The 115343-nt window shown below is 65.3% G+C and carries 95 protein-coding genes and 1 tRNA gene (1 of these 96 only partly in view); 33 read left to right on the forward strand and 63 right to left on the reverse strand.

Going from position 1 to position 115343, the window contains the following annotated elements; all coding sequences use genetic code 11:
* The 3 genes in view from HMPREF1478_RS06975 to mtrA are tightly spaced (each overlapping or abutting the next) and all read right to left on the reverse strand, a layout consistent with a single transcriptional unit that may run on beyond the window.
* Nucleotides 1–1223: the 5' portion of an LpqB family beta-propeller domain-containing protein gene (locus HMPREF1478_RS06975; protein WP_016461376.1), read on the reverse strand. 427 nt of this gene lie to the left of the window's left edge; 1223 of the gene's 1650 nt are visible here — the first part of the coding sequence; its start codon is at nt 1221–1223; its stop codon lies off the left edge, out of view.
* The gene (gene mtrB / locus HMPREF1478_RS06980; RefSeq protein WP_016461377.1) at nt 1220–2839 is read right to left on the reverse strand and encodes an MtrAB system histidine kinase MtrB; all 1620 of its coding nucleotides are present in this window, start codon (nt 2837–2839) and stop codon (nt 1220–1222) included. Before mtrB ends, HMPREF1478_RS06975 begins: the two co-directional genes overlap by 4 nt.
* The gene (gene mtrA / locus HMPREF1478_RS06985; protein ID WP_016461378.1) at nt 2820–3503 is read right to left on the reverse strand and encodes an MtrAB system response regulator MtrA; all 684 of its coding nucleotides are present in this window, start codon (nt 3501–3503) and stop codon (nt 2820–2822) included. Before mtrA ends, mtrB begins: the two co-directional genes overlap by 20 nt.
* A 142-nt stretch (nt 3504–3645) precedes the next feature.
* On the opposite strand from mtrA, the gene HMPREF1478_RS06990 reads away from it, so the two are divergent.
* From HMPREF1478_RS06990 to HMPREF1478_RS07010, 5 genes are read left to right on the forward strand one after another with little or no spacing between them, the layout of a single operon-like run.
* Entirely contained in the window at nt 3646–4980 is a 1335-nt protein-coding gene (locus HMPREF1478_RS06990; protein WP_016461379.1) for a DUF7847 domain-containing protein, read from the forward strand.
* A 5-nt stretch (nt 4981–4985) separates the two neighbouring features.
* Nucleotides 4986–5612, forward strand: coding sequence for a DUF4129 domain-containing protein (locus HMPREF1478_RS06995; protein WP_016461380.1), 627 nt, complete (start codon nt 4986–4988; stop codon nt 5610–5612).
* A complete protein-coding gene (locus HMPREF1478_RS07000) occupies nt 5609–6766 on the forward strand; it encodes a DUF4350 domain-containing protein (protein ID WP_016461381.1) in 1158 nt (385 codons plus the stop codon). The genes HMPREF1478_RS06995 and HMPREF1478_RS07000 overlap by 4 nt, the downstream gene beginning before the upstream one ends.
* A complete protein-coding gene (locus HMPREF1478_RS07005; protein WP_016461382.1) occupies nt 6759–7976 on the forward strand; it encodes an AAA family ATPase in 1218 nt (405 codons plus the stop codon). The genes HMPREF1478_RS07000 and HMPREF1478_RS07005 overlap by 8 nt, the downstream gene beginning before the upstream one ends.
* A gap of 8 nt (nt 7977–7984) precedes the next feature.
* Nucleotides 7985–9316, forward strand: a complete 1332-nt coding sequence (locus HMPREF1478_RS07010) for a DUF58 domain-containing protein (RefSeq protein ID WP_016461383.1) — start codon at nt 7985–7987, stop codon at nt 9314–9316.
* 16 nt (nt 9317–9332) lie between these two features.
* Here the strand turns inward: HMPREF1478_RS07010 and HMPREF1478_RS07015 are convergent, their stop codons facing one another.
* The gene (locus HMPREF1478_RS07015; protein ID WP_034475354.1) at nt 9333–10325 is read right to left on the reverse strand and encodes a stage II sporulation protein M; all 993 of its coding nucleotides are present in this window, start codon (nt 10323–10325) and stop codon (nt 9333–9335) included.
* Nucleotides 10326–10343: 18 nt separating this feature from the next.
* On the opposite strand from HMPREF1478_RS07015, the gene HMPREF1478_RS07020 reads away from it, so the two are divergent.
* Entirely contained in the window at nt 10344–11177 is an 834-nt protein-coding gene (locus HMPREF1478_RS07020; RefSeq protein ID WP_034475479.1) for an RDD family protein, read from the forward strand.
* Between the two features lie 3 nt (nt 11178–11180).
* On the opposite strand, the gene HMPREF1478_RS07025 is transcribed toward HMPREF1478_RS07020, so the two are convergent.
* Nucleotides 11181–11633 (reverse strand): DUF3499 domain-containing protein, encoded by a 453-nt coding sequence (locus tag HMPREF1478_RS07025; protein WP_016461386.1) that lies wholly within the window; start codon nt 11631–11633, stop codon nt 11181–11183.
* Between the two features lie 186 nt (nt 11634–11819).
* Between HMPREF1478_RS07025 and HMPREF1478_RS07030 the strand changes: the two genes are divergently transcribed.
* Nucleotides 11820–12125, forward strand: coding sequence for a metallopeptidase family protein (locus tag HMPREF1478_RS07030; protein WP_016461387.1), 306 nt, complete (start codon nt 11820–11822; stop codon nt 12123–12125).
* On the opposite strand, the gene HMPREF1478_RS07035 is transcribed toward HMPREF1478_RS07030, so the two are convergent.
* From HMPREF1478_RS07035 to HMPREF1478_RS07045, 3 genes are read right to left on the reverse strand one after another with little or no spacing between them, the layout of a single operon-like run.
* The gene (locus tag HMPREF1478_RS07035) at nt 12126–13676 is read right to left on the reverse strand and encodes a DUF5719 family protein (RefSeq protein WP_016461388.1); all 1551 of its coding nucleotides are present in this window, start codon (nt 13674–13676) and stop codon (nt 12126–12128) included. It lies immediately after the preceding gene.
* Nucleotides 13673–16834, reverse strand: a complete 3162-nt coding sequence (locus HMPREF1478_RS07040; RefSeq protein ID WP_016461389.1) for a glycosyltransferase family 2 protein — start codon at nt 16832–16834, stop codon at nt 13673–13675. Before HMPREF1478_RS07040 ends, HMPREF1478_RS07035 begins: the two co-directional genes overlap by 4 nt.
* On the reverse strand, nt 16831–17127 hold the full coding sequence (locus HMPREF1478_RS07045; RefSeq protein WP_016461390.1) for a WhiB family transcriptional regulator: 297 nt from the start codon (nt 17125–17127) through the stop codon (nt 16831–16833). The genes HMPREF1478_RS07040 and HMPREF1478_RS07045 overlap by 4 nt, the downstream gene beginning before the upstream one ends.
* A gap of 311 nt (nt 17128–17438) precedes the next feature.
* On the opposite strand from HMPREF1478_RS07045, the gene HMPREF1478_RS07050 reads away from it, so the two are divergent.
* Complete coding sequence (locus tag HMPREF1478_RS07050; protein WP_016461391.1) at nt 17439–18050, forward strand: hypothetical protein; 612 nt, start codon at nt 17439–17441, stop codon at nt 18048–18050.
* A gap of 3 nt (nt 18051–18053) precedes the next feature.
* Here the strand turns inward: HMPREF1478_RS07050 and HMPREF1478_RS07055 are convergent, their stop codons facing one another.
* On the reverse strand, nt 18054–19028 hold the full coding sequence (locus HMPREF1478_RS07055) for a glycosyltransferase (protein ID WP_016461392.1): 975 nt from the start codon (nt 19026–19028) through the stop codon (nt 18054–18056).
* Nucleotides 19029–19032: 4 nt separating this feature from the next.
* Nucleotides 19033–20040, reverse strand: coding sequence for a dTDP-glucose 4,6-dehydratase (rfbB, locus tag HMPREF1478_RS07060; RefSeq protein WP_016461393.1), 1008 nt, complete (start codon nt 20038–20040; stop codon nt 19033–19035).
* A gap of 206 nt (nt 20041–20246) precedes the next feature.
* Between rfbB and HMPREF1478_RS07065 the strand changes: the two genes are divergently transcribed.
* The 3 genes from HMPREF1478_RS07065 (at nt 20247) to HMPREF1478_RS07075 (ending at nt 23518) form a co-directional block, all read left to right on the forward strand.
* Entirely contained in the window at nt 20247–20840 is a 594-nt protein-coding gene (locus HMPREF1478_RS07065; protein ID WP_016461394.1) for a hypothetical protein, read from the forward strand.
* Between the two features lie 84 nt (nt 20841–20924).
* Nucleotides 20925–22478 carry a DUF2142 domain-containing protein gene (locus HMPREF1478_RS07070; protein WP_016461395.1) on the forward strand — a complete coding sequence of 518 codons (1554 nt, stop codon included), beginning with the start codon at nt 20925–20927 and terminating at the stop codon, nt 22476–22478.
* Complete coding sequence (locus tag HMPREF1478_RS07075; RefSeq protein ID WP_016461396.1) at nt 22475–23518, forward strand: glycosyltransferase family 2 protein; 1044 nt, start codon at nt 22475–22477, stop codon at nt 23516–23518. Before HMPREF1478_RS07070 ends, HMPREF1478_RS07075 begins: the two co-directional genes overlap by 4 nt.
* Nucleotides 23519–23587: 69 nt before the next feature.
* Here the strand turns inward: HMPREF1478_RS07075 and HMPREF1478_RS07080 are convergent, their stop codons facing one another.
* From HMPREF1478_RS07080 to HMPREF1478_RS07120, 9 genes are all read right to left on the reverse strand, one after another.
* Nucleotides 23588–25312, reverse strand: coding sequence for a C40 family peptidase (locus tag HMPREF1478_RS07080; protein WP_016461397.1), 1725 nt, complete (start codon nt 25310–25312; stop codon nt 23588–23590).
* A 148-nt stretch (nt 25313–25460) separates the two neighbouring features.
* Nucleotides 25461–26753, reverse strand: coding sequence for an ABC transporter ATP-binding protein (locus HMPREF1478_RS07085; protein ID WP_016461398.1), 1293 nt, complete (start codon nt 26751–26753; stop codon nt 25461–25463).
* Nucleotides 26753–27595, reverse strand: a complete 843-nt coding sequence (locus HMPREF1478_RS07090; protein WP_016461399.1) for an ABC transporter permease — start codon at nt 27593–27595, stop codon at nt 26753–26755. Before HMPREF1478_RS07090 ends, HMPREF1478_RS07085 begins: the two co-directional genes overlap by 1 nt.
* 40 nt (nt 27596–27635) lie before the next feature.
* Nucleotides 27636–28940: an alginate O-acetyltransferase AlgX-related protein gene (locus HMPREF1478_RS07095; protein ID WP_016461400.1), complete on the reverse strand. Its 1305-nt coding sequence runs from the start codon at nt 28938–28940 to the stop codon at nt 27636–27638.
* Entirely contained in the window at nt 28937–30208 is a 1272-nt protein-coding gene (locus HMPREF1478_RS07100) for an acyltransferase family protein (protein WP_016461401.1), read from the reverse strand. The genes HMPREF1478_RS07095 and HMPREF1478_RS07100 overlap by 4 nt, the downstream gene beginning before the upstream one ends.
* Nucleotides 30205–32067, reverse strand: coding sequence for a rhamnan synthesis F family protein (locus tag HMPREF1478_RS07105; protein ID WP_016461402.1), 1863 nt, complete (start codon nt 32065–32067; stop codon nt 30205–30207). Before HMPREF1478_RS07105 ends, HMPREF1478_RS07100 begins: the two co-directional genes overlap by 4 nt.
* Before the next feature lie 4 nt (nt 32068–32071).
* Complete coding sequence (locus HMPREF1478_RS07110; protein ID WP_016461403.1) at nt 32072–32923, reverse strand: NAD-dependent epimerase/dehydratase family protein; 852 nt, start codon at nt 32921–32923, stop codon at nt 32072–32074.
* A gap of 101 nt (nt 32924–33024) precedes the next feature.
* Entirely contained in the window at nt 33025–34017 is a 993-nt protein-coding gene (locus tag HMPREF1478_RS07115; RefSeq protein ID WP_016461404.1) for a glycosyltransferase family 2 protein, read from the reverse strand.
* A complete protein-coding gene (locus tag HMPREF1478_RS07120) occupies nt 34014–35129 on the reverse strand; it encodes a glycosyltransferase family 4 protein (protein WP_016461405.1) in 1116 nt (371 codons plus the stop codon). Before HMPREF1478_RS07120 ends, HMPREF1478_RS07115 begins: the two co-directional genes overlap by 4 nt.
* A gap of 99 nt (nt 35130–35228) precedes the next feature.
* Here HMPREF1478_RS07120 and HMPREF1478_RS07125 point away from each other — a divergent pair, with 99 nt between their 5' ends.
* The 7 genes from HMPREF1478_RS07125 (at nt 35229) to HMPREF1478_RS10115 (ending at nt 44060) form a co-directional block, all read left to right on the forward strand.
* The gene (locus tag HMPREF1478_RS07125) at nt 35229–36392 is read left to right on the forward strand and encodes a glycosyltransferase family 4 protein (RefSeq protein WP_034475360.1); all 1164 of its coding nucleotides are present in this window, start codon (nt 35229–35231) and stop codon (nt 36390–36392) included.
* A 28-nt stretch (nt 36393–36420) separates the two neighbouring features.
* A complete protein-coding gene (locus HMPREF1478_RS07130) occupies nt 36421–37974 on the forward strand; it encodes a DUF2142 domain-containing protein (RefSeq protein ID WP_016461407.1) in 1554 nt (517 codons plus the stop codon).
* Between the two features lie 93 nt (nt 37975–38067).
* Entirely contained in the window at nt 38068–39903 is a 1836-nt protein-coding gene (locus HMPREF1478_RS07135; RefSeq protein WP_016461408.1) for a phosphotransferase, read from the forward strand.
* Nucleotides 39900–40874 carry a DMT family transporter gene (locus HMPREF1478_RS07140; RefSeq protein WP_016461409.1) on the forward strand — a complete coding sequence of 325 codons (975 nt, stop codon included), beginning with the start codon at nt 39900–39902 and terminating at the stop codon, nt 40872–40874. Before HMPREF1478_RS07135 ends, HMPREF1478_RS07140 begins: the two co-directional genes overlap by 4 nt.
* A gap of 55 nt (nt 40875–40929) precedes the next feature.
* A complete protein-coding gene (locus tag HMPREF1478_RS07145) occupies nt 40930–41862 on the forward strand; it encodes a LicD family protein (protein ID WP_016461410.1) in 933 nt (310 codons plus the stop codon).
* A complete protein-coding gene (locus HMPREF1478_RS07150) occupies nt 41863–42993 on the forward strand; it encodes a glycosyltransferase family 4 protein (RefSeq protein WP_016461411.1) in 1131 nt (376 codons plus the stop codon).
* 29 nt (nt 42994–43022) lie between these two features.
* Nucleotides 43023–44060 (forward strand): glycosyltransferase family 2 protein, encoded by a 1038-nt coding sequence (locus HMPREF1478_RS10115; RefSeq protein WP_016461412.1) that lies wholly within the window; start codon nt 43023–43025, stop codon nt 44058–44060.
* Between the two features lie 30 nt (nt 44061–44090).
* On the opposite strand, the gene HMPREF1478_RS07160 is transcribed toward HMPREF1478_RS10115, so the two are convergent.
* The 3 genes from HMPREF1478_RS07160 to HMPREF1478_RS10435 form a co-directional block, all read right to left on the reverse strand.
* Nucleotides 44091–44936: a LicD family protein gene (locus HMPREF1478_RS07160; protein ID WP_016461413.1), complete on the reverse strand. Its 846-nt coding sequence runs from the start codon at nt 44934–44936 to the stop codon at nt 44091–44093.
* 1244 nt (nt 44937–46180) lie between these two features.
* Complete coding sequence (locus HMPREF1478_RS07165; protein WP_016461414.1) at nt 46181–47797, reverse strand: MFS transporter; 1617 nt, start codon at nt 47795–47797, stop codon at nt 46181–46183.
* A gap of 267 nt (nt 47798–48064) precedes the next feature.
* On the reverse strand, nt 48065–48304 hold the full coding sequence (locus tag HMPREF1478_RS10435; RefSeq protein WP_502685337.1) for a 5-deoxy-glucuronate isomerase: 240 nt from the start codon (nt 48302–48304) through the stop codon (nt 48065–48067).
* Nucleotides 48305–48656: 352 nt separating this feature from the next.
* On the opposite strand from HMPREF1478_RS10435, the gene HMPREF1478_RS07175 reads away from it, so the two are divergent.
* On the forward strand, nt 48657–49424 hold the full coding sequence (locus HMPREF1478_RS07175) for a GntR family transcriptional regulator (RefSeq protein ID WP_016461415.1): 768 nt from the start codon (nt 48657–48659) through the stop codon (nt 49422–49424).
* A 572-nt stretch (nt 49425–49996) separates the two neighbouring features.
* Here the strand turns inward: HMPREF1478_RS07175 and HMPREF1478_RS10640 are convergent.
* From HMPREF1478_RS10640 to HMPREF1478_RS07185, 3 genes are all read right to left on the reverse strand, one after another.
* Nucleotides 49997–51001 carry a hypothetical protein gene (locus HMPREF1478_RS10640; RefSeq protein WP_016461416.1) on the reverse strand — a complete coding sequence of 335 codons (1005 nt, stop codon included), beginning with the start codon at nt 50999–51001 and terminating at the stop codon, nt 49997–49999.
* 135 nt (nt 51002–51136) lie between these two features.
* A complete protein-coding gene (locus HMPREF1478_RS07180; RefSeq protein ID WP_016461417.1) occupies nt 51137–54562 on the reverse strand; it encodes an ATP-dependent helicase in 3426 nt (1141 codons plus the stop codon).
* Between the two features lie 19 nt (nt 54563–54581).
* Nucleotides 54582–57767: a UrvD/REP family ATP-dependent DNA helicase gene (locus tag HMPREF1478_RS07185; RefSeq protein WP_016461418.1), complete on the reverse strand. Its 3186-nt coding sequence runs from the start codon at nt 57765–57767 to the stop codon at nt 54582–54584.
* A 78-nt stretch (nt 57768–57845) separates the two neighbouring features.
* Here HMPREF1478_RS07185 and HMPREF1478_RS07190 point away from each other — a divergent pair, with 78 nt between their 5' ends.
* Complete coding sequence (locus HMPREF1478_RS07190; protein ID WP_016461419.1) at nt 57846–58073, forward strand: DUF3107 domain-containing protein; 228 nt, start codon at nt 57846–57848, stop codon at nt 58071–58073.
* Nucleotides 58074–58156: 83 nt separating this feature from the next.
* On the opposite strand, the gene HMPREF1478_RS07195 is transcribed toward HMPREF1478_RS07190, so the two are convergent.
* The gene (locus HMPREF1478_RS07195; protein WP_016461420.1) at nt 58157–58786 is read right to left on the reverse strand and encodes a ferritin-like fold-containing protein; all 630 of its coding nucleotides are present in this window, start codon (nt 58784–58786) and stop codon (nt 58157–58159) included.
* A gap of 253 nt (nt 58787–59039) precedes the next feature.
* Between HMPREF1478_RS07195 and HMPREF1478_RS07200 the strand changes: the two genes are divergently transcribed.
* The gene (locus HMPREF1478_RS07200; RefSeq protein ID WP_016461421.1) at nt 59040–60839 is read left to right on the forward strand and encodes a DEAD/DEAH box helicase; all 1800 of its coding nucleotides are present in this window, start codon (nt 59040–59042) and stop codon (nt 60837–60839) included.
* Between the two features lie 884 nt (nt 60840–61723).
* Here HMPREF1478_RS07200 and HMPREF1478_RS10645 read toward each other — a convergent pair.
* The 6 genes from HMPREF1478_RS10645 to HMPREF1478_RS07225 all read right to left on the reverse strand — a co-directional run bounded on the left by HMPREF1478_RS10645 (nt 61724) and on the right by HMPREF1478_RS07225 (nt 68444).
* The gene (locus HMPREF1478_RS10645) at nt 61724–62755 is read right to left on the reverse strand and encodes a hypothetical protein (RefSeq protein WP_148332982.1); all 1032 of its coding nucleotides are present in this window, start codon (nt 62753–62755) and stop codon (nt 61724–61726) included.
* A gap of 154 nt (nt 62756–62909) precedes the next feature.
* Nucleotides 62910–63899, reverse strand: coding sequence for an AlbA family DNA-binding domain-containing protein (locus tag HMPREF1478_RS07205; RefSeq protein ID WP_016461424.1), 990 nt, complete (start codon nt 63897–63899; stop codon nt 62910–62912).
* Nucleotides 63900–63984: 85 nt separating this feature from the next.
* Entirely contained in the window at nt 63985–64797 is an 813-nt protein-coding gene (locus HMPREF1478_RS07210; protein WP_016461425.1) for a hypothetical protein, read from the reverse strand.
* Complete coding sequence (locus HMPREF1478_RS07215; RefSeq protein ID WP_016461426.1) at nt 64797–65525, reverse strand: ABC transporter ATP-binding protein; 729 nt, start codon at nt 65523–65525, stop codon at nt 64797–64799. The genes HMPREF1478_RS07210 and HMPREF1478_RS07215 overlap by 1 nt, the downstream gene beginning before the upstream one ends.
* Before the next feature lie 19 nt (nt 65526–65544).
* Entirely contained in the window at nt 65545–65907 is a 363-nt protein-coding gene (locus tag HMPREF1478_RS07220; protein WP_016461427.1) for a GntR family transcriptional regulator, read from the reverse strand.
* Between the two features lie 170 nt (nt 65908–66077).
* Nucleotides 66078–68444, reverse strand: a complete 2367-nt coding sequence (locus HMPREF1478_RS07225; RefSeq protein WP_016461428.1) for a glycogen/starch/alpha-glucan phosphorylase — start codon at nt 68442–68444, stop codon at nt 66078–66080.
* Nucleotides 68445–68845: 401 nt separating this feature from the next.
* Between HMPREF1478_RS07225 and HMPREF1478_RS07230 the strand changes: the two genes are divergently transcribed.
* A complete protein-coding gene (locus HMPREF1478_RS07230) occupies nt 68846–70333 on the forward strand; it encodes a hypothetical protein (protein ID WP_232207447.1) in 1488 nt (495 codons plus the stop codon).
* A gap of 322 nt (nt 70334–70655) precedes the next feature.
* On the opposite strand, the gene HMPREF1478_RS07235 is transcribed toward HMPREF1478_RS07230, so the two are convergent.
* The 3 genes from HMPREF1478_RS07235 to HMPREF1478_RS07245 form a co-directional block, all read right to left on the reverse strand.
* Entirely contained in the window at nt 70656–71222 is a 567-nt protein-coding gene (locus tag HMPREF1478_RS07235; protein ID WP_016461431.1) for an LPXTG cell wall anchor domain-containing protein, read from the reverse strand.
* Between the two features lie 201 nt (nt 71223–71423).
* Nucleotides 71424–72053 (reverse strand): MarC family protein, encoded by a 630-nt coding sequence (locus HMPREF1478_RS07240; RefSeq protein ID WP_016461432.1) that lies wholly within the window; start codon nt 72051–72053, stop codon nt 71424–71426.
* Entirely contained in the window at nt 72050–72898 is an 849-nt protein-coding gene (locus tag HMPREF1478_RS07245) for a PHP domain-containing protein (RefSeq protein WP_016461433.1), read from the reverse strand. The genes HMPREF1478_RS07240 and HMPREF1478_RS07245 overlap by 4 nt, the downstream gene beginning before the upstream one ends.
* A 239-nt stretch (nt 72899–73137) precedes the next feature.
* Between HMPREF1478_RS07245 and HMPREF1478_RS07250 the strand changes: the two genes are divergently transcribed.
* The 3 genes from HMPREF1478_RS07250 (at nt 73138) to HMPREF1478_RS07260 (ending at nt 77249) form a co-directional block, all read left to right on the forward strand.
* Nucleotides 73138–74598 (forward strand): amino acid permease, encoded by a 1461-nt coding sequence (locus HMPREF1478_RS07250; RefSeq protein ID WP_016461434.1) that lies wholly within the window; start codon nt 73138–73140, stop codon nt 74596–74598.
* Nucleotides 74599–74617: 19 nt separating this feature from the next.
* On the forward strand, nt 74618–75616 hold the full coding sequence (locus HMPREF1478_RS07255; protein WP_016461435.1) for an asparaginase: 999 nt from the start codon (nt 74618–74620) through the stop codon (nt 75614–75616).
* 124 nt (nt 75617–75740) lie between these two features.
* Entirely contained in the window at nt 75741–77249 is a 1509-nt protein-coding gene (locus tag HMPREF1478_RS07260; protein WP_016461436.1) for an aminopeptidase P family protein, read from the forward strand.
* Nucleotides 77250–77271: 22 nt separating this feature from the next.
* Here the strand turns inward: HMPREF1478_RS07260 and HMPREF1478_RS07265 are convergent, their stop codons facing one another.
* The gene (locus tag HMPREF1478_RS07265) at nt 77272–78003 is read right to left on the reverse strand and encodes a YflT domain-containing protein (protein WP_016461437.1); all 732 of its coding nucleotides are present in this window, start codon (nt 78001–78003) and stop codon (nt 77272–77274) included.
* 102 nt (nt 78004–78105) lie between these two features.
* On the opposite strand from HMPREF1478_RS07265, the gene HMPREF1478_RS07270 reads away from it, so the two are divergent.
* The 4 genes from HMPREF1478_RS07270 to HMPREF1478_RS07285 all read left to right on the forward strand — a co-directional run bounded on the left by HMPREF1478_RS07270 (nt 78106) and on the right by HMPREF1478_RS07285 (nt 81951).
* Entirely contained in the window at nt 78106–79410 is a 1305-nt protein-coding gene (locus HMPREF1478_RS07270; protein ID WP_016461438.1) for a magnesium transporter MgtE N-terminal domain-containing protein, read from the forward strand.
* Nucleotides 79403–79984 carry a DUF1003 domain-containing protein gene (locus tag HMPREF1478_RS07275; RefSeq protein WP_016461439.1) on the forward strand — a complete coding sequence of 194 codons (582 nt, stop codon included), beginning with the start codon at nt 79403–79405 and terminating at the stop codon, nt 79982–79984. Before HMPREF1478_RS07270 ends, HMPREF1478_RS07275 begins: the two co-directional genes overlap by 8 nt.
* Nucleotides 79985–79994: 10 nt before the next feature.
* A complete protein-coding gene (locus HMPREF1478_RS07280) occupies nt 79995–81125 on the forward strand; it encodes an Mrp/NBP35 family ATP-binding protein (protein WP_016461440.1) in 1131 nt (376 codons plus the stop codon).
* Nucleotides 81126–81321: 196 nt separating this feature from the next.
* Nucleotides 81322–81951, forward strand: coding sequence for an O-methyltransferase (locus tag HMPREF1478_RS07285; protein WP_034475367.1), 630 nt, complete (start codon nt 81322–81324; stop codon nt 81949–81951).
* Between the two features lie 63 nt (nt 81952–82014).
* On the opposite strand, the gene HMPREF1478_RS10445 is transcribed toward HMPREF1478_RS07285, so the two are convergent.
* The 3 genes from HMPREF1478_RS10445 to dapE all read right to left on the reverse strand — a co-directional run bounded on the left by HMPREF1478_RS10445 (nt 82015) and on the right by dapE (nt 84279).
* Nucleotides 82015–82179: a DUF3117 domain-containing protein gene (locus HMPREF1478_RS10445; RefSeq protein WP_016461442.1), complete on the reverse strand. Its 165-nt coding sequence runs from the start codon at nt 82177–82179 to the stop codon at nt 82015–82017.
* Between the two features lie 192 nt (nt 82180–82371).
* Entirely contained in the window at nt 82372–83097 is a 726-nt protein-coding gene (locus HMPREF1478_RS07290; protein WP_016461443.1) for an LOG family protein, read from the reverse strand.
* On the reverse strand, nt 83098–84279 hold the full coding sequence (gene dapE / locus HMPREF1478_RS07295; RefSeq protein WP_016461444.1) for a succinyl-diaminopimelate desuccinylase: 1182 nt from the start codon (nt 84277–84279) through the stop codon (nt 83098–83100).
* 139 nt (nt 84280–84418) lie between these two features.
* Here dapE and HMPREF1478_RS07300 point away from each other — a divergent pair, with 139 nt between their 5' ends.
* The 3 genes from HMPREF1478_RS07300 (at nt 84419) to HMPREF1478_RS07310 (ending at nt 87190) form a co-directional block, all read left to right on the forward strand.
* A complete protein-coding gene (locus HMPREF1478_RS07300) occupies nt 84419–85195 on the forward strand; it encodes a hypothetical protein (protein ID WP_016461445.1) in 777 nt (258 codons plus the stop codon).
* A gap of 169 nt (nt 85196–85364) precedes the next feature.
* Complete coding sequence (locus HMPREF1478_RS07305; protein ID WP_016461446.1) at nt 85365–86333, forward strand: DNA cytosine methyltransferase; 969 nt, start codon at nt 85365–85367, stop codon at nt 86331–86333.
* Nucleotides 86330–87190: an NgoMIV family type II restriction endonuclease gene (locus HMPREF1478_RS07310; RefSeq protein ID WP_016461447.1), complete on the forward strand. Its 861-nt coding sequence runs from the start codon at nt 86330–86332 to the stop codon at nt 87188–87190. Before HMPREF1478_RS07305 ends, HMPREF1478_RS07310 begins: the two co-directional genes overlap by 4 nt.
* Before the next feature lie 72 nt (nt 87191–87262).
* On the opposite strand, the gene HMPREF1478_RS07315 is transcribed toward HMPREF1478_RS07310, so the two are convergent.
* The 6 genes from HMPREF1478_RS07315 to HMPREF1478_RS07340 form a co-directional block, all read right to left on the reverse strand.
* Nucleotides 87263–88444: a BMP family ABC transporter substrate-binding protein gene (locus HMPREF1478_RS07315; protein ID WP_016461448.1), complete on the reverse strand. Its 1182-nt coding sequence runs from the start codon at nt 88442–88444 to the stop codon at nt 87263–87265.
* 169 nt (nt 88445–88613) lie between these two features.
* Nucleotides 88614–89738 (reverse strand): mannose-1-phosphate guanylyltransferase, encoded by a 1125-nt coding sequence (locus tag HMPREF1478_RS07320; protein WP_034475372.1) that lies wholly within the window; start codon nt 89736–89738, stop codon nt 88614–88616.
* 78 nt (nt 89739–89816) lie between these two features.
* Complete coding sequence (locus HMPREF1478_RS07325; protein WP_016461450.1) at nt 89817–90422, reverse strand: 50S ribosomal protein L25/general stress protein Ctc; 606 nt, start codon at nt 90420–90422, stop codon at nt 89817–89819.
* Between the two features lie 167 nt (nt 90423–90589).
* Nucleotides 90590–91561: a ribose-phosphate diphosphokinase gene (locus HMPREF1478_RS07330; RefSeq protein WP_016461451.1), complete on the reverse strand. Its 972-nt coding sequence runs from the start codon at nt 91559–91561 to the stop codon at nt 90590–90592.
* A 24-nt stretch (nt 91562–91585) separates the two neighbouring features.
* Complete coding sequence (locus HMPREF1478_RS07335; RefSeq protein ID WP_016461452.1) at nt 91586–92635, reverse strand: bifunctional UDP-N-acetylglucosamine diphosphorylase/glucosamine-1-phosphate N-acetyltransferase GlmU; 1050 nt, start codon at nt 92633–92635, stop codon at nt 91586–91588.
* Nucleotides 92636–92674: 39 nt separating this feature from the next.
* Nucleotides 92675–92745 (reverse strand) — tRNA-Gln (locus HMPREF1478_RS07340).
* 111 nt (nt 92746–92856) lie between these two features.
* Between HMPREF1478_RS07340 and HMPREF1478_RS07345 the strand changes: the two genes are divergently transcribed.
* Nucleotides 92857–93489 carry a TetR/AcrR family transcriptional regulator gene (locus HMPREF1478_RS07345; protein WP_034475376.1) on the forward strand — a complete coding sequence of 211 codons (633 nt, stop codon included), beginning with the start codon at nt 92857–92859 and terminating at the stop codon, nt 93487–93489.
* Nucleotides 93490–93560: 71 nt separating this feature from the next.
* On the opposite strand, the gene HMPREF1478_RS07350 is transcribed toward HMPREF1478_RS07345, so the two are convergent.
* The 18 genes from HMPREF1478_RS07350 to HMPREF1478_RS07430 form a co-directional block, all read right to left on the reverse strand.
* A complete protein-coding gene (locus tag HMPREF1478_RS07350; RefSeq protein ID WP_016461454.1) occupies nt 93561–93836 on the reverse strand; it encodes a DUF1540 domain-containing protein in 276 nt (91 codons plus the stop codon).
* A gap of 351 nt (nt 93837–94187) precedes the next feature.
* Nucleotides 94188–96191 carry a glycosyl hydrolase family 28-related protein gene (locus HMPREF1478_RS07355; RefSeq protein WP_016461455.1) on the reverse strand — a complete coding sequence of 668 codons (2004 nt, stop codon included), beginning with the start codon at nt 96189–96191 and terminating at the stop codon, nt 94188–94190.
* A 348-nt stretch (nt 96192–96539) separates the two neighbouring features.
* Nucleotides 96540–97058, reverse strand: a complete 519-nt coding sequence (locus tag HMPREF1478_RS07360) for an Imm61 family immunity protein (protein WP_016461456.1) — start codon at nt 97056–97058, stop codon at nt 96540–96542.
* Complete coding sequence (locus HMPREF1478_RS07365; RefSeq protein WP_016461457.1) at nt 97058–97510, reverse strand: glycohydrolase toxin TNT-related protein; 453 nt, start codon at nt 97508–97510, stop codon at nt 97058–97060. The genes HMPREF1478_RS07360 and HMPREF1478_RS07365 overlap by 1 nt, the downstream gene beginning before the upstream one ends.
* Before the next feature lie 81 nt (nt 97511–97591).
* Nucleotides 97592–98119 carry a hypothetical protein gene (locus HMPREF1478_RS07370; protein ID WP_016461458.1) on the reverse strand — a complete coding sequence of 176 codons (528 nt, stop codon included), beginning with the start codon at nt 98117–98119 and terminating at the stop codon, nt 97592–97594.
* On the reverse strand, nt 98106–99848 hold the full coding sequence (locus tag HMPREF1478_RS07375) for a TNT domain-containing protein (RefSeq protein WP_232207448.1): 1743 nt from the start codon (nt 99846–99848) through the stop codon (nt 98106–98108). Before HMPREF1478_RS07375 ends, HMPREF1478_RS07370 begins: the two co-directional genes overlap by 14 nt.
* Before the next feature lie 28 nt (nt 99849–99876).
* Nucleotides 99877–100218, reverse strand: coding sequence for a lactate dehydrogenase (locus HMPREF1478_RS10450; protein WP_082157726.1), 342 nt, complete (start codon nt 100216–100218; stop codon nt 99877–99879).
* Nucleotides 100219–100229: 11 nt separating this feature from the next.
* Nucleotides 100230–100529: a hypothetical protein gene (locus HMPREF1478_RS07380; protein WP_016461460.1), complete on the reverse strand. Its 300-nt coding sequence runs from the start codon at nt 100527–100529 to the stop codon at nt 100230–100232.
* Complete coding sequence (locus tag HMPREF1478_RS07385) at nt 100526–100903, reverse strand: hypothetical protein (protein ID WP_232207449.1); 378 nt, start codon at nt 100901–100903, stop codon at nt 100526–100528. The genes HMPREF1478_RS07380 and HMPREF1478_RS07385 overlap by 4 nt, the downstream gene beginning before the upstream one ends.
* 37 nt (nt 100904–100940) lie before the next feature.
* Complete coding sequence (locus HMPREF1478_RS07390) at nt 100941–102875, reverse strand: ABC-F family ATP-binding cassette domain-containing protein (protein ID WP_016461462.1); 1935 nt, start codon at nt 102873–102875, stop codon at nt 100941–100943.
* Entirely contained in the window at nt 102875–103852 is a 978-nt protein-coding gene (locus tag HMPREF1478_RS07395; protein ID WP_016461463.1) for a 4-(cytidine 5'-diphospho)-2-C-methyl-D-erythritol kinase, read from the reverse strand. The genes HMPREF1478_RS07390 and HMPREF1478_RS07395 overlap by 1 nt, the downstream gene beginning before the upstream one ends.
* A gap of 39 nt (nt 103853–103891) precedes the next feature.
* The gene (rsmA, locus tag HMPREF1478_RS07400) at nt 103892–104878 is read right to left on the reverse strand and encodes a 16S rRNA (adenine(1518)-N(6)/adenine(1519)-N(6))-dimethyltransferase RsmA (RefSeq protein ID WP_016461464.1); all 987 of its coding nucleotides are present in this window, start codon (nt 104876–104878) and stop codon (nt 103892–103894) included.
* Nucleotides 104879–105511: 633 nt separating this feature from the next.
* Nucleotides 105512–106156, reverse strand: a complete 645-nt coding sequence (locus tag HMPREF1478_RS07405) for a DUF4230 domain-containing protein (RefSeq protein WP_232207450.1) — start codon at nt 106154–106156, stop codon at nt 105512–105514.
* A 1128-nt stretch (nt 106157–107284) separates the two neighbouring features.
* Entirely contained in the window at nt 107285–108724 is a 1440-nt protein-coding gene (locus HMPREF1478_RS07410) for an aggregation-promoting factor C-terminal-like domain-containing protein (RefSeq protein WP_016461466.1), read from the reverse strand.
* A gap of 96 nt (nt 108725–108820) precedes the next feature.
* The gene (locus tag HMPREF1478_RS07415) at nt 108821–109981 is read right to left on the reverse strand and encodes a resuscitation-promoting factor (protein WP_016461467.1); all 1161 of its coding nucleotides are present in this window, start codon (nt 109979–109981) and stop codon (nt 108821–108823) included.
* Nucleotides 109982–110203: 222 nt separating this feature from the next.
* Nucleotides 110204–111115 carry a TatD family hydrolase gene (locus HMPREF1478_RS07420; RefSeq protein WP_016461468.1) on the reverse strand — a complete coding sequence of 304 codons (912 nt, stop codon included), beginning with the start codon at nt 111113–111115 and terminating at the stop codon, nt 110204–110206.
* A 47-nt stretch (nt 111116–111162) separates the two neighbouring features.
* Nucleotides 111163–111747 (reverse strand): DJ-1 family glyoxalase III, encoded by a 585-nt coding sequence (locus tag HMPREF1478_RS07425; RefSeq protein WP_016461469.1) that lies wholly within the window; start codon nt 111745–111747, stop codon nt 111163–111165.
* A 114-nt stretch (nt 111748–111861) separates the two neighbouring features.
* Nucleotides 111862–115284 (reverse strand): ABC transporter ATP-binding protein/permease, encoded by a 3423-nt coding sequence (locus HMPREF1478_RS07430; protein WP_016461470.1) that lies wholly within the window; start codon nt 115282–115284, stop codon nt 111862–111864.
* Between the last annotated feature and the right edge of the window lie 59 nt (nt 115285–115343).

Below are 115343 nucleotides of genomic sequence, written 5' to 3' on the forward strand. Positions count from 1 at the left end.
ATGTCGCCCGCACTCTCGGACTCGACACTCACGGGGAAGACGCCGTCCGCCCCACCCGCGACCGACACCGAGGCCGCCGACGTCGAGGCACCCCACACCCACCCAAAACGATCAATGGAGGGACCCAGAGGCGCAGCGCCGGGAATATAGGCAACGGATGCGCCCGCTCGCTGCGCGTACACGCCGTCGGCGCTACTCCAGGCGATGAGCGACGGATCCACCGGGGACGCCGTCGGAGAGGAAGCCCCCGACACCGAGGCGAGCATCGTCACCGCCGTACCCGAGACGATCCCCACCCCATCCGGCCCGGCACCGACGAGAGTGTCGAGGGAATAGGTGGGCGCAGCAGGAGGAGTGGGCGCGTCCAGGGTCTCGCCGGACAGCGACACGCTCACCTGGGACACATCTGCCGCCTGGGTGAGCGTACGCGTCAGCTCCCATGCGAGGCTCTCGCGGCCGCCCTCGCTCGCGGGCATGACGGCATTGAGTTCGACGTGCGCGACTCCATCACTAACATCGACGCCGTGGGAGGGGATCGTCGTGCCTGCAGGAATAGCGTTCGCCGTGACGGGAGCGAGGGCCTGGCTGGGCCCAGCGACGAGGCCGGCCAGCAGGTACGAGGCGAGGCGACGCGAAGGATACCACCGAGGATCCGCGACCAGGTCGGAGCCGTCCTGGGTCGGAAAGTAGAGGTTGACGAGCGAGTACGAGGCCGTGAACGCCGCGCGACTCATGAGGACCATGTTGTCCGGCGCGTTGATGCGCCACTGTCCGTCTTCGCGCACCAGTGTGAACGTGTGCGATGCCGTCGACGCATCGACGCGCGTGAGCACGCCGGACGAATCAACGCTGGCCACGCCGAGCACCGAGACCGTCACATCGACCTGCGAGGCTGTCTCGGAGCCGGCGGTGATGGCGGGCGTGGTGTCGGTGTCATAGAGAAGAATCTCCGTGTCCGGCTGCCAGGTGCGAGCGGAGGAAGCACTCAGGAAGAGGCGGGCGGTCGCAAAGTCGTCCTGCGGCCCGGCCGCACACGCCAGGAGAAAATCATTGACAAGCGTCGCAGCATCGGACCCGTCAGAGGGGCCCTCCGCCGAGAACTGAACGCCGCTGCCGTCACGGGAGGACACGTCGAAGGGAGCCGGAGCCGACGACCGGGGCAGGGACGTACAGCCCGCGAGAATCAGGCATGCGAGCGCAGCGAGGACGAGGGGGCGTTTCATTCGGCCTCCCACAGGGCGAGGGGACGGCTGGCGATCTCCTCGCCGGCTCGCTTGGGCAGTGTCATGAGGAAGGAAGCTCCCTTTCCGGGCTCGCCGTATGCCTGCAGGCGCCCGCCGTGGATGGCGACGTCTTCCGTCGCGATCGCGAGGCCGAGGCCGGTGCCTCCGGTCGTGCGCGCTCGAGCGGTGTCCGCACGGTAGAAGCGATCGAAAACGTGGTCAGCGACCTCCTGGGTCATTCCCACACCACGATCGCGCACGCGGCAGGCCACGTCCGTCTCAGTGGCCGCCACGGTGATCGTCACGGTCGTGCCGTCCGCGTGCTCGATCGCGTTGACAACGAGGTTGCGGATCACGCGTTCAATGCGGCGCTCATCGATCTCTGCACCAGCTCGCACCGGAGCCACGATCTCAACCGTGACGCCCTGGCGCTGCGCGAGATCGGCGCACGCTTCGACGACGCGTGTCACGATGGGGCGCAGGTCGCGTTCCTCTGCATCCAGCAGCGCGCTCGCGGCGTCGTATCGCGAGATTTCCAGCAGGTCGGCGAGCATCTGCTCCATGCGTTCGGTCTGGTCATGCAGGAGCTCCGCGGAGCGGCGTGCGTGGGCGGGCAGCTCGTCGCGGTTATCCCACACGACGTCCTCGGCCATGCGGATCGTCGTCAGCGGCGTGCGCAGCTCGTGAGACACGTCGGAGACGAAGCGCTGCTGGAGCTTCGCGAGCTCGTCGTAGCGCGAGATGGTGTCCTGCAGCGAGGACGTCATAGCGTTGAATGCTCGCCCCAAGTCCGCCATCTCATCATCGCCGCGCACATCAACGCGCACGTCCAGGTCGCCCTCGGAGGCCTTCGTCGCCGCCTGGGCCGTCACGCGCACGGGCAGGAGCAGGCGATGGAGGAGCGCAAATACGCCGATCGGCAGGGCGACGATGACCGGCAGGGAGGACAGGAGCAGAACCCGCAGAACGACATCGACCTGAGCTTGGTCGGCGGACAGCGAATACAGAATGTAGAGCTCGTGCGTGCCCGCTCGGGGCAGCTGAACCTGGGTGCCGACGAGGATCCCCGGCTCTTCCTTCTTGCCGTCGCTCGACCGGATGGCCACCGACTGCCACTGCGCCCCTCCCCCGGCAACCGCCGCGCGCATCTGCGCCGTCACGAGACCACGCATCTGCTCATCCTCAATCTGGTTGATGCGCAGCGAGGCCGCGGTGCCTTCGGAGCGCAGCAGCGCCACATTGGTCGCGCCCGCGCCTGCAGCCGAGGCCTTGAGCGAAGCCAGCGCCCCACGCGCGGACTCCTGCACCTGCGCGGGAGACGAGGCCGTCGACGACGAAAAGACAGACTGAGCCGAGGAGAACCGAAGGGACGCGTCGGCCAAGATCGCATCCCTGCGCGTCTCGAACATGGACGTGCGCAGCTGGGAGGCGATGATGACGCCCGAGACGAGAACAATCACGAGGACCGCGAGCGTAATCGCAACCGCGAGCCGAGCCGACAGGGAGTGACGGATGCGGCGGGCGAGGTGCGAGGACGCAAGGAATGCCCACGGCCTCGACGACGTAATGGCGCCCACGAGGCGCTTGAGCGCGTCCCTACGCTCCCGCGCCTGCACGGTATCCCACCCCGCGGACGGTCACAACGAGCTCGGGGCGCTCCGGGTCACGCTCGATCTTCGAGCGCAGACGCTGCACGTGCACATTCACCAGCCTCGTGTCCGCCGCGTGACGGTAGCCCCACACCTGTTCGAGGAGCTCCTCACGCGAGAAAACCTTCCAAGGCGCGCGAGCCAGCGTCACCAAGAGGTCGAATTCGAGGGGCGTCAGAGCGATGACATGCCCGTCTCGCTTCACGACGTGACCGGCCACGTCAATAGACAGGTCCTGCAACGTGAGCCCCTCGTCCACCTGAGCGTCCTCGCGTCCGCGCAAACGGGCACGCACGCGGGCCACGAGCTCCTTGGGTTTGAAAGGCTTGGGCACGTAGTCGTCAGCTCCGGCCTCCAGTCCCGTGACAACGTCAGACGTGTCGGAACGAGCGGTCAACATAACGATCGGTGCATCCGAGATACGTCGAATCGCACGACACACGTCAAAACCGTCCATGCCCGGCAGCATCACGTCCAGCAGGACGAGGTCGGGGTGGCTCTCTTGGAATTGAGCCAGCGCCTGGGATCCATCGGCGCAAAAGACGACGTCGAAGCCCTCATTGTGAAGGACAATACCGATCATCTCGGCCAGGGCGACGTCGTCGTCGACGACGAGGATGCGCGAACTCATGTCACGATAGTGTCACGAAATCGTCACGAACGCAGAAGACTCGCGCATCAATGACCCAATTTCTGCCCTGGACAAGGTTTCACGCGACGGCCGCGTATGGCAGGATTGGTGACAGACCGACACCATCAACATGGAGGCACGAATGAGCACCCCGTGGACCGCTCCCGACTCGTCGAACCCGTATCAGCCCACCGGGGCACAGCCAGGGGCAGCGGGCGGCCAGGCGTATGGCTCTCAATCCTCCTACGGTGGTCAGCCCGGATACGGTGGCCAGAACAACTACGGTGGCCAGCCGGGCTACGGTGGCCAGCCGGGATACGGCGGTCAGCCCGGATACGGTGGCCAGCCCGGATACGGCGGTCAACCCGGATACGGCGGTCAACCCGGATACGGCGGCCAGCCCGGATACGGCGGCCAACCCGGATACGGCGGACAGCAAGCATACGGTGGCCAGCAGGGTTATGCCTCGCAGCCCGGCGCCTCCGGCTACAGCGTGAACACCAACCAGTGGGGATGGGAAGCCAAGCCCGGCATCATCCCCCTGCGCCCGCTCACGATCGGTGACCTGATGAGCGGTTCGTTTGCCGCGATCCGTCAGAATCCGAAGATTCTCTTCGGATTCACCATGGCGGTCATGGCGGTCGTCTCCCTCATCTCCATGGTGACTGCATTCCTCCCAACCGCGCTCGGGTCGGTGGCCGATTCAAACGACCCTCAGGCGCAGCTGGCGGGGACGGAGGATTTGGCTGTCCTGCTGCTGACCAGCCTGGCATCTCAGGGTGTGCAGACACTGTCGATGGTTGCGGGCACCACCATCATCATGGGCATGCTGGCGACCACGGTGTCGCAGATGATGATTGGCAACAAGGTGACCCTCTCGCAGGCCTGGGCGATGACGCAGCCTCGTCTGGGCGCCTTGATCGGCACGTTCATCGTGACCGGCATTGTCACGATGCTCCCGGTGATCATCTGGGGCCTCCTCATGATCGCATTCTTCTTCGTCTACGCCGCCGACGACTCGACCGGTGGGGTCCTCCTGGGCATTGGTCTCTTCCTTTTCATCCCCGTCGTCGCCAGCGTCTACTTCCTGAGCATCAAGTTCGCTTTCGCTTCCGTCATCACGGTGCTTGAGGAGATCGGACCGATCGCGTCCTTGAAGCGTTCGTGGAACCTGATCAAGGGCTACTTCTGGCCGACGCTTGGGCGAATCTTCCTCGTCTCGTTCATCGCCGGTTTCGTCGCCGGTTTCATCGGAGGTTTCATCGCCGGCATCACGGGAGTCACCGCGTTCGCCATGGCCGATAATGAGACCGGTTCGATGATTCTTATCGCGATCACAACGGGTCTGACGACCCTCGCCAGCGGCCTCGTCACGCCGCTCACTGCCACCTATGAGACGCTCATGTACGCGGACCTGCGTATCCGTAAGGAGAACTTCGCGGCGGTCCTCATGCAGGCGAGCGTCCAGCCTCAGTGAGTCCCATGCTCAGCTGTGAGGTTCCGCTGACGCCCGACCAGGGCGAGGCTCGTGACTGGCTCCTCAAAGAGCTTGCCAAGGGCGAATACGGCGAGATCCGTGGCCCAATCGTCGGCTTCGTCAAGAATTTGATCGACGATTTCTTCGAGCTCCTGTCGTGGAAGGGACAGGGCGCCCCACCGATCTCGCTGATCCTGGCGATTCTGGCGATCATTGTGATCGCGGCCCTGGTCATTGTGCTCATCCTCAACCCGATTCGTCTGGCGAGACGGCGCAAGTCGGGCGCTGTCTTCGAGGAGGAGACCAGCGCGCCGCAGGTTCAGGCGTCCTTCGACGAGGCCGTGGCCGCTCAGGATTGGAACCTGGCGTACGTGTGGGCCTACCGTCTCATGGTTCTGGGCCTCGATGACCACGACATCGTCTCCTCGACTCCGGGCCTGACCGCCCGCGAGGCCGCCGACGCGGCGACCCGGGTCGCCCCCGGCCTGGCCCCGCAGCTGTCCGCATACGCCGAGTCCTTCGACAAGGTTCGCTACGGTCGTGCCGCGGTCTCGCGCGACGAGGTGGACGCGCTGCGTTCCTTTACTCCGGTCCTCCTCGACCTGTGTAGCCACGCGAAGGACGAGTCATGAAGTCCCGGCAGGTCGCGATCGTCACTCCCACGGCGCGTGAGCGTTTCTCGGCGGCGCGTCCGATGCTCCTGCTCATTGCGGTCACGGTGATTGCCCTGATCGGTTCGGCCTTCCTCAGCCAGATGGGGTACAACAACGCGCCCGTTGGCATTCGCAATAAGCATGGTGATGGCGCCCGCGCGCTCGCTCAGGTGCTCGGCGACCACGGGGTGTCCGTGCGCGAAGTCGGAGCGAAGGGCGCATCCGAGGTGGGCGACGATACGACCCTCGTCGTCATTTTTCCCGCGCGGATGAGCGATTCTATCGCCAAGGCGGTCGAGACTCGGGCGAACGTCGTCTACGTCGGACTCGAGGAAGAATACGATTCGTCTGCTCCCTACCTCGACGGTCTTCGCGCGAAGCGTGACTGGCACAGCTCACGTGTCGTGACGGCCAGGTGCAACTCCGAAACGGCGGCGCGCGCGCAGTCGCTGACGTCCTCCGCCTACGCGGTCGGTGGCAGCGCAAGCAGCGCAAACGGCTGGGCACTGTGCTTCCCCGGGGAAGACGACACCTACGCATACGCCGAGAAGGCCGAATCAGGGCATTTCCGCGCGATCATTCCCGATTCGCTGCGCCTGCGAAACCGCGCGATCACCGACGAGGGCAACGCGGCCCTCGCCATCAACGCGATCGGGCGCACCTCCAAGGTCGCCTGGTATTCGCCACAGAAGACGGATAGCCTCGGCCACGGGAAAGACGACAGCGCCGAGGCCCCGTACCTCGCACCCGCTTTCCTCCTCACGATCGGGGCGTGCCTGATTGCCGCGATCGCCCGAGGCAGGCGCCTGGGCCCCCTGACGCCGGAGAAACTCCCCATTGAGGTTCCCGCCTCCGAAACCGTCATCGGTAAGGCCCGTCTCATGCGCTCTCAGCGGGCGTACGAGCACGCCGCCACGGCGCTGCGTAGCGCCAGCGCCACACGCATCGCGACCGCACTGGGTGTCGCCCACACTGGCGACCGCGAAGCTCTGATCCGTGCGATTGAGCAACGAGGCCTGCTCACGTCGCGCTCGACCGCCCTCTTGTGGGGTCCTGCCCCCACGTCCGAGAAGGAACTGATCCGCCTCGCCCACGACCTCGACGCTCTCGAAAAGGAGATCCGCCATGACTAGCCCGATTCCCGGCCCCTCGTCCAACGGCGTGCCCCAGCCCGGCCCCGCTCCCGAGGGCGCACCCCAGCAGGTTCCGGCGCCCTCGGCGGCTCCGGGCGTCTACGCGCCCCAGGGTGAGGTGCCCGCGCAGGGCGCCCCGGCCTCGTACGTGCCAAATGCCCCCGCTCCTCAGGGCACGCCCCAGGGGGCTCCGCAGCAGGCCACCTCCTACTCGGCGCCCACCGGCGAAGGGTGGTCGGGGCGTTCGCTCAGCGAGAGCGAGCGGCGCACGCAGGAATCCCTCCTGGCTCTCAAGGCCGAGATCGGTAAAGCCGTCGTCGGCCAGGATGGCGCGATCACCGGCCTAATCGTTGCCCTTGTCGCCGGCGGTCACGCGCTGCTGGAGGGTGTGCCCGGCGTCGCGAAGACGCTGCTCGTGCGCACCCTCGCCCGCGCCCTCGACGTCGACATGGCGCGTATCCAGTTCACCCCCGACCTCATGCCCGCGGACATCACGGGTTCCATGGTGTGGGATGCGGGCCATTCCGAGTTTGTGTTCCGCGAGGGTCCTGTTTTCACGAACCTGCTGCTCGCCGACGAAATTAACCGCACTCCCCCCAAGACCCAGTCCGCGTTGCTGGAATCGATGGAGGAGCACACGGTGTCGATCGACGGTGCCACGCGCACGCTTCCGGATCCCTTCATGGTTATCGCCACCCAGAACCCGGTCGAGTACGAAGGCACCTACCCGCTGCCGGAAGCCCAGCTGGACCGTTTCCTCCTCAAGCTTGAGCTCCCCCTGCCCTCGCGCGAGGCCGAGATCGACATCATCGCCCGCCACCAGGCCGGCTTCAACCCAATGTCTCTGGCCGAGGCCGGCATCCAGCCCGTGGCGGGTGCCGCCGACATTCATGCGGCACACGAGGCTGCCTCACGCATCGAGGTCGCGCCCGCAGTCATGGCCTACCTCGTGGACCTGTGCCGCGCGACGCGTACATCCGCCGCCGTGCGTGTGGGTGTCTCTCCGCGTGGCGCGACCGCGCTGCTGCGCACCTCTCGCGTGTGGGCGTTCCTGCAGGGACGAGGCTTCGTCACCCCCGACGACGTCAAGACGATGGCCCCCGTGACCCTCGCTCACCGACTGGGTCTGCGCGCCGAGGCCAACCTGGAAGGCGTGGACGCCACCGACGTCATCACCGGCGTCCTCGCGGCCACCCCCGTTCCTCGCTGAGGTTCCCCGTGGCGATTTCGGCGCGCAGCGCGCTCCTCGTCCTGGTGGGCCTGATCCCGCTCGCTTTCGCCCCATCCCGCGGCTTCGCGTGGATGTGGTGCGGCATTGTCGTGCTCGTCTGTCTGCTGGATGCCCTCGCCGCCCCCTCGCCGCGCACTCTGCGCATGAGCCGCGAGGTCACCGGCCCGATCCGCGCCGACCAGAGCACCGAGGCCTCGCTGCGCCTGACGAACACGACCAAGCGCCACATGGTTCTGGACGTGCGCGACGCGTGGCCTCCGTCCCTGCGTCAGTCGCCGTCCTTCCGGCGTGTGCGCGTGCTCCCAAAGTCCGCGGAGAAGGTCACGACGCTCCTGTCCCCCACCAGGCGAGGAACACGACACGCGGACGTCGTCACGGTTCGTTCCTGGGGCCCCCTGCACCTCGGCGCACGCCAGGTCTCGATCAGCGCACCCCTGACCCTGTCGGTGCTGCCGGAGTTTAAGGCGCGGGTACTTCTCCCCTCGCGCTTGGCCCGCCTCCACGAACTCGAAGGCACAACGCCGACGACGCTGCGCGGCGCAGGCACCGAGTTCGACTCGCTGCGCGCGTACGTCGTGGGAGATGACCCCCGCGACATCGACTGGCGCGCGTCCGCCCGCTCCACCGAGCTCATGGTGCGCCAGTGGCGTCCCGAACGCGACCGCCACGTCGTCATCGTCGTGGACTGCGGTCGCGCGTCCTCCGCGCTGCTCGGCGCCCCCGAGAACGAGGAAGTTGACTCGATCGCGCTGGGCCGCGCGCCACGCCTGGATTCCTCGATCGAAACCACCCTGCTCCTGGCAGCATTGGCCGATCGCGCGGGCGACAAGGTCCACGTCATCGCCGTCGATTCACGCGTGCGTGCCCGCGTCTCCGGCGTGCGCGGGGCCAAGATCATCGAGACGCTCGCGCACGTGTTCACGGACTTGAATCCGCGCCTGGATGTCACCGACTGGTCGAGGGCAGCTGACGCCGTCGAAGAGACAGTGCGCCACTCGGCATTCGTCGTCATCGCCACGAAGATCCCGCCCGCCGGACTGGAAACCGAGTTCACCGACGCCCTGGCACGCCTGACGAAGCGCCATACGGTACTCGTCGCATCGGCGACCGACCCCGACGAGATTCGTGCCCGCAATGGGCGCGAGGACGCTGACGCGGTATTCCTGGCGGCCTCGGCAGCACTCGCCGAGCGTTCCGATGCTGCAGGCGCCGCGGACGTGCGCCTCGCGGGTGCCCTCACGCTGCAGGCCTCGGCGGGTCTGCTGCCCGCCCGCACGGCCGACCGCTACATCGAGTTGAAGAAGAGCGGACGCCTGTAAGCCCGCGAGCGCGGTGTCAGCCCGCCACCGGCTGGTAGTAGCCCGCGTCGATACCGACGTCGGCGTCCTGGCCCGCCTGCTGCGCCCTGCGCCCAAGGATCAGCGTGTACGCCCACACAGCTGCGGTCATCAGCACCCCGAGGGCGATCTTGACGGCGTCGGGCAGCTCCGAGGGCGTGACGAAGCCTTCGAGAACACCCGAGCCCGCGAGGAGGATGGCGCAGCCCGCTGCCACCGTCATAGAGCTACGCGCGGCCACGCCCACCGCTTGGTAGCGCGTCGCGGCGCCGGGGACGAGGAGCGCCCAGAAGACCCTCAGGCCCGCTGCGATCGAGATGAAGACGGCGGTCAGTTCGGGCAGTCCGTGCGGCAGGATGAAACGGAAGAAGTGCCAGGGCCCCGCGTAGACGGTCACAACAGCTCCGGCCACCCCCACGTTCGTCGCGTTGGTCCACAGGATCTTCAGCGGGTACACGCCGGTCACGCCCGTCACCACGCCCTGCAGAGCAATCCACGCGTTGTTCGCCCAGACGGAGAGCCCAAACTCCGCATTCGTGTCCTGGTGGTAGTACTCGACGAAGTCACTGTTCGCGTATTGGCGCAGCTGCTCGGGCGTCCCCAGCTGGTTCATCGCCTCCGGGTGGGTGACCAGGTAGTGGCCCTCAATGAGAGCGAGCACGATGGACACGACCATGACGCCCACCGTCACCCATCGAATCTGATAGAGGGCGTAGGGCAACGACACCTTGAAAAAGCGTGCAATCACGGTTCCGTTGATGCCCGCCGTTCCCGCTAAGCGCCCACGAGCTGCCGACAGGATACGCGAGAGCTCCGCAATGACGTCGGGATCGGGACTGGTCGTACGCACGCGCGCCAGGTCGGTGGTGGCAGACCGGTAGAGCCGGTCGAGCTCGTCGATCTGCTCGCCTGTCAGAGAGCGGGTACGCGTCAGTTCCTCGAGGCGTTTCCACTCCGTTTTTCCGCTCACCCGCAGCACATCGATGTCCATTGGACTAGCGTGTCATACATGAGCGCGCAACGCAGTCAATCACGCGTCATTCAAGACGACTATGTCCGCACGGGTGAAGCCGTCTCCCTTGACGTCACCCCTGCCTCGCCCCCCGAACGCTTCGCCGCAGCAGTCATCGACGGCACGACGTACCTGGGGGCGGCGCTCCTCGTTTTCATCAGCGCCGCACGTACCTGGTCGAACGACTCTGCCTCTCTCGTGCGCGTCTTCATGATCGGCTTGCTCGCCTCGGTCATGTTTTTCGTCCCCTTCGTGGTCGAAATCGCCACGAAAGGCCGTTCGCTCGGCAAATGGGCGCTCAACCTGCGGGTCGTACGCGACGACGGCGGCGCGATCACCGCTCGCCACAGCGCTGTACGCGTCGGCGTGGGAATCCTGGAAAACTGGCTGACGTCGGGCGGCCTCGCATTCCTCACCGAACTCGTCAACAAGAAGGGCAAGCGTCTGGGGGATATCGCGGCGGGGACGATGGTGTGCTCCCAGGGAGAATCGGTCTTCTACCCTCCCCTGGTGATGCCTCCCGGGCTCGAGGAGTGGGCGGCCTCGGCGACGATCCTGCCCCTCGACGATGCTCTCGCGGCCGAGGCTCGCGCGTTCCTGGGAGCAAACCGCTCCATCGATACGAAGCTGCGCGGGCAGGTCGCGACTTCCCTCGCTGAGCGTCTCGTGAAGCGCGTTCAGACGCCTCTGCCGCCGGGACTGCACCCGGAGATCGTGATTGCGGCCATTCTCGTGGCCCGCCGTGATCGCGAGTGGGAGCGCGAGTGTGAGCGTCGTGCGCGCGGCAAGGCGCGATTCCACGAGGCGACGCAGCCTCGCTTCGGCCTGTAGGGGTTAGTCCTCGGAGTCCGCCTCAGAGCCGTCAACCACCGTGAACTGCGCACGCCTGCGCGCGTACGGGCTCGAGGGGTCGAGCGGGCTCGACGTGTCGGGGCTTCCCACGGAGCGCGCGGGGCCAAACGGACCGGTGTGAGGCCTGCGAGCGCCGGGAGCGGGAGTCGGCTCAGCCTGCGCCTCCTGAGCGACGCGACGCACGGCGTCAACGAGCGCGGCGAGGTCATCTCCGGAGGGCGGAGCCGGTTCGAAATTGGTCGCCAGACGGACAACCTGCCAGCCCAGCGGCGCGGTGAGATTCTGCGCGTGTTCCTCGCACAGGTCATACGAGTTGGGATCCGCGACGGTCGCAAGGGGGCCGACAACGACGGTTGAATCTCGGTAATCGTAGGTGAGGGTGGCGACGGCGGCGGTCGAGCAGCCGGGTTTGGAGCAGTGGCGTTGGGCAATCACGTCCCTAAGAGTACGACACTCTGTGCGCCGATGGCCCACTCCCGCGCGCCATGTGCCTACCCTGAGGGGGTGTTTTCCACGCGCCGCCACATCTCGAGCCGCAACCGCCACGGTCGCGGTCCTCGCGGTCCCCTCTTTTTCCCGGGAACACCGGCGTGGAGGACGCGGCGCGAGGACTTCGATCTGATGGTGCGCGAACTCGTCACTGAGCTCATTCGTCGCTGGCCTCAGGTGTCCACGATCGAATTCGCCGTGGAGGATGTTCCGCCGTCAGATCCGGCCCCCTGGGAGTCTCACAGCGTCGTTGTCGCACGCATTTTCCCGGCCGATCGTCGTCGCGGTCTGAGGGACCGGATCGTGGTCTACCGCCTGCCGATCACGCTGCGCTGCCCGCCCGAGGAAGTCGCCGTCATGACGCGCAGGGTCCTCATCGAGAGGATCAGTCACATTCTGGCGCTGCCGCCGGACGAGATCGACGACGCGATGCGCTGATTAGTTGGCGGTGCGGATGGCGCCGGTGACAGCGCTAATGCCCTCCGTGCCCACGTTCCACGTGGTGCTCATGCGCCCCACTGCGGTGTCGGCGGTGATGACCAGGGCTGCCTGGATCGGAGTATCCGCGCTGATGGTGCTCGCGCTGTCCGGAAGACTGACGAGGGTGGGGACTCCCGGAGCGACGTAGATCATTCGGTTTCCCACGCGCACCGGAACAGCTCCCGGGGTCGAGGCGGAGGTACCGCTCGACTGCGCATCGCGTGATTCACCCGATTGGGAGGCTCCGGACTGCGAGGTGACGGGAGAGGGCGACGCCCAGATGTCAGGGGTGGCGCTCGGACCGGGCGCAGCGGACTGCGCGTTATCCCCCTGGCTCGCGGTTGCAGCGCCAGCAGCATCGGCGGGCGCGTACAGGAGGAGGCTCGCGGACGAGGCGTTCACGCCGGAGTCGGTGGCAATCGATGTGGCACGAAGGGGGGTCGAGGAGAGCACGGAGGTGGTCATCGTCGTCAACTGGCTAGCGCCGGGAACCGAGGCCTCGGTGAACGTCGTCGCGGGGCTCGCGTTGGAACGCATGATCCAGGCGCTGAGACGCTCGGCCCAGGGGGCGCCGACGGTGATCGTCGTCGTCTGTGCCACGACCTCGCGATCCGAGGTGACGACGAGCGCGATCGGAGTAGCGTCGCTGGACGCGCCATCGAGTGGCATCTCAAGGGTGGTCCCCTCGGCGACGGTCGCTTGACCGCCGGAGAGCGGGTGTACGCCCGTCGAATCGGCGACGGAGACGCTCACGTGGGCATCACCCGAGGGCGACACGAGGCGCAGGAGCGACGTGCCCTTGGGATCCACTCCCAGGATCGTCTGCGAGGTCGCGGGCACGACTGCGGAGGCGAGCGTGGTCCCCTGGGGGATCTCACCGTTCATCAGGGAGGCCTGCACCCAGGCGGCGACGCCTCCCCCGTCTGCACGGACGTGGAGGGCGAGGGAGTTCTCGTCCGGGAACCATCCCGCGAGGAGCACCGACACCGAAGAGGACGCAGGAACGGTAACCTGGCGCGGCGCGGTATTGAGGGGGCCTGAGGCCCCGTATCCGTCAATGCTGACGACCGAGGCCGTGGGGCCGGGGTTGGAGAGGATGAGAACCATGTCGGCGCCGGAGGTGGTGGCGCCGGTCGCGATCCACTGCGAGGTGCGTGGCGCCGCGCATCCGACGGCACTCAGGCCCGCGAGTTCGCCTCCCCCCTGGCCGGCAAGGGTGAGGGCCGTGGGGATGACTCCCCCATTGCCCGTGATGGACGCGGGCGCCGGGCTCGTGGGGGCGGATGCGAGCGAGGACCAGGTGGAACCGGCCGCAACGCTGGTCGTCTCGAAAGGATCGACGATGCCCGAGGGACACGCGAGGTGCACCTGTGACGGGTGGGCGCTCTGCGCCGTCCCGTCGACTCTGCTCGGGGAGGCACCGACCCACACGGAGGCAGAGGCCATGGCCGCCACGGCGATCCCCGCGCCCACGAGGGTCGTCAGGGAACTGATGCGGGGCTTTGTCATCTCTTCCTCCACGCGGATAGGGCGCTGGCGAGGGCAACGACCAGGCACGCACCCGCGGCGATGCGCCACGGAATGATCCACCACGCGCTGTACGTGAGCGTCAGGTGCCCAGCGGTGGGCATGTCGAATGCCTGCGACCATCCGTCGGAGGCAGCAACGGGGGTCAGCGCCACCCCATCGACCCACGCATGCCATCCAGAGTCGGCGCGCTCGGCCAGGACGAGGGTGCCTGCGGCGTCCACGTCGCCGTCGACACGCAGCTGCGAGGAACCAACCGGAGTTGTCACCCCGCTGGCTGACTCGACGCGCACGCGTGCCGGTGTCAGCCCACCTGGACGCACGCGCCAGACGGTGCCGGACGTCGTGTCGCCGACCTTCTCGAGTCCTTCGGCGCGGTCGAGTCCGGAGGTCAGGGCGGCGGAGCCGCTCGCACCGAGGGGAACGAGGATCGTGTCGACGCCGTGCGCGGCCAGCGTCTGCACGGTCGCGTCGTCCGGATAGACGACCAGGGTATAGGCGGCCTGAGCGAGTGAGGCAGTGGCCGGGTCGCTCACGCTACCGGTGGCGGCACCGGAGCGCGCCTCGGCGAGCACGAGGGCGCGAACGGCGGGGTTCGAGGCCGTGAGTGACGCTCCGTTTCCTCGCCAGAGCGTGGCGTTGACTGTGTCGTTCGTCGGGTCGCCATCGAGGACGAGGATGCGTCCGGCGCGCGGCGAGCGCTGCGCCTGCGAGGCGACGGCGGAGACGATGGGCGAGGAGAGCGCCGACACAGTGTCACGCTGGGACATCGTGAAGGTCGGAATGTCGTCAGGGTTGGATCGACCAGCGACGGCGGCCACGCTCGCGGCGGACGCAGATCCGGCAATCGCGACGGCGATGAGGGCGCCCAGGGCTCGCAGCGCGAAGGGCCGGGAGGCGTCCCACGCGGCGGCGTCAGCGGCGGCATCGGCACGAACGAGGTGACCCGAGCAGGACAGGACGACCAGGATCATGAAGGCGAGGGACAGGGCGGGCGAGGCCCACGCCGAGGCCACGGACGCGCCGGACATACCAACGCCGATGTGCGAGGCTCCCCACGCGAGAGCGGAGGCGATGAGAGCCCACCCGTATGCAATGCTGACGGCGCGCGAACGCGCGCGCAGGAGGGCGATTGTCCCGAAGAGCGCGGCGCCGCCGCCGATGATTCCGAGCGCCACGGCCTCGAGCATGCTCGACGGGGCCGCGGGCATACCGAGGGCCGCCATCCACGAGGGCGCGCGGGTGTATGCGTGCACTCCCCCGCTCGTCGAGGCAAGGGCGGGCCACGCCGCGGGGCGCGCGAGGATGGAGACGTAGGTGGGCACGAGAAGCGTCAGAGCGGGCAGCGCCACGAGGAGGCGGCGCCGGGACCGCCACGCGAGCGCGAGTGCGCCAACAGGCAGCAGCCACGGGGCGCAGCACGACAGAACAACGAGCGCAAGCGCCGCGCACCCCGCGTTCACTCCGCGGGGCTGCAGGGGTGCGGCCTCAACGCCGGATGCACCGGCCACGTACAGAGGCCGGGGCATCCCGAGGCAGAACGCCGCGAAGACGGGCAAGGCGATGTGGGCGAGAACGCCCGCGAGGACACCATGGGTCGCGCTCAGGAGGAGTGCGGGGGCGAATGCCCACGCCAGCGACGCCAGGAAGCGCACGCGCAGCGACGTGGCGAGTGAGCGGCTCGGAATCCATGCGATGACGGCCGCGATCGGGCTCGACGCCACGAGCAGGAAAGTCGCGAATGCCCCGGGGGTAATGCCGAGCGGCGCGACGGGGGCACTCAGGAGGGCAAGCAGAATCGTCAGGGGGTCCGCGCCACCGGCATAGCCGTCTCCACCGGGCACCCACGCGGCCCACGCGGCGTTCCACAGCTCGGTCCAGGTCGCGGGCAGCGACACCCATGCTCCGCCGACGAGGCCTGCGGAGGTTCCCCACCACTGCGCGCCAGCAATCAGAGACGTCACGATCGCGAGCCCCAGGCCGACGGAGGCAGAACGAAGTCGGTAGCGCCGCATCGAAGCGACGATGAGCGGATCGATGCGCTCGCCGTTCTCGTCCTCATCCACGCCGGCCGGTTCCTTGCGCAGCGAGGCGGGTGCCGTCTCGAGGCCACGCAGGGCGGATCGGGGAACGGAACGGGACTGAGCGGCGCGGGCGCGACCGGCGAGCAGGCGCGGGGTCGCTGCCATCAATGAGACGAGGGCGCCGATTTCGGGCAGCGCCAGGGACGCCCGCCCCGTGAGGATACGTCCCAGCGCGCGCGCCGGACTCCACACGAGGAGCCACAGGGCCAGGAAGGGCAGGACGAGGGTCGGCACGGCCTTGCACCAGTTGTACATCTGGGCGTAGCGGCGCTTGCGGAAGGATCCGTCGGTCGCGGCGTTCCCGTCGATAATCGCGTCGGACACGTCGCCCGTCGGTTCGCTGCGATCCGACTCTGGCCCGGAGTCGAGGCCCGAGTACAGGGAGACGCGGGCGTGACGCACGCGCGCCTTGGGCGCGACGATGACGCGGTACCCCGCGAGGTGGAGCCTGCGCCCCAGGTCCAGCCCGTCGCCGAAGGGGCCGAGAGCGGTGTCGAATCCGCCGACGGCCTCGTAGGCCTCGGCGCTGATGAAGAGCCCGGCGGTGCCGACGCCGAGGACATCGCTCGTTCCGTCGTACTGCCCCTGGTCGATGTCGTCGTCGCCGACGCGTTCGAGCCGTCGGGCGCTCGCCGTGGCGAAAATACCCAGTTCGAGGAGTCGGCTCCCGTCCCAGCTCATCTGCTTGACGCCGACGGCGCCAACGGTCTTGCCGACGGTGGCCGCCTGAATGAGTTCATCGAGACACTCGGGTTCGGGGGCCGAGTCCTCGTGAAGGATCCACCACCAGTGTTCCGAGGTGAAAGCGGCTCCCTGTGCGCGCGCACGCTTGATTGCATCGCCCAGGTTGCGGGCGCGGCCAACGCGAACGAGCTGCGCTCCCTCGGGAACACGTTCGGACGGGAAGGGGGTGACGTGGCGACCTGCGACGTCAATGATGGTCAACGAGTGCGGGGCCATCGATTGATTCTCGATGGCCCGCAGGACGGACTGAGTGAGCGGCGCCTCTCCCCTCGTGACGAGGATCGCGCCGACGGAGCGCTGCGAGGGGCTCAACCGGCCATACGGCGCAGGCGCCGCCTCTCGCGCTCAGACATGCCACCCCAGATGCCAAAGCGCTCATCGTTTGCCAGCGCGTACTCCAGGCAGTCCTCGCGCACCTGGCAGGCCTGACAAACAGCCTTGGCCTCGCGGGTGGAGCCGCCCTTCTCGGGGAAGAAAGCTTCCGGATCCGTCTGTGCACACAGCGCGTGCTGCTGCCACGCAAGGGGACCGTCAATGCGGGCGTACAGCGCCGCGTCGGCGTCCTCGGACCACTCCAGGGGTCCGTCACCGAAGATGTTCCACATTGCGGGAGCTCCTTATAACGAATCGATCAATACGAGAATTACACGCGTGTCATTGCAGGAAGTCAAGCGGTTTCGCGATATTGAGACCTTTCCCGTAGCACTTGACCCAACGGTAAAACAGTGCCTGTTTTCAAGGACTTCACAGTTACTAAGTACTTGGAACACATAGGACCTTCGATATACTTGAAACCATGAACAATACGTCCTCAGAAACTATGAGCAGGCTCACCCACTGTATCACAGCGATTAACGAATGGTCAGGGCCAGCGCTCACCCAATACGGCCAGGAGCGAGTTGAACTGGGAGGACCCGTGGTCAGCAGGTGGCTATCGAAGATCGCGAACTACCTGACAAACGAACTCGCCACCGATCTGTTCGGCACAGGCGAACCGACACCGACTCGCATCTACACGACTCTTCAACCCTGGCAGGACACCCTCTGGCAGATCGCCGCGCGAGCGATGGGATGGGAGCTCCTCGATACACGACGCCCACTGCCCGGCGACCTTTTCGTCACGAATATTCTCGGCTCCGAAGCCTTTGACGCAATCGACGCTGGAGCACATGTACTCGCCCAGCCCGCACAGTACCTGTCCTTCGCATGGGACGGCCCCTTAGGCGGGGCGCTCGACGGCCTCGCGGAGATCGCCACGCAGCCGGACGCCCTCATCGTCGACACTCCCCCGCTGCTCATGCAGGCCCGGGACGAGGCATTGGCGGGCTCTCACCCGTCAGCCCCGGTGCGCGGTCGCCGCGTCGCGCTGCTGTGGGACGTGCGAACGGGCGCGGGACAGGTGCTCGATCAGTGGATGCAGGGACGTTCGGTCGTCATCATTGATCCGCGCGAGGTCTCCCCTGACAAGTTGGCGCAGATCCTCGCGACGGAGGACGCGGACGGCGGGCTCGTCACCTACCAGAGGTAGTCATCACCACACGCCCAGAACGCGGGCGGCCGCGAGCTTGAGACCCTCCACGGGGTCGCGGCGGATCTGCCGCCAGCGCAGGGCGAATCGCAGCCTTGACAGCGCGTCTTGCCCCTCAAGCTCGCCCAGGATGGCGCGCAGCTGGCGCGCGCGGCGCTCATCGAAACTGCCTACCTTCTGGGCGGCGCGGGCCGTCAGGATGAACTGCTTGCGGTAGAAGCCATTGCGCAGCTTGGCCATGCGGGCATCGCGTGCGCCGGAACCGGAGTTCGCGCCCTGCACGTTGCCGCCGTGCTGGCGATACTCGAGGGTCGGCTCCTCGCCAATGACCCACGTCAGGCCGATCGACCGCGCCAGCGCATAGACGTACCAGTCGTGCACGCCGATGTCGCTGTAGTCGAGGTCGTTCAAGACGCGTACGAGGGTCTCGTGGGCCTTCGGACTGAAGATGTAGGTCGAGCCAGGTCCCGCGGCCTCGAAGAGGAAGTCCCATGCGCGCTGGGGCTGCGATTTGCGAATGAGGCGCCGCTCCCCCACCCCGCCGCCGGGCAGCGATTGGAATGAGGTGACGTTCGAGGACACGACGTCGGCCCCGCGCGCAGCCATGAGAGCCAGCTGAGAACTCAGCTTGTCCTCGTGCCAGACATCGTCCTGGTCGGTGAAGGCGACGTAGGAGCCGTCGGGGGTGTGCGTCGTGAAAAGATGCAGGAAATTGCCCGTCACGCCGGGAGTACCGTCACGCTGGGGCAGGACCATGATCCGAGGGTCGGCGGCCGCACGCTCCTGAAGGTGCGCGCGCGTCCCGTCGCTCGACGCGTCGTCGGACACGACGAGGCGGACCTCCACGCCCGCCTGGGCGAGCACGGAGTCCACCTGTTCGTCGAGCCACGCCCCGCCCTCGGCCATCCCGTTGTAGGTGGCCATGAGGACGGTGACGCGGGGGCGAGGCGCGGCCTCGTCTCGGGTCACGTCAGCCAAGGAATCAGTGTCCTTCGGCGGCGTACTTCGCCTCGACAGCTTCCTTCAGCGGGGCCCACCACGCCTCGTTCTCGGTGTACCAGGCGATGGTGTCGGCCAGGCCGTCGCGGAAGTTCGTGAACTTGGGCTCCCAGCCGAGCTCGGTGACCAGCTTGGAGTTGTCGATTGCGTAGCGCAGGTCGTGGCCCGGACGGTCGTTGACGTGATCGAAGTCGTCGGGCGCGTAACCCATCAGCTCGTTCAGGATGGCGACGACGTCGCGGTTGTTCGTCTCGCCGTTCGCGCCGATCAGGTAAGTCTCACCGATGCGGCCCTTCGTGAGAATGTCCCACACGGCCGTGTTGTGGTCGCGCACGTGAATCCAGTCGCGCACGTTCAGGCCATCGCCGTACAGGCGGGGGCGCACACCGCGCAGGCGGTTCGTGATCATACGCGGAATGAACTTCTCGATGTGCTGGTACGGGCCGTAGTTGTTCGAGCAGTTCGAGATCGTGGCCTCGACGCCGAAGGAACGCACCCACGCGCGCACCAGCAGGTCCGATCCAGCCTTGGACGAGGAGTAGGGCGAGGAGGGGTTGTACGGCGTGGTGGGCGTGAACTTCGCGGGATCGTCCAGCTCAAGGTCGCCGTAGACCTCGTCCGTGGAGATGTGGTGGAAGCGAACCTTGTGGCGGCGCACAGCCTCCAGCAGGGTGAAGGTGCCCACCAGGTTGGTCTGAATGAAGGGCGAGGGATCGAGGAGGGAGTTGTCGTTATGCGACTCGGCGGCAAAGTGCACAACCGCGTCAGCGTCGGCGACGACACCATCGACAAGGTCCGCATCAGCGATGTCACCCTCAACGACGGTCAGGCGGGCAGCGAGCTCGGCGGGCACGTCGGTCAGGGATGCGCGGTTGCCCGCGTAGGTGAACTTATCCAGGACGACGACATCGACGTCCGGATGATCCTCCAGCAGCGTGTGAACGAAATTCGCTCCGATGAAGCCAGCACCGCCGGTCACAACGATCTTCATAAGGTCTTCTCCTTTGCGCGCCCGTGGGCGTCCGAGGGTGTTACTCACCCAATTCCTGCCCCTATTATGCCGTAGTTCTCACGCTTTCCCTGACACTGGCCTCCACTACCCCGTCGGATACGTCACTATTCGCCACGGCGGAGGTCCCCTGACCAGCCGCTCCACACTGATAAATTGGACGCATCCCCAACAGAAACGGATCCCTCGTGACTCGCCTCGTCCCCTCCCTTGCGTTGCTTGCGCTCTGTGCGCTCGCCACGGCCTCGTGCTCCCTGTCGGAGGACGCCCAGAGCGCACAGTCGACGCCTACTGTCTCCGTTTCACCCGGAGACCCCGGTCAGCCCTCAAGCTCGGCCAGCCCGACTCTGCGCGCTGCGTCGCCCGGATGCGCTGCCATGGACGCGATTTTCACCGAAGCCCTGAACGGCTCCGAGACCGGCCAGGCCTACCGGGCACTGGCAGCCAAGCGCTCGGGGGAAACCAACGCGGACGAGCGCCACCGCGCATGGGAAGCCTTCGCAGCCGCATTTAAGAACGACTATTCCGACCGTCTCGCCCAGGCAGCCTCGGACGAAACCTCCAAGCAGGCCCTTGACGCCCTCTCGGTGTATGTCGCGCGCAACGCAGCCCTCGACTCCGGCGCCATCCCCGAGTTCGCCGATCAGCAGGCCGCCGAGGAAGCGCTCAAGCGCGGCGAACAGCCCGAGACGAACCCCGCCTACACCCAGGCCCTCGCCGAGGCCACGGACGCCCATGCCACGCTCACGACCTGTATGCCGCACTGGCCCGTCGTCTTCTAGCTTCTCCTCCCGCTCGCGCTCACCGGGCAGGGCCCGGACTCGTGTACATTAGACGTACCTATTCCGGACAGATTGGCTCGATTCATGGCACGTGCGTTCGCCGACCACCTTGCCTCTGCGCGAGAGCGTTTCGTCTCCACCGCAGCACGACCCCTCGCCTTCGTCCTCCTGGTCCTCGGCGTCCTCGCCGTGGCCACCGGCTGGATCTTCGCGTCCCCTCCGGGGTCCGCACCCGACGATGACTACCATCTCGTGTCCGCGTGGTGCCCGCGACCCATCGAATCCTCCTGCCAGACGACCATGGTCGAGGGACAAGTGAATGTCCTTGTCCCCGAGACCGTGTCGCATGCGCAGTGCGAGGCTTTCCACCCGGAAACATCTCACGCGTGCGTCAAGAAATACTCGGACGACACCTTGTTCCCGTCGTATCGCTACGATGATGGCCAGTATCCGCCGGGTTTCTACCACTTCCACCATCTGCTGACGGGGCACAACGTGGAGAGCTCCGTGTGGCACATGCGCGCCGCGAACGTTGCCATCCTCCTCATTCTGTTGGGGGCGATCATCGGCCTGTCACGCCGTGAAGTCAGAACCAGTGTTGCGCTGGCAGCACTCATCGCGTGGACGCCGATGGGCCTGTATTTCATCGCTTCCAACAACCCCTCGTCCTGGGCTATCACCGGCGTCTTCTGCTACGGCGCAGCCCTGTATGCCGCACTGCACGCTCAGGGATGGCGACGTTGGACCCTGCTGGGCGTGGCCGGCCTGTCTGCACTCCTGTGCTATGAATGCCGTGGCGATGCGTCCTTCTATGTGTTCGTTGCATCCCTGGGCATCCTGATCCTGCAGGCTCGCAGGCGGCATCTGCCCGAAATCGGGGTTGCCACCGTTCTGAGCGCGATTGGCGTGTGGCTCATGCTCGGCAGCGGCCAAGCATCCAACGTCTCTCACACGAGCGACGCAACCGTGACGTTGCAGGATCGTATCGATATCGCGGTGATGAACGTGCGCTACCTGCCCGATTACTTCGCGGGCTTCCTCGGACTGTACTCCGGGCCGGGCTGGCGCGACACTCCCCTGCCGGGCTACACGACCATCCTCGGGCTCCTCGTCCTGGGTGCGGTGCTCTTCTACGGCGCGCGCACCGTGAGCCTGCGCAAGGCCCTGGCTGCTTTCATGGTCTTTGGCGCGATGGCGGGAATCCCGCTCTTGATCGCGACACCCACCGCCTTCCCCAACCTCGGCGGGTATCACTCGCGCTACGCGTTGCCTCTGCTGGGCACGTGGCTGATGATCTGGGTGACGTCAGCCGTGAAGAAGCCGTCCCCGACTAAGGGACAGTTCACCTTCTTCGTCGTCTTCCTCAGCGTCGCACAAGCGGTCGCGATGCACACGACGATCGCCCGCTATGTCCGTGGGCTCCTGTGGATTCCCCACATCGGATGGATCGCACCGGGTAATCTGAATGGTGACATCCAGTGGTGGTGGGCCGACATGCCGCTGAGCCCGATGGTCCTGTGGGGCCTCGCCTCGCTGGGATACACGCTTGCCCTGGTGAGCGCCATCTACCTGTTGCGTCAGCGCCGGGTGGAGGCGCCCACCTCGTCCACTCCGAATGAAGAGGAAGAAACCGCATGAGCGCAACAGTCACCGTCGTCGTGCGCACGCGTAATCGCCCGGCGATGCTCACCCGTGCCCTCGCGTCGATCGCTTCGCAGAGCTTTGACGACTACGAGGTGGTCATCGTCAACGACGCCGGCGACGAGGCCGAGGTGCGCTCGATCGTCAAGAAACAGAAGAGCGCCGTGCGTTCGAAGATCACGATCGTCACGAACGAGGTCTCGAATGGTCGCGAGGCGGCGCTCGAGTCTGGCCTGGCCGCCTCGCACTGCACCTACTACGCGGTCCACGACGATGACGACTCCTGGCACCCGCACTTCCTGAAGAAGACGGTCGCCTACCTGGACGAGCATCCGGAGGCGGGCGGTGTTGCGACCCGCTGCGAGATCATCCGCGAACGCGTGCGCGCCGACGGTACCTGTATCGAGATCGAGCGCGAGGTCCTGTCGACGGACAACTACGGCCTGTCCCTCGTGGACATGATGGTGGAGAACTACACGCCACCGATCTCGCAGCTGATTCGCCGTGAGGTCGCGGACCGCGTGGGTCACTGGGATGGGTCGCTGCAGACGCAGGCCGATTGGGATTTCAACCTGCGGCTGCTGGCGGATTCCCCGGTCGGTTTCATCGACGGGGAGCGGCTGGCCTATTGGCATCACCGTGACACGATGGATGCATCGCTGGGCAACTCCGTCGTCACGGACGCGTACCTGCATAAGTGGGATAACCTGCATATCCGCGACCGCTACCTGCGCGCGATGCTGGCGACGGACGATCCCTCGTCCCCGCACTTGGGTCAGGCGCTCCTGTCGGCGGAGTACTACCGCCGTATGCGCGAGGAGCTGGGGCGCGTGGATTCGGGTTTCCATTCCTCGTTGAATCTCGTGCACGTCAATATGCTCAACACGATGACGTCCCTGCACGAGCAAGTGCACGAGCTGCGCGGCGAGGTGAGCGCTCTGCGTGCGCAGCTCGAGGCGGGTTCGGTCCTGCAGCGGTCGCTGCGTCGGACGGTCTCCTTGCCGAAGCGCGTCCTGCGCCGCCTGCTGGGGCGCTGAGCGACGCCACTGCGACGAAGGCGGGCCGGTCGTGGGAGAACCCACGACCGGCCCGCCTTCTTGTCTCTCTTACGGCAGCGGCCGCACGACATCTGACGTCATGCGATCCCACCCGTATCCGGCGGTGATGTGCTGCATGCGGGCGGGGCGCCCCATCCAGTCGGTATGAACGATCAAGTCGTCTCCGAGGTAGATGGCAACGTGCGTGACGGTCCCGCTCGTCGTGTAGAAGATGAGGTCGCCGCGCTGGCGCTGGGCGAGGGGCACGTGCTGGAAGTACGGGTAGGCGTAGAGCTCCTGCGACGTGCGATACGAGGGCCATGCGTGTTTGATGACGTTGATGGGCTGGGGGTCCAGTCCGGCGACGTAGAGGGACTGGAGGACCAGGCCGGAGCAGTCGAATCCCTGGTCGTAGGGGCCGGCCCCTCCCCACGTGTAGGACGATCCCGTCTGGTTCCATGCGTAGCCGATCATGGCCTCGACGCGCTCGTTGCGCGTGGCGGTCAGGGGCAGGGGCGTGGCCTGGTATTGGTCGACGGTCCACGGGTAGCCGGTGTCCATGGCGTCCCAGGTGGCTTTGTCGACGACGCCGGTGACGGGCAGTCCTGCGCGCTGTTGGAAGTTCTTGACGGCGGCGACGAAGGGTGCGTCGACGGAGGCGAGCTTGTTGGAATGCCACAGGCCGAGTCGGACCTGGGCGATGCGCACCTTGGTGCCATTCATTCCCCACGTGAGCGTATTGGTCGCGTCCCCGAGGCCCGTGATGTGGTCGGTGGGCTGCAGGTAGCCGGCCGGGGCCTCGTACCCGCGCCATGCGCCCGAGGCATCGAACTCGTAGCGGCGGCCACCGACCTCCAGGGGCTGCGTGCGCATGACGCCCGTGTTGGGGTCCAGGTAGTACCACTGTCCCCCATCATGCAGCCAGCCGCCCATCTGCGCGCCGCTGGAGGCGAAGTAATGCCAGCCGTCGGCGAGGCTAACCCAGCCGGTGCGCATCGCGCCCGAGGAATCCATGTAATACCAGGTGCCGTCCACCCCGGTCATGCCCGTGTGCATCACGCCGCTGGTGGGGTCCAGGTAGTACCACGAGCCTCCGTCACGCAGCCAGCCGCCCATCTGCGCGCCGCTGGACGCGAAGTAATGCCAGCCGTCGGCGAGGCTGACCCAGCCGGTGCGCATCGCGCCCGAGGAATCCATGTAATACCAGGTGCCATCCACCCCGGTCATGCCCGTGTGCATCACGCCGCTGGTGGGGTCCAGGTAGTACCAGGAACCCCCGTCTCGCACCCAGCCGCCGAGCAGCGTGCCGGAGGACGCCAGGTAGAACCAGTCGTTCCCGTCGCGGACCCAGCCGGTGGCCATGTAGCCGTTTGCGTTGAAGTAGTAGCGGCTACCCCCGATTGCCACCCACTGGGAGGCGGGGTAGGTGCCATCGGCGCGCCGCCACCACCAGCCGATCGAGTCGCGCACCCACGCTCCCCGACCGGTTTCGTCCGGGGCCGTCATCGTCGGCGCTTCGGTGGTGACCGACGAGGCCTGGGCACCCCGTTCCTGCCCGCTCGCGCTGGAGTCGGTGGCCTCGGGCGCGCCCGTGGGCGGGAGGCTGGGCGTCGCGGACGGCGTCGTCTCGCCGGCGGACTGGGCCGCGGTGGAACTCTGTGCGGAGGATTGCGGCGCGGTCTCCTCACCTGCGTCAGCGCGGGCCTGTGCGGGCAGGGCGATGAGGGCGAGGGACAGGGCTGCGATGAGGGCGCGCGCGGAGGCGCGGCGGGCGAGTGTGGGCGTCGGTGCCATGGCTGTGCCTTGTCGCTGGACAACAGTTCTCCTATAAGTGTAGGACGATTGTCGCAGCGCGCGCGGGCGTTTGGGCCCTCCAAGCAGACAAAGGCCGGGCTCAGCGGTATGACTCCGCTGAACCCGGCCCTCCATCGACGTCAGTGGGTCAGTCCTCAGTCTCGAGCGCGTCGGCCTGCTGGGCCTGCATGCGCGCGAGGTGCTCGTAGTCGGCGGCTCCGCGCTTGGGTACGTCGCGCATGGGGCGCGCAGGCGTCAGGCCCGTGAAGGAGGCACCCAGGTTGACCAGTCCGCCGGACTCCATGCCGGGGCCGGGCAGCACGTCGAAGCGGCGCGCCTTCTGGAGGGCGTCGATGACGCCTGTCATGTCGTGGTTCTGGATGGCCGCCGAAATCGTGTAGGCGCCCGGGTTGAAGGTCAGGCGCGGGATCTCGACGTCCAGGTGGCCCGTGCCCGGTTCGATCGAGGTCGGCACGTAGCAGGCATCCATGCCGTGCAGGCCCCATACAAAGACGCCCTCGCGAGTGTCGATGGAGGCGCCGAAGACCGGGGATTCGATGCGTTCCTTCGCGCGGTAGTGCAGGCGCAGGCGCACGGGATCACCCGGGTAGACGAGAGACGTCGGCTCGCCCGAAGCGTTGAGCAGGTCGATGCGCTCGATCATGGCCTCGCCGCTGCCAAAACGCGTCCCGCCGCCCTCGACCTCGACGGCGTGGTGGGCGACATCGGAGTAGGTGTCGATGACCTCGGCGGCGGCTCCCACGTCGACGAGGGTGCCGTGGTCCAGCCATGCGGCCTGGTCGCAGAAGGTACGCATCTGCTCGAGGCCGTGGGACACGACGACGACCGTGCGTCCCTGGTCTTTGAGCTGGGCGAACTTATCCATGCACTTGTTCTGGAATTCCATGTCGCCCACGGCCAGGACCTCGTCGACGAGGAGGATATCCGGCTCCACGTGGATGGACACGGAGAATCCCAGGCGCACGTACATGCCCGAGGAGTAGTTCTTGACGGGCTGGTCGATGAAGCGCTCAACGCCGGAGAAGTCGATGATCGCATCCAGCTTGGAGTCGATCTCCTTCTTGCTCATGCCCAGGATCGCGCCGTTGAGGTAGATGTTCTCGCGGCCCGACAGCTCGGGGTGGAAGCCGGAGCCGACCTCGAGCATGGCGGCCATGCGGCCCGTCGAGGAGATCCTTCCCTTGTCCGGGGTGAGGATCTTCGCGATGCACTTGAGCAGCGTCGACTTGCCCGAACCGTTGTGGCCGAGCAGGCCGAAGGTCTTGCCCTGCGGGATATCAAAGGAGACGTCGTCGAGGGCCCAGAACTCCTCGAACTGAGCGCGCGAACGCTGCAGGAACGCGCCCTTGAGGGACTGGTTGCGGTTCTTGTAGATGCGGAAGCGCTTGGAGACGCCCTCCACCGAAATCGCGTTCGTCATCAGAGTTCCTCCACGATTCGTGCCGAGAAGCGGCGGAAGATCAGCGAGCCGAGGCCGAAGATACCGAAGGCCCAGGCGGCGCAACCGAGCCACACCTGCCAGGACGGCATCGCGAAGCCGTACAGCGTCGAGCGGTAGGCCTCGAGGAAGAGCTCGGCGGGGTTGAGGCGGAAGATCGTGACGATCGGGAGGGGCTCGCCACCCCAGGTCCAGCCCTTGGCCGCCAGGTCGGTCTGGACCTTGTTGAGCATCGACAGGGAAAAGACGACGCCCGAGGCGTACATCCAGATCTGGTTGAAGATCTGCCACAGGTGCGAGATGTCGCGGAAGTACACCGACGCGATCGACAGGATGAGGCCCATGCCGATGACGAAGAGCATCGCGAGCGCCGTGATCACGATGACTGCGGGGATCATGAGCAGCACGCCGGGGCCACCGGCGATGCACATGATGACGATGATGACGGCCAGCTCGAATGCGAAGTCGTAGGCCAGGGCCAAGACCGAGGAATAGATGAGGACCTGGCGTGGGAAGTAGACCTTCGTCAGCAGACCCGAGTTGCCCACGAGGGAGTCCATGCCGCGCTGGATGCCGCTCGACATGAAGTTCCAGGCGATAACACCCACGCCGATCCACAGCGCGAAGGACGACAGCCCCGAGTTCACGCCCTTGTCGGCCTCGCCGCGGAAGACGACACCGAAGATCAGCGCGTACACGGCGATCGTGGCGACCGGGTTGATGAAGGACCAGAGGCGGCCGAGCGCGGTGCCCTTGAACTCCGAGGAGATCGAGCGCTGCGCCATGCGCATCGTCAGGTCAACGACCCGTTTCGTCTCAGACACGGCTACTCCCATCGCTTCTGTCGTGGTCAGGAAAACTATTCTACTTGCGATCAGTCGGCGTGAGCGCGAGGTAGCGCTGCGTGAACTCCACGATCACGACGCTGGGCTTGTAGGCCTCGATGAGGGAGGCGACATCCGTCGGGTTGTCCGTGTCGAGACCGTGACCGACCTGGATCGTGTACTCGAAGGTCGCTGCGACCTCGGGACCCAGGTTGTTGCCCTGCGAGTCACGCACGATGAGCGCGGTGCCGCGCCCGTTCGGGTTGTAGGTGAGCGCCGGCTTGTTCTGGAAGTCGACGGGGCTGGCCAGGGACACCTCGGGGGCACTCGCCACCTCGGCCAGGCGCGCGGTCGTATCAGCCAGCTCGTCGCGGCTCTCCAGCTGCAGGAGGTGGACGCTGCCCGGGTCCTGCTCGTAAGTGGGCACAGCCCACGGCCCCACCTGAGCGGGGCCACCCAGGGCCTCGTACTCGTTGGGAGCGTCCGCGCTGGTCATGCCTGAGGGCGACAGGGACGGCAGATCCGCGAGCTGCGGGTTGACCGCGCCCAGGCAGGATAGCGTCTGGTTCCACGCGACGTGCGCGGCGTAGGGCGACCAGTGCGGGTTGACCGTCGAGTACAGCGGTGCTTCGCTGCCCGCTCGGGCCTCGCGCAGCCCCTCACGCACATCCACCCAGGCGTGGGTGGGCAGCGCGGAGCGCATGAGGTCCAGGGAGGTCGTTCCCGTCAGCGGATCGGCCCACTGCGGGAGCTTATCGGAGTAGACGTCCCACGTGGCCGGGGCAGGCAGGAACAGCGCGGTCGCGCCCTGCGCGTTGGCTGCGGTTTCGATGCCGCTCATGTAGCGGTCCCACGCGCTCACCTGGTCGGCGGTGGGGCGTACGCGGCCCAGCGCCTGGGAGAAGTTCGCGTTGAAGACGTCGGAGAGGAACAGGTAGCCGTCGCGCCCCTCGACGTAGGTGGTCACGCCGGTCATGCCCTTCTCAAACGAGGCCTGCGCGGCGTCGGTCGGCAGGTATCCCGCGGTGCCAGCGACGCCGGGCGTCCAGGGGCCCACGTCGGCGCGCGGGGTGGGCGCGCACACCTCGGGCAGTGACTGGGGCGTGGTGCGTGCAAACGACGAGGCCTGGGCGGCCGGTGCCGCTGCAACCTGAGGGGCGGGGTGGGTGGCCTTGTACCACACGCCGACCGTGGTAGCCGCGCACGCCCCCGCGAGGAGAATCGCGAGAGGCACGTAGTGGAGGCGGTGCTTCCACGAGCCGGTGGGGACTCCCTCATCGAAAGAGATGTCGCGCAGACCCGACTCGGATTCCTTGAACTGGCCGGTAGCCTTCTTCTCGCTCACTTGGTCTCCCCCTCGGCTTGCGCGGACGACGCTTCGGCCTCCATGACCGTCGCGATCCTGGTCGAGGACAGGGCCGGCGTCACGATGCGGCGCGCCACGGCCTCGTACGCGGGACGGAAGTGCTCGATGAGCTTATCCATCCATCCGGGCAGGTAGTTCTTCTGGCTCATCGCGGGCTTCTCAATGAGGTGCCACGACAGGTAGGCCAGGATGTGCACGGTCACGACGACCGTCAGGTGGTAGGCGAGCCAGCCGCGATCCTGCAGGTGGAAGTACGCGGCGAAGGCCATGATCGGCCACGCGTAGATGTAGATGCCGTAGGACAGGTCGCCGTGCTTCTCCCAGTTCTGCAGAGGCAGGCGGATCGCCAGGTACATGAGGAAGTACAGGAAACCGTACTGACCGATGATGTTCCAGCCGCCCGACGCGTAGGACAGGACGCCGAAAATCAGGCCACCCCACGCCAGGCGCGAATCCATGGGGATCTTGTCGCCGTAGAGCGTGAAGAGCATACCGAAGGCGAAGGGACCCATGAACATGAGCATGTAGGGGTCTCGCAGCAGGTAGTTGACGCTAGCGACCTGCCCCGCGCCCATCCACTGCAGGGCGTTGAGGACGATGAGGGCGAGGGCGAAAGCGCCGCCCACCTTGCGGTTCGCCAGCGCCCCGAACAGGCCGAGAATCGCCACCAGGATGTAAGCCTTGAACTCATAGATGAGCGTCCAGGCCGAGCCGTTCCAGTCACGCGCGCCGTGCAGGATGTAGTACGGCAGGTTCTCGCCCATTCCAGCGATGTTGCGCTGTCCCAGGTGGAGGAACATGTTGTTCACGAAGTACGTGAGCGGGGACTCGGTGGCCGGGTGCAGGTAGCCGGAAATGTTGTGGAACGTGTGCCAGTAGGCGATCGGAGCGAGGATACCGACCGTGAACAGCAAGGCCGCCCAGAAGGCCGGGAAGATACGCAGGACGCGGCGCCACATGTAGCGCCAGATCGTGGCGCGTCCCATGCGCGAGCGCGTGATCAGGAATCCCGAGAAAAAGAAGAATCCCGCGACGGCGACGCCACCGATGGACTGTTCCTTCGAGATCTGCACGCCCAGGTCCTCGCCGCCGTAAAATCCGGCGATCGGTCCGGCGTGCGAGAAGATGACCATGAAGGCCATCAGCCAGCGCAAGAACCCGATCGAGTTGGACCTGGAGTTGAATGCCTGCGCGACGGACTGGGGCGTGTGCGGGGCCGCAGCCCGAATCGTGGAGGCCAGGCTCATCGCTCACCCTTCATGGATCGGATCTTGTGGGCGAACCCTCGGGCCGCTCGGTACGCCGGCTTGAGAGCGTTGCCCAGGCCGGGGGTACGCACCATGATGTTGGTCTTGACAGCACCCAGCAGGTTCGGGACCGTTCCCATGCGCGCCTTGAGGAAGGGCACCTGGTCGATCGCGAATGCGGGCATCATCGACGAGGTCGCGGCCAGCTTGTACTCGAGGTAGCCGTAGTACACGCCCGCCCACTTCGGGGTCATGACGGGGCGGACGTAGTAGCCGCGCGACAGGACCGCGTAGGCCAGGAGGCGTTCGATGACGTGGGCCAGCGATCCGTCCTTGTAGCCGCCCTCTTCGGGGAAGTCCTCGGGGACGAGGCCGGCGCCGGTCAGCAAGGACAAGGCCTCGGGGCGCGCGATGAACATGGAGCCGTAGGGGGCCAGCGGCTGGTCGTCGTCGAAGGGGACGGTGATGCCGACCCTCTTGGCGAACTCGCGGGCGGGGGCGCGGTTCGCGAACCACGCGTGGCCCATCGTCGGGTACCCCATGTGGGGCATAGGCGCGATGGCCATGCCCAGGCCCGGGTGGGCGGCGAAGTCGGCGAGGATGCCGGCCACGTGATCGGAGGAGGCCAGCAGGTTGTCGTAGAGGTGCTCCTTGAAGAGCTGGGCGGCGTTGTAGTCGTCCTGAACGGACTTCTTCGAGTGGATCTTCACGACGATGTCGTACTCGCCCGACGTGAGCACGTCGCCACAATCCACGAGGAACGCGCCGATGTCGCGGCCGCGGTTGGAGGACACGACGCGCACGTCGGCGTCCACGCCTCGTTCCGAAGCGCGCGCCTCGATGAGCGCCTTGTTCTCCTCGTTCGAGGTCGTGGCCACCAGGTGGTAACCGGCGGGCAGGACGCTCAGGCGGTCGAGAATCTCGTCGGCCATGTCGGCGTAAAAGATGTGTGCGACGGCAAGGACCTTGAGGGAAGCGGCCGCATCCAGGGTCGCCTGGTCGGCGCGCGGCGGGACGACGGTCGTCAGGCCCGCGTTCGTCACGAGGTCACGCGGACGCGAAGTGCGCGCGAGGTTCGTGAGGATCAGGTCGGTGTCGTAGCCCGCCCGCTCGGCCAACTCCAGCATGTCCGCGCCGATGATGGCGTGGCGGTCCAGGTAGAGCGGGTCGTGGAAGAGGTTACGGCGTTTGAGGATCGGGCAGCCGTCCGCGAGCAGCAGCGAGGCGTTGTCGAAGACGGGGTTACGCGAGGGGTAGTCCTCGCGCGGGTAGGCAACGACATGCGTGTAGCCGAGGTCCCCGAAGTACTCCGTGAAGCGCGACTCGTGCCATTGGATCGAGTCGTTGTAGGAGCGGATCGGGGGCATCTCGTCCCAGTACTTGCGGAAGTCCGGGGAGCTGAGCAGCGGGTTGCGCACGGCGATCCAATGAGACTGGATGTGCCGGGGCATGCGGGTGGCTGCCAGGAAGGGGTGGGGGCGCACCTCGTCGTGTTCGGTGATGCCCCAAAAATCCACCGCTCCGGCGGCCTCGACGCGGTCGAAGAGGTTCTTCCACGGGTTGATGGGCGCGAAGAAGGTGTAGTTGAAGAGGATCAGCTCGTCGATCTGGCCGAGGCGATCCCAACCAAAACGTGCGATGCCGTCGCGGTATCCGCCCACGTCGAAGCCGGTGTTTTCCCGCTCGAAGACCTCGGTGGCACCCTTCAGGAGGCGCTCGCGCGCGGTGTCGTCCAGAGGTGAATTGGAGACGACGAGGATCTCATCGAGGTACTCGCGCAGCGAGGTCAGGCACTCGACGATGTAGTCGTCGACGAGGCCCTGCGGATCAAAGAACAGGAAGATACCGGCGCGCTTCACGGTCTCACTCCTCCGCAGCGTCGACGGCGGCCAGGATCTGGCGGATCTTCGTGGCGTCGCCCCACACACCGGGCGAGTCGTAGGGACGATCCGGGAACGCCCCATACTCGAGCGTGATGTCCAGGTCGTTTTCGCGGATGTAGGCCTCGACGCGGTCGGCGAGGCTCATGGGCTCGCCGCTGCAAATGTTGATGATGCCGTCGATCTCGTCCTGGGAGACGGCGGCGGCGATCTGGTAGGCCAGTTCCTGGATGGAGAGGAAGTCGTAGAGGTTCTTGCCCGTGGTGAAGGGGAAGGTCTTCTTGCCTTCCTGGGCGGCGGCGAGGAGCTTGGAGAAGATCGAGGAGCCGTGCGCGTCATCGCCGACGATGTAGTAGCCGCGCAGCCACTGCATGGTCGCGCCGTGCTGGGCGGTCAGCAGCGTCGTGATCTGTCGCAGCGCGTTCTTGGAGATGCCGTACAGCGATGCGGGGTTGCACGGGGAGTTCTCGTCGATGGCACCCTCCCAGTAGCCGACCTCGTGCATGGAACCCATGACGGCGACGTGGGTGCAGCCACCCTTCAGGAGGTTCTCAATGAAGTGGTAATGGGCGGGCAGGTCCTCAATGTGGGCCGGCGAGTTGTGCACGAAGCCGTCGCGCCACGCGAGGTGCAGGACCACGTCCGGGCGTCCGAGCTGGTCGTAGATGTCAGCGTCTCCGCTGAAAATCTGGGTATCGATGCGTCGCGCGCGCTCGTCGACACCGTCGAGGCGGAAGTCGACGACGCTGACGTCGAGGCCGCGCTCCAGCAGGGCGTGAACAATGTGGCGGCCGATGTAGCCGCCGGCTCCGGTAACGAGGACAGTCTTCACCATGTGAGTCAGTCTATCAAGGCCGTGGCGCTGCGCAGCTCCGCCCCGCGTTGTGTGCCGTGACGCACCCGCCAGCCCAGGCCTCGTTCACGAGGCCGACTCTCCTATCGTCGGGGGCGCGCGGCGGTGCGGTGGCGCAGTGCACGGGGCAGGGCGAGGAGTCCTTGGAGGACTCCGCGGGCGACGGGACCGCGACCGCCCGAGCGCACGGCGCGTGCGATGGAACGCGCAATCGCGCGCGCGACGACACCCCAGGGGGCGTGCTGGGCGGCAACGATGATGCGATTGCGGGCGTTGACCCTCAGGAACATGGGCGAGGACGTCCCCGAGGAGGCGGCGTGCTCGTGGTCGACGATGGCTCCGGCGACGAAGCGCACCTCGTATCCGGCCTCGCGCAGCTTGTAGGACAGATCCGTGTCCTCGTAGTACATGAACAGGTCGGTGCGCACGCCCCCGACAGTGCGCCACGCGTCGGCGTCGATCGCGCACGCGCCGCCACATAGGCCAAAGACCTCGGGCGCAGGCAGCGGGGAATCGGCGGGGGCCAGCCAGGAGCGGTCGTACCCGTTGCCCGCATTGTCGACCTCATTGCCGGTGGAGTTAATGAGGACCTGCCCGCCGCCCTCTGCCTCGCCAACGCGCGTCCAGCGACTGCCGTCGCGGGCGACGAGGAATTCCTTGTCGGAAGGGGTGGAGGGGCGCCAGGTACCCGTCAGGAGAATGAGCGCGGTCGTGGCACCCACGGCCTCGCCCAGGGGAGCCAGGAGCGCGTCGAGGAATCCGTCGCGTACGGTTGCGTCGTTGTTGAGCAGGACGACGGCCGACTCGCTCAGGCCGGCCGCTCCGGCCATGACGCCGGCACCGAAGCCGTCGTTCGTCCCTGCGTTCACGAGGGACACACGTGCGGGATTGGCGCCGCCGCGCAGCTCGCCCAGGCCCTCACGCAGGACGGTCAGGGAGTCGTCGTCGGATCCGTTGTCGACGATGACGAGGTGGTCCCCCTCCCCCATCTGCGGGGCAATCGAGTGGGCGGCACGCAGGGTGAGCGGCGCGTTCTTCCAGTTGACGAGGATAACCCTCGCGCTGCGTGCCCTCATCGCCCACCCGCCAGGTCTGCGTAGACGGCGGCGTGCTCGGCGGCGGAGGCCTCCCACGTGTAGTCGCGGGCGCGCTCGATACCGGCGGCGGCGAGCCGGTCGTGCTCGCTCCCCGAGGCCGCTTCGAGGGCCTCGGCGAGGGCCGAGGCGTCGGTGGCCGGCACAAGGATTCCCGCGTCGTCTCGCGTAATCTCCGCCATGCACGTGTCCGCGCTGGTCACGACGGGGGTGCCGTGCGCCATGGCCTCGAGGACGGGCAGGCCGAAGCCCTCCCAGATCGAAGGGAACGTGAAGACGCGGGCGCCCGCGTACGCGCAGGCCAGGTCGGCGTCGTCGAGCCGCCCGAGGACGTGGACCCGCTCGGGAGGCAGGGGCGCGTCCGTGGGGTCGGATCCCCACCCGGCGGGTCCAACGAGGACAAGGTCGAGGTCGGTGCCGCCCAGCTGCTCGTAGGCCGCCAGGAGGGTGGGCAGATTCTTGCGCGGCTCGCGCGTGCCGACCCACAGGATGTAGGGGCGCACCAGGCCGTGGTGGGAGCGGAAGTCCTCCACCTGCGCCTTCGTGACGGGTGTGTGGCTCAGGCCGTGCGGGATGACGGTGATGCGCGAGGCGTCCAGGCCGGCCTGAACACAGTCGTCGGCGGTGGCCTGCGAGGGGACGATGATCGCGTCGGCGCGCTTCTTCGTGATCTCGAGGGCGCGGTGAAAATAGGCCGAACCGTGGGCCGTGAAGTGGTCGGGGTCGCGCAGGAAGGCGACGTCATGGACGGTGACGGCCAGAGGAAGCGAGGTCGGCGGGATCGCCCAGGTCGTCGCGTGCACGACGTGGGCTCCCCCGCCCGATCCGACGCCGAGCATCCGGTCCACGCTGGGCATACTCAGGCGGTCCCAGGCGGCGTAGAGCGCGCGCCGAGGCAGCGAGGAGTTGAGGACGGGAATGGTCAGCCCCACCTGCTGCGGGGTTGGCTCACTCGCGCCGTGGCGCGCGGCGACACCGATAGCACGCACGCCCTGGCCTGCCAGGCGGGAGGCTACTTCGACGATGTACCGGCCGGAACCCCCGGGCACCGGCTGCCACATTTGTTCGACGACCATTCCAACGTTGACGCTCATACGCCCAGGGTAGTTCACGGGCGCGCGGGGGCGGGAACAAAAGGATGAGTGAGCGCAAAATGGAATACGATAAAGGGACCAGTTGTTGCTCCCGACCCAATGGGGATGATCGTGGCCCACTTCGTTTCTCACTCGCAGCCGATCCGCGTCCTGCTCGACGGGACCGCGATCCCCGCAGACCTGGGCGGCGTCGGCCGCTACGTGGACGACCTGGTTCCTGAGCTGGTCGAACAGGGCGTGGACCTGACGATGGCCGTCCAGGAGCGCGACGCGGAGCACTTCGCGACCCGCCTGCCCTTGGCGCGCATCATCCCGATTTCTCCGCGTTTCGAGTCGCGTCCGGCGCGCATGGCGTGGGAGCAGACGGGCCTGCCCAAGCTGATCCGCAAGGTGCGCCCCGACGTCCTGCACTCCCCCCACTACACCTGCCCTCAGTTCCCGGGCGTCCCCGTCGTCATCACGCTGCACGACGCGACCTTCTTCTCACACCCGCAGGCACACTCGCCTCTCAAGCAGCGTTTCTTCACGGCCGCGATTCGCCGCGCGATTCGCCGCGCGGACGCCCTCGTGGTGCCTTCGCTGGCGACGCGCGACGAGACGATCAAGTACGCGGGTGGGGATCCCTCGCAGTTCTACGTCGCCTACCACGGCGTGGATCGTTCGATCTTCCACCCGGTCTCCGACGCTGAGCGCGAGCGCGTCAAGGCCTCGCTGGGCCTGGAGGGCCGCGACTACATCGGCTTCCTGGGCACGCTGGAACCGCGCAAGAACGTCCCGAACCTGGTGCGCGGCTGGGTCAAGGCCGTCTCCGACCGTCCGAATCCGCCCGCCCTCGTCCTGGCTGGCGGCAAGGGTTGGGACGAGGACATCGACCCGGCCTTGGCCTCGGTCCCCGAGCACTTGACGGTTCTGCGCCCCGGCTACCTGCCCCTGGAGGACCTGCCCGGTTTCCTCTCGGGCTGCGTCATCCTGGCCTACCCGTCGATCGCGGAGGGCTTCGGCCTGCCGGTCCTGGAGGCGATGAGCTGCGGCGCCGCAACGCTGACGACTCGCCTGACCTCCCTGCCCGAGGTCGGAGGCGACGCCGTCGCCTACTGCGACATCGACCCCGACTCGATCGCCGCGGCCCTCACGGAGCTGCTGGACGACCCTGCGCGTCGCGAGGCGCTGGGGGCGGCGGCGATTCCGCGCGCCGACGAGTTCACGTGGGCCCGCGCCGCTTCGGTTCACATCGAGGCTTTCGGCGCCGCCGCCCGTTCCTGAGTCGACCGCGCCCGAAGGATGCCGCCGCATGCCCACGTCAGCGTCGCAGCGCCGCACGTTTGTCGCCGCGCTCATCCTTGTCGCCGCGGCGATTGTGGCCTCGCTGGCCTGGGTCGTGGCATCCCCGGTCGGGTCTTCCCCGGACGAGGACTTCCACGTTGGCTCCATGTGGTGCCCTCCCCCGGTGGACAAGACCGGCTGCCAGATTTCCACCGAAGACGGCGAGAAGGCCGTCATGGTACCGCAGTCGCTGGCCAAGGAGTACGTCACCTGCTACGCCTTCGATCACAATAATTCCGCGCAGTGCACCCTCAACGCCTCGGACGAGGAGCTGGCGCCAACACTGCGCTGGGACGACGGGAACTACCCGTGGGGCTACTACCAGTTCGCCCACCTCTTCGTTCAGCACTCGACGAGCCACGCGGTCCTCGCGCTGCGCACGGTGAACACGCTGCTGGCGATCGGCCTGATCGGCGCGATCATCGCCCTGGCTGATTCGGGCCTGAAGCGCGCGATCAGCGTCGCCGTGACGGTGGCGTGGCTGCCGATGGGCTTCTACTTCGTCACCGGCATGAACCCGTCGTCGTGGGCGATGACGGGCACGTTTGCGTTTGCCGCTGGGCTACTGGCCGCCACCCGTTCGGTGGGGCGACGCCGGGTGGGCCTGATCGCCTGCGCCCTAGCCGGCGCGGTCTTGGCGTGCACGTCGCGCGGTGACAGCGCCTTCTTCCTCTTCGTCGTCACGGTCGCCCTGGCCTTCGCGGTGCCGCTGAGTAAGCGCATCATTCCCGAGGCCGTAGTGGCCTGCGTGGCATCGGTCATCGGCGTGCGAGTGATGTCCTCGACGAACGTTTCAGCAAACCTGGCGACGGCGCAGAAGGGTGTCGTGACCGCCGGTCGGCACGAGATTCTCATGCAGAACCTGGATGCGCTGCCCAACTACCTGCGTGGCTTCGTCGGCCATTTGCTGGGGCCGGGGTGGAACGACGTGTCCTACCAGGGCACCGTCTCCTACGGCGCCTCCGTCGTGGTCGTCGCCGTCCTGTGCTGGTCGCTGCGCTCACTGTCCTGGCGCAAGGCCCTGTCAGCGATCACGGTGGCCGGTGCAATCACTGGCGTTCCCGTGGTGATCGGCCTGCGCGGACACTTCAACAACGTCCTCACCTACCAGCCGCGCTACATGCTGCCGCTCTTCGCGGTATTCCTACTCATGCTTCTGGCTCCCTCCCCCGCCCGTGCGGACGAGGCGGGGCAGCGCGTGGGAAGCGCCGCCTTCCGCGTCCCCACGAGCATCGTCGGGCGCGTAGGCACGGGCCTCGTGGCGGCGCTGTGGGCACTCACCAACGCCCGGGCTCTCTACCTCGTCATCGAGCGCTACGCGTTCGGGCGCACGGCTCACGCAATGCCCATCGACCTGTCGATGCGGAACCTCAGCGAGAGGAACGAGTGGTGGTGGCCAACGGCTCCGATCGGCCCAATGGCCGTGTGGATCCTTGGCGCTCTCGCTGGCGCAATCGCGATTGGCCTAGCCGTTGTCCTATGGCAACGCTCCCCCGGAAAGGCGCCCAAGCCTCGTCGATAGACACTTCACACCCAAACTGTTCACAAATCTAATCACGAGTGCTATGCTCGAACATGTAGCACTCAAACAACCTTGTGAACGAAAGGTGGCGGCATGCCCACAACCAACGTCGGCACGCTCAGCGAGCCCCAATTCAACATCCTGACCACACTGGCCAAGACAGATACCCCCCTCACCCAGCGGGCACTGTCGGAGGCCACCGGCATGAGCCTCGGGCGCGTCAACACAGCCACCCGCGAATGCGAGGCCGCCGGCTACATCGACGACCGCACAATCACCGATGCCGGTCGCGAAGCACTCGAGCCCTACCGCGTCACGGGCGCCGTCATCATGGCCGCAGGTCTGTCCTCCCGCTTCGCCCCCATCAGCTACGAGCGCCCCAAGGGCACGCTCAAGGTGCGCGGCGAGATCCTCGTCGAGCGTCAGATCCGCCAGCTCCACGAAGCCGGCATCACGAACATCACGCTCGTCGTTGGCTACAAGAAGGAATACTTCTTCTACCTGGCCGACAAGTACGGTGTCGACATCGTCGTCAACCGCGAATACGCCACCCGCAACAACAACGGCTCCCTCTGGCTCGTGAAGGACCGCCTCGACAACACCTACGTGTGCTCCTCGGACGACTACTTCACCACGAACCCCTTCGAGCCCTACGTCTACAAGTCCTACTACTCGGCGAACTACGTCGAGGGCCCCACCGACGAGTGGTGCATCAAGACGGGTCCGGCCGACCGCATCACGGGCGCGACCGTGGGCGGCGCCGACGCGTGGGTCATGCTCGGCCACGTCTACTTCGACCGTGTCTTCTCCGCGACATTCCGCGAGATTCTCGAGCGCGTCTACGACAAGCCCGAGACGGTGTCGAAGCTGTGGGAGTCCATCTACCTGGACCACATCAAGTCCTTCGACATGGTGATTCGCCGCTACCCGGACGGCGTCATCCACGAGTTCGACTCGGTCGACGAGCTGCGCAGCTTCGACCCCCTGTTCATGGAGAACGTCGACTCCGAGGTCTTCGATCACATCGTGGCCACCCTGGGCTGCCAGAAGTCGGACATCCGCGACTTCTACCCGCTCAAGCAGGGCATCACGAACCTGTCGTGCCACTTCGCCGTGGGCGACAACGAGTACGTCTACCGCCATCCGGGCATCGGCACGGAAAAGATCGTGGACCGCAGCGCGGAGTTCGCCGGCCTGCGCCTGGCCGCCGAGCTCGGCATCGACGACACCTTCCTCACGGGCGACCCTGCGGCCGGCTGGAAGATCTCGCGCTTCGTGCGCGACGTGCGCAACCTGGACGTCACCCGCGACGAGGAGCTCAAGGCCGCGATGGAGATGGACCGCGCGCTGCACACCTCCGGTCGCGTGCTGGACCGCTCCTTCGACTTCGTCACCGAGGGCCTGCGCTATGAGGGGCTCCTCAAGGCCTTCGGCCCAATCGACGTGCCCGGATACTTCGAACTGCGCGACAAGGTCCTGCGTCTGAAGGCCTTCGCGGACGCCGACGGCTTCGACAAAGTCCCCTCGCACAACGACTTCTTCCCGCCGAACTTCCTGGTGGACAAGGACGGAAAGATCAGCCTCATCGACTGGGAGTACGCGGGCATGTCGGATGTGGCCGCCGACTTCGGCACCATGGTCGTGTGCACGGCTGAGATGACCCGCGAGCGCGCGGCCGCCGCCCTGGAGTACTACCTGGGCCACGCGCCCAGCGAGGCCGAGGCGCGCCACTTCTTCGCCTACGAGGTGTTCGCCGGCTGGTGCTGGTACCTGTGGGCGCTGGTCAAGGAGGCTGAGGGGGACGACGTGGGCGAATGGCTCTACATCTACTACTCGCACGCGACGCGCACGCTCGATTCCCTGCTCGCTTCGTATGAGGCCGCCTCGGCCTCGGGCGCACAGGCTGTCAAGGAAGGTGAACTGGCATGAAAACTCAGCACGGAGGCAAGCGTTACGGCATCTTCTCGGGCGTCCTGTGGGGCCTCGACACGGTCGTGCTGGCGATCGCGCTGGCCATGATCCCATTTGCCGACTTCGGCCAGTCGGCGCTCGCCGGCGCGGTCCTGCACGACGTTGCGTGCGCCGTGATCCTGCTCGTGTACATGGCGGTTCGAGGCCGACTGAAGGACACCTGGGCGGCGCTGCGCACGCGCCCGGGCAAGTCGGTGATTGCGGCGGCTCTGCTGGGTGGCCCGATCGGCATGAGCGGTTACCTGATTGCTATTGACAACATCGGCCCTGGCCTGACCGCGATCATCTCGACGTTCTACCCGGCTCTGGGAACGCTGCTGGCGTTCGCCCTCCTGAAGGAGCGGATGGCCCCTCGCCAGATCATTGCTCTGCTGGTCGCGCTCGGTGCCATCGTGGTGACGGGCTTGTCGGCGACCTCCGACCCCGTTGAGGGCGGCAACGCCATCCTGGGTGTCGCCGGCGCGCTGGCGTGCGTGATCGGCTGGGGGTCCGAGGCCGTGATCCTCACGTGGGGTATGCGCGACGAGGCCGTGGATAACGAGGTGGCGCTCCAGATCCGCGAGACGACCTCGGCGCTGGTCTACCTCTTCGTTGTCGCCCCGATCGCGGGGGTCTTCGGCTTCACGCTGCACTCGCTGGCTCACCTGTCCGCGGGCGTGGTGGCTCTGGCCGGCCTGGCGGGAACGGCCTCGTACCTGTTCTACTACAAGGCCCTGTCGGCGATCGGTGCCTCGCGCGGCATGGCCCTGAACATCTCCTACTCGGCGTGGGCAATCATCTTCGCCCTGGTTCTGCAGGGCACGGTACCCACGGCTACACAGGTCGTGTGCTGCGTCGTGATCCTGGTCGGCACGGTCCTGGCGGCCACCCCCTCGTGGGGTGACCTGCTTCCCAGGCGCGCGAGTACCATCACGGACGACAAGGCGTGAGACAATGGCGGGTGGGTGCACGTGCACCCACCCGCTTTCCGCATTCGGAGGACTTATGACGACGCCCCCCAGCGACCTGCGCAAGGTCCACATGCTGCTGACCTACATCCTGTCAGAGTTCGACCGGGTGTGCGGCCAGATCGGCGTGGACTACGCCCTGTACGGCGGTAGTGCCATCGGAGCAGTGCGCCACGGCGGTTTTATCCCGTGGGATGACGACATTGACGTCTTCATGCTCCGCCCGGACTACGAACGATTCCTGCGTGAGGCTCCCGCACATCTGTCTGAAGGTTTCCGCATAGACAACCAGACGAGCGTTCCCAGATACCACCTGCTGTTTTCCAAGCTGGGCTTGACAGGAACGGTTTTCCGCTCGCAGGGCGAGGTGAACCCGGACTACACGCCGCCGATCTTCCTCGACATTTTTCCGCTCGATACGGTGCCCGCGGACGCCAAGCGTTTCCGCTCCATGTGCCGCAAAACCTGGTGGTGGGGCCGCCTGCTGTTCCTCTCGGGCATTCCGACCCCCGGATTGCCCGGCATGGTGGCATGGAAGCGCTCACTCATTCACGCGGTGACACGGAGTGTCAACCTCGCACTACGCACCGCGCAGATGTCGCCACGCGGACTCTATGCGCGGTGGGAGAAGGCGGCACGCAGCGCCGAAGGCGAAGCAACGGGCACCTATGCCGATTTCACGATGCGTGACCCGTGGAATTGGACCGTGCACCGCGATGAGTTCCTCCCCACGCGCCGCGTCCCCTTTGAGGCAATTGAGGCCTCAATCCCCCACGATGTCGACGCCCTGCTCACTCGCGGTTACGGCGACTATATGCGCGTCCCAGATCCGGCGGATCGGCGCACGCACCTACCGGAAACGCTAGAGTTTGGTCGTTTCGACCCCGATCAGGGCGGGGTGCCGGATCTTCTGGCTTCCCGCGATGAGGAGAATCCTCGCCCGGAGCCTACGACCGGTCAGGAGCAGTAAATGCGTATCGCTTTCATCGTCAACAGCTACCCGCCGCGTCTGGGTGGCTTAGAGTCGCACATCTACCACCTGTCGGTGTCCCTGGCACAGCTGGGGCATGACGTGTACGTGTTGACTATCTCTGATAAGCCGGGGCATCGACAGGAAGAGGGCGTCGATATTCGCACCGACCGACGTCACTTCCCGGTCGCGGACATCATCAGCTTCCCGGCCCTGGGCGCGACCCGCGCGATCGCACGCTTCCTCCGCGAGCACCACATCGATGTCGTCAGCGTGCACACTCGTTTTTTCCCCATGAGTTTCGTTGGGGTGCGTGCCGCACACAAAGCGGGCATTCCGGTCATTCACACGGAGCACGGTTCCGGTTTTGTCGCATCCTCCTCTCCGATCATCGCTCCCGCATCGCGCGCGGTCGATGTGACGATGGGCCGTTACGTGCTGCGTCATGCGGATCGCGTGCTGGGCGTGTCTGAGCAGGCCGCAGCCTTCGCGTCGCGGCTGGGCGGCGTTCATGCGGACGTGTTTTATAACGCGATTACTCCCCCGCAGCCGCACGCGGAACCGATCGAGGACCGCCACCGTCACCTCGTATTCGTGGGCCGGATGGTGCCCGGAAAGGGATGGGACACGTTCATCGAGGCCGTGGCACAGCTGCGCGCGCAGGGGCAGGAGGTGACGGGCGAGCTGTTGGGCGCTGGCGCTGATCTCGATGCCGCTCGCGAGATGATCGCTGCCAAGGGGCTCGATGGTGTCGTGTCTGCACCCGGTCGCGTGAGCGCAGACGAGGTCCGTGGCCGCTTGGCGGGAGCAACCCTCGTCAATCCAACGGTCCTGTCGGAGGGGTTCCAGACGACCCTGCTGGAGGCACTGGCAGAACGAGGGCGCGTCGTCACATTCACGGTGCCCGGCGCGCAGGTCCTCGCAGACCAGGGTAACCCCGTGGTCATCACCGCCGAACGCACGCTTGAATCTCTTGTGTCAGCCCTGCGTGACTTCTTGAACAATCCGCCCGCCCTGGGGGATCCCAGCCTCATCGACGCGTGGACGTGGCCGGTACGAGCCCGCGAGTATGCGAGCATCGCCGAGTCACTGTTGGATGGCCACGCGCCACACTCCCCCGCTCATCTCTGACGTCCACCCCTGTTTCCCGAGGAGCAGTCATGCCATTTATTAGCGTCATCATCCCCGTCTACAACGCACAGGAGTTCCTACCGGGCGCCCTGGAGTCCATCGAGACGCAGGATTTTGCGGACTGGGAAGTGATTCTCGTTGACGACGGGTCGACGGATGGCTCACCCGCCCTGTGCGATTCCTACGCCCAGCGCGACCCGCGTTTCCGCGTCATTCATCAGGAAAACGCAGGAACGAGCGCAGCACGCAACACAGCCCTGAAGGCTGCGCAAGGCGAGTACATCACGTTCATGGACAATGACGACTGGTGGCGCATCCCCGAGGCGCTCACGCTCGTTCACGAGGCCCTCACAAGGCGCCCCGTTGATCTGCTGTGGCACATGAGTGCGCGCGCCAACCCGGAGGGCACCGAGATCACGGAAGCCGAACCCACGTCGATCGCCTCCACGATTGATTCGCTGAGCACGGACGAGGCAATCCGAACAATCATCGACAACGAGCTGACGACGAGCGCCGTGTGGACGAAGGTGATCCGCCGCGACTTCTTGACCGAACACGGCATCGTATTCCCGTCAGGCATGCGCAACGAAGACACGGATGTGAGCGCTCAGATTATCGCGCACATCGATTCCGTGGCCTGGCTCGACCAGCGTTTCTACGTGTACAGGATGGGTCACCCCTACGCGCAGACCTCGCATTCACTGGCCGTCTCGACGGTCGACGACCTGGAGCACGTACTGCGCTCGAATCTGTCCGCCGCTCGTTCGCTATCCGAGGGACGCCGCGGCGCACTCATGGCATTCCTGGCACGTCCGATGATGGTGTGGGTGGGTCAGGCCTCGGCCCTGGGGCTCCTCGACGAGAAGAAGCACGGGCAGCAGGCGCGCCGCCGCAAGGCGTTCATCAGCCAGTTCTTCCTTCCCCTCGTCTCGCAGTCGCGCACCCGCGAAGCTCGTATCGCCCAGTGGGCGTGCCGTCTGCTGGGAGTGCGCGCCTGCGCACAGCTGCTCGGTGTTCAATTCCGACGCATGCATCCCGAGCTGGTCGCCCACTCCACGACCAAGTAGCGGCCCGCTCAGCGGGCTCGCTTCCTCGCGTCATTCACCGAAGGGAGTGTCCGCCACCCACTCGACAGACCGCATGTGGGCGGGCGGGCGCTGATCCTCGGGCGGGACCTCACGCCAGTTGCCGTAGTAGTCCTCGAGCAGCTTCTCGGCCTGCGCAGGAATCGCAAACTCGCGTCCCTCGAAGCTGGCAGTACGCGTCGGGAAAAGCTCCTCAGGCCGGATGATATTACGGCTCATAATGTCATCGAGGAGCAGAACGTAGCGCTCGTTGTCCGGATTCTCAACCGACGAACGGTGGCACGCGCGGGCAAGCTCATCCTGTCGACGAGAGATGGCGTACAGGTCAGCGAAGCGGGTCACCGGATAGAGCATGTACTTGATGATGCGGCGTGCCGTGGAGGTTGCGTAGCGCGGGTTAGACGCCGCGATGTACTTCCACCACACAAGTCGGTGCCCCCTGCGTGCGGCACGATGCACGGCAGGGTCAGTAATGTCGACGCGCTCAAGTGGGAAAATATCCACCCACAGCCCGAGGTTTCCGGCAGATTCGTCCAGGAAAGACTCAACCGCCCGGGTTCGGGTATCAACGAGCTTGCAGTAAGAGTTAATCGAGGTGCGATCACGATAACTGACGAGGCTGTAGTGCTCCCCGAGAGCCCCCTGCTGCCACAGCTCGTAGAGCTTCTCGTAGTCATCGCGGGGCATGTAGACATCAATGTCGTCATCCCAGGGGATGAACCCACTGTGGCGCATCGCCCCAATGAGAGTGCCGTACGCGAGCGCATAGGAGAGCTGGTGCTCGCGGCACACGCGGTCCAGTTCTGTGAGAATGTCCAGTTCAACCGCCTTCACCTGGCGCGCCTCAAGCTGGGTCATGGAGCCTCTTTCATCGTTCATCCGATGGCTTACGAACTGCCCTCTAGAGTAGTACAAGCTGCGGGCGAGAGGACACACGCGTACGTGCCCGCGCAATTGCCGGTCACGGGAGCACGATCGCGCACCCCGCCAGATCTCCGTGCGGCGCGAGGCCTGCCCGCCCGCTCGCCGTCCACGCGACCCACCCCGCCAGACCTCCGCACGATGCGAGCACACGTCTTGCTTTCTGTGGCTGCTCTATGCGCCGGTGGGCGACAGACCTCCGACCGCTGCCTTCACACAACGAGCTTCGCTCGGCACACCACCGCCAGACCTCCGCGCGACCCACCCCGCCAGACCTCCGTGCGGCGCACCCCGCCAGACTTCCGTGCGGCGCAAGCACACGTCTTGCTTTCTGTGGCTGCTCTATGCGCCGGTGGGCGGCGGCCCGCCCGCGAGATCGCCACACGCGAGCCTTACGGCTCGGAATGATCGATCTCGAGGCCCGCCCTGGCCCTGCCGCCGCCCACCGGCACCGCAGCCACATTCCCCAGCAGGCCTCGCGCCACCCTCCAGTCGGGCGACCATGACCACCGGCACCGCAGCCACAATCCCCGCAGACCACACACCACCCACCAGTCGGGCCGCCGCCCACCGGCACCGCCGCAAGCTCGCACCACAGGTTCTCAGCGGGACAAAACTCTCCCTGCTCAACACATCAGCCCAAGCAACGGGACAAAATTCTCCCTGCTCGTCGTAAAACGCTCATTTTGGCCTGTTTTACGCATGCAGGGAGAGTTTTATCCCGGATATGACATCCATGGCCCCCAGCAGGGAGAGTTTTATCCCGGCATCCTGGTCGCTCATGGGCCACACCCAGGATCTGCGATGATCATCCACGTGCTCCTCGCGCGACAGCGCCCATGACGCGCATATGCGGATAGGTTATCGCTACGCGGATAGGTTATTCCCACGCGGATAGGTTAATATGCTATCCGCATGCGCATAACCTATCCGTAACGTCACAACCTATCCATATGTCGCACGTTCATCACCGATCCACGCCGCCCCCACCAGCGCCGTCGCTCGCGGGCGCACGGAGCCCCAACGCTCACACCCTCCTCAATACAACCAACTGGCAGCGAGTCGGGCGACGTGCACTCCGATGTTGCGGTATCGTCATCGACTCTCCTTTCCGTTCAACAGACGGGTGTGCCCGGTGGAGCAGCCTCCCCACCGGGCACACGAACGTGAATTATTCGTTCTCAGGAGTAGTCCTTCTGGAACTTCAGCTCCAGTTCCTCCAGCGAGTGGAACTTCGTCTCGGGGACAACCTTCCAGTAGAAAAGGAACGAGAGGAAGTTAATGGCCGCGAAGATCGCGTACGTGCCAGCGCCACCGACGGTCGCCATGAGCGGCGGGAAAACAACGGCAACGAGCGCGTTGGCAAGCCACAGCGTACCCACCGCGATACCGAGGGCAGTGCCACGGACGGCGGCAGGGTATATCTCGGAGACGAGCACCCAGGACACCGTTCCGGACTGCTTGATGAACACGAAGATGCAGACGATGCCAAGAACGAGCCAGGGCGCGAAGGTCGGGGCGCCGGAGATATTTCCCTCGCCATCCAGGTAGGGGCTGATAAAGACTGCAAACACGGCAGACAGCGCAGCCAGAGAAATCGTGATGCCGAGTTCCTGATACATGCCCACGTGACGGCGAGCGAATCGGGCGACGAGCCACAGGCCCACGGCGGAACCAATCGCGGAAATACCACCGGAAACGACGTTCAGGGTGATGGCGTCTTCCATGGGAACGCCGGCGGCGTTGAGGATCTTTGGCGTGTAGTACATGGCCGTGTTGATGCCGGTCAGCTGGTCGGCGATGCCCAGGACGATACCGATGTAGAGGAGCTTGCGAGCCCACTTCACGGTGAGGATCTGGGACAGCGACCAGTTTTCCTGAGCAGACTCTGCACGCTGGACATCGAGCATCTCGTTGATCTCGCCAGCGACGTCATCCTTCTTTTCGTCGCGTACACGCTTGAGGGAGCCGATGGCCTCGACAATGCGCAGATTGGCGGCGTGCCAGCGCGAGGACTCGGGCACAGTGCGGATACCGATCCACAGGGCGATGGCGGGCAGCGAGCACAGGATGAGCATGTAGCGCCAGGTCAGACCATTTCCCGTGCCGGCGACATCCGCAATATTAACGGCGGCCTGGACGGTCTCCCACGCAACGGACGTGCCAGCGTGGCCGAGCACGTGCCCGGAGGCATCCACGGCATCACCGGTCAGGGTGACGGAGGGACCACCCTGCATGTGAGCGATGACAGCGTTCATAGAGAAGGCCAGGAACTGGCCGAAGACGATCATCATCTGATCCGTCGCGACAAGGAAACCGCGCAGCCGCTTGGGAGCAGTTTCGCTGAGGAAGACGGGAACCGTCGCGGAAGCACCACCAACCGCGAATCCAAGGATGATACGCGCCAGGTAGAGGACCCAGATGTTCGGGGCAATCGCGCAGCCGATGGCGCCGAACAGGAAGATGATGGCGAGCAACGTGATGTTATGGCGGCGACCAAAGCGGTCGGAGAGGCGTCCGCCGAAGAACGCACCGGCCGCAGCACCGATGCACAGCAGGCCGCCGACCCAGCCTTCTTCGAAGGTGGTCATGTTCAGACCACCGGCACCTCCGGGCATGTACATGTATGGCAGGGCGCCAGCGACGACGCCGGTGTCATAGCCGAAGAGGAGAGAGCCCAGCGTCGCGATGGCGGCAATTGCGCCCAGGGAGCGCTTCGCACCGGAAGCAGGGGTCTTCTCGACGAGCTCGCGCACCCTGTCGGGTGTGTAGTCGTCAATCGTTGGAGTGTGTGGCATATGGTTCTCCTCTGCACTTCCTCGTCGGAGCGATCCGGATGAACGAGACAGCATCCATAGCATAATGCCGCGCCCGTGCGCGAACCGCTTCCCGGCAGATATAACGCAGGCCGCGATCGCCCCCTGAGGATATCAAGGCCGAGGCCCCCGCGAGCACCTCGTCGCCGACGCGCTCACGCCCACGCCAATGACTGTATGGCATGGAGAGCAGGAACGGCATCCCTACTCCTCCACTCAGGAGGCTGCACCTTCAGGCGTTCAACGCCGTCAGGCGCACGGCTCCCTTGTAGGCTTCGTTGCTGGCGGGTGAGCCTTTCGTGGCTTTCTCACTTGTCCATGGGGAGGCGGGACCTCTTCCTGGTGTACCCAGGTCGCGCGGATCCAGTGGTGCGCCGGATCGTCGGGGGCGAACTGCACGAGGCACTCGTTCGGGCCTGCCATGACGTTCAGGTCGTACGTGTCGTAGCCGGGGGCTGCGACGCAGGTCCCGTGGTAGCCGTGGGGCACGGGGGCAACATCGCCGTCGTGGACCTCGCAGCACGGGCCGACGCGGACCTGGCTCTTAGCCTAGTAGGCGACGTCTTCACAATATGCGCTGTTTTGGACTGGAAAGATATCGATACCTGAACGTCCATTGTCAGAATGCCGACATAGTGGCGGCCAAAGAACATGAGTGGGGCCTTCCCCTCCATCCGGGTAGCCCGTGAACCTGATGATCCAAGGGCACACTCGACAAACAATCGTCACGCTTTGTCCGCACAATATGCGACAGAACGTCATCCCCCTCACCAACATCAACACTGATACCATGTAACCATATTGAATTAACACGCAGTCGCGCCGCACATGAAGGTTTGACATGTCCAAAACACCGCGCAGCTCGGAGAATGCTCCCTACGTTCCGGACATTACGCTGGACCGTTCTTCTCCCGTGCCCCTGTACTTTCAGATCTCGGAGCCCATCGCACAGCTCATTAACTCCGGAGCACTGCCTGCGGACACACGCCTGGAGGACGAGCTATCGATGGCGGCGCGGCTGCACGTCTCTCGCCCCACGGCACGACAGGCACTCCAGCGCCTCGTCGACCGCGGCCTTCTGACGCGCCGTCGCGGCGTCGGCACGATCGTCTCGCCGCGCCACGTCCACCGTCCCATGGAGCTCACCTCGCTCATGCGCGACCTGGTCAACGCAGGCCACAAGGTACACACGACCATTCAGCGTTACGAGGCACGTCCGGCCTCAGCGCAGGAAGCTGACATCCTCACAGTCGCCGAGGGCGCCCTCATTGTTCACATCGAGCGCACGCGTTTTGCCGACGATGAGCCGATCGCAGTTCTCACGAACCTCATCCCCGCCGACATTGCCCCAACTATGCAGGAGCTCGAATCCGGTTCCCTGTACGACCTCATGCGCGAGCACGGGGTCATCCTGGCTTCTGCACGCCAAGTGATCGGTGCGCGTAGTGCGACGGTGAAGGAAGCGACTCTCCTGTCGGAGCGTCGCGGCGCGGCCCTGCTGACAACGCAGCGCACGACATACGACCCCTCGGGACGCATCGTGGAATACGGCGATCACATCTACCGCGCATCGCGCTACTCCTTCGAAGCCAGCCTTTTCGCCCAATGACAAGGCATTGACACTTTGTCCCAACGAATTGTCGACAGCAGGAAGTCTTCTCCGCAGACTTACAATTTGCCATGAGGGTCGGAAGCAATCACAAAGGAACGCTTCTCACCATAGCCATCGAGCACACCCCCAGAGCCCCTTCTGGGCTCCGGGGATAGCCCGCCAGCCACCCGGTGGAACGATTCGTCGGATCCGGCCGAGCTCGTACAGTCGATCGCCTTCGGAGGCGTCGGCACAACCCGCAACGCTACCGTTGTCTGCACCTATATCAACCGGCACCCTGACGCGTACCTGTCTTGAATCGCGGAGCTCGCCGAGGCAACGACCGAGCCCACCGAGTCTGAGATCGAACGACAGGTCGTAAACGAACTGTTACTCGAGGCTACCGATCTCCTCGAACCCACCTTCGCGGTCAAGAACAGCCGCAACAGCAGCCTGTCCATACAGACGTATCCGCGCGTGGCCTGCAGCATTCGCCGCCCATACCAAGGAGCTACACAGCCCCACACCGCCCCCACACTGCGACAAAGAGCGCAGAAAAATGTCAAGGACATCGCGAACGAACTCTAGTTTTAGACTCGCATGCTATATAACTCCCGAGCAACCTGCTTAACATAACGCCCGTAATTCCCATCAGGATTTCTCGTTTCAGCAACTCGCTCCACCTCAGCAAGGCATGAATTCAGTCCTGCCTGAGGACTACTATCCCCCGGCCCCATACATCCACCCTGTCGCCGATGCGAAAGAACAGCGATCGTGTCAGGCGAAAAATTAGCTTTAATCCACTCACATGTCATAATCAACGCTTCACAATCACTCAACGCTCGTTTAGATTGCTCCTGCGTTACCCCAAAGCTCATCGTCACTTTATGCAGCAACAGACCCGACACAACACGTTCACATCGCCGCATCCATCTCGGCCTTTCCCCAACCTCAACCATGACAATTGCAGCAAGAAGGCACCACGGAACCTGTTTCTCATCAGCGATGGTTCGTAGCTGCTCCCATAGATCCACACCAACATCTTCTCTAACCAATTTTAGGCGTTCCGTAATACCCAAATTATCAGGAGCTCGACTAGCTTTGCGCGTCCCTCGATAAATGAGCGCAACAAACAACGCTGTCCATGCAGCAGAAACAAATTCCTGAGGCTCTGGAACAAACGGCATCAGAATTTTATACAGCAACACACACAACGCTCCCACAATGAAGGAAACAACTATATCAATTACTTGCAGCACATAGTGAAAGGGAGCACCTTTCAGATCACTTCGGACCCTATCGAAAATTGAGCGAACTGAGGACAAGACGGAAAATGTAGACACACATGCAATATAGGCAGACTGTCTACAAACCCCCACCCGTTCTGCAGTAACAACAACACCAGAAGTTACCACAAAGACAGGCAACACTCTAAAACCAACATACTGCAACGCCACTTTCCCTTTGGCACGCTGCAGCTTGGAGACGTTATACAAATATGATTCAGGTTCTTCTTTTTCCACCATTGAGTAGAATATCTTGAGCAGGACACCACCGAAGATTCCTAGGAGGATAGATAGTATAAGACCAAGCATGCATGACTCCATTCGACACAATCAGAAGATTTGACCGAATCTAATCTGATGAATATACCTTCAGCTCGATTATCCTCTTGCGTGTAGCGTTTTGTGTACATTTCGTGTTCAAAGTTCATAGAGAAGAAGCTGGTATCACTCCAGGACTTCGCTCAGCGCCTCATCCAGGGAAACTTCCGCTCCGGCGATCATGTCTTCCAGGTTCTCGAGCGTGTAGTGCGAGGGGCCCGCCAGGAATGCGACCATTGCGCCGACGTCAGAAGCGTCCACTCCCATGCGGGCCGCCCACGCGCGCTGGTACAGGCGCAGCTGAGTCACGAAGTAGGCGACCTTGTCAGGCTTGGTCGTGGCGGTCACCGGGCGGCCGCTCTTCCAGTCGACGACCAGGTAGCGCAGCCCATCGCCGTGCACGCGCTCGAACACGGCGTCGATGCGGCCCTGGACGGACACGCCGCCTACCTCCACCGAGAAGGCCTCCTCAATCGCGACGGCACGGTAGTCCGCGAGCTCGTCCGCAAGGAACGCGCGGAAATTCTCGCGCAGCCGCTCAAGGCGCTCGCGTTCACCATCCGTCAGCAGAGCCTCCTCTGCCCCGTCGTCACTGCCGGCCAGCGCGGCGTCCTCGCCGGCACCGACATCGGCGGTCGCTGCGATCTCCGAGGCCGGATCCGCGCTCGCGAGGTGAAGCTCGCGCTCCACCCACGCGTGAAACACCGTGCCCAGCGCGGAGAACGAGCTGGGGCGAGCAGGCATGGGTCGGCGCATATCTCGCGCAAACTCATCCGCGTCCTGTAGGAGCGCCGACACGGACGTCGCGGGCACGCGCTCGGCCCACAGGTCGACAACCGGCGTCTCCAGACCCAGGTGGTACTCCTCGATGAGGGCGACCGTATCACGCACCGCGGGGTCATCACCCAACTGCGCCAAGGCCTCGTACACGTCCTGGTCCTGCGCCAGATCGCGGATCTGCGCCTCGACGGCCTGCGCGGCCGCGGCGACCCGCTGGCGAGAGGGCCCAGGTTCCTCCGGGAAGGTCTCGAACACCCGCGCACCCGCGCCCTGATCACTGCCCTCCTCGGCCTGAGGGACAGGCATCATCAAGCATCTGCCCTCCCCCACCGAGGACTTCACGGCGTGGTCACGCCACCGCCCGTTGGACCACATCTGCGGGGCTTCGATGGCACCGACCGTACCCGACGAGACACCAGGCGTGTGCTCAAAGAGCTGGGCGCTGGCATCCATCAGGTAGCGCGACGGATGCGTCACCTTCTTATTGAACCCAGACATCCAGGAGCCCACCAACAGCTGAGCGCTGCGCGCACGCGTCATGGCCACGTAGGCCAGGCGACGCTCCTCACGCTCCGCGTGCTCCCCGAGGGAAGCACCGTACTCGCCCTCCAGCCACTGCTTGAAGGCAGTCGACGGATTCTTTGCCCCCTCAACGTCGAACTCAAAAGGCGGCAGATCTGCTCGATCCCCTCGCAACGGATGCGGCAACGAGCCGGCGTCGGTCACCCATGCCTTGTTCGTGGGAGGATCATCCGTCCACGGTCGGCTCTTGCTCTTGTGCAGGGGGAACGAGCCATCGGCCAGCCCAAACACCACAACCCCATCCCATTCAAGGCCCTTCGAGCCGTGGACGGTCAGGATCTGCACGGCGTTCGGGTCCGGTTCGCCCAGCGGTGCATCCAACCCATCCTCGCGTTTCTCCGCCATATCCAGATACGCCAGGAAAGACCCGAGGGACGCACCCGGGGTTTCCTTCTCGTAGGCCGCAGCGACAGAAATGAACTCATCGAGCGCCGCACGCCCACCCATCGACAGCGGATCCGCGATCACATCGTCCAGGGTGCCCATGATGAGGATCGCCCGCTCGACCTGCTCTGTAATGGAACGCCCCACACCCTCGCGAACCTGCCGCAGGCGTTCACCAAGCAGCCGCACGCGGCGCACGGCCTCCTCGCTGATCGCGGGCCGCCCCTCGGCCGCCCACCCGGGCTTCGGAGGGGAATCCACCGCATCCAAAAGGATCGCCTGATGAGGGTGAACACCCTCCTGACGTGCCAGGAAACGTGCCCAGTCGCCCAGCGCCATCAGGTCGGCTGCACCCAAGTCAATGCCAGCCAGCAGGCGAGCCAGCCACGGGGATGCCTCCACGTCGTATGCCAGTTCCAAGGCGGCGCGCACATCCTGCACGGCAGGCTGATCGAGCAGACCACCCAGGCCCACGATCTCCGTCGGGATCCCAGCCTCACGCAGGGCATCGTCGATCAACGGAAAGTCCCGACGCTGCCTGCTCAACACGGCGACGCTGCGCCGCTTGCCGTCCTTAACCGGCTGCGAGCGCACCCGCTGCACGAAATCGACCATCGCGCCGAGCGCCTCATCGTAATCCTGCGTGAAAGCAATGTCGACGGCTCCGGGCCCCGCCCCACCCCTGGGAACCAGGACGGGGGACTGCGCCTTGAGCTCCTGCTTGCCCACCTGGAAGGAGGGCACCTCCCGCAGGGGTGCCGCCACCCTGTTCGCAGCCTCCAGGATCGACACATCGTTGCGCCACGCGGTCGACAGCGTGAGCGTCTGTCCTTCTTCGGACGTGCCCGTCTGGAAACGATCCAGGAAGGACTCCAGGGACGAGGCCGAGGCTCCCCTCCAGCCGTAAATCGCCTGATTCGGGTCTCCCACTGCGGTGACCGCATGATCTGCGAAGAGCATTGACAGCAGGTCCATCTGGATCACCGAGGTGTCCTGGAACTCGTCGAGCAGGACCGCACGGAACTCCTCGCGCAGGGACGCACGAACCGCCGGTGCCTCGCGCACGATGCGCGTGGCCAGGACCAACTGATCAGAAAAATCCAGGACGCCCATCTCGCGTTTTCGCTGCTGGTAGGCGGCGATCGGGCCCAAGAAGGCGATGCGACGCGAATTCACGTCCATGGCCTTACGAGACTCCTTGTTCCCGCGCCCCACCTGCTCGAGCTCGCGTCCAAATTCCTCCAAGACCTCACGCGCACGCTCCACCGTGTAGCCGTGCTCCGAAATTTCGCCCGCGAGGTGCAGGACCTGTCCGACGACGCCAGCCGGTGTGAGCTCATCGTCCAGGTCGGTGGGCCACGACTCGACGATCTGAGTCATCAGGTCGATCGCGCCAGCCTCCGAGAGCATCGAGAAATCGGGGTCGAGGCCGATGCGCATCCCGTGCTCGGACACGATGCGTTCCGCAAAGGAGTTGTAGGTGAGGGACACCGGGTCTTCGTCGAGGCGCTCACGCAGCTGCGGCATTTCGCGCGACAGCAGGCGGATGCGCTCGCGCAGGCGCTCCCCCAGCTCACCTGCGGCCTTGCGCGTGAAGGTCAGGCCCAGGATCGACGACGGGCTCAGGTCCGGGTGGTTGGCGAGGAGCCAGAGGACCCGCATCGACATTGTCTCGGTCTTGCCCGACCCCGCGCCCGCGACGACGAGAAGCGGGCGGCGCGGAGCCTCGACCACGCGCACCTGCTCGGGCGTCGGCGTCTTCGTCGCGTCGACGATTGCCTGGATCTGCAGGGCGCCAAGATTCATCGCGCTGTCCTTTTCCACGTCACTCCACCACCTTGTGGCCGCGCTCGCGTGCCGGGCACAGCCGATCGAAAGAACAGTACGCACAGGCCGTATCCGAGGGACGCGCCTCAAAGTAGGGGCCTCGCGCGGACACAGCGACCTCGCGAACCTTGTCGTGCCAATCCTCCAGGGCCTGCCCCTCGAGGCGCGGCTGATCGAAATACTTCGGCTTATCGTCGCCAAGCAGGGCGATGCGCGCTCCCGCGACCCTCTCGCCCGAGGCAAGCAGGGCCATCTGGTACGCCGCCAGCTGCGGATTATCGGGGACGGTCTTCGCCGAATATCCGCTCTTTCCGGTCTTCAGGTCGGTGACGCGCACCCCCTCGTCGACATGCTCGAGGCGGTCCATACGCCCCCGAATGGTCACACCCTCAACCTGAGCGGACACTGTCTGCTCAACCTCAACAGGTCCGGGAATACCCTCCAGGTAGGAGGCCAGGTTATTCACGATGTCGCGGGCGTGCCGGTCGGCGACTCGCCCCGCCCACGTGTCCAGGTTGTAGCCCAGCTCCTCGATGCGCGCTTCCAGCGCCTCGGTGAGTTCCTCTGGTGTGCCGTGCGGGTGTTCCTCGGCCACGGCGTGAATCAGGGTGCCCAGGCTGGCGGCCGCGTTCGATGGGCCGTCCGCTCCGATCGTGGTGAGGAACCAGCGCAGCGGGCACGCCAGCGCGCGCTCGAATTGCGAGGGAGACAGCGTGAGCTCACCCGCGTACTCCGCGTCAGTCGTGGGCGTACCGCCTGCCCCCAGCCAGCGGTCCGGCTGCGCCGAAAGCACACCTTCGCGCGCCATGAGAGCCAGCAGGGTAGCGGCCAGCTGCGCGTCAGTCGGCTCATCGGGGTTGGCGGCGCGCGCACGCAGGTCCGCGATGTGACCGGACAGGGACAGAGGCGCCTCCACCGTATCCACCGGCACGATGTCGTTCTCGCGGGGCGTACCCGCCAGGCGCGCCACCAGATCGAAAAACACCGAGGGGGCCGCGTCCTCCGAGCGCACCGCTCCGGCGTGCACGATGCTGCACGAGCGCGTCACGGCCGCGACGAACAGGCGATACTCGTCGTCCAAAACCGCGCGCCGAGCAGCCCGCGTCGAGTCGACAAGCTCCTCGCGCCCATCCTCACCCACGGCAACGCGACCCGCGCCCACGTCCGCCAGCAGGTCGGCGCGCAGGATCCGGTCGCGCAGGCGCAGGTTCGGCCAGGCCCCGTCCTGCAGGCCCGCGAGGACGACGACCTGCCAGTGGCGGCCCATCGCCTGCGCGGGAGTGAGGACCTCGACGCCACCGGGGCGCACGCCCACGCGCGAGATGGTGTCGATCGGGACCGAGCCGGCCAGCAGCTCGGACGCGAAGCGTACGGCCGAGCCGGCGGGGTTGCGCTGCTCCCACACGTCGGCGACGCGCAGAAGCGCCACGACGGCGTCCAGCTGGTCGTCGTACCAGCCCGACGATTCATCCGACGCGATAGCCCGTGAGCGCCACTCGCCAGCCACCCCGGAGGCCTCCCACAGGGACCACAGGCGCTCCTGGGGGCGCGCGCTGCCGCTGAGTCCCAGCTCCCACAGGCGTACGGCGGTCTCGAGGGGGCGCGCGAGCATGGCGGCGGCGCGGGCACGCTTACCGCCCGCCTGCTCGGCCTGCTCTAGGGCGGGCCTCCACGTCTGCGGGTCGCTCACGAGGTCGGCAGCCGTCAGCGGGATCGGCGCGGCCTCGTCACCCGCCTCCTCGGCGGCCTGGGAGCGCGCGGCGTTCAGGCGGCGCAGCAGGCGGTGGACGGCGAGGGCGTCAGCGCGCACGAGGGGCGAGGGCAGCAGGCGCTCGGCGAGTTCGCGGCGCGCGGCCACCTCCGTGTCACTCTGTCCCGTCGGCATGGTCACCAGGTCCAGCAGCAGGCGCGTCGTCGGCTGTGTTGCAAAGTCAAAGGCGCGACTGCCTCCCGCGACGGGCACGCCGCCGCGCGCCAGGTAACGGCTGGTTTCGGCAACCATCGACGAGCTGCGCACGATGACGACCTGCTCCGAAAAGCCGATGCCGTCGTGCAGGTGGTGGGCTCGCAGGGCACGCGCGATGAGCGCACCCATCTGCGAGGGCGTGGCACCCAGGTGCGTCACCAGGAGCCCCTGCGGCGCATCCTCCGAGACCCCGGCCTCGCGCCGGGCGGGCGATCCGGACTGAGCGATGCGCGCGCAGGCCTGGCGCGCCAGCTCACGCACGGCACGGGACATGTCGTAGACCTGGCCGAGCTCAACAATCTCAACACCGAGGAGGGAAGCGAGCCTACGGTCCAGGTGCGGCTCGCCGCCGCGATAACCGGCCACTGCCACGTCGGAATCCGAGAAGGCGACGATCCGCGCGCCCGCGTCGCGGCACGCTTCCAGAAGCTTCAGCGTCGAAGGCGTGCAATCCTGCAGGTCATCAACGATCACCACGTCGGGCACCGGGCAGGGCGCCTGCACACCACGGGAGGGCGCGTCCTGCTCCCACGCGTCAATCAGATCGGCCGCGAGCGCCTGGATGCGCGACAGGTCCACACGCAGGGTCTGCGGGTACTCCGGTGAGTGCTCGGGCCCCTCCTCCAGTGCGGCGACGATCGCGCCCGCCCCCTGCCACTCCGGACGGCCGAACCGGGCTCCGGCCTCGGACAGGGCGGAGGCGTCCATCCCAGCCTCGCCCGCGCGAGCCACCAGGTTGCGCAGCTCCGCGCGGAAGGCTGGCATCGCGCGCATCTGCGGGCCAATATCCTCGGGCCACGGCGCCTCCACCGACTCCAGGGCCTCGGCGAGCATCTGATCCTGGGCCGCACCCGTCACCAGCTCCACGCCCTCCAACGGCACGTCGCGCTGGGTGCGCCACGTGGCCACCACCTGATAGGCGAAAGAAGCAGGGGTACGCACCGGGCGCACCACGTCCGGGCCGAGCCCCTGGGCGCGTGGTGTCAGCACGTCGGCGCGCGTGCGATCGGGAGCGAGAATCAGGGCACTGCGCCCCCGGGAGGCCGCCTGCTCAAACACGGCCAAAGCACACGTCGAGCGCCCCGACGACGGTGCGCCGCGCACAATCACGTCGCCCGAGCGCGCCGCCTCCACGACCGCGCGCTGGCGGGCGTTCAGCTCCGGCAGACGCCACCAATCGGCGCCACGGCTGCGCAACCTGACCTGAATTTCGCTCATAACGCAATACTCGCAGACCCCACCCACATCTGCGGCACATATGATGGGCGTGACGACATTTACCAGCAAGGAGTCATCATGGAGATCTTCATCGGCATCCGCGACAACACGCGTCAGCTCGGTCTCGACGTCGACATGACCGAAAGCGAGCTCACGGCCAAGGTTCACGAGGCCCTTGCCGCCACCAACGGTATCCTCGACCTCACCGACACCAAGGGCCAGCGCACCCTCGTTCCCGCCCAGGCCCTCGCATACGTCCAGGTCGCCGACAAGTCCGAACGCCGCGTCGGCTTCGCGATTCACTGAATCGCGCCCAGACGAACGAGGCCGGGGAACCCGAGCGGTCGTGATACCGCCCGAGGAACCCCGGCCTCGTTAATCCTGCGGCCTCAGGCCTTCAGGTGAATGTCCCTCATGCGCTCCCCGTGACGCTTAATCACGTACTCCGTGATCTCGTCGACGTTCTCCGGGGACGCAGCCAGCGACGGGTAGGTGAACAGCGTCGCGCGCACCAGGCCGAGGGCCTCGCCCGCCACGCGGCGACCCCACAGGGACAGACGCGACGACAACTGCTCGTCTGCCTCGATCTGCGGACCCAGGTGTGCGCGCACCCAGTGCCCCTGCTCGAAGGGCCACACGTCCTCGATCCCCTCAAACAGGCCGTGCACCTGCGCGACGCGGATCAGCATGTCGCCCAGCATGCCGCGCGTAATGAACGTCTTGACGGCTCGCTCAGCGAACGTCGTGGGTCGCGTGCGCGCATCCAAGTCATCGTACGCGCCAGAGAACGCGTCACCTGCCGCCAGCAGATCAAAGCCGCGATGCTCGCTCCACACTTCCAGCTGCTGGTAGAGCTTGAAGCACCGCGCCGCCATGCGCGCGTGCTCCACGTGGGCCTCGAACGTGGGGGCCTGCTCGCCATCCTTCGCCAGCCGCGTCATAAACGCGAGCGACGAATAGGCGAGAATACCAAGGACTTCAGCGTCGTCGGCGGGGACGGAATCAAACTCGTGTGCCATGGTTCCAGCATAGTGCCTGACAAGCTCGACGGCCCGCCCTTGGGATCCTGTTCTTCCCGATTTGCGACAGTCCCTGTGACCAGCCCCTCCCCCGCGAACTGCTCCCACACGATTACACTGAAAGACGACCACCGGACGACCGGTCGCATTTTTGAATAAGTAACACGTACGCGCGGACGAGAATCCCCGCGCCAGATAATGCGCGATCGGCACCGACCCCAACCCCGGAATAGCCCGGGAGACAAGGTAGATCGTGACCAACACGAGCACTGAGGCAACCGTGCCCACCCCCGACGTCGACGCCACCGAAAAGGCCACCCCGGCCTCGTCCGTCGAATACTCCGCAGGCGTCGTCCGCCTCGGCAACATCAAGCCCGCAGCCCCCGAGGTCGAAGAGGCCACCCCGGACATCACCGGCAAGGGCGAGGACCTCGACAAGAAGTCCTTCGCGGACTTCGGCGTCACCGACCCCATCGTCGACGCCCTCGAAGACAAGGGCATCACGCACCCCTTCCCGATCCAGGCCCTCACCCTCGGCCCCGCGCTGGACCGCCACGACATCATCGGCCAGGCCAAGACCGGCACCGGCAAGACCCTCGGCTTCGGCATCCCCGTCCTCGAGGACGTCATCGCGCCCGACGAAGAGGGCTACGAGGACCTGCTCAACCCCAACCAGCCGCAGGCGCTCATCATCCTGCCGACCCGCGAGCTCACCAAGCAGGTCGCCCAGGACCTGCGCGAGGCCGCCAAGTACCTGTCGACCCGCATCGTCGAAATCTACGGCGGCGTCGCCTTCGAGCCCCAGATCGAGGCCCTCCAGCGTGGCGCAGACATCGTCGTGGGCACGCCCGGCCGCCTCATCGACCTGCTGCGCAAGGGCCACCTGCACCTGTCCGGCGTCGAAACCGTCGTCCTCGACGAGGCTGACGAGATGCTCGACCTGGGCTTCCTGCCCGACGTCGAGACGCTGCTCAGCCGAGTCCCCGAGAACCGCCACACCATGCTGTTCTCCGCGACCATGCCCGGCCCCGTCGTGGCTCTCGCCCGCCGCTTCATGGTCCAGCCGACCCACATCCGCGCGCAGGATCCCGACGACCAGAACCAGACCGTCAACACGGTCAAGCAGGTCATCTACCGTGTTCACGCCATGAACAAGGTGGAGGTCGTCTCCCGCATCCTCCAGGCCGAGGGGCGCGGACGCACCGTCATCTTCTGCCGCACCAAGCGCACCGCCGCCCGCCTGGGCGAGGACCTGACCGCCCGCGGCTTCGCGGTCGGCGCGCTGCACGGCGACCTCGGTCAGGGCGCCCGCGAGCAGGCTCTGCGCGCGTTCCGTAACGGCAAGGTCGACGTCCTGGTCGCCACCGACGTCGCCGCGCGAGGCATCGACGTCGACGACGTCACGCACGTCATCAACTACCAGTGCCCCGAAGACGAGAAGATCTACATCCACCGCATTGGCCGCACGGGCCGCGCCGGGCACTCTGGTACGGCCGTCACCTTCGTCGACTGGGACGATACGCCGCGCTGGTCGCTGATCTCCAAGGCCCTGGGCCTGGGCGTGCCGGATCCGCTCGAGACCTACCACACCTCCCCTCACCTGTTCACCGACCTGGACATCCCGGAGGGCACGACCGGTCGTCTGCCGCGCGCCAAGCGCACGCGCGCGGGCTTGGACGCCGAGGTCCTCGAGGATCTGGGCGGCTCTGCTCCCCACTCCGAGGGACGAGGCCGGGGCGGCCGTTCCGGGTCGCGTTCGGGTTCGCGTGGTGGCTCGCGTGGTGGCCGCGGTCGTTCGTCGCGTGGTGGTTCGGCTTCTTCCTCCGACGCGTCGCGTTCGCGCGGCTCGCGTCGCGGCTCCCAGGACGGCGATCGCACGCTGAACGCCGGCAAGGGCGGCCGTTCCGACCGCGGCACGCGCGGCCGTGGCCGCGGCGAGCACTCGCAGCGTTCGGGTTCCGGTTCGGCTGGTTCTGCCGGTTCCGCTTCGGCTGGTGCTGAGCGCGCGCCCCGCGCCCGCAAGCGCATCCGCCGCCGCAAGGGCGGCGAGTGAGGCGATAGCAAGTCGCGCTGATACGACATGGGGAGGGGCCCGAGCCGCAAGGCTTGGGCCCCTCCGCTGTTTGGGGCCTCAGGCGCGGCAAGATTCAACCTGATCGGGAACATTCAACCCGTTAGGGAAGATTCAACCCGATCAGAAGAGGTTGAATCTTCCCGATCGGGTGTAACACCTCATCGGCAACAAGCTAGCGCGCGGATTGCCTGGCTGACACTGCACATGTCGGCGTCCACTAGGCCCGGCCGTGCAGCGCTGCACCCGATCCGTCGCGCTGCACCCGATCCGTCGCACTACACCCATTACGTCGCGATACACCCGATCAGAAGGGGTGTAATGCCTACGGATCGGGTGTTTCGCCTCCCGAAACAAGTCCAACCGCGGGCATTTACTCCCGACACACCCAAGCGGCAGCATCAGACGCTGCCAGACAACCTCGAAATACCCGCCCGGCTCCGAACAAGAGGCGCTGCACCCGTTACGTCGCGATACACCCGTTACGTCGCGATACACCCGATCAGAAGGGGTGCAATGCCTACGGATCGGGTGCACCGCTTCATCGATAACAAGCGCGATCGCGGAGAACTTTGCCCAGCGCCGGCCACACCGGCATCCAACAGGACCAGGTCACGCAGCATTGCACTAGATACAGCAGCAATGCACTAGATAGGAGAGCATTGCACTGGCTGCTATCCAGTGCAACGCTGCGCTAACTAGTGCAATGCCACTGGCCAACAAGCCCCGTCGCGGTAAAAGCGGCTCCATAACAGCTCCAACAAGCCTCCAACCGAGCGACAGCTAAAAGTGCTGAACCACTTAGCAACAAGTATCGGTGCGGAGAGATACCTCGACTCTCCAGTTGAAACACGAGGCAACGCAGCTCAGCGGCGATTAAAGAGACGATTCGCGATCGAGAAACACGCGCCGGCGACAAGGCAACTGACGGCAGCACCCATCAGCTGCTTGGGCACAGTAGCATCCGGACCACATGCACTTGCCCACGTTTCCTTGGACTGCACAGGGATAGCCTCACAATCAGTAGCTTCCTGAGACGCACAATTTGACCTCGACAAGGACATTAGAGACAGTTCACTACCATCGTTCTGATTGCCAGAAGAGGCGATGCTCTCACTCGCCGACACTCGCACATCAACGTTATAAAATGTGACAGGAAGGGGCTTTACACTTTTAGCTTCAACAAATTCAATACGCCAGCGAATCATCCGCCTAATAGTTGGGGAAAACACGCCAACAACGAACATTACTGAAAGAGAGGCCGCGAAAGCGATAGCCATCTGAAACAACATTATCCACTTTAGACTCCCTTCTTCGCACTTCATAATGTCACAGTATGCACGGAGAGATGAATAGGATTCAAGCAATGTCGGCATAAGAATACCCATAACAAGCAACACTCCACCGACAGCAGCATTCATCTCAGCACGACGATCCTCGTATACAATCAATATCAACTCGAGTATCGCCCCCATAGCAAAAAGCGGAAGGATAAAGAACGCTTCATAAGCCGACACTAAACGCGGTTCATAAGTCGACGCTATAAGCGATTTATATGACCCAACGTAGAACGATAGTCGTTCTTCTGTGAGAACATGCAGCACATACTGGAAGCATGCTAGAAATATACCAACAAGGATCAGCTGCATCGTTATTCCTAAACACCTGCGCCCCCTGGCATTAAATACTACAGCAGCACCAAAACTTACAACGATCAGAATTGCTTGTTGATAGAGATTGCTATAATAGTCAAGATTCTCCTCACTGACATTCCGGAATATAATATCCCGTGTTCCCGTATAGAAATACGGGATAACACAAAGCAAGATAAGCCAGAACGCCCCATAACGAACTCCGATACGTCTTTGCCGCATCCGTCCAATAACATCTTTTCTCATTCTTAACAGAGTAGCATCAAACACTTGACACCCCGAGGTAAGATAACGTTTGGACGGGAGCTCACCGCCCCACGTGTGACAGAACCGCCTCCACAAGAACCGGGTTCAAGTGCACCCACGCCACCGCCAGCTCTGCTTCGCAGAGCAGCCCAGCTCACTCCCCGTCAGCCACCCCGCCACCGTACTTCGCACGCTCCGTGAGGACGCGCTCGACGACGCGCGGCAGACGGGTGGGGGTGTCGCGGTGGCGGCTCATGGTGAGGAACAGGCGGATGCGAGTCAGGGGCGAGACGCGCACGGATTCAGGCCAGCGCGCGGCCACGTACTGCACGGCGTCGGCGACCTCGAGGCGCCGCGTCGAGTTGCCGACGCGCACCCACAGCTCGGCCTCGCCCTTGCCCTTGGGGCCTTTGAGATACACGGGGCGCGTGGACGGCGGGATCGTCACCCGGCACACCTCCTGGCGCTCGTAGCCCTCCTGGGGGTCCGAGGCCTCGGCAAAGTCGAGGAGGGGCAGCGCAGCCGCGTTGGTGCCCAGGCGCTGGCCCCACAGGTCGCGGATCCACAGCTCGAAGCGGTCGGCGTCCGGGGTCTTGAGAGTCGCGTAGTCGGGGCCCAGCCCAATGAGGCGACCGTCGTCGTCCACGCCGATGAGGAGGGTGCCGCCGCCGGAGTTCATGAATGCGGCGACGGTCTTCGCGATGACGGTTTCCATGGCGTCGTCGCGCTTGCCGGCGCGCATGTTCCAGCGAGCGCTCGATTTGAATTCGAGGGAGTCGGATTCGCCGCGCTTGGCGACCTCGGCGATGGGCTCGAGGCCGGGGCGCGGGTGCAGATAGGCAACGATCAGGGAGACGATAACGACCACGATGGCGGCAACCAGAGCGGCCACGCCGAGCATCGCGGGGCGCCACATGTCGGAAGAGGAGAAGATCCAGCCTGCGACCAGCAGGCCGCCCCACAGGCCGCCGAGGCCGGTGAGGGTCGCCGAGGCCGTGGACATCGTCATGCGCGAGGCCAGGAGGCGGCGCACGACCACGCCGATCACCCAGGCGATCACGAGCAACAGGACCTGAATGCCAATCCAGCGCAGCAGGTCGGGATTCTGGGGCGTGGCGCTAAACTGCGGTCCTCCAGCGGTCATAAGCGCTCCTCACAGACAAGTCGGCGGCGGGATCGGATGCAACAACCCTATCCCACCGCCGACTACCCCTCAGCGCATCACGCCATCAGCGCAAGGACGTGTGCTTCTCGATCGAGCGGGAGGCCCACACACCCAGGATAAGGGCGAACAGGGGCACGAGGACATAGGAGCCGATGCCGATGACGTTCGGATAGCCGTCGGTTCCCATCGTTGCCCGGTACGAGGTCCACATAATCTCTGTGGAGAAGTGGCCATCAGTTGTGACGGACAGCGGGAGGAAGAACGTGCCAACCGTGGAAAGCACCTGGTTCACAATGTACAGCAGGACGAAACCGATGATGGGTGCGCCGAAGCCGAGGTGGTTGAAGCGTCCTTCCGCGCCGATCGTCATGGCGGCGCAGGCCCACACGACCCACGACATTGCAAGGATGAGCTGCGCGGCGATCATGACGACCACGGTGAAGGTGGGCATTCCGGCCACGACGGAACGCGGTCCGGCCGTGTAATCGGCGAGGCTGATGCCGTCGCTCCACGCGGCGGCCGACGCGACGGCAAGGATTCCGCCGACGGCCAGGGCGAGGGCCAGGAGGCACTCCATCATGATGCGGGTGTTCTTCGCCCAGAAGACGACCTTTCCGGAAATCGGCAGGCTCATCGTGAAGTAGCCGCGCTGCCCGTAGAGGGTCTTCCAGTAGTCGGCCAGGGCCGCGATCGCGCAGGCGACCGGCGTGAGCGCACACAGGGCGTAGGCGAGCACCGCGGTGGAGCCGCTGATCCCCGGCAGCCCCGCGGCGACGATTCCCGCAGCAACCGCGATAACAGCGATGAACGCCCCGAAGGAACGCCCGTCCGTCACGGCGCGCGACCGGATTTCGTAAGCAAGCAGTTTGGCGTACATCAGCGGTACTCCTTCCGGAAGATGGCGTCGAGGGAATCGCCGTGGGCGGCCCGCAGGTCGTCGGCGTCGCCCTGCAGGAGGACCTGTCCGTCCTTCATGAAGATCGCGTAGTCGACGAAGTGTTCGATGTCGGAGATGAGGTGGGTGGACATGATGAGCAGCGAGGCGGGGTCGAATTCGCGCAGGATGCCATCGAGGATGACGTCGCGCGTCGCCGGGTCGACGCCGCTGATGGGTTCGTCGAGCAGGTAGACGCGGGCGCGCCGGGACATGATGAGGCTGATCTGGAGCTTCTCCCCCATGCCCTTGCTCATCTGGCCGAGGCGGCGGTCGGTGGGCAGTCCGAAGAAGTCGACCATGGAGGCCGCCTTGTCGGCGTCGAAGTCGGCGAAGAACGTGGAGTAGACGCGGATCGCGTCCGCGGCGGTCCAGTCGGTGTTCAGGAAGTCGGCGTCGGGCAGGTAGGAGACGATCGCCTTGGTGGCGACGCCGGGCGCATGCCCGTCGATGGTGACGGTGCCCTCGTAGTCGGAGAGGACTCCGGCGAGAATCTTGAGCAGCGTGGTCTTGCCGCAGCCGTTGGGGCCCATGAGGCCCACGATGTGTCCGGATTCGAGGCTCAGGTTGTAGTCGCGCAGGGCTGGGGTCGAGCGGTAGTTCTTCGTCAGGCCGGTGACCTCAACGAGGCCGGGGCCGGCTGCGCTCGCGCCCGTGGGTTGGGTGGTCATGAGAGTGTGTCCTCCTGGGTTACAGGTCCGCGTTCCAGCGTTCATCGACGAGGCCGTGGGCACCTTCGCGCTCAACACCGAGGGCTCGGCAGGCGCGAATGAAGGCGTCGGCCGCTGTGCGTGCATCCTCCTGGCGGAGGGTGCGCAGCGCGGAGTCGTCGGTGGCGACGTATCGTCCGGCCGTCCGCTTAGGGACGGTGAGTCCCTCGTCGTCAAGGGCGGCGAGGGCTCGCTGGACGGTATTGGGGTTGGTGCCGGCCTCGATGGCGAGGTCGCGGACGGAGGGGATCTTCTGACCGGGCTTCCACGTGCCGTCGGTGATACGGGCGCGGAAGCTGTCGGCCAGCTGGATCCAGATGGGGCGGGTGTCATCGATGCGCATCGACGCGTCCCTCCTGTCTTTCTGTATTAATACACTAATACAATGACACAGATACACAACTGTGTCAACCCACTAATACAGTTGGCTCGCAGAGCGATACAACCACATGTCTTCACACAACAAGGGAGGCCCGGAACCATGCGGTTCCGGGCCTCCCCTACGCGATTGCGTCAGTCGATCGGCTCACCCTCGATGTGCCAGACCTCGCGAGCGTAGTCGGAGATCGTGCGGTCCGAGGAGAAGCGACCCGAGCGGGAGATGTTCGCCCACACGCGCTTATTCCAGGCCTTCTGGTCGCGGTAATCGGCGGCCATGCGATCCTTGGTCTCGCGGTAGGAGGCGAAGTCGCCCAGGACGTAGTACACGTCGGCCGGGTCGTAGCCGCCCTCGAGGATCGAGTGGCGGATGTCGTGGAACCAGCCGGAGTTGGAGTCGTCGAGCGTGCCGTCGGTCAGGGCGTCGATGACGCGCTTGAGGCCGGGGACGTTCTCGTAGTGCCAACGGGGGTCGTAGTGGCGACGCAGCTCGGGCAGCTCATCGTCGGTTGCGCCGAAGATGTATGCGTTGTCCGCACCCACGGCCTCGAGAATCTCAACGTTCGCACCATCCAGCGTGCCCAGGGTCAGGGCGCCGTTCATCATGAACTTCATGTTGGACGTGCCCGAGGCCTCCTTGCCGGCCATCGAGATCTGCTCGGAGACGTCGGCGGCGGGGATGATGTGCTCGGCGGGCGAGACGTTGTAGTTGTGGACGAAGACGACCTTGATGCGGCCGTTGATGTCCTCGTCGTTGTTCACCAGCTCCGCGATGGCGTTGATGAGCTTGATGATGGCCTTGGCGCGGATGTAGCCGGGGGCGGCCTTCGCACCGAAGATGAACACGCGGTTGGGGGTGTCCAGCGTCGGGTCGTCCTTCATGCGGAAGTACAGGTCCAGGACGTAGAAGGCGTTGAGCAGCTGACGCTTGTACTCGTGCAGACGCTTGATCTGGACGTCGAAGATCGAGTCGGGATCGATCTCGACACCCTCGCGCTCCTTGACCCACGCGGCGAAGTCGACCTTGTTGGCGTGCTTGATCTCGCCTAGGCGCTTGAGCACATCGTCGGTGCCAGCCTCGGTGAAGTCAGAGAGCACGGTGAGGTCGCGGACCCACGCGTCGGAACCGGTGACCTCGTCGAGGAGGGCGGCCAGGCGAGGGTTGCACTGCTTGAGCCAGCGACGCGGGGTCACGCCGTTGGTCTTGTTGTTGAAGCGCTCGGGCCAAATCGCGTACCACTCCTTGAGGGTGTCGCGCTTGATGATCTCCGTGTGGAGGGCGGCGACGCCGTTGATGGAGTAGGACGCGTAGCAGGCGATCCAGGCCATGCGCACGGTGTTGCCGGCGACGGGGGCCATGTAGTCGATGGTGCCCTGGTCGAGGCCACGCTCAGCCATGTCGATGCGGAAGCGACGGTCGATCTCGCGGACAATCTCGGCGATACGCGGGAACAGGCGGTCGAAGATGTGGATGTCCCAGGTCTCGAGGGCCTCGGCCAGAACCGTGTGGTTCGTGTAGGCGAAGGTCTTGGAGACGACCGCCCAGGCCTCTTCCCAGCCGAGGCCATGCTCATCCATGAGGATGCGCATGAGCTCGGGGATGGCGAGGACCGGGTGGGTATCGTTGAGCTGAACGGCGTTGTACTCGGCGAAGCCGTTCAGGTCGGTGCCGTGGTGGCGCACGTAGTTCTCGACGATCTCCTGCAGGGAGGCCGAGCAGAAGAAGTACTGCTGACGCACGCGCAGGACCTTGCCCTCGAACGTGGTGTCGTTGGGGTACAGGACACGGGAGATGTCCATGGTGCGCTCACGGTCGACGATGGCGTCGGTGAAGCGCTGGGAGTTGAAGGCGTCGTAGTCGAATTCCTCGATGGGCTCGGCCTTCCACAGGCGCAGGGTGCCCACGTTCTTGGTGCCGTAGCCGGTGATCGCGATGTCGTAGGGGACGGCGCGCACGGTCAGGTCGGCGTAGGAGACGATGCGGGAGCGCTCTTCGCGGCGGGTGACGAAGGGGTAGCCCTCCTCCATCCACGGGTCGGGATGCTCGGTCTGGAAGCCGTTGTCGAAGAGCTGCTTGAACAGGCCGTAGCGGTACAGGATGCCGTAGCCGCGCACGGGCAGGTCGAGGGTGGCGCAGGAGTCGAGGAAGCAGGCGGCGAGGCGGCCGAGGCCACCGTTACCGAGAGCGGCATCCGGCTCTTCTTCGAGGACCTGACCGAGGTCGAGGCCGTAGGCGGCGAGGGCTTCGCGAGCCTTCTCGACGAGGCCGAGGTTCGACAGGTTGTTGAGCAGGGCTCGACCCATGAGGAACTCGGCGGAGAAGTAGTGTTCCTGACGGCCCTTGGCGTAACGCTCCGTGGTGGCAGCCCAGTTATCCGCGATCTGATCGACGATTGCGGCGGACAGGCCCTGCCACACCTCCATCAGGGTCGAATCTTCAACGGGGCGTCCAGAGGTCGCACGCACATGAGAGGGCAGCGACTGCGTCAGATCCAGCGTCATACGATTTCCTTTTTTGTAACTGCGCCATGCCCACCGCGAGCGGCGAGCGCCCCGGGTCGGGGCTGGCCTCAACTCTAGAGGGTAGCGATTGCGCAGCTCAATTCCCTGCTCTGACACAGCTCTGGGAGAAACCCCACCCCCACCTACGTGACGGAATACACCCACATGAGCGCACCCATGACCAAAGGCCCAGATTGGCACCAATTTGTCGACCCGAAACAAACCCCACCAGCACGAAGACGGGCCGGATTCATTCAATGACTTTTCGCAAACGTAGGACACGGTCAACATTCATCCACTAAGGTTCTCTTGTAACCAATGCTGACCGAACTAACAATAGACCGAACGGCCAGTACTCTTTGGACTGAACAAGCATCAACACGAGGACAACGATGAAACCAATGCATAGGTTGACCATTTCAACAGCCCTGAGCGCCGCCGTTGCGACGGCCCTGATCGCAGGCCCGGCCATGGCCGCGACCTCTCACGATAACCAGCCCCCGAGCCCCGGCACCGCCAACGGCGACAAGTCCACCTCGTGCCGCGCCGACTGGACCGCCGCCGCGATCCTCGACACGGACATCCTGGCCCACCACCCCGATCTGGTGAACCCCGCCGACATCACCCTTAACGCCGACGGCACCGTCAACAAGATCGCCACCGGCTCGAACAACGGCTACACCTCGAAGATCTCGACCAATTTCAACACCGAGACCTACAAGGCTCCGGGCATGTTCGAGGCCAACCACTGGATCGCCGGTTCCACCCAGAACTGGCGCTTCCCCGTGGCCACGAAGAACAAGCTGGTCGCCGGCACGACGATCACCGTCGACCTGCCCGACGACATGGCCGACACTAAGTTCATCGGCAAGCTCGAGACCCGCGCGGGCCTCAACGCGTACATGCAGGCCTGGGGCCCTCGCGAAGCCGAGTACACGTGGAACGACGGCGACTTCACCGCCACCCTGACGGACGCCGCGAAGAACATCTGGACCATCACGCTGAACAAGGGCCTCGATGCCAACACCGGCACGATCTTCCAGTTCACGGGCACCTTCCCCGAGGGCGCCGAGTCCTCGACCGCGTCCGCCAAACTGGTGGGCACCCAGTTCCCGGCCGACGGCCAGGTCTGCGGCGACCTGCCCACCCCCGAGACGCCCAAGCTCACCCCGTGCCAGGTCACGACCGTGGACCGCACCGTGTGGAGCCCCTACTCGCGCGACATCAACGAGCGTTCCAAGTACTCGGGCTCCTGGGGTTCCGAGGAACCCAAGTGGGGCGAGGCCAACGCTGACGGCTGGTTCACTTCCCGCGGCGAGGCGAAGGTCGGCGACTCGCGCACCCTGCGCCTGTACGGCGCAACGCACAAGGACATCACCAACGCGACGCTGACGATCAAGGCCGTCCAGGGCCTGAAGTTCGACGCCTCCACGATCAACACGATTTCCAACCCCGGCGCCGGCGCGCTCCAGGGTAACGGCTTCACGAACACCGTCGAGGGCCTGGGCGACATCAAGGTCAGCGAGGACGGCAAGACCATCACCGTCACGATCGCCCACATGCCTGCAAACTCGAGCTTCTCCTTCAACATCAACGGCACCCTGACCGGCGAGACCCTCGAGGGCTCCCCGATCCTGGCCCCGATCGTCCTGCACAACTGGCTGACCGGCACGGACAGCGAGTGCACGGTTCCCACCGAGGAACCCAGCACCCCGGCACCGTCGGATTCCCCGACGCCCGAGGCGACGACCCCGGCTCCTGCCCCGTCCGCGACCCCGAGCGGCAACCTCGCTCGCACGGGTGCGGATACCCCGATGCTGGCTGGAGCCGCCATCATGGCGGGCCTGGCAGGCCTGGGAGCCCTGGCTCTGCGCCGCCGTCAGCGCTAAGCACTAGCCCCTGCGAGGGAGCGCCCCTGCGGGGGCACTTCCCGCAGGGGCGCATCAACAGGAAAGTGGCACCGCTCTTGATGAGTGGTGCCACTTCCCATCACCGGTTCATCATGAGGGCTCAATTCATGGTGACTTTCGGTAGTTCCATTGTGCATGTGATGCACGCATCAAATCAAGGCGAAACGATGATTTTTCGGTGCAAATTCGCGGTTTTTAACTGCACGTTCGTGCACAACTATCGCGCGATCTGCGCAAACTAGACAAAACGCGGGCCCGCTCGAAACGAGCGGGCCCGCGGTGCTTGTCAGGCGAGGACGCCTCAGTGACGCTTGCGAGCGACCACGAGAGTCACGCCACCAGCCAGAGCGATGACGCCAGCGCCAGCGGCGATCGAAGCGGCGGAACCGGTGTTCGCCAGGGTCGGGGCAGCCCCACCCTGGGCGCCGGACGAAGCCGGGGCGTTCGTGTTGCGGATGCCGCCACGAGCGGAAACGGGGGCCGGGCCATTGCCGGTCGCGATCTGGCCGCGGGTGGACACGCCAGCGTTGCCGACGGGGCCGGAGGCCGCGCCTGCGCCACCCTGATCGGCGACGGGGGCGGGAGCCGAAGAATCATCGGCGGGGGTCGGGGTCTCAGCGGAACCACCGGTGTTGTTATCGCCCGGGGTCGAGGGCTCGGGGGCCGGCTCCTCGGTGACCGGGGCCGAGGGCTCGGGGGCCGGATCCTCGGCGGCCGGGGCCGAGGGCTCGGGGGCGGGGGCCTCGGTAGCCGGGGCCGAGGGCTCGGGGGCGGTGGGGGTCTCGGCGGCGAAAGCGACACCAGCCGAGGCAGCGATCAGGCCGAGCGCCGCGGTCGCGGCGAGCAGAGACGAGGTCGTCTTCTTCATTGTTACTCCTGGTACGGATGTGGTGAGGGATGAATGCGTGACCCTGACCAGTTCGGGCCGTGTCGTGTCACGGCGTTCTCCTCCACCCTACAACACTTCCTGACCGATACGCACAGATTTTCGCAAATCACCCCTCGGCGCGTCGCACGTCACCATAACGAGCCAGTCTGACGAGCATGGATCGAACAACAAATGCCCAGGTCAGCCCAGGTGTGCAGCCGCGATGAACTGGAAGATTCCCTCCATGATGAGCTGCGTCGCAATGGCTGCCAGCAGCAGACCAGAGATCTTTGTCAGCAGCATGATGCCGCCGGGGCCCAGGAACCGGGAGACCACCAGGGAAAAGCGCATCGTCAGCCACATGACGACATGGGCCAGGACCACGGCGACAATGACCGCAATCCACGAGCCGACGTTTGTGCCGGCCTGCCCGACGGCCACCATGACCGCAACGATCGAGCCGGGCCCCGCCAGGAGCGGCGTCCCCAGCGGCACGAGCGCGACGTTCACGCCCTCGTCCCCCGTATCGGGCGTCGAGGAGTCGGTGCCCATGAGGAGTTCCATGGCGACCAGGAAGAGCAGGACGCCGCCCGAGAGCTGGAGCGCCTCCATCGAGATGTGGAGGAGGCGAAGGATCTGCCCGCCGAGGATCGCGAACGTCAGGATGACACCGAAGGAGACCAGCGTGGCCTGGATGGCGGCACGACGCTGCTTCGGCTGCGTAAAGCGCGAGGTAAGCCCCAGGAAGATCGGGACGGTGCCGACGGGGTCCATAATGACCGTCAGCGTCGCGAAGGCGGTCGCGAAGAGGGTGACGTCGAAGAGACTCACGGCTCGACCACCTCGATGCAGCCCTGCGCGACGACCTCGGCGATGACCTGCGGGTCCGTCGTATTTTCGCCGATGCGATTCGGTTTGCCCGTCCCGTGGTAGTCGGAGGAGCCGAACATCGCCAGGCCCATCTCCCGGGCCATGCGCTCGACGTCGGCGCGGTCCTCGGGCGCGTGGTCGCGGTGGTCGCGCTCGATGCCAAAGAGGCCGGCCTGTGCCATCTCGGCGATAACAGCCTCGGGCAGCAGGCGCTGGCGCTTGCGAGCGCGGGGGTGGGCCAGGACGGGCACTCCCCCGGCCTCGCGCACGCAGCGCACGGCCTCGACCGGGTCGGGCGCCCAGTGGTGCACGTAGTGCGGACCTGACGGGTGCAGGGCCTTGACGAAAGCGGCACTGCGGTCGGGGAAGGCACCGGCGGCGACGAGCGCGTCGGCGATGTGCGGACGCCCCACGGGCCCGCCCTCGGGTGCGAAGGAAAGGACATCCTCCCACGTGATCGGGTAGTCCGCGCTCAGGTTCTCCACCATGCGCAGGGCGCGCGTTTCGCGATCCTCGCGAGTCCGGCGGAAATTATCGACGAGGCCGGGGCTGGCCGGGTCGAAAAGGTAGGCCAGCAGGTGCACGGTGATCCCCGAGGACGAACACGACATCTCGGCACCCCGGATGAGGCTCACGCCGGTGCTCGCGACAGCTGCTGCGGCCTCGTCCCATCCGGTCGTCGTATCGTGATCGGTCAGCGCGATGGCGTCCAGCCCGGCCTGCGCGGCGATTGCCAGGAGCTGGGCGGGCGTATCCGTCCCATCGGAATACGCGCTATGAGTATGGGGGTCAATTCGCTTCACCATTTGAGATTACCCCATTAATCCCATCACACAACCGCGTACACGAAAGGCCGCCGCGAGCGCCTCACAGCCTCGTCAAAATACCGGTTTTTGCCCGATCTTGACCGTATTTTTTGCACGTTCTCTCACCGCGTCCCACACGATGGTGACCACCGGCTCACCTGCAGCGGTCAGCTGCCGACTGTAGGAAACTGACATCAGACGGCCGTTTGGCCTCCCTCAACACCGATTGGAGTACATGCGTGTCTGACAAGGATCAGACCCAGGTGTCCACCGCGACCGACGCGGGAGATGCCGGGTACAACAAGGCTCTGAAAAACCGACACATCCAGATGATCGCCATCGGCGGCTCGATTGGCACCGGCCTGTTCCTGGGTGCGGGCGGCCGTCTGGCCCAGGGTGGCCCCGCGCTGGCCTTCGCCTACGCGGTGTGTGGCGTCTTCGCGTTCCTGATGGTCCGCGCCCTCGGCGAGCTAGCGGTGCGCCGCCCCTCCTCGGGCGCGTTCGTGTCCTACGCCCGCGAGTTCCTGGGCGAGAAGGGCGCGTTCATCACCGGCTGGTTCTTCTTCCTGGACTGGGCCGTTACCGTCATGGCTGACATCACCGCGGTGGCGCTCTACATGCACTACTGGACAATGTTCCAGGGCGTCCCGCAGTGGGTCATCGCCCTCGTCGCGCTGGCCCTCGTGTTCGTCCTGAACATGCTCAGCGTCAAGGCCTTTGGCGAGGCTGAGTTCTGGTTCGCGATGATCAAGGTCGCCACGATCCTTATCTTCATGGCTGTCGCCATCTGGGCGATCATCACGCAGGCGCACGTCGGCGATTACAGCGCGGGCGTCCACAACATCTCCGAGTCCGGCGGCTGGTTCCCCGAGGGCCTGGCCCCCGTCTTTGCCCTGACGCTCGGCGTCGTCTTCGCCTTCGGCGGCACCGAGATGGTGGGCGTCGCGGCCGGCGAGGCCAAGGATGCTGCCAAGATCCTGCCCAAGGCCATCAACTCGATGGTCATCCGCATTTTCTTCTTCTACGTTGGCTCCGTCGTCCTCTTCGCCCTGGCGCTGCCCTACAACGCCTACTCGTCGAACGAGTCCCCGTTCACGACGTTCTTCTCCGGCCTGGGCGTGCCCCACGCGGGCGACATCATTCAGGTGGTCGTCCTGACCGCCGCCCTCTCCTCGCTCAACGCCGGCCTGTACGCGACCGGCCGCACGCTGCGTTCGATGGCGCTCGTGGGCGAAGGCCCGCGCTTCGCGTCACGTCTGAACAAGAACCACGTGCCCTACGGCGGCATCATCATCACCGCGTCGCTCGGCCTGCTGGGCGTTCTGCTCAACGCTTTCGTTCCGGAGAACGCCTTCAACATCGTCATGGACCTGGCGGGCATCGGCATCGCCGGTACGTGGGCGATGATCCTCATCTCGCACCTGGCGTTCCTGCGCAAGGTTAAGCGCGGCGAGGCGGAGCGTCCGCAGTTCCGTATGCCTGGCGCCCCCTACACCAACTACCTGGCGCTCCTGTTCTTCGCTGTCGTCGTGGCCTCGAATGTGACCTCCGAGTCTGGCCGTTGGACCCTCGCACTCTTCGGTGTGGTCGTCGTCCTGATGGTCGCCGGCTGGTACTTCGTGCGCGGGCGCGTCGGCAACCTGACTGACGAGGCCGCCGCCTCGCTCCAGGGTGACGAGACCCTGGTGTCGGGCGACTGATCGAACGAAAGGACTGACCGTGCGTCTTCACGTCACGTATGCCGGTGGAACCATCGGCATGGTCGATTCCCCGGAGGGTCTGCGCCCCGGCGCTGACCTGCAGGGTTGGTTTGGTTCCCAGCTGGAGGGCATCGAGCTGGCGTCGAACATTTCGATGTCGACGCTGGACCCGCTCATCGATTCCTCGGAGGCCACCCCTGAGGACTGGCAGGCCATTATCGACGACATTAACGCGCACGCCGACGAAGCAGACGCCTTCTTGGTCCTGCACGGCACGGACACGATGGCCTATTCGGCCGCTGCCCTGTCCTACGCGCTGGCGAGCATGGGTAAGCCCGTCGTCCTGACCGGCTCCCAGTACCCCCTCGGCGTCGTCGGCTCGGACGCGTCGGCGAACGTCACGGGTGCGCTGCGGGCGGCGATTTCACGCCACGCTCGCGGGGTCATGCTGTTCTTCGGCCACAAGCTCCTGGCGGGCAACCGCGCCACGAAGACCTCGTCGTGGGCCTTCCGTGGCTTCGAGTCGCCCTCCGTGTCCCCCATGGCGCGCACGGGCGCCCCGTGGCGCTGGTACGGCGCTCCCCATCCGGGTACCGGCTGGCAGGATCCCAGCCCGTACACGCGCCAGGACGTCGCCGTCATCGACGTGGTTCCCGGCATGAGCGCTGCGCGCCTGCGCGCGATGACGACGCCCCACCCGGACGCTGTCATCCTGCGCACCTTCGGCGTGGGTAACATCCCCGCGTCCGAGCCGGGCCTCGTGGACGTCCTGACCGAGCTCGCCAACGCGGATGTGCCGATCATCGTCGCTTCCCAGTGCTACCAGTCCGAGGTCATGCTGGGCCACTACGAGGCCGGCGACGCCTTGGCGCGCCTCGGCGCGATCGGCGCGCACGACATGACGCTCGAAGCCCTCTACGCCAAGACCGTCTTCCTGCTCTCGCAGGGCAAGCGCGGCGCGGACTTCAAGCGATGGATGGACCTGTCCATCGCGGGAGAACTCACCCTCCAGGACTGATCTTCTCCCACCCGACCTGCCCCGGCCTCGTCCCAGTGTCCACCGCATGACCTGGGAACGAGGCCGGGGTTTGTCATGACCATCGGCTCCTCCCCCGGGAGGAAGCGGCCGTAGAATAGTGGCCATGAGTGAAGAAGCCTCCCAGTCCATGGCCGACCGCGGCCAAAACCGATCCCGCCAACCCCAGTCCTCCGCATTCCGCGACTTCATTGGCACCGGGTGGGGGCCTCGCCCCTCCGAGATGCCCGAGCGCGAACGTGTCGCCGACTTCCTGACTGACCGCGCCCTCAAGGCCGGTGCTCCCTTCCCGGGCGAGCGCCTCGTCGTGCCTGCGGGCCCCTACAAGGTCCGCTCGAACGACTGCGACTACCGTTTCCGCGCGCACTCCGCGTTCGCGCACCTGTCTGGCCTGGGCGGCGAGAAGGAGCCGGACACCGTCCTGGTGCTGGAGCCAAACGAGGATGGCACGCACACTCCCCTGCTCTTCTTTAAGCCCCGCGCGTCGCGTTCCTCCAAGGAGTTCTACGCGGATCCGCGCTACGGCGAATTCTGGGTGGGCGCGCGCCCCTCGCTCGAAGAGGTCAGCGCGCAGACCGGCCTGGAGACCCGCCACATCGACACGCTGCGCGACGTGCTGGCCAAGGACGCCGGGACCGTGCAGCTGCGCGTCGTGCGCGGCGTCGATGCGAACGTCGAGGCCATGGTGAACGAGGTGCGCGCCCAGGCCTCCCTGCCCGCGGGCGAGGATGCGCGCAAGGAGGACGAGGCCCTCGAAGAGCATCTCTCGGAGATCCGCCTTATCAAGGACGCCTTCGAGCTCGAGGAGATGATCCGCGCGGTCGAGGTCACCAAGGCCGGTTTCGAGGACATCATCCGCGTCCTGCCGCGCGCTGTGGGCCACCGCCGCGGCGAGCGCGTCATCGAGGGTGCTTTCGCTGCCAACGCCCGCGAGGAGGGCAACGGTCTGGGGTATGAGACCATCGCGGCCTCCGGTAACCACGCGAACACCCTGCACTGGATCGACAACGACGGCGAGGTGCGCGACGGCGACCTCGTCCTGGTTGACGCCGGCGTCGAGGTCGACTCCCTCTACACGGCCGACATCACGCGTACGCTGCCCGTCAACGGCCGCTTCACCGAGGTGCAGGCGCGCGTCTATCAGGCCGTCCTCGACGCCTGCGAGGCCGCCCTGGCGCGCGCAAACGAGCCGGGCTGCCGCTTCAAGGACGTGCACGACGCCGCCATGAAAGTCATCGCCGCCCGCCTGTATGAGTGGGGCATCCTGCCCGTCACACCGGAAGAGTCTCTGGCCACCACCGGCCAGCAGCACCGCCGCTGGATGCCGCACGGCACCAGCCACCACCTGGGCCTGGACGTGCACGACTGCGCGAAGGCTCGCGCCGAGCTCTACCAGGGCGCGCTGCTGGAGCCGGGCATGGTCTTCACGATCGAGCCGGGCCTGTACTTCCGCGCCGACGACCTGCTGATCCCCGAGGAGTACCGGGGCATCGGCGTGCGTATCGAGGACGACGTCGTGGTGAACGCCGACGGCACCGTCACGCGTATCTCCGAGGACATCCCGCGCACGATCGCGGACGTGGAGGAGTGGATCGCCTCGGTTCAGTCCCGCTGATTTAGGCGCGTAGACGCTGAGGTTACGCCTCGGTCTGGTCCTCTCGGGACGAGGCCGGGGCGTCCTCGTGTTCGGCGGGCGCGGTCTCGGGGGTGGTCACCGCGGGCGCTGGCGACTCGGGCGCGGCGGACGTGGCCACGACCTCGTGCGCATCGGTGTCGGGCGAGCCCCCGGGCACCTCACCGTCCTTGGTCGCCGCGCCGAAGCGGGGGCGACCGTCGGGGAAGAAGCCGACGGAATCCTTCTTCTGACGCTGCTCCTCCGTGCGCTGGCGGACGACGCGCGCGCGGTTGCCGGGGGTGCGCTGCAGGATCTGATAGGCGCGGTCGATGTCGGCCGAGGCCAGGACCGCGTAGCGCTGCGCGACAACCTGCTGGGAGGACACGAGGTCGCGGCTGCGTCCGCGAATGATGAAGGACAGAGCGGACAGAGCCATGCCGATCAGGGCACCGACGATGATGCCGCCAGCGACCCACGTTCCCGTGCCGCCCGCGCTCTGACCAGCGGACATGAGCATGCCGCCCAGGGCTCCCCACAGCGCGCCGCTCGACGCGCCAGAAATCGACGCGCGAGCGATCGTCAGGCGTCCTGTCACCCGCTCCACGAGGTGCAGGTCCGTTCCCACGATCGTGATCGAAGAGACGTCAAATCCGCTGTCCGACAGGAAATCAACGGCCGCACGCGCCTGGGCGTAGGTCTGGTAGGAAGCCACCTCCGTGCCCGTGGGCATCTGCGGGTCCATCACGACAGCCATACTCTCTCTCCTTCGTCACGGCCTCGGTGGCATGGAACGCATTGTTCATGCAGCGACCGGCTCGTCGTTACTCTTTCTTTGTCAACAGCCTAAGATGATTATGTGAGCATTGCATCTATTGAACTAGGCACCAAGGGCCGGCGCGTCTACATCGGAAAGCTCGCTGGCACCAGTGTTTTCGACCCTTTGGGCGACCAAGTCGGCAAGATCCACGATGTCGTTGTCATCTTTCGGCTGAAATCCGAAGCCAACGTCATCGGCTTCGTCGTCGAGGTCGGCCCGCGTAAGCGCGTCTTCCTGCCGCTCACTCGAGTCACCGCGATCGAGGCTGGCTCGGTCATCACGACGGGCCTGCTCAACATTCGTTCGTTCACGCAGCGTCCCATCGAGACGCTCGTGCTCTCCGAGCTCTTCGACCGCGTCGTCACCATGAACGATGGCTCCGGCCAGGTGCGTATCCTCGACGTCGCGATGCGTCAACGCCGTCCCAAGGACTGGGTGATCTCCACGCTGCACGTCCAGCGCGTGCGCACGTCCTCCCTCGGTTTCACGCGCAGCGGCGAGACGCTCACGGTCGACGTGTCCGAGGTCTCCGGCCTGCTCAAGACCGACTCGAACCAGGCGGCGACCGCGCTCGTGCAGTACACGGAGGACATGCGCCCCGCGGACCTGGCAGACTTCATGCACACGCTCCCCCAGGACCGCAAGATGGCAGTCGCCATGCAGCTGACGGATGCACGCCTCGCCGACGTGCTCGAGGAGCTGGGTAACGACGACCGTATCGCGATCGTCTCCGCGCTGGAAGCCGCCCGAGCCGCCGACGTTCTGGACGTCATGCAGCCCGACGACGCGGCCGACCTCGTCGCCGAGCTGCCCGCCGAGAAGGCTCAGTCCCTGCTGGCCCTCATGGAGCCCGAAGAGGCCGAGGACGTGCGTCGACTCATGACCTACGACGAGTCGACCGCCGGTTCGCTCATGACCACCGAGCCCGTCATTTTCGGCCCCAACGCGACCGTCGCCCAGATGCTCGCTGCCGTACGACGCGAGGACATCCCGGCCTCGATCGCGACCGTCGCCTTCATCGCGCGCCCGCCCCAGGAGACCCCGACCGGCCAGTACCTGGGTATGGTGCACATCCAGCGCGCGCTGCGCGAGCCCCCGCAGACGCTGCTCGGCACGATCCTGGACCGCGACATCGAGTCCGTGGACCCCAACGCGCACATCGCGACCGTGACGCGTCTGCTGGCGACCTACAACCTGACGGTCCTGCCTGTCGTCGACGAGGACGGGCACTTACACGGCGCCGTCTCGGTCGACGACGTCCTCGACGAGCTGTTGCCCGAGGACTGGCGAGACTTCGACGACGACGTGACCGACCGCATGATGGCAAGGAGCATCGATGGCTGATCGTCTGGACAACCCGATTGACAAGCGTCAGTGGTTCTTCCGCCGCTCGTCGGGCGGCGGCGACGGCTTCGGCCGCTTCGCCGAGGCCACCGCCCGTTTCATGGGCTCACCCCGCTTCGTCCTCTACATGACGATCTTCGTCATCGCGTGGATCGGCGCGAACCTGATGCTCGCCGGCATCAGCGAGGAAGCCGCCTGGGACCCCTACCCCTTCATCCTCCTGAACCTCGCGTTCTCGACCCAGGCCTCGTACTCGGCCCCGCTGATTATGCTCGCGCAGAACCGCCAGGACGCCCGCGACCGCGTCGTGGCCGAGCAGGACCGTATTCGCGCGGAGCGTAACCTCGCCGACACCGAGTACCTCGCGCGCGAGATCGCAGGCCTGCGCCTGGCCCTCCAGGACGTCGCCACGCGCGACTTCGTGCGCTCTGAACTGCGCGACATGCTGGAGGACCTGCGTGCGGAGATCGCCGCGGACGCGGCCAACGCCTCGGCGCATGAGGACGAGGCGGAGGTCGATCACACCTCCGCCGAAGCCCTTCGTCCCCTAGAAGATGGGAACACCGGCCAGTAGAGTGGAGTCCATGCCAGTCACGCTTGATTCCGTCATGGCGGCTCTCGGTGAGGTCATCGACCCCGAGATCCGCCGCCCCATCACCGACCTGAACATGGTGACCCCCGACCTGGTCACCATCGACGGCTCGTCCGTCGCGATCAAGGTCCTGCTCACCACCGCTGGATGCCCTCTGCGTACCCAGATCACGAAGGATGTCACCGAGCGCGTCGGCGCCATCGACGGCGTCGAGAATGTCTCCGTCGAGATGGGCGTCATGGATGATGCTCAGAAGAAGGCTCTGCGCGAGAAGCTCAACGGTGGTCGCCCCGAGCGCGAGATTCCTTTCTCCCGTCCCGACTCCCTCACGCGCGTCATCGCCGTGACCTCCGGTAAGGGCGGCGTCGGCAAGTCCTCCATGACCGCGAACCTGGCCGCCGCGCTCGCCGCGCAGGGCCTCAAGGTCGGCGTCATGGACGCGGACATCTACGGCTTCTCGATTCCCCGTATGCTCGGCGTGGACCACGACCCGCAGGTCATCGACGGCATGATGATTCCTCCCGTGGGAGCGGGCGGCGTCAAGGTTATTTCGATCGGCATGTTCGTGCCCGACGGCCAGGCGGTCATCTGGCGCGGCCCCATGCTGCATCGCGCCCTTCAGCAGTTCCTCGCGGACGTGTTCTGGGGTGACCTGGACGTCCTGCTCATCGATATGCCTCCGGGCACGGGCGACGTCGCGATTTCGATCGCGCAGCTGCTCCCGAACTCGGAGATCCTCGTCGTGACGACCCCGCAGGTCGCGGCCGCTGAGGTCGCCGAGCGCGCCGGTTCAATCGCCGCCCAGACGAACCAGAAGGTCATCGGCGTCGTCGAAAACATGTCCTTCCTGCCTCAGCCCGACGGCTCGCGTCTGGAGATCTTCGGCGCGGGCGGCGGCGAGTCCGTCTCGCAGCGCCTGACCGCCCAGCTCGGCTACTCCGTGCCGCTGCTGGCCCAGGTTCCGCTCGACATCGCACTGCGCGAGGGCGGCGACCGCGGCGAGCCGGTGTCCGTCGCCTCGGGTCCCGCTGCCGAGGAGCTGACGGCCCTCGCCAAGCAGCTCTCCTCGGCGCATCGCGGACTGGCGGGCCGCCCCCTGGGCGTCTCCCCCATCCAGCACTGAGCCCGCGTGCTCTTCCCCGGCCTCGTCCACCTTGGACGAGGCCGGGGTTTTGTCTGCTCGTCACGCGCTGTTTTCGCTGGGAATCGGAGTGCCACCGCGCCCTGGCGTCACGCCGCCTGTACGCTGATGCGTGGGGAGGGCGCAGCGCGTGCGCGCCTCTCGCCGAGGCGACCAATACGACGTGAGGATCAAGGCGATGGCGGACAAGGCCCAGACGTGGGTGTACACCGAGGACTATGTTGCGGAGAGCGACGCGCTGACCGCCGCACGTGCCGTCGCCACGGAAATGGGTGCCACTCCTGTCTCCCCGGGGACGGGTGCCGCCCTGCGCATGCTCGCCGCCGTGTCGGGTGCTCGTGCTGTCCTCGAGATCGGTACCGGTGCTGGTGTTTCAGGGCTGTGGATTCTCGATGGTATGGCCTCCGATGGCGTCCTGACGACGATTGATTCCGAGTCCGAGCTCCTGGGGCATGCACGTCGCAACTTCGCCGCAGCGGGTCTGTCCTCCCACCGCACGCGCCTGATCGCCGGGCGTGCCCTCGATGTTCTGCCGCGCATGGCCGCCCGCGGCTACGACATGGTCGTCCTCGATGGCGATCTGGAGGAGACCCCGCAGTACCTCGACCACGCCGTTCGTATCCTGCGCCCCGGTGGCACGATCGCCTTCGTGCACGCACTGTGGCACGATCAGGTTGCTGATCCGGCTCGTCGCGACGCGCACACCGTTGTCGCGCGCGAGGTCGTCAACTACCTGCGCGATTCCGAGGAGTTCGTGCCCGCGCTACTGCCCGTCGGCGACGGCCTGGCGGTCGCGGTCAAGCGCTGAGCCCCCAGACAACAAGGAAGCGGTGGGACAGGAGAACCTGTCCCACCGCTTCTATGTATTGGATCAGATGGCTGCGCCGAGCGCTCTGGCGAGTTCCGCGGCTTCGTCCGGAGTCATCTCGATGACGAGACGCCCGCCCCCTTCCGTGGGAATCCGCATGACGATTCCGCGACCTTCAGCACTGACTTCCAGGGGGCCGTCCCCCGTACGAGGCTTCATTGCTGCCATGAGAGTACTCCTTCTCAGAGTTATGCCCGCGCCTCCACAGGCGGGGTAACATGCCCATTTTACCGGAAAAGCGCCATTTTTCCTTAACAGCTCGCAAAGAGAAATCAAAAGAAAATAGGCCATCCGATCAATTAGGCCGATTATCGCAGCATTAAGCGCAATTCTCGAACCCTCAGAAAGAGGAACTAACTACTAGGCACCCGTCGCGAGACGAACCGCTTCCTCCGGATCATCAACGACGCGCAGCAGGTCCACATCGCCCGGAGAGATCATTCCGGCCTCGACCATCGAGGAACGGATCCACTCCACCAGACCCGACCAGTACGCGGTGCCCACGAGAACTAACGGGAACGAACGAATCTTCCCCGTCTGCACCAGCGTCGCGGACTCGAAGAGCTCATCCATCGTGCCGAAGCCGCCGGGCATCACAATGAAACCCTGGGAGTACTTCACGAACATCGTCTTACGTGCGAAGAAGTAACGGAAGTTAACACCCAGGTTCACCCACTGATTCATCCCCTGCTCGTGGGGAAGCTCGATACCCAGCCCCACGGACGTGCCACCGGCCTCCCAGGCGCCCCGGTTCGCGGCCTCCATCATGCCGGGACCACCGCCGGTGACGACCGCGTAGCCACGCTCGACGAGCAGGTGGCCGATCCGCTGAGCGCACTCGTAGAGGGGCTCCTCGGGACGCGTCCGTGCGGACCCGAAGACGGAGATGGCGGGACCGACCTCGGCCAGCGCCTCGAAGCCCTCCACGAACTCGGACTGGATGCGCAGGACGCGCCACGGGTCCTCGTGCTTCCAGTCGGCGCTCTGCTCGGACTGAAGCAGGGACGCGTCTGCCGTCAGGCGCGGAATCTGGTCCCCGCGTAGGACGACGGATCCGCGGCGATAGGTGTGCGTCGGCTTGGTCATTCATGCCTCCTCGTGTGTGTCGGCGCCATCGCCGATCGATGCGAGCACGAACGCGCGCAGCGTGTCGTGCACTCTGACAATATCCGATACGGGCGCGTGTTCGTCGCGTGTGTGCGCCAGCAGCGGATCACCGGGGCCAAAGTTCATGGCGGGCACACCGACCTCACTGAAGCGCGCGACATCGGTCCACCCGACCTTCGCGCTGAGCTGGAGCTCGCTGCCCTGCGCGCGGGCTACGGAGCGCGCGACGGACAGGAACCGCTGGGCCAGGGGTGAGTCCGCGCCGGGCCTGGCACCCTCACACAGGTCGTCGACCTCGATCGTGGCTCCCGTCCCCTCGAAGAGCCCACGCACCCACTCCAGGGCATCCTCGGCGCGCGTGGACGGGGCGAAACGGTAGTTGACGGTCATCGATGCGGCCTCTGGAATCACATTGTTGGCGATGCCACCCTCGACGCGCACGACCGACAGGGATTCACGGAATTGCAGTCCGTCGACCGTGACGACGGGGTTTCCGTACGCGGCGATGCGCTCAATGACGGGAGCCATCGCGTGAATCGCGTTGACGCCCATCCACGCGCGCGCCGAGTGAGCCGCACGGCCCGGGAAGTGTGCGATGACGCGCAGCGTGCCATTGCAGCCGCCTTCCACGTGAGCGGCGGTGGGCTCGCCCAGCAGCGCCAGGTCGCCCGCTAGCCACTCGGGATGGTTGCGCTGGACGCGCCCGAGGCCGTTCAGATGTGAGGCGACCTCCTCGTGGTCGTAGAAGATCCACGTGACGTCGGCATTCAGCGTGGCTTCGTTGCCCTCGCGGATGGCCGCCCCGGCCTCGCAGGCGAGTGCGAGCGCCGCCGCGCACCCGCCGAGCATGTCGACCGACCCGCGCCCCCACAGGACCGTGACCCCGTCGCGCTCCTCGAGGCGGCCAGGGACGTTATCCGCGATCGGAACGGTGTCGAGGTGGCCGGCGAGGACCACGCGCTGGGTGAGGCCGAGCCGGGTCCGCGCGCACACGGCATCCCCGTCGCGCAGGATCTCCAGGGCAGGGACCGACCCGAATCCGGCGCCTCGCAGGGCTTCTTCGACGGCGTTCGCCAGGGGGCCCTCATCTCCCGACACCGAGGGAATGTCGACCATCTGGCGCGTGAGCTCGACCGGGTCCGTCAGGTTCGTCAGCTGCATGATTCCTCCTTCATGGATGCCTCCAGGATACCGGCGTGCTCCCCCACCTGCGTCTTCCCGCCGTCGCATCAGGGCACGCCCACGCCTCGTTCCTGATACCGGTTTTTACGCGAGGCACCCACAGTGTTACCCTCAGCACATGACACGCTGTGCTAGCCCGTCGCTGTTTGCGGGTATCGCTTCTTTCCTGTCCGCGCGCACCGGCGGCCGTTTCCGCCTCATCATTGGCTTCGAGGCCCCCGAGGATCAGGACAGCGCGCGCGACGGCGCGGCGATCATCGAAGCAGCCGGCGGACACGCCCTCCTCATGCCGCGCGCGCTCCCCGCTCCCCTCACGGCGTTTTCGGTGCGCATGGTCATGGCGGACGGCGCCGTGTACGTACGCGCGTCGGGCGAGGCGCTCATCTACCTGGGTGGGCGCGCGATCGACCGCTCGCGCGAGGGCGCGCTGGCCCCCGACGCTGAGCTCGCTCTCATTGACGAGGCCGTGGCCGCGTTCGGGGATGAGCCGTCCCTCCCGCGTGCCGAGGAGGGCTGGGAGTCCGTGGGAGATGGAATGATCGGCGCTTACGTCGACCGCTGCGCATCGCGTATCGCATCTGTGGAGGCGTCCGGCACGCGTCCGGCATCCGTGTCGGTCTCCGAGGCCTCGGGCCTGCTGGTGACTCTCCTGGAGCGCCTGGGCGTTCCGGTCGTCGAGGAGGGCGCCACCCTGTCTCTCGCCATCTCCGCAGATGGACGCACCCTCACGACGTCCCGACCTGAACAGGATGTCCGCACAGCGCTGGCCGATGCTCTCACCACCTCGCCCGCCGTCCCACACGGTCCGGGCCTGTACTGCGTGGACCCAGCCTTCGTCCTCGACGCGGACGGTTTGAGCGCGGGGGCGGCACTGGCCGCGCTGGGGACGAGGTAGTTCTCTTCGAACAGCGCCACGCGAAGACGCAGATGAGCATGGCTGATCGTAGCCTGCTCATATGAGTGAGAACACCCCTGCGACCGAGAGCGCGCGGCGCTTCGACCTGCTCCCCGCATCTGCCATTCCCCTACAATCATCCGGTAGACAAAGTGGCGGAAGGTGGAACATGGCTCTGACATCGATTGAGATCTGTGCCGGTGCAGGTGGTCAGGCCCTCGGCCTCGAACAGGCAGGTTTCGAGCACCTCGCTGTCGTCGAAATCGATCATCACGCCTGTCAGACCCTTCGCGAAAACCGGCCCGACTGGAATGTCATCGAGGGGGACGTCGTCCCCTGGATCAAGGAACACGCACACGAATACCGCGGTGTTGATCTGGTTGCGGGAGGCGTCCCTTGCCCGCCCTTTTCTTATGCCGGAAAGCAACTCGGGGCTGACGATGAACGCGATCTTTTCCCCGCGATGATTGAGCTCGTCAGCGTGGTTCGACCGCGCGCGATCATGATCGAAAACGTGCGCGGCCTCCTCGATCCGAAGTTTGCGGCCTACCGCACCAGCGTCGAGGAACACTTGGCGCAGATCGGATACTCCCTTCAGTGGAAGCTTCTGCAGGCCTCCGATTTCGGTGTTCCCCAGCTTCGCCCTCGTGTCATCGCGGTTGGTTTCCGCAATGATATTGCCGTTTCTTTTGAATACCCGTCACCTTCACCGCACCCTGCCCCCACGGTGGGAGAGACCCTCGTCGATCTCATGGCTGAGCGCGGGTGGAAGGGCGCCGAGGCCTGGGCTGCTCGGGCGAACCGTATTGCGCCCACGCTCGTCGGCGGTTCCAAGAAGCATGGAGGCCCGGATCTGGGACCAACCCGCGCCCGCCGCGCATGGGCTGACCTTGGTGTGAATGGATCGACCATTGCGCCACAGGCTCCCGATCCTGACTTTTCTGGCGATCCTCGCCTGACTGTCCGCATGGCTGCTCGCATCCAGGGTTTCCCTGATGATTGGGCGATTACCGGAGCGAAGACGCATGCGTATCGTCAGGTTGGGAATGCTTTCCCGCCTCCGGTCGCACGGGCTGTCGGCCTGCAGATCGCGTCGGTGTTGGCGCGCGCAGATAAGAGCAGCGAGGCCGTCGCATGAATCTGAATCTCTCGCATGCGCGGGCGTTATTCCACCGCGAGCTCATCGAGACGAACACCCTGTCCATCGATGCCTCCGGTGTCGCGAGCAATGCTGACAAGTCGCAGCAATTGTCGTGTGAACTTGCGCTGTCTATTGCTCGGTCATTAGGCGCATCACGAGGCATTGGGAAGTTGAAGGCACAGAGTTCGGGTCGTCTCTTCGAATGCGCGGTGACCTCATTCCTCACACGCACATTCCCTCTCCTCACCCCTCTACGCCCCGGTGACTGGGACGTTCAAAACGTTGGCAGTACGCGCAGGGGCCACTTTCTCTCCCAGTTTGAGCCTTATCGCCACCTCGACGAATTAGCCGAGGCCATCACAGCGAAGCCCGCTCTCGCAGCCGTCCTCGGCAATTCCTACGACATTTCTCCGGACGTCCTGGTCGTACGTCAGCCAATCAGTGCGCAGGAGCTGGGTGATTCTGGAATCGTCGTTGACGGGGTTGCGTCATATTCCCCGTTGCTGGCCCGTAACCAGTCCTCTCCGATCATTCACGCGGTTGTGTCGTGCAAGTGGACACTGCGTTCGGACCGTGCTCAGAATGCCCGTTCGGAAGCCCTGAATCTGATCAGAAACAGGAAGGGGCGTACGCCGCATATCGTGGTTGTGACCGGCGAGCCGACACCCTCGAGGCTTTCTTCACTCGCGCTGGGAACCGGCGACATCGACACCGTCTACCACTTTGCCCTCCCTGAACTCATCGAAGCAACACAGGCTTCGGGAAACGACGAGGCGATGCGCACTCTCGACACGCTGATCAACGGGCAGCGCCTGCGCGATATCGCGGATCTTCCGCTCGACCTGGCTATCTAGATCCCTTCTGACGCACGTATTGAGTGTGCCCCGGGGACGCGTCCCCGGGGCACAACGATCTCTTCGCTCAACTCACACGTCGAAAGGCGTGGAGATGACCATGCCGCCCGTCTCGATCTGTCCGGCCATGTCGGACAGGCCCAGCTTCAGATCGGAGGAGAGCATCGGTGTGTAGGCGCCGAAGCCGGTGAGGAGGACGCCGCCGGAGGCCAATGACACCGGGACGACAGCCGCCTTCTCACCTGCGCTGGCCTGGGCAATGAGAGTGTCCATCGCGGTCTTGTAATCGACAACGACGCCCGTCAGCACGGGGGCGCCGATGGCGGAGCGGACCTCGTCGGAGATCTGGATGTAGCTGAACGCGTCCGCGAAGGACTGCGTGTCCGCCTGCTGCGTCACCGGCGCGCCGGACTGACCGGACATCGGCGCGGTCTCGGCCGACTGGGCCTCGTCGCGGGTCAGGCCCTTGAGATCGGCCTTCGTCAGGCCTGACCACACGAGGCGAACCATCGGGTTCGCTGCCTCGGTGACAGCTCGCGCGGCACCCTCGTTCGCATCGCCGGCGAAGGGCACGATGATGTCTGCCCCCCGGGCGATGAAGTCGGCGGCCGCGCCGCGCACCTCGTCGGCGCTGCCCGCGTAGGTGCCGTCGCTCGTCGCCGGGTTCCAGCCGAGGACACTGATCGACGTTCCGTTGGCGAGGTTGTATGCGTCCACGCCCTGGGAGAATGCGGACATCTGCGAGCTCGTTACGTTGTCGCGCGCGCCACCGATGACTGCAAGCGTGCCCGTGGTCGTCATGCCCGCGGAGGCGTAGCCGGCCAGGTAGGCGGCCTGCGAGGCGTCCACGTCGACGATGGACCCGTTCTTCAGGGAGGTTGCGGCTCCCTTGCTATCGACGAAGGAAGCGCCCACGAGGGCGAAGCGCACCTTCGGATTCGCGCGTGCAGCCTCGGAGATCGACGATGCCATCGTCGAATCCGCGCCCACGATCAACGTGCAGCCGGAGGTCACCAGCGAGGCGGGTGCCTCCGCACCACTAGCAGCCTCGAAAGCGACCGATGCGTCGTTCGCGGCACCGGCGAGGGCCGTCGCGACGGGGTCCGTGGCGGCGTCGCCGTGGGCTCCGGAGATGGCGGCGCAGACCTTCGCGGAGGCCGCGGGGGTGGCGGTGGGCGCGGTCGAGCAAGCTCCGAGGGCCAAGGAGGCCGCGGTCGCGGTGGTTGCGAGTGCGGCGATGGTCCGCTTGTTCACGTGTGATGCCTTTCGTCGGGGCTTCTTGCTGCCCAACACGCTACCAGCCCGACGCCCACGCGCGACGGGCGGGGCGGCGCACCTCACCCGAGAGCGAACGCGGCGCGACGAGGCCACCCCTCGCGGGAGCTGAGCCGGGGTATGCGTGAGTCAGCGCAGAAACGACGCGTCAGAGCACGTCGGAGCGTCCCTGTTCGGCGAGCTGGTCGACGACCGCCTTCACCGACTGGGCGTGGTCGCGGCGCGTGACGAGGATAGCGTCCGGCGTGAGCGCGACCGCCACGTCGGGCACACCGACGAGCGCCACGAGCGGCCCCTCGCTGTCGTCTCCCAACGAAGCGAAGACGGCTGCGCCGTCGGAGTCGACGCGCAGCGCCTCGCCCAGGTTGCCCGCCTCCGCGACGATGCCGGTCAGGGCCTCGAAATCACCCAGGTCCGTCCAGCCCAGCTGCGCGTCGGCGGGAACGACGGCCACTCCCCCGTCGGCGGCGACGGGTTCAGCGATGGCATGGTCGATCGCGATCTTCGTCAGATGTGGCCAGTTCTCCGTCAGCGTCTCCTCGAACGCGGGGGTGCCCCACGCGCGCGCAATCGTCTCCAGGCGCGCGTGCATGTCGGGCAGCAGGCGGGCCAGATGGGAGGCGAGCACGCCCGCCGACACGATGAACATGCCCGCGTTCCACAGGTAGCCCGCGGCCACGTAGCGGGCGGCGGTATCTGCGTCTGGCTTCTCCACAAACTCGGCGACCCGGCGGGCGCCGCGCTCAGCGTCGGCAGCCCCGGCCTCGTCGCCGTCGTTCAGCGCAGGGCCGGGCGCGATGTACCCGTAGGCGGTCGAGGCCTCGGTGGGCGTCAGGCCGATCGTCACGACGTAGCCGTCGCGGGCGGCACCAATCGCCGTCTCGACGGCGCTGCGCAGCAGCTCGGGGCGGGCGATCAGATGATCGGCTGCGAAGGAGCCGACAATCGCGTCATCCCCGAAGCGTTCGCGCACGACGTAGGCAGCCAGGCCGATCGCGGCCATAGAATCGCGGCCCGACGGCTCGATGAGGAGCGTGCGATTATCCGACGAGGCAAACTCGGGAAGCTGCGCGAGCACGCCGTCACGGTGCGCCTGGCCGGTCACGATACTCACCGACGAGGCCAGCTCCTCCAAGCGGTCCACCGTGCCCTGCAGGAGCGTGCGTCCCGTGCCCGCCAGATCGAGGAGGAACTTGGGACGACGGCGCCGCGACAGCGGCCACAGACGGGTGCCGGCTCCGCCGGCGGGAATAATCACGTGGAGGTCACTCATGCCCCCAGTATCGCAGATACGACGAGGGGGCGAGGCCCCAGCACCGCCCCCTCGTGGAAAGCGTGTGCTACGCGAGTGTCACTCGGCGTCGGCCTCGGCGGCGGCCTCAGCCTCGCCCTCAGCGGCTTCCTCGGGCTCCTCGGGGGCGGCTTCCTGAACGGCGACGATAACCGTCTCGGCATCGAGCTCGACCTCAACGCCGGCGGGCAGCTTCAGGTCGGAGACGTGGACGGCGGAGCCGGCCTCGAGACCCTCGATGGAAACCTCGAGGTTCTCGGGGATGGAGGTGGCGGGGGCCTTCACCAGAATGGTGAACTCCTCGAGCGAGTGGACGGTGCCGGGGGTGGGCTCGCCAACGACGACGACGGGGACCTCAACGTCGACCTTCTCGCCGGCCTTGACGGCCAGGAAGTCGGCGTGCAGGATGTCGCGGCGCACGGGGTGAACCTGAACGTCCTTGACGAGGGCCAGCTGGGTCTTGCCATCGATCTTCAGCTCAACGAGGGCGTTCTTGGAGCCGCGGACGATGAGGAAGAGGTCGTGGCCGGGAACGTCCAGGTGACGGGGCTCGGCGCCGTGGCCGTAGAGGACCGTGGGGACCTTGCCAGCGCGGCGGGCGCGGCGGGCAGCACCCTTACCAAACTCGGAACGCTCTTCGGCAAGCAGGACGGGGTTGTCGCTCATGTGTCTTTCCTTCGTTTCTCAGGTCCGGCGTCGGTGTCGGCAGAGTGAAGGAAACGCGAGGCATTTCAATTCAGGCCCTGTCGATAACGGCGGATACGGATCCGCCCTCGCCGGAGCAACCCCAATAGGTTACCTCACGACGAGGGCGGATGTGAAGCGGGAGCCGCTCAGTTAAAGAGCGATGTGACCGAACCGTCTTCGAAGACCTCACGGATCGCGCGAGCCAGGAGCGGCGCGATGGAGAGGACGGTGAGCTGATCGAAGCGCTTCTCAGCGGGGATCGGCAGGGTGTCGGTGACGACAACCTCGGCGGCGCCGGACTCGGACAGGCGACGGGCCGCCGGGTCAGAGAGGATACCGTGCGTGGCCACGACGATGACCTTCTTCGCGCCGGCGTCCATGAGGACCTTGATGGCCTCGGTGATCGTGCCGGCGGTGTCGATCATGTCGTCCACGAGGACGCATTCCTTGCCTGCGACGTCACCAACGACGCGGTTCGCGACGGCGACGTTCGGGCGCGTGGTATCGCGGGTCTTGTGGACGAAAGCCAGGGGCGTGCCACCCAGCTTCTTCGACCACTTCTCGGCGACGCGGATGCGGCCCGCGTCCGGGGAGACAACTGCGGTGTTGGACAGGTCGACGCGGCCGCGCACGTAGTCCACGAGGACCGGCATGGCGAAGAGGTGGTCGACCGGGCCGTCGAAGAAGCCCTGCTCCTGCGACGCGTGCAGGTCGACGCTCATGATGCGGTCGGCGCCGGCAGCGCGGTACAGGTCAGCCATGAGGCGAGCAGAGATGGGCTCGCGGCCCTGGTGCTTCTTGTCCTGACGCGAGTAGGGGTAGAAGGGAGCGACGACGGTGATGCGCTTGGCGGAGGCACGCTTGGCAGCATCGATCATGATGAGCTGCTCCATCACCCACTTGTTGATGTCGCCCGCGATGGACTGCAGGACGAACACGTCGGCGCCACGAACGGACTCGTTGAAGCGCACGTAAATCTCGCCGGAGGCGAAGTCGTAGGCCGTCACCGGCGAGACCCCACATCCGATTTCCTCGCCCACGGCGTGAGCCAGGTCCATGTGAGCTCGTCCAGAAACGAGGACGAGGTTCTTCTCTCCGGTGGTCACCAGTCCGCTCATGCGGTTGTCTCTCCTTGTGTTGGATCAGGCGCGAGGCGCCGCGATCAATGTGCCGATGGTGCTATATGGCGCAACCATCGTATCGGCTGCAACGCAGCCCTGGCCGATCCACGCGGTGGGAACCACACTGCGGTCCCCGATTTCCGCATCAATCAGTGTGGCGCTAGGACCGATTTCACAATCGGACCCAACGACGGTTGTCCCCCGCAGGCAGGTGCCGGGGTAGATGGTGGTGTCCGCGCCGACGCTCACGTCGACGTCGATCCAGGTGGAGGCCGGGTCGACGATCGTCACACCGGCGCGCATGTGCACCTCGCAGATGCGACGGTTTATCTCGGCGCCCAGCTCGGCCAGCTGAACGCGGTCGTTGGCGCCCGCGCTCTGCCAGTGGTCGGTCAGCTCGAGGGCACCCGCGGTGCGTCCGGCCGGGGCGGCTGCCGCGAGGACGTCGGTCAGGTAAACCTCGCCCTGATCGTTGTCGGTGCCCAGCGAGGCCAGGGAGGCGCGCAGGAAATCAGCATCGAAAGCGTAGATGCCCGCGTTGATCTCGTTAATCGCGGCCTGCTCGGGCGTCGCGTCGCGCTGCTCGACGATCGCGGTGACCGTACCCGAGGCATCGCGGATGATGCGGCCGTAGCCGGTGGGGTCCTTGACGCGCGAGGTCAGGACGGTGACGGCGTGGCCAGCGGCCTCGTGGGTGGCGACCAGCTCGGCCAGGGTCTCCGTGGAGAGGAGGGGGACGTCGCCGTAGGTGACGACGATGGTGCCGGAAACGGGCTCGACGGCCTGATCGAGAGCCTCCAGGCCACACTGGACGGCGCGGCCGGTGCCGGGAATCTCGTCCTGGTCCGCGATGATGGCGCTGGGCAGGACGCGCTCGATTTCGGCGGCGACGACCTCGCGCTGATGACGGACGACGGCGACCAGATGCTGGGGGTCGAGGCCGTGGGCGGCGCGCAGGGCGTGTCCGATCATGGACAGGCCAGACAGGGGGTGAACGACCTTCGGGAGAGCGGATTTCATGCGCGTTCCCTGACCTGCGGCCAGGACGATGACGGCGGCGGGGCGAGACATGTTCCTCCTCGGGGTCTGCGGTCCCATCGGGACCGATCGCTCCGCCCCTAGGATTCGAACCTAGACTAAAGGCACCAAAAACCTCTGTGCTGCCGTTACACCAAGGCGGAATGCGTCCACTGTGATGATACCTGCACCCCGCGTGCGCTTTCAAACGCGGCCTGGCGCCCGCGGCGTGGTCTGCACGTGGCCCAGCCCAGGCCTCGTGTGATACTGGGGTCATGGCTGAGAAGAGGACACGAATGAGCGGCTTCGCACGCCGCGAGCAGCTGGTGGCCGTGGGGCGCTCTCTGTTTGCCGAAAAGGGCTTCGGCGCGACCAGCGTCGAGGAGATCGCGGCCCGTGCGAAGGTCTCCAAGCCCGTCGTCTACGAGCACTTCGGAGGCAAGGAGGGCCTGTACGCGGTCATCGTCGACCGCGAGGTGCAGGCACTCATCTCCTCCCTGCAAACGTCCCTGGAGTCCTCGCAGCGCCCGCGCCTCATCCTGGAGAACGCGACCCTGGGACTGCTCGACTACATCGAGCGCAACACGGACGGCTTCCGCGTCCTCGTGCGCGACGCCCCCTCGGACCGCACGGCGGGTTCTTTCTCCTCCGTCATGGGCGACGTGGCGACCAGCGTCGAGCACATCATCGCCGAGCAGTTCAAGCGCTCGGACTTCGATGCGACCTGGTCACCCCTCTACGCCCAGATGCTCGTCGGGCTTATCGCGCAGGTCGGCCAGTGGTGGCTCGATGACCGGCGCATGAAGAAGGACGAGGTCGCCGCCCACGTCGTCAATCTCATTTGGAACGGCCAGCGCGGCCTGCGCCCCCACCCCACGCTGCGGGTGCGATCGAGCGACGGACGCTGACTTGTTCTTTCTCCCCATACGACGAGGCCGTGGCGGGTCATCCCTGCCACGGCCTCGTCCGTGAGTGAGACTCAGCGCGCCTCGAAGGAGAGGCAGTCAGCGGTGCCCGCACCGACCGAGATGGCGGCGGCGGTGCACTCGAGCGCGGAGTTGTGGACGCAGTCGGCCTTCTGGCAGGCGCCAACGAAGGTCTCGGACTTGCCAAGGCCGCCCTTGACGGTCAGCGGGATGAAGGTCGTGCAGGAGGTCGAGTAACCGACGGTGATAGCGGCGGCTCCGCAGTTCTTCTCCTTGTTGTAGGAGCAGGAGGTGACGGAGCAGTCGAGGATGCGGGGCATATCTGCCATGAGAGTGTCCTTTTCAACGTGGCCCCGTGGGGCCTGAATGTAGCCGGTCGCGACCAGGTTGGCCGCGCTGTTGACACCAGTGATACGCCTTTTCGCAACACTTCCCAAACGTAGCGAGTTTTCGTTGCAATTCCAACGATGCTCCCAGGGTATGACGGGGTTATTTTCGCATTCACACCATCACTAATTACGCAAATAAATGCGGCATTTCTTTTGCGTAATTCGGGTAGGTGAGCCTGCGCTGTACCGGTATGGCACACCTACCCCGATGCACGTCAGGGCAAGGAAACGCCCGCGCCACCACAAGGCAGCGCGGGCGAATCCGACACAGAGCCGCTGATCAGGAAACGATCACTTCGCAGACCAGAAACGGACCACAATCGTGGTGCCATCGTCGGCCGGCTGCGAGCGCTCCAGGTCCGCAACATAGTTGTAGGAACCGGAGAAATCGGTCGTCGAGACGGGCAGGTACTCGGGCAGGTCGCCGAGCGTCACGTTGTAGACCCGCTTGCCGCCCTCCACGGAGTACTCCATGTCGGGGGTGATGGTCAGGCCATCCGCCTTGGACACCCAGTAGCGGTTGATCGTGCCATCGTTGCCGCGCTCGTCGCGCTGGTACCAGTAGAGGCTGTAGTTCTCAGACTCGGGGACGGTACGCACCACCTGGTCGCCCACGAGCACGTAGTTAACAACCTTCGCCTGCGCGGTGTCCATGGCCTCGTCGTCACGCTTGTTGTCGCGCAGCGTGATGCCGCGAGCGGACAGGGCATCCTGACCCAGACCGAAGTCCGCGCGAATCTCCTCGGCGTAGGGGCGCACGATGAGATTGTCCGAAACCGTGACGTTACGGATTTCGCCCTTCGCTTCCTGGAAATCAATCGCGCCGCGAGTCTTTCCATAGAAGTCATCCGTCGTACCGGAACGCACCAGCTTGTTGTGGGCGATCGTAATGCCCTGATCCGTGTTGAGGTCGAAGTTATGACCATCGAACACAGTGTTCAGGCGAATGCCCGCGCCGGAGAAGTTGTTGACAATGAGGTTGTCCTTGATGACGTGGGACTTGCCACCGAAGATGCCAATGCCCGAGGCTCGCCAGCCCAGTTCAACCGTGTTGCCAATGAAGGAGTTGCCCTCGGCCACACGTGCCTCACTGTGCGAATACGTGTCGATGCTCGCCCAGGAGGCCAGGCCATCGTCACCATTGCCACGCACGGAGGAGTTACGAACCGTGGAGTCCTTGGTGCCCTGCGCGAAGTTCACGCCATCGGCCAGGTTATTACGGATGCGAGCGTTCTCGATGACCATGCCGTTGGTGTAGAGCATCTGGCTGGCGTCCACGTAGTCGCCCATCCAGAAGCCACACTCGAAGTGCTCGACCCACACGTTGGCAACTCGGGTATCGTCACCGGCTTCACCGGAGAATCCCTTGTACTGAGCCTCCTGGTTGTAACGAGACTTCAGGTTCGAGGACATGGCGAAGTCGGTCAGCGTCTCATTGCTCGCGCCATGATTGAAGACGATGCCACCACCCTTCGCCTGATCAGAGGTGAAGAAGATGTTGGTGTACCACAGGCCCGCGCCCTGGAAGGTCAGACCCGGGTGGCTAATGCCAATCTTGCCAGAGAATTCCCAGGTTCCTGCGGGAATGTAGACCGTCTTGGACGCGGTGTTCGCAGCCGCGTCCATGGCGGCGGCGAGAGCCGCGTCGTCAGCAACGCCATCGCCGGGTCGCGCATTGTTGTAGTCGGCGATGCTCACGGCGCCTTCGGGGCGCTCGATGGCCGGTGCGGCCTGCTCGAGCTCGATGAAGTCGATGCCGTAGGAGTTCTGATCGTCGCCAACCTTGACGATCTGAATATGATCACCCTTCTGGACCTGACGGCCGAGCAGAGTGTGAACCTCGTCGAAACGGAAGCGCGCCCTCAGGCCTGCTCCCGACTCGTCGTACACGCTGCTGCCGCCAACGTACTGCCAGGCGCTCTCGGAGGAGAGGTCGAGGGTAGCGACCGTCTCATTGTTGACGCGCACATCAACGCGACCGGAGGTGTGATCCGGCAGCGTGAAACGCAGATCGAGGGCATTGGCAGCAGCCGTCGCCGTAAAGTCCACAGAGGAGTTCTTGTTGTTCAGGGCCACGTAGGACTGGCCCGAGGCCTCGATAGCCGTCGATTCGAGGTCGTCGGAGCGCTCGAGCGTCGTCCCATCGGAGCGGCTCGCCTCCTCGGCCTCGTATCGCGTGTAGGGGACGCTCGCGCCGTACTGGTCGTCGGCGGCAACCGCACTGGGGACGAGTGCCGGCACCAGCGCGACAACGCCGAGCAGAGCCGCCCCTGCGATGAAGGGTCCTCGTTTCATATGTCTCTCAAGCCTCTTTTCATGCCCTGAAGCGCGCTCACGGCGTCACTTCGCTCCTATGCTCCGCCCTATCGGCGGAACCCGGGCACATAGTAGCCGATTTTTACCACTGTCAAAGAGTTGCTGAGAAATTTTCGCGGTGAAGAACTGCGGAATACTGCGGATTAGACCGACAGTCAATATTTGCACTGTAATTATAAATATGAGATTCCGATAGCGTGGCAGGGATTGAAGACGAGGCACCGAGGGCTCGGTTGCAGCTACGCCGAAGGCGATTGCTGGCGGCGCGAGGCGTCAACAGCGACGCGTCGAACAGGCTCACCGCGACCCCCACCAACGCTAACAACATCAGGAAAGCCACTGACGCAGCAGAGCTCCCCCTGATGGATCCATATATCCAGCTAGCAGCTCATCGAAATCGATCTGCATCACCTGGGAGAGTTGATTGAGTTCCGGATGCACAGGAAAAATTGTGCGCACCTCCATCGGAATATGTGCACCATCCAAGGTCAGGCGGCCAGTGATAGGGGTGAGCTGTTCGAAACCCCACTGGGGCGAGACACTTTCAAGCCCCGAGGGCACATCGATTCGCGGCCACCCGCGACGCCACCGCGCCTTTTCGCCGATACGCATGATCGCCCATTTCAACATGATCTCGCCATAGTCGCTAATCATGGTAGGAACACGAGCTTCTAAATACTCACTCTCACCATAGAACGCTTGAGGACGACGCGAGTTCTTCGTGTCCCAAATGTGCTGCCAGCCTCGTCCTGAATCCCAAGTGAGCGCAATTCCGTCACCCTTGTAGACCGACGAAATCGCACCGCTAGTCCGAGCAAAATCAACCAGATCGGCTGTCACAGACATCAGTTACTCCCTTTCGCTTCAAGTATGCCAAGTTGCAAACACTCACTCGCAGTGAGCGGGTAGTCACCAAGCATAAATTGCACCTGCCTCGCTCCTCCACGCATTGAAAATTGCGGAACATTGATGCCCGTTCGAATAGAAAAACCCGTCGGCAGCGCGACAATCCGATACTGGTAGTACGGATCATTCACTGCAAGAATATCGAGGGATCGCTCTTCCAGCGAAAAGGGACTTCCATTTTCTGTCAGCTGCCAGAAATACTTTCCGTACGGGAGTCCAAGTCTATCGACGTAGGGGCCAAATGTCTTCGTATAGGCGAGAAAACTCGTATAGGTCTTCACTGTACTTCTATCCATTCGGGCGAGCACTGTCGGCCCGTCCTGCACCCATTTCAAGACTCCCGAATTGGGGAAGTTCGGCGAGTGAACATCAGGGATCTGACTGGCGTCCATCTTTCTATTCCTTTCTACTCCATTCACTTGCGCAAGCTTAGATACTCACGCATTTCATTGATGCTCATACACATGAGACTCTCATCGAACATACGGGCGCCCAAGCCATCGACGAAGCAATGGACCGCCGTCGGGAAGCATGTATGCGTGCAACAACTCAGAAGGAGACACATCATACAACCACGCCAACGGAACACAATAGACGGAGCTCCCCGTCACAAAATCCAAGCGCTCACCAGTTGGACCGTCTAAACCAATGTAGTCGAGCCGTTTATTCTTGAGCGGCCTCCACCCCTCAGGGAGCTCCTCAATATCCATCGGCAGCCCCAGCGGCTCAAACCCGAGAGCGTGTCGCAAGATCGACACCGTATAGTTCATCATCACCTTCTGCGTCAAATCGATATGCCGCGAAAAGAAGAAACCACCGGGCCAGACTTTTCCCCTCTCTTCCTCCGCAAACGAGTAGCCACCATTCTCATACCAGAGTCGCGCATAGAAGCCATGACCATAATCAATAGAGTAAACACCCCCCTCCTCAGACACGCTCCCATACACTTTCAAGCCAGCATGCTTCTCCATGACAGACTTGTATTCATCAAGAAAGCCCAACGGGACTCTCCTTTCCTTTAAGAATTCCTTTCTCAAGGAGTTCTGTAATACTTGCCGCTTTTCCATTATCCTTGATGACCTGCAGCTGCGTCGCACCTCCCGGCTGCTGCCCCCAGGGAGCGACCTTTCCTGACTTGATTGTCCAGCCATCCGGCATAGGAGCCTCAGTGAACTCATACTGATAGTAGTAGTCATTGACAGATGTTGGAAGAAGCGATCGCTCTTCGAAAGAAGCCGGCTTCCCACCTTCAATTGCCCCTAAATAGCTACCCCCCGGATGCCCGATACGGTCAACATCTTTACCATAATCCTCCACATATTCAGCAACCGAGGAATATACTTTCGGCTCACCATCGTAACCTTCATTTGGCGGCCAATGATACACCCATTCTTTTTCGCCTTTTTCATTGACCTCAAAATGCCCATTTTCAGCGTTCCACTCCTCGTACGTATAAGAAGATCCGTCAGGCTTTACACCCAATACCACTTCACGCTGTTTTGCAAGGTCTCCACCTTTCACTCCATCTACCAAGCCTTCAGTAGGTGGTTCGCCACCACCCGCTTGCCTGGAGGTCAAAGGGATTCTCTCCATGAGATCGTCCGCACTTCGGGGAAGGACGCGTAGTCGTTTCTCCTTCCACTCATTGGCAAGATCCTCCATGCCGTGCGCGCGCAGATAGTCGTCCAAATGCGAAGACAACCTTCCTACGGCCCCATCCGCGCCAATTCCAAGACGACCCGCGCTCTTCAGAGCAAGAGTGCCTAGCCCCATCCCCATATCCCGCAGCATCATGCCGTCACCAATGACAGGCAGGGAATCAAGTACGGCGGCGGCACGAGCCGCATTTCCACCGCCGGCGGTGAGCGCAGCTAGAACTGCAGCCGGAACAAGTTCGCCGAGTGCGGCGCCGGGATCGTCTTTCCAGCCTTCGACATTGATCAGTGCTTCCCACATTTTCTTCGCGAAGCCTGCCGGGTCTGCCATAATCGCGTCACGTAGCGCAAACAAGTCCTCAAGTGAGATTGTCTTCTGTTTGTGCTTCGCTTGCAGTTCATCCCAGGTGATCCACCCCAGCATGTACCGCCCATAGTCCCACATGCCTTCAAGAGCCATGCCATACTGCAAGGACAGTAGACCCCAAACGCCATCAAAGATGCCAGCTATCGTACGTTTCGCAAAATGAACGGGGGCCCACGACGGATCCGGAGAACGGTTCGCCTGTTCATAGAGTATCTGCGCGAGTTCCTCACCAGCGACATCGGCGTCACTCACTGCACCTTCAAAGTCCGTAATAGCTTGCGCTTTCATTGCCTCGCCGGGACGCGTGTCACGCTCAGGATGGTAGGACATGTCAAACACAGGCATCCCGAACATATCCTGCTTCGGATGCGCTGCTGCCCATTGCTGCTCGGCAAGCGCCGCGTCCACGGAAGCAACACCTGCCTCGTATGAAATCTTCGCCTCCGCAGCGCGTGCTTGCGCTCGCTCGAGCGCCGAGGCGTAGTTCTCCCACGCATCAGCCGCCCGACCGAAAGTCGCCGAGGCACACCACCACTTGTCCGGCTGCAGCTTGAAATGCTCGTGAAACCGATCGGCCGCACGCCCACTCCAGCCGGATACTGAAATCTCCTGGAGCGACCACGCGATGCTCTCACAGTCGGATGCCCGGTCACGCATCACCGCAACACGTCCTCGAATGGAGCCGGGATCACCCTCGATCTCAAACACAGGAGCCCCCGTGTGCCTCACGCTCACGTCAGCCTCCCAACACCAGTTGTTGCGTCGAGATACCAGCTGCTGCATCGCGAGCACGCCTCATCGCTTCCTCACACGCATCCATGTAATCCGAATAGATCCCCGCAACTCTACCTAATCGTCCGGAGGCCTCAGAAATATCTCGGAGCATCCCATTGAGTCCCTGATCCCACTTCGTACTAAAGCTCTCCAGCGCTCCAGCTACGACGGGATCGCCAACCATTCCAGAGTTGGGCGTATAGTCCGCGACATCATACGTTCTATTGCGTTCCTGCAGGTCACTCAATTCCGATACCGCAGTACCCAACGCCTCAAGATCGACTTCAAAATCATGACTTCCCATGCCACTTCACCCTAATCAACGGCAGCGAATGCACGGGTTTCGGCGTCAATGCCCGCCTGACGGATTTCTTCGAATGCCTGCTTCAGGGAATCCAAGGCAGCAGCCATGTCATCCACTCGAGCATCCATACGTTGCGCACATTCCATTTGCGCCTGCCGCGCCTCGGAGCTATCCGTCCATTCGATAAGCTCATGCTCCACGAGGTCCGACATCTCGGCGCTGCCGTCCCGCAGCTTCGACGCCGCACGCTCGACATCGTCCACGATGTAATTGACAGCAGTCTCATTGAAGACAAGGTCATTCCCACTCATGATGCGCTCCTGAAACTCAGCGCGATGTCATTCAGATCCCCGCTCGCATCTTCCTCCGCTGCCACAAGTGCCTCATCGACCGAGATCAGAGCCTGCGCATAGCGCTCCAGGTCAGCCTGATGTGCGTTTGCGCCCTCACCCCACCGTTGTAGGGCGTCACTCAGAACCGATACATACGGCCCATTCACTCGTGCAACGTCATCGAGAATACAGGACTCAAGCATCTCTGCTACATCCACGAGCTTACTTTCGAAGTCAACCACATAACCAGCAGCCTTCGTTTGCGCACCAATGACAAGTCCAAAGCCAGGTCCACTCACAACACGCTCCTCCTTCATCGGAGAGAGAGCGGCTAACACCACTCGTTCAACCACTTGTTCAGTTGAACATCGTAGTCAATCACAGCACGACTCACTCGAGCAAATCAGCTGCCTCGAGCCATGCCTCCTCCAGCTCGTCCATCTCGGCCAGGACGTCCTGGTGGGCCGCGGAGACCTTCGTCAGCTCGGACACCGCCGAAGGATCCGTCGCCACCTGGATCGACAGCTTCTCCAGCTTCGCCTCCAGGGACGAGGCCTCGGCCCGCAGGCGCTCCAGCTTGCGTTCGATGCGGGCCACTTCCTTCTTGGCCGCGCGCCGCGCCGCAGCGTCACTCACGCCACCGCGAGCACTCCCCTGCCCCGCGCCCGCCTCGCCTGAGGAGGCGTCCGCGGAGGGAACGGCAGAGCGGGAGGCGGAGCCGGCCTCGTCGGCGCGAGAGGACGAACCAAACGCCCCGAAGTCGCCGGAGGCACGCATATCGAGGTACTGCTCGACGCCACCGGGCAGCGCGCGCACCTGACCGTCGCCGAGGAGGGCAACCTGGTGGTCGGTGACACGCTCGAGGAGGTAGCGGTCGTGGGAGACGACGACGAGGGTGCCCGGGAAGGTGTCGAGCAGGTCCTCCATGGACGCCAGGGTGTCGGTGTCGAGGTCGTTCGTGGGCTCGTCGAGGAGCAGCACGTTCGGCTGGCTCATGAGCAGGCGCATGAGCTGGAGGCGTCGGCGCTCGCCGCCCGAGATTTCGCTGATGCGCGTGTAGGCGCGGGTGCGCGTGAAGCCCATGCGTTCCGTCATCTGCGAGGCGCTGACCTCCTTGCCATCCACGACGACGGTCTGGGCGACGTCGGCGACAGCCTCGACGACGCGCATATCAGCCAGGGCGTCGAGCTCGTGCGTGTCCTGGGAGAGGGTCGCAACCTGGACGGTCTTGCCACGCTTGACCCGCCCCGAGGTGGGCTCGAGGTCGCCGCGCAGCAGGTTGAGGATCGTCGTCTTGCCGGCGCCGTTGACGCCGACGATGCCGACGCGCTCGGCGGGGGCCAGGCGCCAGGTGACGCCCTTGAGGATGTCCAGGCGCGAGCCGTCGGGGCGCGTGAAGGACACGGAGACGTCCTCGAGGTCGATGACGTCCTTGCCCAGGCGCGCGGTCGCCATCTTGACCAGCTCGACGGTGTCGCGCGGGGGCGGCACGTCGGCAATGAGGGCCTCGGCGGCGGCGATGTGGAACTTCGGCTTCGAAGTACGAGCGGGGGCCCCGCGACGCAGCCATGCAAGCTCCTTGGTGAGCAGATTGGCGCGCTTGGCGGCGGCCACGTCAGCCTGGCGCATGCGCTCGGCGCGGGCGAGGGTGTAGGCGGCGTAGGAGCCGTCGTAGATTTCGACGTGGCCGGCGATCTGCGGGCGGTCGCCGCCCGGGTCAACGCCGGGGACGACCTCCCAGATGTGCTCGCACACGGCGTCGAGGAACCAGCGGTCGTGGGTGACCGCCAGGAGCGCGCCCGACGCACCGGCGCGGGCGAAGCGGGCGTTCAGGTGCGCGGCCAACCACGCCACGCCCTCGACATCGAGGTGGTTGGTGGGCTCGTCCAGGCACACGATGTCCGCGGTGGCCGCGAGGACGCGGGCGAGCGCGACGCGGCGGCGCTGCCCGCCGGACAGGGTGCCGACAAGGGCGGCGGGGTTGATGTCGGCGAGGAGCCCCGCGTGAATGTCGCGCACGGCCGGGTCGGAGGCCCACTCGTACTCCTCCATGCCGGGGTGGACAGCCTGGATGACGGTGTCCTCGGGGTTGAGGGTGTCCGCCTGGGTGAGGACGGCGACGCGCACGCCATCGCGTCGGGTCACCACTCCCCCGTCGGGTTCCTGCGTGCCGGCCACGATGCGCAGGAGCGTGGACTTTCCGGCGCCGTTAGGGCCGAGGATGCCGACGCGGCTGCCGTCGTCGAGGCCGACCGTGACCCCTTCGAGGAGTTTGCGCGACCCCGCGAGGGCGCCGACGTTTTGGGTTCCGAGCAGGTGCGCCATCAGATGGCCTCCATCGATTCGATGCGGGCACCGCACACGGGCCCGTGGGTGGGGATGGCGCGCGCGACCGTGGGCGCGTCGCGCAGGGTGGCCGCGAGGGCTTGGGCGTGTGCGGCGTCGCGAGCCAGGGCCGCGACGGTCGGGCCGGACCCGGACAGCGTGACGGCCAGGGCTCCCGCGTGCCGCGCGGCGGCGATGGTCTCGGCCAGCTCGGGGCGCAGGCGCAGCGCGGGTGCCTGCAGGTCATTGACGAGGCAGTGGCCCAGTTCCTCGGGTTCCCCGCACAGGGCGGCAACCTCCTCGGGCGTGGGTTCGGCGAGGGTGGGTGCGCCCGCCGCGTCGACCCGGTCGAACTCGCTGAACACCTCGGGGGTGGACAGGCCCTCGCGGGACAGGAGCATGACCCAGTGGTGCTGCGCCCCGGCCTCGTCCCCTTCGCGCAGGACGCTCATGTGGTCACCGCGCCCGGTTCCCAGCGCGATGCCGCCCGCCAGACAAGCGGGAACGTCGGCGCCCAGCGAGCGGCCGATCGCCTCGAGTTGTTCGGCGCCCAGGCCCAGCTCCCACAGTTCATTGCAGGCCACCAGGGCGGCGGCCGCGTCCGCCGATCCGCCGGCCATGCCACCGGCGACAGGGACGCGCTTGTCGACGCGAATGCTCAGGCCCGCGGCGGTGGACGCCCAGGGGACAGCGGCAGCAAGGCGCTGGAGGACGCGCGCGGCGCGCACCGCCAGGTGGGTCTGCGGGTCGAGGTCAGCCATCGCGCGGGTCGTGGCCTCGTCGATGCTGCCGTCGGGCAGGTACGCGATCGTCTCGACGCGCACGCCCGGCGTCTTCGAGGTGCGCACGGTGACGGTTTCGCGCAGGTTCAGGGCCTCGAAAACCGTGACGAGGGGGTGGTAGCCGTCGGGCGTGGGTGCGCCGACGCGCAGGGTCAGGTTGACTTTTCCAGGCGCACTGGCGCGCACTTCACGCATGGCGTTCCTTCTTCCTGCCGATTGTCTTCCCAGCCGCCGTCAGCGGGCCGCGGTCGACGCCGCGAGGGTGCCGTTGGCGCGAGCCTCGATCACGGCACGTCCCAGCTCGACGAACTCCTCGATCGAGAGTGTTTCACCGCGACGCGTCGGGTCGATGCCGGCGGCCGACAGGAGGGCCTCGGAGACCTCGGGGCCGCCCGCCCAGTTCTTCAGGGCCGCGCGCAGAGTCTTGCGGCGCTGGCCGAAGGCCACGTCGGTGACCTCAAAGGTGGCGCGACGCAGCTCGTCGTCCCCGCGCGGGGTCTCGAGGCGGGTTAGCCGCACGAGGGCACTATCCACGCCGGGCACCGGCCAAAAAACGGAGCGACCAATCGTCCCCGCGCGCTCAACCGAGCCATACCAGGAGGCCTTCACGGAGGGCACGCCGTAGGTGCGCGATCCGGGGCCGGCGGCCAGGCGGTCCGCGACCTCGGCCTGGACCATGACGACGACGACCTGGATGGAGGGGAAGGCCTCGAGCATGTTGAGCAGAACCGGCACAGCCACGTTGTACGGCAGGTTCGCGACGAGTTTGGTGGGGGCTGGCCAGTCCACGCCGAAGTCATCGACGCCGCTGATCTCCGTGGCATCCATGGTGACGACGTGGAAGCGGTCGGCGGCCTCGCCCATGCGGGCGCGCACAGTCTCGGGCAGCGCGGCGGCCAGGGGCGGGTCGATCTCGACGGCACGCACGCGCGCGCCCACTTCCAGGAGCGCGAGCGTCAGGGAGCCGAGGCCGGGGCCGACTTCGACGACCTCGTCACCCTCTTCGACGCCGCCGGCTGCGACGATCTTGCGCACCGTGCCCGCGTCGTGCACGAAGTTCTGGCCCAGCACCTTCGTGGGGCGGATACCGAGCGCCTCGGAGATGGCCTTCACTTCAAGGGGGCCGAGGAGGCCCGTCTCAGAGGGGACGGCGCCCTCGGGCAGGGTCGGGTCGAGGCGGCGCGAATCGCGCTGGTTGCGGGGAGTGGAGGATCGGCTCACGGTGGCAAGTCTAGTGCACGGGGCCGACGAGGCCGGGGCAAGGTGCCCTGTGAGGCTCGGAGCGCGTATGGCACGGTGCCCGGTGTGGTTCAGCTCCTGAGATGATCAGCCCCTTGAGAGCATCAGCCCCTTGAGAGCATCAGCCCTTGAGAGGCTTAGAGCATCACTGACGCGTGCCCAGATTTCACCTTACCCGACAATGTTGCATGTAATTTAATCTGGTCAGATTTTAGGTATGGCTTAAAACCGCATGATTCCAACGCCTGAAGTTCAGATCATGAAATACTCGACGGGGAATTGCATGCGAAATTGCGGCAGCACGGCACAGGGATACCTCATGAACCCGCGCGACGGGCGATGACAATCGCTCTACGCGGATAGGTTCCAGGCATCCGGATAGGTTAGCCGCATCCGGATAGGTTAATAAGCTATCCGGATGCTCATTACCTATCCATATCTTCACAACCTATCCGCATGTGCGCACCCCGAAGGCCAGCCCTTGGCTTACCAACCCCCGAGCAGTAAGGACGGGCACGGCGTGAGGCTCGGATACTTGTGAGGCTCGGCCGGTTACATGCTTGACTCGGCCGGTTACGCGCGAGACCCGGCCAGTTGCGCACAGGACTCAGCCGTTTACGCGCCCGGCTCCTCGGCAAGCGCCACACGTACGTCGTACGCACTGGCTCGCTCGCCAAGGACGGCGTTCACCTGTCCCTTGACTACCTCCTCCAACCGATTCTGGGCCTTATTCAGCAGACCTTGTGCGACAGCTTCGTCTTTCGCAGCAGCCTCTCGATCGGCCAAAAAGGAGGTAACCTCTCCAACCTCAATCTGGTTAACGGGGGAGAAAGACTGATCGTAGGTCTCAACAGACGCAGGATCGATGGACGAAGAGAGGATCTCAACAGCGGGGACGGTGACTGTCACGACATGAGCTTGTTCATCAGCCTGCACTTGAATGCGACTCACGTCGGCCAGCCCAGCTTTTACCTCGCCCGAATAGGTGATGAGGTAATGGGCGCCCGTGCCCGGCACTTCCATACCGAAGATCTTGGTTCCTTCCTCCGAGTACTTCCCTACCTGAGTGAAGTTGTACGACTCGGTGGCGAGTTCACCAATGTCGGCAAAAGAGTTTTTTACAACGGTCGTATCTACCGTGACGACAGGGGCCGGCTCCTCCTGCGACGCACCCAGACCAAGCATCGGCCCAATGTTCGCCCCACCTGCAAAGCATGCGATGGCACCGATAACGGCCCCACCAGTTTTAATCGCGCCCATCAAACCCACGATGACCTCACTGACACAATGACGATGAATATTAGGTAACCTTCACAGGAATTGTAGGGTAAGTGTCAAGGTGATACAACACCGGCACAGCGGATAGCCGGACACCCACATTTCATCGGCAACAAGCATGGTCGCGGAGCCTGCCATCCGCGCCCCGCCTATTCCTGTCGGCGAGGCCTCACCGATGTTAAGTTGCGCCTGGTCGGACAGCCCTGCACCAGTGAGGGAGCATGACACCAGGGGTAATGGCGGGAGTTTTGCGCCATTTGGAGCCTCCTTTCGGCGTGCCGCCGGTGTTTCGCGCCCCTCATGGCGCAAATCCCCCCATTGGGTGGCGGCGATGTCGCGGTTCAGGGTGGCGAGGCGCCCACATCGCAGACCACCTCGGCGAAAAACGTTGACAACGGGGTGTTGCAGCTGGGACAGTCTGCGTATTGGACACACCGATGCCTGGCCTGGCATGTAGCTTGCACGCAAACCGCTGAATATGCGCGTTAACCCCTTGATACGCACGTAAACCTCTCGATATGCACGTGGGCATCGCTGCCCACGTGCATGTCATCGGGTTAATGTGCGAGGTGTCGCGCCCACGCGCATGCCATCAGGCCCACGTGTGCATTAGCAGGCCCATGTGCGCGGCGAGGAGCACAGGCAGCTAGCACACCTCGGCGAACTGCGCCCCTGAACCTGAGTACCCACACCAGGCCACGCGTTCGCCCACACACCAGGCGCGTGGGGCATCCACGCGGATAGGTTATCCGTGTGCGGATAGGTTATCCGTGTGCGGATAGGTTATCCGTGTGCGGATAGCTTATTTTCCTATCCGCATCTTCATAACCTATCCGCATCTTCATAACCTATCCGCATACCGACGGCGAGCCAGATTCTCACCTTCCCCAACAATCTCGCACGTAATTTAACCCGTTCAGTTTCTAGCCACGGCTCAAAACCGCATGATTTCAACGACCGAAGTTCAGATCATGAAAGACATGGCAGGGAATTACGTGCGAAATTGTGGCGGGAGCGCACCGACACACCACCACACCGACGCACCTCCGACGCAAAGGGCCGGGCCCGACAACTGTCGTTGTCGGGCCCGGCCCCACGCAGCTCTCAGGCTTAGTACCAACCCACCGCGTTCGAGTGCGCCCACGCGGAGCACGGCGTGCCGTAGCGGCCCTTGATGTAGCCGATACCCCAGTTGATCTGGGTGACCGGGTTGGTGCGCCAGTCGGCACCAGCCGAAGCCATCTTAGAACCGGGCAGGGCCTGCGGGATACCGTAGGCGCCCGACGAGGCGTTCTCGGCGTAGGGGTTCCACTGCGACTCACGGTTCCACAGGAGGACCAGGCACTGGTATTCGCTGTCGCCCCAGCCCTGGGCTGCGACGAGAGGCTTGGCCAGCGAACGCGGATCTTCGCCCGAGTAGGTCGTCGGCACAGCACCCGCCGCGGCGGCAGCAGCCGCAGCAGCGGCGGCAGTAGCGGAATCCGCGTTCTTCGTGTCGGCAGCGATCGCGGCGATCTCTTCCTTCGTGGAAATCGTGCCGAGCTTCGCACGATAGCGCACGGAGGTGGTGCCGTCCGCCTCGGTCTTCTCCTCAAGGGTGGCCTTGGGATCAATGCCCGCAGCAACGAGCGCGGCCGGGGTCGCTTCCTTCGTTCCTTCGCTGCGCACCTGAGTGACGGGCTGCGAGGTGGAGTGCTCGGTGATCGGCACGGAGGTCAGGACCTCGTCACCGTTCTTTTCCTGCCACACGGTCCACGTCGTCGCACCATTGACGCCGGCAGTGGTCACCTGGGACTCGCCCACGAACAGGTCGGCGCTGGTCGTCGTCGTCTCGCTGAAGGGAATTTCAACGGTTTCGGTGGCTTCGCCGCGGGTCACGCGACTCACGTTGATCGTGAGTTCGCCAGTGGGGCCGTTGGAGACGGTGACGCGGTCCAGGGGGTGCACGGAGACTCCGGCGGCCTCGAGGATGGCGCGCGCGTCCTGGCCGGGACGTGCGGCGACCTCGCGGGTCGAGCCGTCCACCGTGACCGAGACGTTGCGGGCGCGCGAGACGAGCGGGGTCAGCTCATCGCGGGACGAGGAGCGGTCCGCCGCGAGCGAGACAGCCGAGCCGAGCGGCGCAGCGTCGGCGAGGATACTGTCCGCGGAGGAGGCCGTGGTCCACAGGGTGCGTGTCTGCCCGTCGACGTTCACTGTGTAGGCCTTCGAGGTGCGCACGACGATCGTGTCGCCGTCGCGCACGGCCTCACCCGGGCCGGGCTGCACGAGGTCGTTGCTGCCAACGCTCACGCCGGCGGCCTTGAGCGCATCGCCGACAGTGTTGCCCCACGAGGTGACGGGACGGGACACGCCGTTCACCTCAAGCATGACGGAGGTGTGCGAGGAGGCGACGCCGACGCCGGCAATGCCGAAGACACCCGCCGAGGCCAGGGCCGCGACTCCGAGAACGGCGCGCGGAGAGGGGGTAAAGGAGCGCAGCCGGCCACCGAGGACGTGCAGGGCGCTGGCGGCGGACGCACTCAGGGAGGTGCTCAGATGATGGCTCACAATTCTCCAGTTACTCGCTATTGGTACTGCTGGTCAGCTTAGCGTGAGCGCCCGCTGGCACGCCAGAGTCCTGGCGCGCCAGCGGGCAATGTCACGTCAGACGAGGCCGAGCTTGTAGGCGCAGCCCCACTGGCCCCAACCGGAGCGCTGCTGGAGCATGCGCGCACGCATGGTCTGCTCCTCGGCGGAAGCATCGGAGGGCAGGCCGGATCCGCCCACGGAACGCCACGTCGGCAGCGAGAACTGATACATGCCGTAGTAGCCGTTACCCGTGTTGATCGAGGGGTTACCGCCGGACTCGCACTGAGCGATGGCTGCCCAGATCGCCGCATCGTCGCCGGAGACGGCGGCGGGAGCAGAGGCGGACGAGGAGGAAGCGGAGGAACCTGAAGAATCAGACGAGGAGGACGACTTCGAGGCGGTATCCTCGGCCTTCTTGGCCTTCGTGCCCTTCGACACGATGCGCTTGGTGGGCTCGGTGCGCGTGGTGGACAGGACGGCGGAGACAGTGACGTTGCCGTCGACGGTCTCCTGATAGGTCTCGGTCACCTCAGACCCGGCCACGCCCTCCTGGACGGTCTTCTCGGTGCCTTCTTCGGCCTCGGCATCCTCGCGCTCTTCGGTCTCGTAGGGGATCTCGGTCGTGGTGGACACGTTGCCGCGCACGACGCGCGCGACGCGCAAGGTGGCCTCGCCGCCGTTGTGTTCTAGGGTCACACGGTCGATCGGACCGGCGCTGATACCGGCCTTCTCGAGGATCGCGGTCGTGCCTTCGTCGGAGGAGGCGACGACGTCGGTCGTGGCGCCGTCGGCGATGACGTGGATCGTCTCGCCAGCCTCGGCGACGGGCATCTCGGCGCGGGTGTAGGAGCGGTCGGCGGCCATCGACGAGGCGGAGGCAGGCAGCGCCGCGAGCACGCCATGGATGGACGAGGCGGTGGACCATGCGGTGGTCTGGTTACCATCGACGGTCACGTTGTATTCGGTGGCCGTGCGCACGACGACGGTATCGCCGTTCGCAACGCTCTGATCGGAGGCGGGGGCGACGAGGTCATGGGCGCCGACGGAGACACCGGCCGTGCTCAGGGCGTCGCCTGCGGTCGTGAAGAAGCCAGACACGTCGTGGGTGACACCGTCAACTTCGACGGTCACGTGACGATAGGAGGTGCCGATGGCGGTAGCAGCAGTACCGGCCACCAGGAGGGCCGTCGCGGCGGCGACGGAAATAACGGTTGTGCGGGAAGGCTGAACGCTCACGTGTCTCCAGACGTTGAAGGTTCCGCTTCGAGGGTCGTATCGACGCATGCGCCGCAGGACGGGGCGCATACGGGCGAGTCGCTCGATTTGGACTGACACACCCACCGTAACCAATTTGTTACCGTTGTGCGACCACTTTGACGCAATTCACCAGCATGTGGGCACCGTTCGACACGACGCGAAAGCCTCGTCAAACCCGCGTTATCACGGGCAAAAGGCCCCTCACCAGGCGCCGTAGACCGCCTCGGTGTTCGCCCTCAGCTGGTCGCACGCCACGGCTTCGCTGACGCCCCACTGGTCCGCAATGAAACGCACGGTGTGCGCCATGACGTAGGACGCGTTGGGGCAGCCGCGCCACGGCACGGGCGTCAGGTAGGGGGCGTCGGTCTCGACGAGGACGAGCTCTCGCGGCAGGACCGCGAGCGCGGCGCGCAGGTCGGAGTTCGCGGGGTAGGTGATGGGGCCGGCGAAGGAGGCGTACCAGCCGCGCTCGGCGAGGTGCTGCGCCATGGCTGCGTCCCCCGAGTAGCAGTGGAAGACGATGCGCTGGTCCGAGCTGGCGCACTCGCGGAGGATCTCCAGCGTGTCCTCGTGGGCGTCGCGGTCGTGGATCTGGAGGGGCAGGTCGGCGCGCTGCGCCATCTCGATGTGCGCGCGGAAGGATTCCTTCTGCGCCTCGCGGCCGGGTTCGGCCGTGCGGAAGTAGTCCAGGCCGCTCTCCCCTACCGCGACGACCATCGGGTCGCCGAGGCGCTTCTCGACCTCGACCAGCGCCTCGACGAGGGGCACGTGGTAGTCGCGCACCGTCGGGGTCAGGCCGTCGGGCGAAGGCTCCGCGCAGCCGGCGTGCAGGGCCGCGTCGTTGGGGTGGATCGCGATCGCGACGCGCACACCCTCGTGAGCGCGCGCCAGCTCGATCATCGGGTCGAAGTCGGGCAGCTCGCAGGCGCTCGAAATCATCCGGGTGACGCCCACCTCGCGGGCACGGTCCAGCTGTTCCTCGAGGCTGAGCGCCACGCCCTCGCGCCGGGGGATCTCACCGACGTGGGTGGGCAGGTGCGTGTGGTTGTCCACCACGGGTGCCGCCAGGGGCGCGGGCGCGTCGGGCCAGGGACGAGGCTTACGCGGGCTCATGCGGGAGTCATGACCTTTCGGGAGGGATGAGGAACGAGGCGGGGAGGTCAGCGGGCGAGCACGACGCCGCGGGCAACCTCGTCAACAACCTCGTCGCCGAGGAGGTAGCGCACGATCTCGAGGCCAAGCTCCAGGGAGGTGCCAGCGCCGCGGCTGGTGATGATGAACTCGTCGACGACGACCGGGTTCTCGTGGACGATCGCGCCGCCCTCGGCGATGGCCTTGACGAACGCGGGGTTCGCGGTCGCGTGGCGGCCGTCGAGGATGCCCAGCTCGGACAGGATCGAGGGGGCCGCGCAGATCGCCGCGATGGGCTGGGACTCGTCGGAGCGGCGCAGCACCTCGGCCTGGATCGCGGGCGTGGCCTTCAGGCCCAGGGTGCCGGGCATGCCGCCGGGCAGGAAGAGGACGGTGTAGGTGGACAGGTCCACGTCCTCGAGCATGAGGTCGGCGACGACGCGGATACCGTGCGAGCTGGTCACGTGGCGCGCGTCGGTGACGGAGATCAGGTCCGAGCGCACACCGGCGCGGTACAGGACATCGGCGACGGCCAGGGCCTCGACCTCTTCGAAGCCGTCGGCCAGCATGATGGCGACGGTCGCGTCGGTGGCAAGCTTCTCGGGAGTGGGCATAATTCCTCTTTCCTCACAGCGACGGCAACAAGCGTTACGTCCAGGTTAGCGCAGGCGAGCCCACCCCGAAAACGCGCCACGGCCTCGCCCCACAGTGGGACGAGGCCGCGTGTCTCACTCGGAGCGCAGGGCTTCGACCGGGTCCTGACGTGAGGCGCGCGAGGCCGGGATAATGCCGGCGATGACGGTCAGGCCGACGGAGACACCGATCAGGACGAGCGCTGTCACGGGCGACAGCTGAGCGATGTTGTCCACGTTGAAGGAGGAGTGAGCGATACCGTTAGCGATCGCGCACAGCCCGTACGTCACGCCCACGCCCATCAGGCCCGCCAAAAGGCCTTCGATGACGGTCTCAGCGTTGAAGACGCGCGACACGTCGCCCTTCGAGGCACCAATCGAGCGCAGGATACCGATTTCCTTGCGGCGCTCGAGCACCGAAATGTAGGTGATGATTGCGATCATGATCGAGGAGACCACGAGCGAGATCGACACGAAGGCGATGAGCAGCCAGGAGATGATGTCGACGATCTTGGTCACTGAGCTCATGAGCGCACCCATGACGTCGGAGTAAGTGATGACCTTGTCGGTCGCGCCCGCCGCCTTGTTGTCGGCGTTGTACGCGTCGAGGGCGGCCTTCACCTTGTCCTTGTCCGCGAAGGACTTGGGGTAGATCGAGATGTTCGACGGGGAGGCGATATCCGCCCATCCCAGGTTCCTCAGGTTCGTCTCCAGGGTCGGCACGTTCGTGGAGAACATGGTCGCCATGAGGGCCGCGAGGGACTTCTCATCCAGGTTGGAGTGGAAAGCGTCGGCGAACGCCTGCGGGTCCATGGAGAACGCGCTCGACATGTTGGTGGCGAACTGCTCCATGGTGGCACCAATCTGGTTGCCGATCGTGGTCGACAGCTGCGTCATCATCGAGGTCATCGCGTTCGTCATCGCTTCCTGCATGACCTGGCCGATGACGGCGCTCACCCCCTTCGTGAGGGTGGTCCCCAGCTGGGCAGCGATCTGCGCGGAGATCGCGTTCATGACCTGGGTGGACACGTCGGTGCCGATCTGGGCCAGGGCTGGATCGTCCCCGAGGGCCTTCGTCAGGTTCGCCGCGAGTTTCTGGGAGTCGACGACCTGGTCGGAGGAGACGGCCGCTCGCAACTGCTCCATCACCTGGGGCTGGGAGAAATAGGCCGAGGCCAGGGTCGCGAAGTCCGTCGAGCCTCCCGCCTCGATCTGCTCGCGGGCGTAGTCCTGGAACCCTTGGGCGATCTGCGAGGCTTGCGCGCTCAGGTAGTCGGCGGCGCCATCCTTGACGGCTCCGTCGGCCAGGGCCGAGCGGATAATCGTCGGGAAGTCCACGTTGGCTAGCTGCGGCAGGTCCTTGCTCAGCTCCCCGAAGTCGAGGCCGGACAGATTAAAGGTCATGCCCGACTGGGCGCCCGACTGGGCACCGGACTGCGCGGCGAGGGCCGACAGATCGATGCTGGACAGGTCCAGGCCCGACATGTCGAGGTTCGAAAAATCGAGGCCCGACAGGTCCATGCCGGAAAAATCGAGGCCCGACAGGTCCATCTGCATCTTCTCGGGGTCGATCTGGAAGGCAGCGGAAAGCTTGGACTCGTCCACCGTGAACAGGGAGGACATGTCGAAGCCGCCGGACTGGCTCTTCTGATTGTCCGCCAGTTCCTTGAAGGTCTTGCCGGTGAACACGTCGACGTCGGGCTTGGCTCGCTGCGCCTTGACGATCGGGCTGGCGGCCGCCTCCTCGATGATCTGGTAGGTCAGGGCAGGCGTGTAGGCGATGCCCTGACGCAGGGCGCCGCCCTTGTCGGAGTTGGGCTTGACGATGCCGGAGATCGTCAGCTGCTGGCCACCATCCACGAGCTTCTTCATGAAGTCCGCGTCGGAGGAGCGGTCGGTCCACACCTTGTAGGTGTCGTCCCACGTGTACTTGTCGAAGGCGTTGACGCGGCGGAAGGTGGTGCCCAGGATCGTAGAGTAGTCGTAGGTGGCGGTGCTCGCCCCCGACTGGGTGCCCGACTGCGCGCCGGACTGGCTCTTGCCCGTGAGAGCGCCCTGATAGTACTGACGCATCAGGTCATCGAATTCCTTGTGGTTCTTCAGGCCAAGCGTGTACTCGAAGACGTTGGGGATATTACCGTCCTCATCGAGGACGAGGACCACCTGGTTCGCGCCGGTCGGCCAGGAGCCGGCGACCACGTCGTACGCGGAGGTGTACAGCGAGGTCGTGGCGGGCATCTGGTAGAAGGCGTTCGTCTGTACCATCGACCCGAAGGCACCCCCGCCGAAACCCGCCTCCATCTGCTTCATCGACTGGTCGGGGCTGACCTGCACGGTCTCCTTGGACGTGTCGGACTGGTAGATCTGCGGGACGATGTCGTAGTCGTATTCGATCGCGTTGACCATCGAGTTGATGTCGCCGCCGTTGTTGTCCAGGTAGGTCTTGAGCGAGGCCAGATCGTTCGTCTTCGCGTCGCGGATCGTGTCGGCGAAGGTGCGCAGCTTGGAGACGCCGACCTTGCCGTCGGGTGCGGGCTTGGAGTCCTGGGAGTCCGAGGCCGACACGGACAGCGCGGCGGTCATGTCGATGCCGGTCTTTTGGATTGTCAGCGGGTATGCCCCCAGCGTCTCTTCTTCGGTCTTTGCGATGTAGGCGTTCGTGCCGTTGGCCAGGGCGAGGATCGCGGCGATGCCGATGATGCCGATGGACCCCGCGAAGGAGGTCATGAGGGTGCGGCCCTTCTTCGTCATCAGGTTGTTGAAGGAGAGGGACAGGGCGGTCAGGAAGCCCATCGACGTGCGGCGCGCGGGCTTGGCCTCGCGCCGGTCCTCGGCGGCGGGCACGAAGGGGTCGGAGTCGGCGACGATGCAGCCGTCGGCCAGCTCGACGATGCGGGTCGCGTACTGGTGGGCCAGCTCGGGGTTGTGCGTGACCATGATGACGAGGCGGTCGCGGGCCACGTCACGCAGCAGGTCCATGACCTGCACGCTCGTCTTGGAGTCGAGGGCGCCGGTCGGTTCGTCTGCCAGCAGGATCTCGGGGTCGTTGATGAGGGCGCGCGCGATGGCGACGCGCTGCATCTGGCCGCCCGACATCTGCGAGGGCTTCTTGTTGACGTGGTCCTTCAGGCCGACACGCTCAAGAGCATCGAGGGCGCGCTTGCGGCGCTCGGAGCGGGAAACACCCGAGAGGGTCAGGGCCAGCTCGACGTTCGCGAGAACGCTCTGGTGCGGGATCAGGTTGTAGGCTTGGAAAACGAAGCCAATGCGGTTGTTGCGGTAGGCGTCCCAGTCGCGCGCCTTGTAGTTCTTCGTCGAAATACCGTCGATGACGAGGTCGCCGCTCTGAAAACGATCGAGCCCACCGATGACGTTGAGCATCGTCGTCTTGCCCGAGCCGGACTGGCCCAGCACGGCCACAAACTCGTTGTCGCGGAACGCCACGGAGACCTTGTTGAGCGCCACCTGCACGAGGTTGGCGGTCTGGTAGGCCTTGACGATCTCCTTGAGCTCTAGCACGCTTCATCCTCACATCTGCTGTTGATTGTGCCTACAAGTCTAGGCGAGCGGGCGCTCGG

The sequence above is a fragment of the Actinomyces sp. HPA0247 genome, assembly GCA_000411415.1.
GTDB lineage: Bacteria > Actinomycetota > Actinomycetes > Actinomycetales > Actinomycetaceae > Pauljensenia.

Bases quoted from the DNA above. Each gene is read 5' to 3' on its own strand.
- HMPREF1478_RS10645 (WP_148332982.1), bottom strand. From the start codon at position 62,755: ATGAGAAAAGATGTTATTGGACGGATGCGGCAAAGACGTATCGGAGTT.
- HMPREF1478_RS07360 (WP_016461456.1), bottom strand. From the start codon at position 97,058: ATGTCTGTGACAGCCGATCTGGTTGATTTTGCTCGGACTAGCGGTGCG.
- mtrA (WP_016461378.1), bottom strand. From the start codon at position 3,503: ATGAGTTCGCGCATCCTCGTCGTCGACGACGACGTCGCCCTGGCCGAG.
- HMPREF1478_RS07140 (WP_016461409.1), top strand. From the start codon at position 39,900: ATGAAAACTCAGCACGGAGGCAAGCGTTACGGCATCTTCTCGGGCGTC.
- HMPREF1478_RS07275 (WP_016461439.1), top strand. From the start codon at position 79,403: ATGGCTGATCGTCTGGACAACCCGATTGACAAGCGTCAGTGGTTCTTC.
- HMPREF1478_RS06990 (WP_016461379.1), top strand. From the start codon at position 3,646: ATGAGCACCCCGTGGACCGCTCCCGACTCGTCGAACCCGTATCAGCCC.
- HMPREF1478_RS07280 (WP_016461440.1), top strand. From the start codon at position 79,995: ATGCCAGTCACGCTTGATTCCGTCATGGCGGCTCTCGGTGAGGTCATC.
- HMPREF1478_RS07220 (WP_016461427.1), bottom strand. From the start codon at position 65,907: ATGCGCATCGATGACACCCGCCCCATCTGGATCCAGCTGGCCGACAGC.
- HMPREF1478_RS07175 (WP_016461415.1), top strand. From the start codon at position 48,657: ATGTCCAAAACACCGCGCAGCTCGGAGAATGCTCCCTACGTTCCGGAC.
- HMPREF1478_RS07230 (WP_232207447.1), top strand. From the start codon at position 68,846: ATGCATAGGTTGACCATTTCAACAGCCCTGAGCGCCGCCGTTGCGACG.
- HMPREF1478_RS07260 (WP_016461436.1), top strand. From the start codon at position 75,741: ATGAGTGAAGAAGCCTCCCAGTCCATGGCCGACCGCGGCCAAAACCGA.
- HMPREF1478_RS07335 (WP_016461452.1), bottom strand. From the start codon at position 92,635: ATGTCTCGCCCCGCCGCCGTCATCGTCCTGGCCGCAGGTCAGGGAACG.
- HMPREF1478_RS07265 (WP_016461437.1), bottom strand. From the start codon at position 78,003: ATGGCTGTCGTGATGGACCCGCAGATGCCCACGGGCACGGAGGTGGCT.
- HMPREF1478_RS07310 (WP_016461447.1), top strand. From the start codon at position 86,330: ATGAATCTGAATCTCTCGCATGCGCGGGCGTTATTCCACCGCGAGCTC.
- HMPREF1478_RS07305 (WP_016461446.1), top strand. From the start codon at position 85,365: ATGGCTCTGACATCGATTGAGATCTGTGCCGGTGCAGGTGGTCAGGCC.
- HMPREF1478_RS07350 (WP_016461454.1), bottom strand. From the start codon at position 93,836: ATGGCAGATATGCCCCGCATCCTCGACTGCTCCGTCACCTCCTGCTCC.
- HMPREF1478_RS07300 (WP_016461445.1), top strand. From the start codon at position 84,419: ATGACACGCTGTGCTAGCCCGTCGCTGTTTGCGGGTATCGCTTCTTTC.
- HMPREF1478_RS07070 (WP_016461395.1), top strand. From the start codon at position 20,925: ATGGCACGTGCGTTCGCCGACCACCTTGCCTCTGCGCGAGAGCGTTTC.
- HMPREF1478_RS07030 (WP_016461387.1), top strand. From the start codon at position 11,820: ATGGTGCGCGAACTCGTCACTGAGCTCATTCGTCGCTGGCCTCAGGTG.
- HMPREF1478_RS07365 (WP_016461457.1), bottom strand. From the start codon at position 97,510: ATGGACGCCAGTCAGATCCCTGATGTTCACTCGCCGAACTTCCCCAAT.
- HMPREF1478_RS07145 (WP_016461410.1), top strand. From the start codon at position 40,930: ATGACGACGCCCCCCAGCGACCTGCGCAAGGTCCACATGCTGCTGACC.
- HMPREF1478_RS10640 (WP_016461416.1), bottom strand. From the start codon at position 51,001: ATGCTTGGTCTTATACTATCTATCCTCCTAGGAATCTTCGGTGGTGTC.
- HMPREF1478_RS07425 (WP_016461469.1), bottom strand. From the start codon at position 111,747: ATGCCCACTCCCGAGAAGCTTGCCACCGACGCGACCGTCGCCATCATG.
- HMPREF1478_RS07015 (WP_034475354.1), bottom strand. From the start codon at position 10,325: ATGGACATCGATGTGCTGCGGGTGAGCGGAAAAACGGAGTGGAAACGC.
- HMPREF1478_RS07100 (WP_016461401.1), bottom strand. From the start codon at position 30,208: ATGAGCCTGGCCTCCACGATTCGGGCTGCGGCCCCGCACACGCCCCAG.
- HMPREF1478_RS07285 (WP_034475367.1), top strand. From the start codon at position 81,322: ATGGCGGACAAGGCCCAGACGTGGGTGTACACCGAGGACTATGTTGCG.
- HMPREF1478_RS06995 (WP_016461380.1), top strand. From the start codon at position 4,986: ATGCTCAGCTGTGAGGTTCCGCTGACGCCCGACCAGGGCGAGGCTCGT.
- HMPREF1478_RS07235 (WP_016461431.1), bottom strand. From the start codon at position 71,222: ATGAAGAAGACGACCTCGTCTCTGCTCGCCGCGACCGCGGCGCTCGGC.
- HMPREF1478_RS07420 (WP_016461468.1), bottom strand. From the start codon at position 111,115: ATGAGCCCGCGTAAGCCTCGTCCCTGGCCCGACGCGCCCGCGCCCCTG.
- HMPREF1478_RS07180 (WP_016461417.1), bottom strand. From the start codon at position 54,562: ATGAATCTTGGCGCCCTGCAGATCCAGGCAATCGTCGACGCGACGAAG.
- HMPREF1478_RS07110 (WP_016461403.1), bottom strand. From the start codon at position 32,923: ATGGTGAAGACTGTCCTCGTTACCGGAGCCGGCGGCTACATCGGCCGC.
- HMPREF1478_RS07225 (WP_016461428.1), bottom strand. From the start codon at position 68,444: ATGACGCTGGATCTGACGCAGTCGCTGCCCTCTCATGTGCGTGCGACC.
- HMPREF1478_RS07135 (WP_016461408.1), top strand. From the start codon at position 38,068: ATGCCCACAACCAACGTCGGCACGCTCAGCGAGCCCCAATTCAACATC.
- HMPREF1478_RS07125 (WP_034475360.1), top strand. From the start codon at position 35,229: ATGGGGATGATCGTGGCCCACTTCGTTTCTCACTCGCAGCCGATCCGC.
- HMPREF1478_RS07210 (WP_016461425.1), bottom strand. From the start codon at position 64,797: ATGTACGCCAAACTGCTTGCTTACGAAATCCGGTCGCGCGCCGTGACG.
- dapE (WP_016461444.1), bottom strand. From the start codon at position 84,279: ATGCAGCTGACGAACCTGACGGACCCGGTCGAGCTCACGCGCCAGATG.
- HMPREF1478_RS07390 (WP_016461462.1), bottom strand. From the start codon at position 102,875: ATGGCGCACCTGCTCGGAACCCAAAACGTCGGCGCCCTCGCGGGGTCG.
- HMPREF1478_RS07395 (WP_016461463.1), bottom strand. From the start codon at position 103,852: ATGCGTGAAGTGCGCGCCAGTGCGCCTGGAAAAGTCAACCTGACCCTG.
- HMPREF1478_RS07020 (WP_034475479.1), top strand. From the start codon at position 10,344: ATGAGCGCGCAACGCAGTCAATCACGCGTCATTCAAGACGACTATGTC.
- HMPREF1478_RS07320 (WP_034475372.1), bottom strand. From the start codon at position 89,738: ATGAGTGACCTCCACGTGATTATTCCCGCCGGCGGAGCCGGCACCCGT.
- HMPREF1478_RS07130 (WP_016461407.1), top strand. From the start codon at position 36,421: ATGCCCACGTCAGCGTCGCAGCGCCGCACGTTTGTCGCCGCGCTCATC.
- HMPREF1478_RS07330 (WP_016461451.1), bottom strand. From the start codon at position 91,561: ATGAGCGGACTGGTGACCACCGGAGAGAAGAACCTCGTCCTCGTTTCT.
- HMPREF1478_RS07345 (WP_034475376.1), top strand. From the start codon at position 92,857: ATGGCTGAGAAGAGGACACGAATGAGCGGCTTCGCACGCCGCGAGCAG.
- HMPREF1478_RS07245 (WP_016461433.1), bottom strand. From the start codon at position 72,898: ATGGTGAAGCGAATTGACCCCCATACTCATAGCGCGTATTCCGATGGG.
- HMPREF1478_RS07080 (WP_016461397.1), bottom strand. From the start codon at position 25,312: ATGGCACCGACGCCCACACTCGCCCGCCGCGCCTCCGCGCGCGCCCTC.
- HMPREF1478_RS07165 (WP_016461414.1), bottom strand. From the start codon at position 47,797: ATGCCACACACTCCAACGATTGACGACTACACACCCGACAGGGTGCGC.
- HMPREF1478_RS07355 (WP_016461455.1), bottom strand. From the start codon at position 96,191: ATGAAACGAGGACCCTTCATCGCAGGGGCGGCTCTGCTCGGCGTTGTC.
- HMPREF1478_RS10115 (WP_016461412.1), top strand. From the start codon at position 43,023: ATGCCATTTATTAGCGTCATCATCCCCGTCTACAACGCACAGGAGTTC.
- HMPREF1478_RS07405 (WP_232207450.1), bottom strand. From the start codon at position 106,156: ATGGGCGCGATTAAAACTGGTGGGGCCGTTATCGGTGCCATCGCATGC.
- HMPREF1478_RS07075 (WP_016461396.1), top strand. From the start codon at position 22,475: ATGAGCGCAACAGTCACCGTCGTCGTGCGCACGCGTAATCGCCCGGCG.
- HMPREF1478_RS07205 (WP_016461424.1), bottom strand. From the start codon at position 63,899: ATGACCGCTGGAGGACCGCAGTTTAGCGCCACGCCCCAGAATCCCGAC.
- rfbB (WP_016461393.1), bottom strand. From the start codon at position 20,040: ATGAAGATCGTTGTGACCGGCGGTGCTGGCTTCATCGGAGCGAATTTC.
- HMPREF1478_RS07150 (WP_016461411.1), top strand. From the start codon at position 41,863: ATGCGTATCGCTTTCATCGTCAACAGCTACCCGCCGCGTCTGGGTGGC.
- HMPREF1478_RS07120 (WP_016461405.1), bottom strand. From the start codon at position 35,129: ATGAGCGTCAACGTTGGAATGGTCGTCGAACAAATGTGGCAGCCGGTG.
- HMPREF1478_RS07290 (WP_016461443.1), bottom strand. From the start codon at position 83,097: ATGACCAAGCCGACGCACACCTATCGCCGCGGATCCGTCGTCCTACGC.
- HMPREF1478_RS07035 (WP_016461388.1), bottom strand. From the start codon at position 13,676: ATGACAAAGCCCCGCATCAGTTCCCTGACGACCCTCGTGGGCGCGGGG.
- HMPREF1478_RS07195 (WP_016461420.1), bottom strand. From the start codon at position 58,786: ATGGCACACGAGTTTGATTCCGTCCCCGCCGACGACGCTGAAGTCCTT.
- HMPREF1478_RS10445 (WP_016461442.1), bottom strand. From the start codon at position 82,179: ATGGCAGCAATGAAGCCTCGTACGGGGGACGGCCCCCTGGAAGTCAGT.
- HMPREF1478_RS07085 (WP_016461398.1), bottom strand. From the start codon at position 26,753: ATGACGAACGCGATTTCGGTGGAGGGCGTCTCCAAGCGCTTCCGCATC.
- HMPREF1478_RS07380 (WP_016461460.1), bottom strand. From the start codon at position 100,529: ATGAGTGGGAATGACCTTGTCTTCAATGAGACTGCTGTCAATTACATC.
- HMPREF1478_RS07215 (WP_016461426.1), bottom strand. From the start codon at position 65,525: ATGACCACCCAACCCACGGGCGCGAGCGCAGCCGGCCCCGGCCTCGTT.
- HMPREF1478_RS07190 (WP_016461419.1), top strand. From the start codon at position 57,846: ATGGAGATCTTCATCGGCATCCGCGACAACACGCGTCAGCTCGGTCTC.
- HMPREF1478_RS07005 (WP_016461382.1), top strand. From the start codon at position 6,759: ATGACTAGCCCGATTCCCGGCCCCTCGTCCAACGGCGTGCCCCAGCCC.
- HMPREF1478_RS07185 (WP_016461418.1), bottom strand. From the start codon at position 57,767: ATGAGCGAAATTCAGGTCAGGTTGCGCAGCCGTGGCGCCGATTGGTGG.
- HMPREF1478_RS07045 (WP_016461390.1), bottom strand. From the start codon at position 17,127: ATGTGGAACATCTTCGGTGACGGACCCCTGGAGTGGTCCGAGGACGCC.
- HMPREF1478_RS07160 (WP_016461413.1), bottom strand. From the start codon at position 44,936: ATGACCCAGCTTGAGGCGCGCCAGGTGAAGGCGGTTGAACTGGACATT.
- HMPREF1478_RS07325 (WP_016461450.1), bottom strand. From the start codon at position 90,422: ATGAGCGACAACCCCGTCCTGCTTGCCGAAGAGCGTTCCGAGTTTGGT.
- HMPREF1478_RS07000 (WP_016461381.1), top strand. From the start codon at position 5,609: ATGAAGTCCCGGCAGGTCGCGATCGTCACTCCCACGGCGCGTGAGCGT.
- HMPREF1478_RS07115 (WP_016461404.1), bottom strand. From the start codon at position 34,017: ATGAGGGCACGCAGCGCGAGGGTTATCCTCGTCAACTGGAAGAACGCG.
- HMPREF1478_RS10450 (WP_082157726.1), bottom strand. From the start codon at position 100,218: ATGGGAAGTCATGATTTTGAAGTCGATCTTGAGGCGTTGGGTACTGCG.